The sequence below is a fragment of the Bradyrhizobium sp. th-b2 genome (assembly GCF_000426785.1).
Classification (GTDB): Bacteria; Pseudomonadota; Alphaproteobacteria; order Rhizobiales; family Xanthobacteraceae; genus Bradyrhizobium; species Bradyrhizobium septentrionale.
In genome coordinates this window covers 112,536-197,692 of sequence record NZ_AUGA01000012.1, presented here as the reverse complement: position 1 = coordinate 197,692, position 85,157 = coordinate 112,536, and the positions used below count along the sequence as shown (strand labels likewise).

Below are 85,157 nucleotides of genomic sequence, written 5' to 3'. Positions count from 1 at the left end.
CAACTGGCGCCCGAAGCCGAGCGAGATGCCCGGGTTACTTGTTGGGCACTCGAGACCTTCGAGAGCCGGCTGGGGTTGGTTATCCGCCGCCTCGCGGATTGCCCCTATCTCGCCGGCGACCGCTTCACTGCTGCCGATATCTCGGTGAGCTACGCCCTCCTGCTCGGCCTGCGAACCGGCAACTACGTCCCCGGTTCTACCGAGCGGGACTATCTCGCCCGCACGACGGCACGCCCTGCCTACGTCCGGGCGATGGAAAGCTGCCAGGCCACCAAGGCTTGGGCGGCGAGATCACCGGGATTGTAGTGCTCGCTTCATCGGAGCGGCCAAGCGCCTGATTGAGTAGCTGCGAAAAGTTTCTTATGGGCATCTGCCAATTGGAGGTTTGGCTTCCAGCTTGCACTGAACTCCGATTTACGCGCGGCGCAATCGCCGGCGCCTCACATGGCGTTCCTGATCCTTGCTACAATTTCGGGCCGGTTGCTCTCGAGCCAGGCCACGGCGTCGGGTCCATCGACGACGCATGCGAAGGTTTCCCAGGTTGGGTCCTCCAGGGATTCCGGTTGCAGCCGCTTCGCGGCATACTCAACGAGGTCGTGCAAGCCTTCATAGCCTCGTCGGCGCTCGAGGGAATCTGCAATCGCCGTGCTGGCCCATCCTCGCTGGGCCAAATCGACAATGCTCGGAGCGTCAGCCTCGCTGAACCAGGGCGTGGCATCGAACTCGATGCAGCGGACGTTATCGGCGGTATGGCAAGTGGCGTGGATCATTGGAGTCCTCCGTTCGCCGGCTAACAGCCTGCGCTCTTAGGGTTTCACATCGCTGCCTCGCACGCCTCAGGCCTTGACCAGGTCCCCCAGCAGGTTCGCCGCCACCGTCAGCTTGGCGAGCGTCAGGCCGCTGGCCGCGATCTCCTCGACCGAGCGGCGGATGCGCGCAGCTTCCGGGTGCGCCGCGAGCCAGGTCTCGACAGCCTGCTGGCCGGACTGGCCGGTTGCCAGCATATCCGCGGCCAGCCTTCTTTCGGCGCCGGCGATCTGCTCGACGGCGCGGTCGATCGCCATCCGTTCGAAATAATCGTTTGCCGGAACGCTGCGCGCGGCGGCGACGATCCGGTCGAGACGGAAATTCGCCTCGGCGGCGAAGAAGGTCGCGGCGGCGTCGCCGATGGGGCGGCTGGTGCGCTCCGCAACCGTCACGATATCGGGCGCCGAGACCAGAGCGTCGAGATCGGCGAGTTCGCCGGCGAGGCCGGCGGGGACACCGGCGTCGGTGAGTTCCTGCCGCCGCTTGCCACGCGCGGCCTGCAAGTCCGGCGGCAGCGCGGTGTCGAGCCCGGCGACGATCTGGCGGATCCCCGGGCCGAAGCGCGCGACGACGGCCTCCAGTCCCTCCTTGAAATCGACATTGCGCACGTACCAGACCATGCGGGAGAGCAGCAGATCCTGCACAGAAGCGTAGAGCGACAGCTGCACCTGCCCATCGATGCAGGTATCGAGCGCGTCGATCGCGTCGCTGAGCCACTTCAGCCCGTAGCATTCATCGACCGCCACATAGGCCATGACGATGGTCGGGATATCGGCGTCCGTCTCGTCGATCAGGCGCACGACACAGGCCGGGCCGCCGCGGTTGATCACCGCATTGGCGAGGTTGGTCGCGATGATCTCGCGCCGCAGGCGGTGGAATTCGACCGCCGTGGGGTATTTGTCCTGAACCTCGCGCGGAAAATACTGCGATAGTTCCCGGGCAAGATAGGGATCGTCCGGCACGCTGGTGCCGAGCAGGTCATCGTAAAGCGTCAGCTTGGCGTAGGCGAGCAGCACGGCAAGCTCGGGCCGTGCGAGGGACTGGCCGCGGCGTGTGCGCTCGGTGAGCGCTGCGTCGTCGGGCAGGAACTCCACCGCACGGCTGAGCAAGCTGCGTTGCTCGAGCGACTGCATCAGGCGCGTGAGGAAGCCGGTCTCGGCCACGCCCTTGCGTTCGGCGAGCGAGAGCGCCAGCGACTGCAGATAGTTGTTGCGCAGCACCAGCGTGCCGACCTCGTCGGTCATCGCGGCCAGCAGGCTGTTGCGGTCAGCGGGGCTGAGGCGTCCCTCGCGCTCGAGGCGCGCCAGCGCGATCTTGATATTGACCTCGACGTCGGACGTGTTCACGCCGGCCGAGTTGTCGATGGCGTCGGTGTTGAGCTTGACGCCCTTCTGCGCCGCCTCGATGCGGCCGCGCTGGGTGACGCCGAGATTGGCGCCTTCGCCGATCACCCGGGCCCGCACGTCGCCGCCTGTGATGCGGATCGGATCGTTGGCGCGGTCGCCGGCCTGATCGTCGCTTTCCCCGGCGGAGCGGATATAGGTGCCGATGCCGCCAAACCACAAGAGATCCGCGCGCGCCTTCAGGATTGCCGTCATCACCTCGAAAGGCGTGGCTTGCGGCTTGTCGAGATCGAGCAGGGTGCGTATCTCCGGAGTGAGCGGGATCGCCTTGAGCTGGCGCGAGAACACGCCGCCGCCCGGCGAGATCAGCGACTTGTTGTAGTCCTGCCAGCTCGATCGCGGCAGGTCGAACAGGCGCTTGCGCTCGGCGAGGCTGATCGTAGGATCGGGCGAGGGATCGATGAAGATGTCGCGGTGATCGAAAGCCGCCACGAGCTTTGTCGCCGTCGAGAGCAGCATGCCATTGCCGAAAACGTCGCCGGACATGTCGCCAACGCCGACCGCGGTGAACGGCGTGGTCTGAATGTCGGTGCCGAGCTCGCGGAAGTGGCGCTTGACCGTCTCCCAGGCGCCGCGCGCCGTGATCCCCATCTTCTTGTGGTCGTAGCCCTGGCTGCCGCCGGACGCGAAGGAGTCGCCGAGCCAATGGTTCTTCTCGACCGAGATCGCGTTGGCGACGTCGGAGAAGGTGGCGGTGCCCTTGTCGGCGGCGACGACGAGGTAGGGGTCGTCGCCGTCATGGCGCACGGTGGATTCGGGCGGCACGACGATGTCGCCGTCGAGATTGTCGGTGAGCTCCAGCAGCGAGCGAACGAAGATGCGATAGGCCTCGGTGCCTTCCGCGAGCCAGGCGTCGCGGTTGGAAGGCGGCGGCAGGCGCTTGGGCACGAAGCCACCCTTGGCGCCGACCGGCACGATCACGGCGTTCTTGACCTGCTGCGCTTTCACGAGGCCGAGGATCTCGGTGCGGAAATCCTGCGGCCGGTCGGACCAGCGCAAGCCACCGCGCGCAACCTTTCCGAAGCGCAGGTGAATGCCTTCGACCCGAGGTGAGTAGACGAAGATCTCGTAGAGCGGTCGTGGTGCCGGCAGGTCGTCGATCCGGCGCGCGTCGAACTTGAAGGAGATCACCGGACGCGGATGTCCATCCTCGCCGATCTGCCACAGATTGGTGCGTATCGTCGCCTGCACCAGGTTGGTGAAGCGGCGCAGGATGCGGTCTTCGTCCAGCGAGGCGACGGATTTGAGCTGCTCCTCGACCTCGGCAAGCAGGGCCGTCTCGCGTGCCGAGCGCTCGGCATCGGTGGAGGCGAGGCGCGGATCGAGGCGGGTCTGGAACAGCGCGACGAGGCTGGCCGTGATCGCGGCGTTCTTGCGCAAGGTCTCCCACATGTAATCCTGGGTGAACGGCGCGCGGATCTGGTGCAGGTAGCGGGACAGCGCCCGGATGGTCGAGACTTCCCGCCAGCCCAGGGCGGTGCGCAGGATCAAGCCGTTGTATCCATCGGATTCGGCGTGATCGCGGACCACCGCCATGATCGAGGCTTCAAGGCGATGGCTGAATTCCGGGCTGATCGTGATCGGCTGGCCGTCGCTGGTCTCGATCGTCATCTCGTGGAGCCAAACCGGCGGAGGCGCCGGCGTGGCGCGCGGCGCGATCTGATAGGTGCGTTCGTTGACCACGCGCAGGCCGTGATTTTCGATCACGGGCACGCGGTAGGACAACGACAGGGGCGCGCCGTGCGAGAACACCTTCAGTCCGAAGCGCTTGGGATCGGCCTCGCTTTCGTCACGGTGAACCGAAATCGCCACGGGGCGGGTCGGCGTGAGCTTTTCGATGGTGGCGATATCGGTGATCGCCTGTTCCGCGCCGAACACCTCGGTATAGCCGCCGCTGAAGGCCTGGGCATATCGGGTGGTGAGCATGCGTGCCCGCATGCCATCGGTCGAGGCAGTGAGCGCGGCCTTCAGCTTGTCGGCCCAGGTCGCGGCAATGGCACTGATCCCGGCTTCGAGCGTGGCGCGTTCGACGACGGGAGTTTTGCCGTCATAGCGTCCGATGATGTAGTGGACGCGCACAAGCGCCCCTTCAGGGAATGAAACATAGGAGGCCGACAGCGTCCCCTTGTAGACCTGCGCCAGGAAGGCACCGACGCGCGTGCGGACGTCGGTGTCGTATTTGTCGCGCGGAATGAAGGTGAGGATGGAGACGAAGCGATCGAACTTGTCCACCCGCGCCAGCGCGCGGACGCGCGGACGCTCGTAGAGGATCAGGATCTCCATGACGAAATTGTAGAGCGTGTCGACGTCGACCTGGAACAATTCGTCACGCGGATATTCTTCGAGAATATGCATGAGCGCCTTGCCCGAATGGCTGTTCGGGTCGAAGCCGGCGCGTTGCAGCGCCCGCGTCACCTTGTGGCGGACATAAGGGATCTGCCGTGCCGAGCGGGTATAGGCGCCGGAGGTGAACAGGCCGACGACCCGCAATTCGCCCTCCAGCCGGCCGTCGGGCGTATAGAGCTTGATGCCGACATAATCCATGCGGATGCGACGATGAACGCGGCTGGAGACGTTGGCCTTGATGACGATGAGCAGGGTGGGGTCGTGCATGAACTCGCGTATTTCCGACGTCATCACCACCATTTCGCCGCCGCGGCGCAGGACCTTCGCATCCGGATCGCGGAGCACGCCGAGGCCTTTGCCGGTCGTGATGTCGTCGGACGCATCGCCGTCGGGCGAGAAGCGATATTCGCGCACGCCGAGGAAGGTGAAATTGTCCGCGCAGAGCCATTGCAGGAACTGGTTGGCCTCGGCGACCTCGTCGATCGGCAGCGGCGGCGGATTGGAAGAGAAGGTCTTGATCGCGTCCTCGACCCGGTCGCGCATGGCACGCCAGTCGGTGACGCAGGCGCGGACGTCGCTCAACGACCTGGTGAGGCCGTCGATCAGCTTCTGGCGATCGGCATCGGCGTCCAGGCGGGTGATGTGGAGATGAATCAGGCTTTCCCGCGTACCCTTCGCTCCCTCCGGCAGTGGCTCGCCGTGAAAGCGCAGGAGCTTGCCTTGATCATCGCGCTCCACCGCGAGGATCGGGTGAGCGACGAGGGTGACTTCGATGCCTTGCTCGGCCAACTCCGCCGTCGTGGAATCGAACAGGAAGGGCATGTTGTCGTTGAGAATCTCGAGCACGGAAATCTCGCGCCCGTCCGGCATCATCGGATTGACGACACGGATATCGGCGCTGCCCGCCGTACGCTGCTGCACGTGCTCCCAGGCTTGTTCCGCCAGGAAGGCCAGCGACAAGGCATCGTGATTGGCGAGGTCCTCGACATTGGTGTAGCCGAACAGAAGTTCGGCAAAGCTCCGGGGAGCCTTGCCCGGCTGCACGCTTCCCGCGGCATCGCGGATCAGGGTTGCACGGGCCTTATCGTCACGCCAAGCCATAATGTCCTCCATTTGCCGCGCCGTCCGACCGCAGTCGCGATCATCGGCTTGATTCTGGAGTGCATCGCTTCGAGCGCCACTGCCTTGATCGCGATCGAGCGCGTACGCGAATTCCCCGGTCTCAAAGCTTCGACTGCTGCCGACGACAATACTCCGATCCCAAAGCTATCCAAGGCGCATGCTGTCGTGAGACGTGCCGAGATGCCTGCTGCAGCGCGTGAGGCCGAAGTCGGCGCCGGCGGCTGCCGAATCATCGGGGAGGGAAAAATCACAAGCAATTTCAATTGAGTAAGAGTTTGCGGTTTTGTTCTGAGCGGCGCGCCAAAGATTGCCTGTCTATTGAAGTGCACCAAGTGGATCTAGCGATAGTCCTTGTTGTTGATCACCTTGCTGTCCTTGCCCTCATCGGCGCCGGTCGGCATGCATTCGACCTGCACGAGGTCGGGATAGATATCCCACGATCGCACCAGGATTTTCTTGCGGACACCGTAGGAGGTGATGATACAGCGGTTCAGCACCGGGCTGACGGCGGCTGCGACGTAGCCGGGATAAAACAGCGAACCATGATGGAGCACGCTCCAGAGTTCGTTGAACCAGGTCGCGCGCACCCGGAAGGTCACCGTGTTCTGGTCGGTGCAGGGCAGCGTCTCGCAACCGTAGACCTCGTGGACCTCCGGTCCCTCGGTTTGCGAACTCGAGAGGTTCTGGGAGTTGGACAGATATAGCTGCTCGTCGTGCCGGACGGTCGCAAGGTACCAGGGCAAGGTCGCGGTGACCGCCACTGCGCAGTAGACGACGTAGCAGACGGCGATCGTCGCGAGGATCATGATGCCGCCGCGCGCCTTGCTGAATTCCGGATCGCCATAAGCGTCCTTGGCGTAGACGCAGCGCGCCCAAAGCGCGCGGTAGCGGGCGAACGCCCAGCGCACGAAGCGGTAGAGCCGCCAGGTGACCGGAGCGATCAGCTTCAGGTAGATCCAGCCGCAGGAGCGGACGAACTGCGACCAGAACCGGCCGAGCATGCTCAGCTCCCGGTGGGCGCGCCCGAGGTCGGACTGGTCGTAGGACTTCTTGGCCTCATAGGCCTTGGTCTTGAACTCGGACAGCGTCTTGTCGATGCCGTGCAGCAACGCATCGGCGTCGTCATGCGGCTTTTCTGTCATGGCGGATCCAGGTCGACGTGAAATTGCGGCTCGTGGCATCGAAGCCGATGTCGAGCGTGCCGCTGAAGGCGGCGTCAGCCATCGTCTTCTCGACGATCATGGCCTCGATGCGTTTGATGCGGCCCGGCAGGCCGCGGGCTCCGATCTCGGGCGAGTAGGTCTTGTCGCAGAACTCCCGCAGCTGCGCCTCGGGGAAGCGTACCTCGATCGATTGTGCCGCGTAGAAGGCGTTGATGCGCGAGATTTCGCGGAACACGATCTTCTCGATCGTGTCCATGTTGAGCTTGTGGAACAGGATGATGTTCTCGCGTCCCTCGAAGCGGTTCAGGAATTCGGTTCGGAAGGCCTTCTTCAGGTCGCGGATGGTGAGCTCGTAGGCCTCATCCTGGCTCAGATCGCCGGGACCGGTGCCGACCCGCAGCGCATGCTCCGCGCCGATGTTGGTGGTCATCGGCATCACCACGTCGCCGAACTCGACCTTGCGGCCCAGATTGTCGCGGCAGCGCCCGTCGTCGAGGATGTTGAGGCAGATGTTGAAGATGTCGGGGTGAGCTTTCTCGATCTCGTCCCACAGCATGACCTGATACGGATTGGCCCGCACCGAATTGGTCATCTCGCCGCCGGCCGAGAAGCCGTCGTAGCCCGGAGGCGCGCCGATCAGCTTGGTGACGTCGTTCTTCTCCATGAACTCGCCCATGTCGTAGCGGTTCAGCGTCTTGTCGGTGTCGAACAGGGCTTCCGCCAAGCCCTTGGCGACCTCGGTCTTGCCGACGCCGCTGGCGCCGCAGAACAGGAACGGCAGCGGCTTGTCGGTGCGCCGCCCGCGCCGCCAGACCTTGACCGCACGATCGACATGATCGATCACCGCATCCTGACCGAACACGCGCCGCTTCAGCGAGCCGTGCAGATTGAGCAGCTTGACGGCGTCGTTCTGCTTGAGCTTGGAGGCGTCGATACCGGAGATCAGCGAGAATTCGTCGATCACCATGTCTGCGGTGAACAGCAGCCGATCGTTGATCTGCTTGGTGACGGCCTTGTATTTCACCCGATTTTCATCGACGGCCGCCTGGGTCTGCGCAATGTCGCCGCGCAGCTTGAGAATCTCTGGCGTTGCATAGCCGGACGCCCTGGCGATCAGATCGAAGTCGGCATCGCCGGCGGAGGCCTTGCCGGCGGGATCGTCGAGGTGACGCTTCTTCTCGTCTTCCTCGAGGCTGCGCAGCTGGGCCTCCATGTGTGCGATCGACTTCTCGCCCTCGCGTTGCGCCGCGTAGTAGCCCTTGATCTTGGCCTGGTATTCGGCGAACTCGGCCTTGTGGCGGGCGATGGCGGCGCGCACGGTGGCGGCCTTTTCCTCGTTTCCGGAGGACGGCCCGCTGGCCATCAGACGCGCGAGCTCCGCCTCAAGCTCCGCGAGCAGCGGCGGCGTCGAGTGCGCCCGCAGCAGGTAGCGCGCCATGCCACGATCGAGCAGCGTGCGGGTGCGCGCGGGCTGCGCCGCGGAGAGGCCGGTGTCGAGCGAACGGTACTTGCTCGACATGTCGATGGCGGCCTTGACCGCAGCCGGATCGATCCGGACCTCGTAGCTCTCCTCGAGATCCCCAGCGCCGTGCAGCGCAATCTCCTCGAGTTCAGCGCCGACCGGCTCGGTCAGATCCATCAGCGTGAAATGATCGCGGAAGTCGGAATGACACTTGAGCACCTGGGTCAGGTCGGCCTCGCGCACCTCGAGGAAGACCTGCGTCTTCTTCGTCTTCACCATCGACGTCAACGCGTTGACGATGTGCATCAGCCCGCTGTTGCGCAGCGCATCGATCAGATCGAGCGTATCCTCGACGATCAGAACGCTGTCCGGGGTGCGGTTGAGGGTCGCAAATATCGCCTTGAACTGCTTGACGATGGCGTCGTTGTCGCCGAGGCCGAACAGGCCGTCGGTGTCGAGCCAGAACAGCCGCTTGTTGACGATGTCGAACGGCGCGTCGGGGTCGACCTTGCGCGCCTGCAGCGCCAGCGCCAGCGTGGTGATGCCGACACCGCTCGGACCGGAGACGATCACGCTGTTGGCTTCCATCCGCGTCAGGATGGTGCACAATTCCTCGAACTTCTCCGTGCAGCCAACCAGCTTGAAGTTCTTCCGGTTGGCGAGCGCCTCGCTGCCGGTGATCAGGAAGTTGTCGGCCATTTCAGATTTCCATCGGTCAGGCTTGGAAGTGGGAAGGCCGGACCGGCAGCGCCGGTCCGGGGGCGGGGCTCAGATCTGCCCGAACGTGATTTCCTTGTCGTCGACCGGCTTCGCTGCCGCTGAGGCGGCCGGCGCGCCGGGATCCTTGGCATCCATGCCGATGCTCTCCTGCAGCCGCGCACGTACGGTGGCGGTGACATCGCTGAGCTCTCCGAGCCGGCTCTGGATGTTGGAGAGCCCGTCCTCCCGCAGCTTGTTGGCGGCCTGCAGCGATTCGGCGATGTTCGACATCGACTCGACCTTCTCCATGATCCGCTTGGAGGCCTCGTCGACCTGCAGCGCCTGGCGGATGACCTCCTTGTTGGCGACGTCGTCGGTCACCGCGTTCATCGCCCGCATCGAATCGCGCACGCTCTCCGAGGCCTCGTTGAGCGCCGAGTTGTTGAGCGCCTGGATGGTGGTGTTCAGGCTGGTGGCGACACTGGCGATGCCGTCGCTGGAGAGTTCGCGCAGATTGACATTCTGCTTGCCGAGGGCGTCGTGGAAGGTATTGGCGTCGACCGCGTCCTTCTCGAGATCGGCCACGGTCTTCTTGGTGCTCCGCCCGCTGTCCAGCAGGGTGGTGACGTGGCGCTCGAAATCGTTCTTCTTGCGCTCGCGCTCGAGACGGGCAAGGGTGTCCTCGCCCGCCGGGGCGGTCGACAGCGCCTGCACCTTCTCCCTGTTCGCGGCGCTGGCGAGGTCGATGCCCTTGTCGAGAATCGCGACCACCGTGATCATCTGCGAGTTGATCTTGACGAGCTTGTCGGCCTGCCCCTCGATCCCTCCGAGTTCGTCGCGCAGCTCCGAGACCGAGACCTGCGACTTGTCGATGTAGCCGAGCGCCGCCTTGATGATGCCCTCGACGCGCTTGACGTGCTCGGGACCGGAGATGTCGAGCATCTTGCGGACCTGGTCCTTTTCGGCCTTGAACTTGCCCTGCTTGGCGTCGTGCTCGGCCTTCTCCGTGATGATCGCCAGCGCCTTGTCGCGGCAGGCCTTCAGGCCCTCCATCCGCTTGGCGATCAGGAGCTCCTTGGCGGCGATTTCGGCCTGCGCGGATTTCTTGATGCCGCCGAACAGGCCGGTTTGCGTCTTCAGCTTGGCGATGTCGCGATCGAGCATCTCCTTGTCGGAGTTGACCTGCCGCGTTTCGGATTCGATCTCCGAGGTACGGCGGTCCCAATCAGCCTCGCGCTTGCGATCCTCCTCGATCTCCGCGAAGGTATCCAGCACGACATTGTCGCCGGCGGTGCGCAGCGTGTAGAGCGCATCCAGATTGTCGACCAGCGGCCGGATCATCTCGCGGAAGTCGAGAACGCCCTTGTTCATGTCGGCAAACGTCTGCTTCATCTTGGCGAAGACGGTCGTCGACGACAGCTCGATCAGCTTGCGCTGCATCAGCGTGCGCTGCTGCGCCAGATATTCCTTGTAGGCCTCGAGCTGCTTGATCGACGCCTTGCACTCCTCGGCGAGATCAGGCGAGAGCAGGGCTCCGACCTGGCGGCTGCGCTCCTCTGGAGCTGCTTCGGGATTGAAGACGATCTTCGCCACCGGATTGGCGGTGATGTCGACAGGCGCGGCCTGTGTCGCCTGCTTCGGCGCCATCCGTGCCTTGACGGCCTCGTTGACCGCGGTCGATTCCGCGAGTTTCGGGGATTGTGAGGTGGACATGCAGTCGTCTCCTGGTCTGGCGACTCCGAGGGAGCCGCATGGGCGGCGCAGGCGTCCAGGCCGCGTCGCGGGAAATCGTCCTTAGGCGGTCAACATGAGAAATCCGGCTGGTGCGGAACCTAGATGCGAGTCCTTTGTCGCACAACCACAGGGCGGTTCAATTCGAACCGTGAGCCAAACGAAGTCGCGACATTCTTTATGCATCGTTCAGCGTTGCTGTGTGTTTCAGCTCGGAAGGAAGCTCATTGCTTTATTTTTCGGTGGCTGTTTGTCGCTTCGTGGCCGGTCTGGTTCGAATTAAGTCTTCGGGTGCCGGTTTCCGGATCGATGTGAAGCGTCCTTTGCATTAGTCGCTCGATGTGCGGCTTTGGTTGACGCCCGCAAGGCTCGCACGGCGATTTGAATTCGAAGCCGTCGTGACGCCAGTAATCCGCACGCCTGCAAAGCTAACTATTTGAATTGGCTTCTGAAATATCCCTCGTCCTTGACCGATGCTTGCAGCTGGGGAGCTCGGGCAGGCTCCGGATCTGATAAGTCACGGCGTAAAGGATTGTGTAGCAATCTCAATTACATATCGGTTCGCGATTTTATTCTGAGCGGCGCGCCATTTGTTTCGCCCCGCCCGCGCGCTTCAAGCAGACGCCGCCAACGGGTGGGAGCCGCGCCGCTCCAGCGCTCGAACGCCCGGCTGAAGTGGGCGGGGTCGTCATAACCGAGCACCGACGCAATGTCGCCGATCGATCGGTCTGTCTGGCACAGCAGTCTCACCGCACGTCGCTGCAGCGCGTTTCGCAGCAGGTCGCTGTAGCTCAGTCCGACCTCGCTGAGCCTGCGCTGCAGGGTTCGTCTTGTGAGTCCCGACCGGTTTCCGATGTGCGAAAGGGTCGGACGCCGATCGAGCAGTTCCAGTTCGATCAGCACGGAAACACGGCCCGGCAGGTCCTCCGGATCCGGCAGGTCGAAAATGCGTGCGAGCTCACTCGCGGTCAGCCCATCGCCTTGTCCGAGATTTGGATTGACGGCCGTCAACAGCCGCCGATCGAACACGATCGCGCTGGCGGCGTCACCAACAGCAGTATCGGTACACGTCAACTCGTCGATCTGACATCGCAGCCGGTTTGGCAGGTCGCCAAAGACGATCCGGCTCGGTAGCCAGCAGGCGCCGGCAAAATGCCTGACCACAGCGATCATGTACCAGATGGCGAGCATCTCGTTCTGCCGGCGTCCGTCGCGCGCAGGGTCGGTCAATTCATACGACCAGTGAATTTCGCTGCCATGACGGCGGACGACCAGCTGGGTAGCGTTTTGCAGCATGTGCGGCAGGCTGGTTCCTGCGCGGTGGATCGCCTCGAGCAGGGTCGGGGCCTGGGCCACCCATCTGCCGAAAATTCCGAGGCCCGCCATCGACGTCTGGCGACCAAGCCGGACCGCAAAGACTTCGTCGTGCAATTCACGCGAGGTCACCATCAACAGCCGGAAGTGATCGCGCAGTGGCAACAGCGTGTCCGGCGCCTCCAGCAATCCGAGGGGAAGATCGGCGCGGCGGAAGACCCGCTCGATCGATCCACCGGCCGCCGTCACGACATCGGCAATCGGACCAAGCGTGCTCGCGCGCGTGTAACCAGTCTGGTGCATCTGCCCTCACGCGCCAAACAGGCTGCCATTTCGGCACATCATGGCAGGCTGAATTCGCAGCGAAAGCATAGCATTCGAAACCCCATCGATGAAACACGGCCAAACGCCGGCGTCGACCGGGACAAGGGAGGAATGCATGTGCTTTGCTTGCTTTGGCTTGTCGTCCGCGGCCGGCCGTATCGGGAAAATTTCCCGACGTGATGTGATGTTGCGTGCATCGGCGCTCGGTCTGGTGCTGCCCTTTGCCGGGCCTGCGTTGCGGACGGCGCAAGCGGCCGAGCAGGGCGGTCCGGCTCCGGCGGATTTGGTGGGCGGGATCAAGGATATCATTGCGAAGGCGAGTTCACCGGAACTGGTTGCCTACAAGGCTTTCGAGATCAACGGCACCGATCTGCCTTGGACCGATCTTGGTCTCGACGCGGCGCAGGGCCAACAGGTGACGTTCCTCCTGAGCGGTCGGATGTGGCTGTCGCGCGAACACGATCTCTGGTTCGGTCCCGGCCTGGTCTTCCACGCGCGCACGCGCGGGCTCCGGCCGATCTACAATCCGATGCTGGACACCGGGACCATGACGGCCTCCCACGATGGACGGATCGAGGTGGCGCGTTCGGCCGCGGAATGGGCCAGTGAGGACGGGGTGCTGGCGACGCCGGAAGACGTCTACAAGCAGGCGGATGTCAAGATGACCGGCATCGCTCTGCTGTGGCGCGCCGATGCCGGCGTGGGCGTCAAGAGTCTCCTGGCGCATGGCGACGTGGGCGGTCTGCTCAAGTCCGAGCTTGCGCGTCTCGAGCGTGGCGGCAAGCTGCCGCCAGGCTGGTCGAACCTGCTCGGTTTTGGAGGTGGCCAGGAAGTCTTCAGCCAGGGTGCGGACGGCGAGATCGTCTGCGACACCACGGGCCACGTCAGTATCATCGAGCGGCCGCTGTCGCTTCCGTTGACCTCTCGTCCGCGGCTCGCATGGCGCTGGAAGATCGATCAATTGCCAACCGCCGTCGCGGAAGACCAGGCTGCGACCCACGACTATCTTTCGATCGGCGTGAAGTTCGAAGACGGGCAGGATCTGACCTACATCTGGAGCGAACATTTGCCTGAAGGCAAGGTCTTCCGCTGCCCGTTGCCCGGCTGGAATGTGATCGAGACGCATATGATCGTCCGTTCCGGGAAGGCGGACCTCGGAACCTGGCAAGCGCAGGAACGCGACATCGCAGCAGACTACGCCGCCCATATCGGTGGATCGGCGAAGGCCATCGCGAAAATCTGGCTGCTGGCCGTGGCGCCGTTCCAACGCCGCCACGGCGCGTGTCGCTATGCCGATATCAAGGTCACCACCGGCGACAACGCTGTGCACAAGGTCTAGAGCGTTTTCGAGCGAAGTGGATACCGGTTCGCGTGAAGAAAACGCGTCAAAACAAGAATCTAGAGCCCCGTTCCGATTCAATCGGAACGGGCTCTAGCGCGAGACGCGATTTGCCGGGGAGTGTTTGTTTCCCCATGGCTTCAAATCAGTATGGCTTCAAATCAGTCCTTGCAGCAGGTTCCGGCAAGGCTGGGTCTGCATGGTCAGTATTTCGGACGGTGTGACTTCGCCCATTCGCGAGCATGTAGAATGGGTTCACGCGGCGGCATGATCGCCCGCAGCTTGAGTGTTGCCGGAAGGTTCTCCATGCGCTCGCGCCAGCGGCAGAACGACGGATATTTCGGGTACATCGCCCGGCCTTCTTCCGTCAGGCTGAAGGCGAAAGTGCTCGGAAGCAGGTAGAAATCCGCGATCGAGAGTTCCGAACCGAGCAGGTAGTTTTCGCCGTGCTCAAGCTCGCGCTCCACCATGCCAAGCGCGAGCTCGACCTTGGGCAGCGCATGGGCCACGACTTTCTCGTCTGAGGCGATGCCAAGCTCCGGAAAGACCACCCGTTCGTGCGTCACGTGATGGATCATGTAGGGATAGTAGTAGGCGTTGACCGCACTGATCCACTGGTTCATGCGCGCCCGCGCGCGAACGTCGTGCGGCGTAAGCTTTGGCCCCTCGAAGGTTTCATCGACATAAGAGGCGATCGCGCTGGTCTCGTAGACGATGAAATCGCCGTGCCGCAGGATCGGGACGCGGTTGAACGGGTGCAACGCCAGGTGCTCGCGCTGTCCCATCACCGGTTCAAGGTTATGAAAGCCGTAAGGCACGTCCTTGTGGGTCAGGATCAGGCGAACGATGTTGACAAAGGTGCTTCGCGGGAAGCCGTAGACGATCGGGTCTGCCATCTGTTTTCTCGTTGGTTGAATCGCTTATCGCCAGAACGGTTTGGCTGCTTCTTCCAGGGCCTGCTCGCGGGTCAGGCCGATGTCTGCGAGCAGGTGTTTGTCTTCCGCAAGCTCGCGGAGCGCGCCGCGAAGGCTGCGCCGGGCCGCCCAGCCTGACCATCCGTGCCATCCAATAGCCGGGCCCGGTCCGAAATCGAATTGATGAAGTCGGGTGGGAGGATCGTCCGCTGGATTGGACGGAAGCGACAACGGATCAGTGATCAAGGCTGACATCGACAAGCTCCAAATCTTGTGAAACTCTGCGTTGGAGCATTCCAGTAATGTCAGCGGGCGGTTGACGGCAAAGCATCGTTTCTCTTGCCTGCCCTAGTTTTTCTCATGAAGTCGTTGCGATGCGCCCACGCCTGCCATCCCTCAATGCGCTGAAGGTTTTCGAGGCCGCGGCGCGGCATGAAAGCTTCACCCGCGCCGCCGAGGAGCTGTGCGTCACGCAGGGCGCGGTGAGCCATCAGGTCAAGGCGCTCGAGGCCGAGCTTGCGATCAAGCTGTTCAATCGCGAGCGCCAGCGCCTGATCATCACCGAGGCGGGCAGGGACTACCTGACCGTCGTTCGCGATGCGCTGGACCGCATCGCGGTCGGCACCGAGCGGCTGTTGCAGCGGCAGAATGCCGGCGTGCTCACCGTCAGCACCTCGCCGGACTTTGCCGCCAAATGGCTCGTGCACCGGCTGGGCCACTTTGCCGAGGCGCACCCCGGCATCGATCTTCGCGTGTCCGCGACGCTTCATCACGTCGACTTCGCGCGAGAGGAAGTCGACCTTGCTGTGCGGCATGGTGACGGCAATTGGCCGGGGCACGACACCGTCAAGCTCAGCGCCGAGCAGCTCTTCGCGGTGTGCAGTCCAAAACTGCTCTCGGGACGGCGGCGGCTCGGCAAGCCGGCCGATATCCTCAAATATCCGCTGATCCATATGGACAGCCGGACCGATTGGTCGAGGTGGTTGCAGGCGGCCGGCGTCGACGACACCAACGTCATCCACGGCCCGGTGCTCAATCGGGCCAGCATGGTGATCGACGCGGCGATCAACGGCCAGGGGATCGCACTTGCAAGGACGACGTTGGCGGCGTGGGACTTGATCAATGGACGGCTGGTGCGGCCTTTTCCGGAGGCGCTGCGGTTGTCGAAGACCTACTGGATCATGTGCCCGAAGGCGACGGCGGCGTTGCCGAAGATCGTGACGTTCCGCGATTGGCTTTTGGCGGAGGCCTCAACGGATCAGCGGCAGCTCAAGAAACTCGGCTGGTCGCTGGATCCGCTCAGGGAGAGCGGCGACTGAAGCCGTGCCGTCGGGCGCCAGGCCTATCCGGCGACAGCCGTGACCTGGAGACCGATGTCGCTCGCTGCCGGGCGCAGCGGCGTGCTCGAGCGGCTCAGCGCGGATTTGATCGACAACCGGTTCAAGACCATCGTCGAAAGACGAGGCTGGCGTTGACGCCGCCGAATCCGAAGCCGTTCGAGATCGCGTGTTCGATGGCCATCGGCCGCGCAACGTTCGCGACCAGGTCGATGCCCTGCGCAGCCGGATCGGCGTTTTCCAGATTGAGTGTGGGTGGGGCGACCTGATCGCGCAGCGCCAGAATTGTGAAGATGGCCTCGACGCCGCCTGCCGCGCCAAGCAGATGTCCCGTTGCCGACTTGGTTGCGCTGACGGCAATCCCTCCCTCGCGCCCGAACACGCGCTTGATGGCCTCCAGTTCGCTGAGATCGCCGACCGGAGTGGATGTCGAATGCGCGTTGACATGCTGGACCTGGTCGGGCCGCAACCCGGCCTGCCGGAGTGCCGCCTCCATGGCGCGTCGGGCGCCGTCGCCATCTTCCGGGCCTGCGGTGATGTGATAGGCGTCCGCCGTCGTGCCGTAGCCGATGATCTCCGCGATCGGCTTCGCGCCGCGCCGCACGGCATGGTCGAGCTCCTCGATGACAAGCACACCTGCGCCTTCGCCCATGACGAAGCCGTCGCGGTCGCGGTCGAACGGCCGCGACGCCCGCGCGGGCGTGTCGTTGAAGGACGTCGAAAGCGCCCGCGCGGCCGCAAAGCCGCCAAGGCTCACGGGATCGATGCAGGCCTCCGCGCCGCCGCAGATCGCAATTTCGGCTTCGCCGGATCTGATCAAGCGCGCTGCATCGCCGATGGCTTGAACGCTCGCCGCGCAAGCGGTCACCGGCGCGCCGATCGGACCCTTGAAGCCGTATCGGATGGTGATGTGCCCGGCTGCGAGATTTGCCAGAAAGGAGGGAATGGTGAATGGCGACAGCCGACGCAGGCCGCTCCTTTCCGCCGTGCGCACGGCCTCCGCAATCGCGGGAAACCCGCCTATACCGGATGCAATCACCGTGGCGGTGCGCTCCTGCGCGTGAGCCTCGGCCGGCATCCAGCCGGCCTGCGCCACGGCTTCCGCCGCGGCGAGCAGCGCGAACAGGATGAACCGGTCCATCTTCTTCTGGTCCTTGCGCGGGGCGGCGGAATCGGGATCGAAGCCGCCCTCCGAATCCTCGGCCTTATCAGGAACCTGTCCTGCGACGCGCGCCGGGAGAGCCGCCGCCCACTCCGGCAAAGCCGTCAACCCGGACTGCCCCGCGAGCAGCCGCGACCAGACCAGTTCGGTGCCACAGCCCAGCGGGGACACCATCCCCAGGCCCGTCACAACAATTCGACGCATGGTTCTCCTGTCGCGCCCTTCCTGCGAACCGGCATGGCCGGGACTCGAAGCTGCCTTGGGCGCTTTTATATATGATGGTTATCATCTATTATCTTGACCGGCTGGGCGTCAAGGTGGCGGTTCCGCCCTGTACACGAAGGTCTTTCGCAAGCGCCTGCGCGAGTTCGCCGCGGCGATGGGCGCGCGTCACCCCGCCGTGCTCGGCGACGCCCTTCTGTTGCTCATCGAAGGCATTTACGTCACCGGCCAGCAGTCGGAAGAGAGGCCGGCGCAGTCGGCGTTCACGGTGGCGAAGCTGTTGATCGATGCGAGCGCGGCGAAGCCGTGAGTGGATGAAGGCCCGATGACCAGCGGCAAAGCCGATGGGCCCGCAAAACACGGGCAAATAAGACCAACCCTACGTGCGCCTTAAGAAGGTCTAATGCATTAATTTTGCTGAACTAACTTCGAGGTACCCGCCAGTCGCGCGTTGTGGAAGCAATTGTCGGAATCGCCCCCTCAGCGAGCAGCGTTTAAGATTCGGCTGGCTAGACTATATAAGTAGCCATGCTCACACGCCCCGACCGCCTGTCCTTGTTGCCTGAGAATGTGCTCGGCCTGTCGACGGCGCGGCGCGATTGGAACGGCGTGCGCGTTGCTCTCAACGAATTCCGCTGCGCGGGCCGGGTGTCTCACCATCTTCGACACGAGAATGAAACCCGCCTCAATATTCTTCTGGAAGAGACCGGAGCCCCGTGCGAGCCTCGTCTCCGAGAGAACCAGCCTTGCCCGGTCGGCTATGTGCCGCGGCAGTTACTCTTCGCGCCCGCCGGCACGGAAATATGGGGCTTCTGCGCCGATGCTCGCTTCGTGCGGGACGCCACGTTGAGCTTTGATCTCGCGGTGCTGAGCGAGCAGCTGGGTACCCGGTTCAACGCCGATGCAATCGAAGCGCCTCGGCTGCGTTTTTCCGATGATCGCATCTGGACCCTGACGAAGCTGCTCTCTGACGCGGTGAACGATCCCGACCCATCGGCGCAGCTTTATGGTGACGGGCTGACGACCGCGACTGCAGCGCTGCTTATCGCCGATGCGCCAGCGCCTGCCACGAGCACGAAGGGTCTGGCACCCTGGCAGCTTCGACGCACCGTCGACTATCTCGACGCCCATTTGCCCGAGCGTGTTGATCTCGCGCATCTGGCAGCGCTGGTCAATCTTTCGCCCGCGCATTTTAGCCGCGCGTTCAAGGCGTCAACCGGGATGGCCCCTTATCGCTGGCAGCTCGATGCGCGCGTCCGGCGTGCGCAGGCTCTCCTGATCGACAGCCACGCCTCGCTCAACGAGGTGGCAGAGGCAACGGGCTTTGCCGATGCGGTTCATTTCGGGCGAACGTTCCGGAAACTCACCGGCACGACACCGGCAGTATGGCGGCGCGACCGCAAGAACTGACCGCCATCCTGTAGCAGTTTCAGACTGTGAATCGCAGAATCGAACAGTGCGTTCCCTTAGGCGGAACGACACTATCGCCGCAACCGGATCGGCGAACGACATCGCGTTGAGCGATTGACGAGGCACGCCCTTCCGAAAATTCCCAACTCCGGAGGGCGGAAGATGAGCACGGCACCCATCGACTATGACGGCCTCATGCAGGCAAATCTCGCGCATGTGTTCGGCGAGCGCGACGCCTCTCGCAGAATGAAAGCCATCTCGGAACTCTATGCTGGCGATGCGACACTCTTTGAACCACCGGATGCCTCAGCGACGGGTCATGCCGCCATCAATAAAGCGGTGGATGAACTGCTGGCAAACCTGCCAGCCAATTTCGCTTTCACGGCGATTGGCCCTGCCGTTGGTCACCACGGCATGGGACGGCTGCGCTGGAAGTCCGGTCCGCCGAACGGTCCCGCAGCCGTGACGGGCACCGATGTCGCGCAAATTGAACGCGGTCAAATCAAGACCCTTCATGTCTTTCTGGACCAGCCCAGCCCCTGAGCCATCACCTGCGCATCTGTTAAAGGAGTTCCTATGCCTGCCAAAACCGGCCTCGACGCCTTGCTTCGTCCCGAAGACAGCATTCTCGTGCTGATCGACCATCAGCCCTACCAGTTCACGAACCTGAATAGTCACGAGCCGACGATGATCATAAACAACGTCATCGGCCTCGCGAAGACCGCCAAAGTCTTCAACGTGCCGACGATCCTCACCACGGTGATCGAGGAGCGCGGCGGCTATGTCATCAAGGGGCTTCAGGATGTCTTCCCCGAGCAGAAGCCGATCAACCGCACCTTCATCAATACTTGGGAAGACCCGAACGTTACCAACATCGTGAAGAAGAGTGGGCGAAAGCAACTCGTTCTTGCCGCGCTTTACACTGAGATTTGCTTGGCCATGCCTGCGATACAGGCGCTCGGCGAGGGGTATGACGTGTTCATCGTCACCGACGCTTCGGGCGGCGTCTCGCTGGAAGCCCATGACATGGCCGTGCGCCGCATGGTTCAAGCGGGTGCCGTGCCGATCACCTGGCTTGCCGTGCTCGGCGAATGGCAGCGCGATTGGGCGCGTGAGAAAACCGCTGCTGGCGTCGCAGGCGTCGTTCTTGAACATGGTGGCGGCAGCGCTGTTGCGCTGGCTTGGGAACTCCAGCTTCTCGAAACCCACGTGAAGTAAGGGTCCAAACGTGTCCACCCCGATCCGTATCGGCTATTGCTTGTCGCTGACCGGCCCAGTTGCGGGCAACAGCCGGTCGGCGCAGCTTGCTCATGAGATTTGGCGGGAGGATATCAACCGCCGGGGCGGATTGCTTCGTAGACCCGTCGAACTCATCTGCTACGACGACTACGCCGATGCGTCGCTCGTTCCCGGCCTCTACAAGCAGTTGATGGACGAGGACAAGGTCGATCTCGTCATCGGCGGTTACGGCACCAACACGATATTGCCAGCAATGCCGCTCATCATGGAGCGGCAGCGGTTCTTCGTTGGTCTGATGGGCCTCGGCGTTAACAACGCGCTCGCCTATCCCAACTACTTCGCGATGATCCCAACCGGGCCGGATCCGAACGCCGCGTTGACCGAGGGATTTTTCGAGCTTGGCGCGGCGCAGATGCCTCGACCATTGACCGTAGCGTTGGTCTCGGCTGATGCGGAATTCTCCCGCAACCCCATCCTTGGCGCAAAAGCCAATGCGGCCAAGCACGGCTTCCGTGTCGTCCATGAAGCGACTTACCCGCTGACGACGGAGAATTTCACGCCCGTCATCGACGCCGTTGCCAAGAGCGACTGCGACCTTCTGTTTCTCTGTTCATACCTCGATGACTCGATCGGCCTCGTGCGCGCCATCCACGCGCACGCGTTTCGCCCAAAGATGGTCGGCGCTGGCATGATCGGCCCACAGAACACAGTGGTGAAGACCACGCTCGGCCCGTTGCTCAACGGTTTCGTGAACTACGAATACGGGCAACCGGTTCCCAAGATGATGTTCCCCGGGGTTCAGCGATTCCTGAATACCTACCAGGCGCGAGCTGGCGGCGCGGGTGTCGATCCCTTGGGCCATTACATGGCGCCGCTCGCTTACGCCCAGATGCAGGTAGTAGCGCAGGCTGTCGAAGCGGCCGGTGGTTTCGACGATATCAGGCTCTCGGCCTACGCACGGAGTGCGACCTTCGACACGGTCATGGGGGACGTCCAATTCGGCCGGAAGGGTGAATGGCCGCATCCGCGCGTGCTCCAAGTCCAGTTCCAAGGAATATCGGGCCACGACGTTGAGCAATTCCGGAATGGATCGAGGCAAATTGTAGTATCGCCATCCGGCTTCACCTCCGGACGGCTTCGTTTCCCTTATGCTGACAGTTTTTGAGAGTGCACCGTAACCGCAACTAATCACTTCATCCCTCCAACAGCCTCCGCGCCTCACCCAACAACGCCCGAATCTGCCTTCGCTCGGCGATAGCATCTCTGCTGAACCGGCCGTGCTTGCGCGCGTTCCGGTTTGCCCTTGGTGCGCCGGATCCCGGTGCGCCGCCGTGCATGCGGCAGCGCGTCTTGCCGTGCACCGCCGGCGCGCGGCACGCACCACTGGTGCGGGTTTTGGCGCCACAGCGCGGGCTCGCCAGCATCGGGCCGGTGGTTCTGATGTGATCGCTCATGCCTGTGCGTCCTGCCTGGCATCGGCGGAATCATGCCGTCGCCTGGCGCCCGCGGGCCTCAGTGCCCGCGCCGCGGATGCCGGGGTCTTGTCTGATACGATCACGCTGGCGTGCTGGGTGACGTTGCCGACGATGGCGTTGCCGCCGTCCTCCACCTTCACGTTCTGCACGGTGATGGCGGGCTCGCCATGGCTCCGGTAGCGGTTCAGCGCCTCGATCTGGGCGGGAAACGTGCGGGCGAGCCTGCCCAACGCGCGCGCGGCGCTGTCGTGCTGGGCGAGGTCGTCAGCATGCGCGAGGTGTTGCGCGCATCGCATCGCCATCACGTGAACCGAAACCATCTGCGCCACCAGCATGGCCTCGACGGAATCCCGTGGGCGAATGCTCTTCACCATCGAGATCATGAAAGCGAGGTTGACCTCGCAGGCCTTGCCGCCGTTCACGCTGGCCTTGACCAATTGCCGCAGGATGCCCTCCATCGCGTCGCGATCGGCGACCCCCAGTGCGTTCGCCATGAGCTGTTCGCCGAGCTTCGGGTCAGGGTGGTCGATGGAGAATCCACGCGGCGAGAGTTTTATCCGCGGCGTTGCGGCAGCGTGGGTCTGGTCGGCTACGGCGACCATCGTCGGCCCGGTGATTTCAGGTGCAGTCGTCATGTCGATAGTCCCTGGCACGCGCGCGGCAAGCGCGCAGGCGATCGCTCGCTGCGGCAGCCGGTGCAATTTCAATTGTGGGGGAGGATTTTCGGCCGCAATCGCAGCCGGCGAGCCCGCTATTGGGAGGCGAGGGGGCGCTGACACGATTTCGGAATATTGGAAAAATATCCCTGAGTTGCCCGACGTGTCAAGTTGCCTTGTCGAACGCCGGCCCCGCCGGCTCCTTTGCATGGGGTTGTTTTCGATATTTTGGCAGCGCGGCCCCGGCGGGGAGTTCCGCCGCCACCCGCAGTCATGCCGGCACGGTGCGGTGCGACATCTCTGATAGCGGGTACCGCGCGCCGATTGGATCATTATACTGGCCGGAACGTTGCGGCACAGGCGCGGCCCGGGGGCCGGCTGCGGATGAAGGACACTCGATGAGCGAAACCATTGGCTACCCCGATCCAGGCCTCGATTTGTCCGATGGTTTCAAGCCGCACACCTCGCACTGGGGCGTGTTTTCGGCGCGGTTCGGCAAGGCGGGGCTCGAAGTCAGGCCCTATGGCGGCGATCCCGATCCGAACCGCATCATCAACAATTTCCCCGGCGCGTTGCGCCACCAGGCGCGCATTGCGCAACCGGCGATCCGCCGCGGCTGGCTCGAGCGCGGGCCTGGGCCCGACGATCGCCGCGGCCGCGATGAATTCGTCTCGGTCAGCTGGGAGCAGGCGCTCGATCTGCTCGGCGGCGAGCTGACGCGGATCCGCGACACGATCGGCCCCGGCGCGGTGTTCGGCGGCTCCTATGGCTGGTCGAGCGCGGGCCGCTTCCACCACGCGCAGAGCCAGGTGCACCGTTTCCTCAACGTCGCACTCGGCGGCTATGTCCGCTCGGTGAACACCTATTCCTCGGGCGCGTCCTCGGTGCTGCTGCCGCAGATTCTTACCGGCTACGAGGACATCACCAAGCGCAACGTCACCTGGGAACAGATCGCCTCCGAGACCGACATCGTGCTGGCATTCGGCGGCATGGCGCTGAAGAACTCGATGGTGGCGGGCGGCTCGATCAGCAAGCACGTCGAGCGCGGTGCGATGGAGGCGGCGCACCGGCGCGGCTGCGCGTTCGTCCTGGTCAGCCCGCTGCGCGACGATCTCCCCGTCGAGGCCGGCGCCGAATGGATGACGGCGGTGCCGGGCACCGACACCGCGCTGATGCTCGGCATCGTCCACACCCTGGTCAGCGAGGGCCTGCACGATCAGGCGTTCCTCGATCGCTACACCGAGGGCTGGCCGGTGTTCCTGCGCTATCTGACGGGCGAGAGCGACGGCCGGGCCAAGAACGCCGAATGGGCCGCGGCGATCTGCGGCATCGACGCCGACACCATCCGGACGCTCGCGCGGCGGCTCGCCGGCCGGCGCGCGCTGATCACCGTGTCGCACTCGCTGCAGCGCGCCGAGCATGGCGAGCAGCCGGTGTGGATGGGCATGGTGCTGGCGGCGGCCCTCGGCCAGATCGGGCTGCCCGGCGGCGGCTATGCCTATTCGCTCGGCGCGATCGGCTATTACGGCCGTCGCGTCAACGCGGTGCCCGGACCGACGCTCGGGCAGGGCCGCAACGGCATCGCCGACTTCATTCCGGTGGCGCGCATCGCCGACATGCTGCTCAATCCCGGCACCACCTATCGCTACAATGGCGAGACGCGAACCTATCCGGATATCCGCCTCGTCTACTGGGCGGGCGGCAATCCGTTCCACCATCACCAGGACCTCAACCGCCTGCGCAAGGCTTTTGCACGGCTCGACACGCTGGTGGTGCACGAGCTCGCCTGGACCGGGACGGCGCGTCACGCCGACATCGTGCTGCCCTCGACGATGACGCTCGAGCGCGAGGACATCGGCTATTCCACCAACGATCCCTTGATGGTTGCCATGCACCGGATCGCCGAGCCGTTCGGCCTCGCGCGCGACGACTACGACATCTTTGCCGATCTCGCCGAGCGGTTAGGGGCCCGCGAGCCCTTCACCGAGGGGCGTACGTCGCGGCAATGGCTGGCCTATCTCTACGAGCCGACCCGCAAGGTGCTCGCCGGGCGCGGGCTCGAGGCGCCGAGCTTCGAGGAATTCTGGCAGCGCGGCAGCCTGGTCGTGCCGCAACATCTCGACGATGGCGGCACGCTGCGCCGTTTCCGCGAGGACCCGGTCGCGCGGCCGCTGCCGACGCGAAGCGGCCGCATCGAGATCTTCTCGCAGAAGATCGCCGACCACGGCGATGCAGATTGTCCGGGCCATCCGGTCTGGCTCGAGAAGACCGATACGCCGAAGCCAGGCTCGCCGTGCTTCCTTGTCGCCAACCAGCCGGTGACGCGTCTGCACAGCCAGCTCGACTTCGGTGGTCACTCGCTGGAGGCCAAGCATCGCGGCCGCGAGGTCGCGCGCATGAACCCGCGCGACGCGAAGACGCGCGGCATTGCCGACGGCGACATCATCCGCATTTTCAACGCGCGCGGCGCCTGCCTTGCCGCGGTGCATGTCACCGACGGCATTGCGCCCGGCGTGGTGCAGCTGCCGACCGGCGCCTGGTACGACCCGATGGACCCCGAGGAGGAAGCGCCGCTCTGCGTTCACGGCAATCCGAACGTGCTGACGCGTGACATCGGCACGTCATCTTTCGCGCAGGGCTGCACCGGGCAGCTCACGACCGTCGAAGTCGAGCGTTTCAACGGCAATCTGCCCCCGATCCGGGCGTTCGATCCGGCGTAGAGCATGATCCGGAAAAGTGCGAAGCGGTTTTCCGAGAAGATCATGCTCAAAACAAAGAATCGAAGCGCCTCAGAGCCGATCACGAACAAATCATCGCTGTAGCGCTGGCTGGCGCCCATGCGTTCGGCTACGGCATCACGGATCGCCCCTGATTAGCGGACCTTGAGAGATGCACCTGAGAGCCCTGTTTCACCTTGCCGTCGCTGCGACCGTTGTGCTCGGCGCGTCCAGCGCGTCAGCGCAATCGGCCGCCGAGCCGGCCTATGGGCCGGAGTTGCAGGGCTTCGACTATCCCTATCCGGTCGAGCATTATCGCTTCAGCTCGCAGGGGCAGGAGCTCGACATGGCCTATCTCGACGTCAAGCCGGCGACGCCGAACGGGCAGACTGCGGTGCTGCTGCACGGCAAGAATTTCTGTGCCGCCACCTGGGACGGCACCATCAAGGCGCTCAGCGGCGCCGGCTATCGCGTGATCGCGCTGGATCAGATCGGCTTCTGCAAATCCTCCAAGCCGGAACGCTACCAGTTCACCTTCCAGCAGCTGGCCGGCAACAGCCGTGCGCTGCTGGCTTCGCTTGGGATCGAACACTCGATCATGGTCGGCCACTCCACCGGCGGCATGCTGGCGATGCGCTACGCGCTGATGTACCCGGACGCCACCGACCGCTTGGTGCTGGTCGATCCGATCGGGCTTGAGGACTGGAAGGCCAAGGGCGTGCCGTGGCTCAGCCTCGACGGCTGGATGCAGCGTGAGACGCGCGTCACCGCCGACGGCATCCGCGCCTATGAGCGCGCCACCTATTACGCCGACACCTGGGATCCGTCCTACGAGACGTGGGTGCAGATGCTGGCCGGTATGTATCGCGGCCCGGGCCGCGCCGCCGTGGCGTCGAGCTCGGCGCGGCTCTACGACATGATCGCGACCCAGCCGGTGTTCTACGAATTCGAGCAGATCAAGCCGCCGACCCTGCTGTTTGTCGGCGACAAGGACACCACCGCGATCGGCAAGGACACCGCGCCGCCCGAGATCCGCAAGACGCTCGGCAATTATCCGGTGCTGGGCAAGGAAGCCGCGAAGCGGATTCCGCATGCGCAGCTGATCGAATTCCCCGATCTCGGCCATTCGCCGCAGATCCAGGCGCCGGCGCGCTTCCACGAGGCGCTGCTCGGCTGGTTGCAGCATCCGGAGACCGGCACGGCGCTGGTCAAGTAGCAGCTTGGGGATGGCATCATGACGACAGTCGAGCTGGTCAGCGTGTTCACGGTGGATGGTGAGGGAGGCAATCCCTGTCCGATCGTGGTCGATGCCAGGGGCCTGAGCGCATCCGACATGCAGGATGTTGCCCGCCGCCATGGTCATGAATCCGGCTTCGTGTTGCCGGCGGAGAGCGATGATTTCGACGCGACGTTCCGCTTCTTCGTTCCGAACCACGAAATGGAAATGTGCGGCCATGCCACCATCGGTGCGCTCTGGTTGCTTGCACGCCAGGGACGACTGCCGGGCGATACGATCCGGATATCGACGCGGAGCGGTCCCGTCGCCGGCTTCATCAGCCGGGATCGTAACGGCGAGCCCCGTGTCGAGATCACCCAGCCGGCCGGAAAGGCCGTTCCGCTCAGCGCCGAGCAATGCGACGACGTGCTCCGGGCGCTCGCGGTCGGGCCGGATGCGATCGGTGACGGAACGCCCTGCAATGCCGTGACATCGCGGATCAAGACACTGATCCCGATGCGCTCTCCCGATGCGCTGAACGCGCTCGATCCCGAGGTCGGGGACGTCGAGGCGGTCTGCGGGAGGATCGGATCGACCGGGCTCTATCCATTCGCAGTGGTCGACCGCGCGGCGCGCCTGTTCGAGGCACGGCAATTCCCGCGCTCATCCGGTTATCGCGAGGACGCCGCAACCGGCATCGCGGCTGCGGCGCTGGCGTTCGGCTTGCTCGATTACGGCCTGATCACACCTGATGACGACGAGATTCGAATCCTGCAGGGCAGGGCGATGGGGCGCCTGTCGGAGATCCGTGTCCGCATCGGCTTCGCCGGCGGCCGGCCGGTCGGCTGCCTGCTTGGCGGCGACGTCGCATTGATGGCTGTGCCGTCGCGATAAGATGAAATGAGCGGCGTGCATCAGCCGTGCATAGCGCCGGTTCTGCAAAGGCTAGGTCGATTCAGCGACCCGTCTGGCCCGCTCCTGCGCCCTTGCGTGCACGGGTGAGGACTTTCGCGCGCCGGGGCCCGGGTGGACGTGGACGTCCTTCGCGCTCAGCGGCTCGCCGCATTCCGAACAGACCATGACGGGGTCGAACATCTTCTTGCAGGTCTTGTGTTCGTGCAGCATCGGCCGGCCGCGCGCGTCGACCATGTGGATGTTGCCCCAGTGCACGATCGACATGATGATCGGATAGAGGTCGAGGCCCTTCTGGGTCAGGATATATTCGTAGCGCTTCGGCGCCTCCTGATAGGGAATCTTGCGCAGCACGCCGAAGCGCACCAGCTTCTTCAGCCGGTCGGCGAGCAGATGGCGGGTGATCCCGAGCGACGCCTGAAAGTCATCGAACCTGCGGATGCGCAGGAAGCATTCGCGCAGGATCAACAGGCTCCAGCGGTCGCCGATCACCGCGACCGTGCGGGCCAGCGAGCACGGCTCCTCCTCGAGGGTATCCCATTTCATCAGCGTCTCCAGCGATCTGCGACGGCAACAGAAGTAAAATTCTAAAACAGAACTAACGTCATTTCAATAGGATGCCTCGAACCTGCCTATGGTTCGGCTATAGGATGACAAATATCATATTGACAGTTCTAAAATAGAACTTATGGTCCGGACCACGATCAACCCGGCCGAGCAAACGGCCGCCGACAATCGAAGGGAAAGGCGTTCCATGGCTGCTCCGCTCAAGGTCGAATTCCACTTCGATTTTGGAAGTCCGAACGCCTATCTCGCGGAACTGGCGCTGCCGGCGATCGAGAAGCGTACCGGCGTGAAGTTCGACTATGTCCCGGTGCTGCTCGGCGGCGTCTACAAGGCGACCGGCAACATGTCGCCCGGCGAGTCGCTGCGCGGCATCAAGAACAAGCCGGAATACAACGCGCTCGAGACCGAACGCTTCCTGCGGCGCCATAACATCACGACGTTCAGGTCGAACCCGTTCTTCCCGGTCAACACGCTGATGCTGATGCGCGGCGTCGTTGCGGCCGATTTCGAGGGGCTGTTCGAGCCCTATTTCCGCGCGGCCTATCACCACATGTGGTCCGAGCCCAAGAAGATGGACGATCCGCAGGTATTCCGCGACGCGTTCCTGTCCTCCGGCGTCGATATCGACCGCATCATCGCCCGCGCCCAGCAGGACGAGGTGAAGAAAAAGCTGATCGAGAACACCAGCAACGCCGTGGCGCGCGGCTCGTTCGGCTCGCCGACCTTCTTTGTCGGCGACGAGATATTCTTCGGCAAGGACCGCTTGCGCGAAGTCGAGGAGGAGATCGTCGCGCAGCTGGCTGCGCCGCAGCGCAAGACCGCCTGAGCGGCAAATTCCTCAAGCCAACAAATCAAGCCCGAAGGGCTGCGACAGGGAGGTTTCAGTGCAGGCGTCGACGCAGGTGGCTGAAGGAAGTGTGGAAGGCTTGCCGAACCGCATCCACGAGGTGATCGATCACCACGTCGCGGCGACGCCGGATCATCTGGCGCTGGTCGACGACAAGATGCGGCTGAGCTATCGCGAGCTCGATCGAACGGTCGGCCGCGTCGCCGAAGCCTTGCAGGCACTCGGCATCCGCGCCGGCGACCGCCTGATGATCGTGAGCGAGAATTCGATTCCGCTGGCCTGCCTGCTGCTGGCGGCGAGCCGGCTCGATGTCTGGTCGATCGTGGTCAATCCGCGGCTATCACCGCGAGAGCTCGATCAGATCAGGGATCACAGCGGCGCCCGCCGGGTGCTGCTGACTGCTGACGTCTCGCAAGAGGCGGCCACGCACGCCGCGCGCTATGAGGCTTCCGTGCAGGATGTCGGTCCGCTCCGCGGCGTCGCGGTCACGGGCCTGAATCTGGCAACGGTTGCCGAGCCGGTCGAGGCCGATGGCGCAAACCAGGTCGCGGTCCTGATCTATACTTCCGGCACCACGGGCGCACCAAAGGGCGTGATGCTGACCCATCGCAATCTGCTGTTCAGCGCGCGGGGCACCGCGGCCTTCCGCAAGATGGCGGCCGACGACGTGCAGTATTGCGTGCTGCCGATCTCGCATATCGTCGGCATCTCGCTGCTGACGATGACCTTGATGGTCGGCGCCACCGTGCGCCTGGTCGCCAAGTACGATCCGGCCGCGCTGGTCAAGGCGATGGCCGAGGAGGGCATCACGATCCTGAACGGCGTGCCCGCGACTTATCAGCGTCTGCTGGAATATCGCCGCAATGCCGGCCTGCCGAAGCTCGATCGCGGCCGGTTGCGCGTGATCTCGGTGGCCGGCGCGCCGCTCGATCTCGAACTCAAATCCCGGGTCGAGCAGGAGCTCGGGCTGTCGCTGCTCAATGGCTACGGCATCACCGAATGCTCGCCGGGCATCTCCGGTGTCCGGCCCGACAGCCCGCGAGACGACCACGCGGTCGGCACCGTCATGCCGGGCCTGGAAGCAAGGCTGGTCGGCCGCGATCTCAAGCCCGTGGCCGACGGCGAAGTCGGAGAGCTTCACGTCCGCGGTCCGAATGTGATGCGCGGCTATTACCGCGCCCCCGATCTGACCGCCAAGGCGATCGATCCCGACGGCTGGTTCAATACCGGCGATCTCGCCCGGTTCCAGGATGGCGCCCTTTATATCGTCGGGCGGACCAAGGAGATGATCATCCGCTCCGGGTTCAACGTTTATCCGGCCGAGATCGAGGCGGTGCTGAGCACGCACGACGCCGTGGTGCAGTGCGCCGTGGTCGGCCGGGCGGTCGAGGGCAATGAGGAGGTCATCGCCTTCGTGCAGCTGATCAAGGGCTCGACCGTCACCGTGGCGGACCTGATGGCGCATGTTGCCCCGCAACTGACCTCGTACAAGCGTCCGTCGGAGATTATCCTGATGGATGCTCTGCCCGCCACGTCGACGGGCAAGCTCCTGAAGCACAAGCTTGCGGAATCGTTGCGCAGCCAAGCCTAGCTCACAAGCCTGACGCTGACGCGTCGCCGCAGAACAGTTCACTCGAACAAGAGACCGGAGACCACCATGCAGAAGAGAAACAAGACGGTTGCCGTCATTGGTGCCGGTGATTTCATCGGCGGCGAGATCGCCAAGAAGTTCGCTTCCGAAGGCTTTACGGTCTTCGCCGGCCGCCGTAACGGCGACAAGCTGGCGCCGCTGGTCAAGGAGATCGAGGCCGCCGGCGGCGAGATCCATGCCCGCTCGCTCGATGCGCGCAAGGAGGAGGAGATCATCTCCTTCCTCAACGACGCCGACAAGCATGCGCCGCTCGAGGTCTGCATCTTCAACATCGGCGCCAACGTCAATTTCCCGATCCTGGAGACCACCGAGCGGGTGTTCCGCAAGGTCTGGGAGATGGCCTGCTATTCCGGCTTCCTGGCGGGACGCGAGGCGGCGCGGCTGATGACGGCGCGTGGCGAGGGCAACATCTTCTTCACCGGCGCGACGGCGTCGTTGCGCGGCGGCAGCGGTTATGCCGCCTTCGCCAGCGCCAAGTTCGGCCTGCGCGCGGTGGCGCAGGCGATGGCGCGAGAGCTCGGACCGAAGAACATCCATGTCGCGCATCTGATCATCGATTCCGGCGTCGACACCGAATGGGTCCGGCAGCGCCGCATCGAGGCGCTCGGCCCGAACGCGCTCGACGATCCCGATCTGCTGATGCCGCCGGCCTCGGTCGCCACGTCCTACTGGCAGCTCTACCAGCAGCCGAAGAGCGCCTGGACGTTTGAGCTGGAAATCCGGCCGTTCGGCGAGAAGTGGTAGGGAGCCTGTACGATGGAGCTCGCGCTATCCCCTGAAGATGCGGTGTTTCGCGACGAGGTCCGCGCCTTCATCAAGGACAATTATCCGGCGGAGATGCGCGTCGCCAATCCGGAGACCGACCTCTCCAAGGAGCAGATGCTGCTGTGGCATCGCATCCTGCACGAGAAGGGCTGGATCGCGCCGCTCTGGCCCAAGGAATATGGCGGTCCCGGCTGGTCGATCACCCGCCGCTTCATCTTCGAGCAGGAGACGACGCGCGCCGGTACGATGCCGCCGCTGGCGTTCAGCGTCACCATGGTCGGCCCGGTCATCTACACCTTCGGCAACGCGGCGCAGAAGGCAAAATTCTTGCCGCGCATTCTCTCCGGCGAGGACTGGTGGTGCCAGGGCTATTCGGAGCCGGGCTCCGGCTCCGACCTCGCCACCGTTCGCACCAAGGCGGTGCGAGACGGCGACCACTACATCGTCAATGGGCACAAGACCTGGACCACGCTGGCGCAGCATGCCGACTGGATCTTCTGCCTAGTTCGTACCGATCCCACGGCAAAGCCGCAGTCCGGCATTTCATTCCTCTTGATCGACATGAAGTCGCCGGGCGTGACGGTGCGCCCGATCATCACCATCGACGGCTCGCACGAGGTCAACGACGTCTTCCTGGAAAACGTCCGCGTCCCCGCCGAGAACCTGATCGGCGAGGAAAACAAGGGCTGGACCTACGCCAAGTTCCTGCTCGGCAATGAGCGCACCAGCATGGCCGGCATCGGCCGCTCGACGCGCTATATCGAGCGGCTGAAGAAGATCGTGAAGGCCGAGATCCCGGAAGACGATCCGGCGCATCTCGAATTCATCAGGGACATCGCCCGCGTCGAGCTCGACGTGCTGGCGCTGGAGGCAACCGAGTTGCGCGTTGTCGCCCAGATGGCCCGCGGCATCGATCCGGGACCGGCGGCATCGCTGTTCAAGATCCGCGGCACCGAGATCTTCCAGGACATCACCGAGCTGACGCACCGCGCGATCGGCAATTACGGGCTTGCGATCCGCGAGCATCCAATCAGCGCCAATCACTTCATGCCGGGTCCGGACTATGGCCACACGGCGTCGGAGAAATATCTTAACTCGCGCAAGCTCTCGATCTACGGCGGCTCCAACGAGATCCAGCGCAATATCATCGCCAAGGCGGTGCTCGGTCTCTGATCCGGAAAAGCGGAGATCATGCTCAAGCAAGCAGCTAATGCGCATCTCATCGCGCTTTAGCAACAGTGGCACGAGAGGATCGGATGGATATCCAGTTCACGGAAGAGCAGGAGTTGTTGCGGTCCAGCGTCCAGCGGCTGCTGCGCGACCAGTATGATTTCGACGCCCGCCGCAAGATCGTCGCGAGCGAGGAAGGTTTGGGCCGCAAGCAATGGGCAGAATTCGCCGAGCTCGGCCTGCTCGCGGCGCCGTTCTCGGAAGCCGCCGGCGGGCTCGGCGGCGGGCCGCTGTCGACCATGATCATCATGCAGGAGTTCGGCCGCCATCTCGTGGTCGAGCCGTTCGTCGAGACGGTCGTGGTGGCCGGCGGCCTGATCGAGCAAGTGGGCTCCGATGCGCAGCAGCAGGCCTACATCGCCGACATCATCGCAGGGTCAAAGCTCTGGGCGCTGGCCTGGACTGAGAAGGGTTCGCGCTTCGATCTCGCCACCGTCACCACGACGGCGCGCCGGGAGGGCAGCGACTATGTCATCACCGGCGAGAAGACGGCGGTGATGGCCGCGCCCTGGGCGGATTATCTGATCGTCTCCGCCCGCACCTCGGGCCATCGTCACGATCGCGACGGCGTCAGCCTGTTCGTGGTCGATCGCCGCGCCGCCAATCTCGATCTGCAGAGCTTCAAGACGATTGACGGCCGCCGCGCGGCCGAGATCAGCCTGCGCGGCGTGCGCGGAGAGTTGCTCGGCAACGAAGGCGGCGGTGTCACGGCACTTGAGACCTGCCGCAACCAGGCCATCGGCGCACTCTGCGCCGAGACGGTCGGCGCGATCGGCGAGCTGAACGCGGCGACCCTGGACTACTCCAAGACGCGCAAGCAGTTCGGCGTCACGATCGGCAGCTTCCAGGTGCTGCAGCACCGGATGGTCGACATGTTCATCGCGCATCAGGAGACGCTGTCGCTGATGCAGCATCTCAGCCTCAGCCTCAACGAGAATGAGGCCGGCATTTCCCGGCTCGCCTCGGGCGCCAAGTCCAAGATTGGCTATGCCGCCAAGTTCGTGGCGGACCAGGCCGTGCAACTGCACGGCGGCATGGGCATGACCGACGAGCTCAATGTCGGCCACTACTTCAAGCGGATTTCCTCCATCAACATCCAGTTCGGCGATCCCGCCTATCACGTGCTGCGCTTCGCGCAGCTCGAGGCGGTCGCCTAAAGCCAGAGAGGCAAGCATGTCACAGGATGCAGTCATCGTTTCCACCGCGCGCACCGGCGTCGGCAAGGCCTATCGCGGCGCGCTCAACAACACCGACGGCCCGACCCTGGCCGGCCACGTCATGGCCGAAGCGGTGAAGCGCGCCGGCATTGCGCCCGGCGAGGTCGAGGACGTGGTGATGGGCTGCGCCATGCAGCAGGGCACCATGGTGATGAACGTCGCGCGCAAGGGCGCGATCCGTGCGGGACTTCCGGTCACCGTTGCCGGCACCACCATCGACCGGCAATGCGCCTCCGGCCTGCAGGCGATCGCGGTTGCCGCGCGCTCGGTGATGCTTGACGGCGTCGAGATCGCGATCGGCGGCGGCATCGAGTCGATCAGTCTGGTGCAGAATGAGCACATGAACAGGTTCCATGCCGTCGACGACGAGCTGATGGCCATGAAGCCCGAGATGTACATGTCGATGCTGGAGACGGCCGAGGTCGTCGCCGAGCGCTATGGGATCGGCCGCGACAAGCAGGACGAATACAGCCTGGAGTGCCAGCGCCGCGTCGGCGCCGCGTTGCAGGGCGGCCGTTTCAACGACGAGATCGTGCCGTTCACGACCAAAATGGCTGTGGTCAACAAGGACACCAAGGAGGTCAGTTATCAGCAGGTGACGCTGGCCAAGGATGAAGGTCCGCGGCCGGATACCACGGCGGACGGACTTGCCAAGATCAAACCAGTGTTTGAGGGCAAGACCATCAGCGCCGGCAATGCCAGCCAGCTTTCGGACGGCGCCTCGGCCTGCGTGATCATGAGCGACAGGATCGCCGCGCAGAAGGGGCTGAAGCCGCTCGGCATCTTCCGCGGCTTCGTCGCCGCCGGCGTCGAGCCGGACGAGATGGGCGTCGGCCCGGTCGCCGCGATCCCGCGGCTGTTGAAGCGGCACAACCTCAAGATCGACGACATCGATCTCTGGGAGCTCAACGAGGCCTACGCGGTGCAGGTGATCTATTGCCGCGACAAGCTCGGCATCGATCCGGATAGGCTGAACGTCAATGGCGGCTCGATCGCGATCGGCCACCCCTACGGCATGACCGGCGCGCGGCTCACCGGCCACCTCCTGATCGAGGGCCGGCGGCGCAAGGCGAAATACGGCGTGGTGACCATGTGCATCGGCGGCGGCATGGGCGCGGCCGGCCTGTTCGAAATCGTCCACTGATCGGAAACGCGGGGAGAAACTTGTGAAGACAGCAATCACTGAACTGTTCGGCATCCAGCATCCGATCATCCAGGGTGGCATGCACTACGTCGGCTTTGCCGAGATGGCGGCTGCGGTGTCCAACGCCGGCGGCCTCGGCATCATCACCGGTCTTACCCAAAAGACGCCGGAGCTGCTGGCCAAGGAGATCGCGCGCTGCCGCGACATGACCGACAAGCCGATCGGCGTGAACCTCACCTTCCTGCCGAGCTTCACCGCGCCGCCCTATCCGGAATATATCGCGGCGATCCGCGAGGGCGGTGTCAAGGCGGTGGAGACCGCGGGCCGCAGCCCGGAGCAATACATGCCGGCGCTGAAGGCTGCCGGCATCAAGGTGATCCACAAATGCACCTCGGTGCGGCATTCGCTGAAGGCCGAGAAGATCGGCTGCGACGCAGTCAGCGTCGATGGCTTCGAGTGCGGCGGCCATCCCGGCGAGGACGACATTCCGAACATGATCCTGCTGCCGCGCGCGGCAGACGAACTGAAGATCCCCTTCGTGGCCTCGGGTGGCATGGCGGATGCACGCAGCCTCGTCGCGGCGCTTTCGATGGGCGCTGCCGGCATGAACATGGGCACGCGCTTCATCGCCACCAAGGAAGCGCCGGTCCATCCCAACGTGAAGCAGGCGCTGCTCGATGCGGACGAGCTCGACACCCGCCTGGTGATGCGCGCGCTGCGCAATACCGAGCGCGTGCTGAAGAACAAGGGCGTCGATGAGCTGCTCGAGATCGAGCGCGAGAGGGGCGCCAAATTGAAGATCGAGGATATCCACGAGCAGGTCGCCGGCGTCTACCCCAAGGTGATGATCGACGGCGAGATGGATGCCGGCGCCTGGAGCTGCGGCATGGTGGTCGGGCTGATCAACGACATCCCGACCGTCAAGGAGCTGATCGACCGCATCATGGCCGAGGCTGAAGCGATCATCCGGCAGCGGCTGACCGGCTTCCTCGATGGCAAATTTGAAACCAGGCCGGCCCGTGCGGTCGCCTAACCGGAGAGTGCCATGACCGAGCATGTCAAGGTTGAGATCGCAGCCGGCGTGATGACGCTGACGCTGCAGCGGCCGGAAAAGAAGAACGCGCTGACCGGCGCCATGTACAATGTCATGTCCGCGGCGCTCAAGCAGGTGGAGGCGGATGCCTCTGTCCGGGTGATCCTGTTCCAGGGCGACGGCGACAGCTTCACCGCGGGCAATGATCTGGCTGACTTCGCAAGCCAGGCGCGCGGTGAAAGCATTGTCGACAGTCCGGCCCACACTTTCATCGAAACCATCAGCAAGGTCGGCAAGCCGATCGTCGCGGCGGTGCAGGGCAATGCGGTCGGCGTCGGCACCACCATGCTGCTGCATTGCGACCTGGTCTATCTCGCCGAGAATGCGCGGCTGATCACGCCCTTTGTCAATCTCGCTCTGGTTCCGGAAGCCGCATCCAGCTGGCTGCTGCCGTTGCGGATCGGGCACGCGCGCGCCTATGCGATGTTTGCGCTTGGCGAGCCGATGGATGCGCAGGGCGCGCTGGCATCCGGCCTTGCCAATGCCGTGGTGCCGCAGGCCGATCTGCGCAAGAAAGCGCATGACGCCGCGGTCGCGCTGACCAAACGGCCGGCGGGTTCGCTCAGCATGACCAAGAAGCTGATGCGCGAGCAGCAGCGGATCGCGGCGCAGATCGCCGAGGAAGGCGTGCTGTTCAAGGAGCGGCTGACGACGCCGGAAGCGCGCGAAGCCTTTGCCGCGTTCGCCGAACGGCGTCAGCCGGACTTTTCCAAGCTGTCGGCCTGAAATCGCCGGGAATTCACGGAAACATTGAGGGAGCGAACAGCATGCACGTCGTCGGCAGCCACCAATACCCCAGCATGGAATCCGTGATCTACGGCAGGCCGGCGGCCGAGGCGCTGCGCGAGGAGGCCGAACGGCTCGGCGCCAAGCGCGTCTATCTGATCGCCAGCCGGACGCTGAACACCACGACCGACGAGATCGAGAAGATCCGCAAAGCGCTCGGCGATCGCCATGCCGCGACCTTTGACGGCGTACCGCAGCACACGACGCGGGACGTGGTGACGCAGATCGCGCGACAGGCGAGCGAAGCCAAAGCGGATCTCGTCGTCGCCATCGGCGGCGGCTCGGTGGTCGATGCGGCGAAGATCGTGCTGATGTGCATGGAGCACGAGATCTTCGAAGCTGCCGGGCTCGACGGCTTCGAGACCACGCCGGAGCGCCGCTTCGGGTCGTTCCGCAACCCGAAGGTCCGGATGATCGCGATCCCCAGCACGCTGTCGGGGGGCGAGTACAATTCCGGCGCGCTGGTCACCGACACCAGCCGCAAGCTGAAGCAGATATTCAACCACCCGATGATGATGCCGCGCAGCATCATCCTCGATCCCGCGATCACGAAATACACGCCGGAGAAACTCTGGCTCGGTTCCGGCACCCGGGCGATGGACCACGGCATCGAGGCGATCTGCTCCAGCCGTCCCAACGTGCTCGTCGATGCGGTGTGCCAGCAGGGGCTGCGCTATCTGCACGATGGTCTGCTGCGCACCAAGGATAACCCCAACGATGAGGCGGCGCGGCTGAATTGCCAGCTGGGCTCGTGGCTGTCCGCTTTCGGATTGCAATCGCGGGTGCCGATGGGCGCAAGCCACGCCATCGGCCATGTCCTCGGCGGCACCTGCGACGTTCCGCATTATTTCTGCACCGCGGTGATGATGCCGAGCGTGCTGCGCTACAACCGTCCCGCGACGGAAGCCGCCCAGCAGACGATCGCCGCCGCGCTCGGCGCGCCGGGGCGCGACGCGAGCGATGCGTTCGCCGGCTTTATCGCCGAGCTCGGGCTGCCGCGGCGGCTGGCTGATGTCGGCGTCGGCGAGGACCGTTTTGAGCTGATCGGCAAGAACGCGATGCTGTCGATCTTCACCCGGGCCAACCCGCAGCCGATCCGCGAGCCCGGCGATGTCGTCAAGATCCTGAAGCTCGTCGCCTGAAGCTTGTCGCAACGGGAGCAGTCCACAATGGCTGACCTGCGTATATTCTCTTACTTGCCGAACCCGCGCGTCTGGAAAGCAACCATCGCGGCGCGGTTCTGCGGCGTCGATGTCGAGGTGCGGGGCGCCTCCGGCAAGGAATTGCGCGACTGGCTGTGGGATTACGATGCCCATCCGCTGACGGAGCACGAACGCGCCTCGCTGTCGTCGCTGGCGCGAACCGGCCGGGTCGGGCTGACCGGCGCACAGCTGTTCAAGACCGACGCGTTCATGGAGGCACAGCCGTTCGGCAATGTGCCCGCCGCATTCGGCGCCGATGGCAAGGTCGGGATCTTCGAATCGAACAGCATCATGCGCGCGGTGGCGCGGCTCGGCGAAGCGAAGTTCGCCCTCTATGGGCGTGACGCCTTCGAAGCGTCCAGGATCGACAGCTTCCTCGATGTCAGCCTGGTGTTCGCGCGGGACACGCAGATCTATCTGCTCGCTCTGTCGGGCGGAACGGTCGACGCGGCCATTCACGCGCGCGCCAAGGACGCGTTTGCGATCTATGCCTCGGGGATCGAGCAGGCATTGTCGCCACGGCGCGAGACGCTGGTCGGAACCGGCATCTCGATTGCCGACATCTGCCTTGCCGCCGAGCTCGCGCTGTTCATGAACGAGCATGGGCGGGCCGAGCAATTGCGCAAGCAGGGGTTGGAACGAATCCTGCACCCGGGCGTGCAGGATGACTATCCGCTGATGTTCGCCCACTTTGCCCGCCTGCTCGAGCACGCGCATTTTGCGCCGGAGCTCAAGCCCTATGTCGAGAAGCTGCGGTCGAAGGCGGCCGGCTGAGCATGAAACCTGTTGGCCGCAACGCGGAGGTTGATCGTATGACCGCACCTGTTTGTTTGATCTCCGGCGTGGGACCCGGCACGGGCTCGGCGCTCGCCAGGAGGTTCGCCGAAGGCGGCTATCGCGTCGCGCTGCTCGCCAGGAACGAGGAGCGCCTCGCCGCGCTCGAAAAGCAGCTGCCGGGCGCAAAGGCCTATCGATGCGACGTGTCCGACCCCGCGCAGGTCGAGGCGGTGGCCTCCGCCGTGGAGCGCGATCTCGGCAATCCCGGCGTCGTGATCCACAACGCCGTCGGCGGCGCGTTCGGCACATTCCGCGAGATCGATCCGCAGATTCTCAATCGCAACTTCCAGGTCAACACGATGGGGCTGTTGTATCTGGCGCGGCGGTTCACCCCGGCGATGATCGGTGCCGGCAAGGGCGCCATTGTGGCGACCGGCAACACCTCGGCGTTGCGCGGCAAGGCCGGCTTCGCAGGCTTCGCGCCGACCAAGGCGGCGCAGCGGATTCTCGCCGAAGCGATGGCGCGCGACCTCGGGCCGCAAGGCGTTCACGTCGCCTACGTCGTCATTGATGCGGTGATCGATCTGGAGTGGACGCGGAAGCGCTGGCCGGAACGGCCGGACGACTTCTTCATCAAACCGAAAGCGATCGCTGACGAGATCTGGCACGTCGCGCACCAGGATCGCAGCGCGTGGTCGTTCAATGTCGAGATCAGGCCGTTCGGCGAGGCCTGGTAGGCCCGACGCTGCGGTCGCAAGAGCCGGCTAATTCATAAAAACCAAGGGGAGAGTTGCATGTCGTTGAGGAAGATTGCTGTGTCCATTGCGGTTCTTGCGGCCTTTGCCGTAGCTCCCGTCCGCGCCGAAACGCCCGGTATCTCGGAATCGGAGATCAAGATCGGGGCGACATTCCCGTTCAGCGGCCCGGCATCTCCGCTCAGCAATACAGGCAAGGGCCTCATCGCCTATGTCAACTCCATCAATGATCGCGGCGGCATCAACGGCCGCAAGATCAATCTCATCACCTATGACGATGCCTATTCGCCGCCCAAGGCGGTGGAGCAGGTCCGGAAGCTGATCGAGAGCGACGAGGTGGCTTTCTTGTTTGGCCCGCTGGGGACGCCCGGTATCGGCGCAACCATCAAATATGTGACCGCGAAGAAGGTGCCGCACCTCTTTGTCGTGAGCGGTGTGACCAAGTTTGCCAACTTCGCCGAGTTCCCACTGACCACCACGGGGTTGCCGAGCTACAACACCGAAGGAAAGATCTACGCCAAGTACATTGCCCAGACGGCGCCGGACGCGAAGATCGCGATCCTCTACCAGAACGACGATCTCGGCCGTGACTTCGTGGCCGCGTTCAAGGAAACCCTGAAGGGTGAGTTCGACAAGAAGGTGGTGACATCTCCCTATGAGGTCACCGAGCCCACGATTGACTCCCGCGTCGTGACGTTGAAGGCATCGGGCGCCCAGGCATTCCTGATCGCCGGCACGCCGAAATTCGCCGCGCAAGCGATCAAGAAGGCGAGCGAGATCGGCTGGTCGCCGCTCACCATCGTCAATTACGTGTCGAGCTCGGTGTCTTCGACCATCGTGCCGGCCGGAGCGGACAAGGCGGTGGGCGTCGTCGTCGCGACCATCGCGAAGGATCCGAATGACAAGAAATGGGCCGACGATCCCGGCATCAAATGGTATCGCGCGCACTTCGAGAAGTATCTTCCGGGTGCCGATATCGGCGACAGCAACTACCTGTTCGGGACCCAGCAGGGCCAGATCCTGGAGCAGGTGCTGAAGCAGTGCGGCGACGACCTGTCGCGCGAGAACATCGTGAAGCAGGCACGTAACATCAAGGGACTTGTGCTGCCGACGCTGATGCCGGGCATCACGGTCAACACCGGGCCCGACAACAGCATGGCCTATACGCAACTTCAGCTGCAGCGCTGGACGGGGAGCTCCTGGGAGCAGTTCGGCGGCGTGCTGAGGGCCGAGCCGAACTGAGCCGCCGCATCGATGGCCGGCGCGCTAGTGCAGCCGTCGTGCGACCGGCTTCGCCGGCGCGCTGTGCCAGTTCCATTGCGATGATCGGTCGCTCGACCGCAGGCTCGCCAGGAACGCTGTGGTCTTCGGCTGCACCCGCGAGCCGTCGATCACCTCGAGCTGGCCGCACCGGTTGAGCGTGTGCAGCTTCCGTCCGCTCCACAGCGGCCCGGGCTTGAGCAGGTGGCGGACCGCCTGCTTGTATGTCGTCGGCGACAGTTCGTGCACTTCCGAAAGTCCCAGCGCAGCGCCGTAGCCGCTGCTGCAATCCTGCACCGGGCGCCACAGTTTTCCGTCGATGGTCACGAAGTTTCCGGCCGGCCGCGCGGTCGCGCGATCCATCAGGACCGGATTGGCCGCATGCGGCTGCCAGGGGCCGAGCAACCGGTCGGCGTAATAGATCGCCAGCGTGTCGGAATATCCGCCGGTGCCATCGCGCCAGGCGCCGAACATGTAGTGCAGGCCATTGTGCTGCGTGATGGTCACATCAGCCAGTTCGAGCCCGGACAGCAGCGTGCTGTGCCGCTCCCATTTGTCCGGAAAGCGGACGCATTTATAGAGCGGGACGTCCCGATGCGCGGTGCTCTCCGGGATCATCCAGAGCTCGCCATTGTCCTCGATCAGGAACGGGTAGGACAGGTGCCACGGCTCTTCGAGCACGGGCATTACGGTGCCGACCGGTCCCTCGCCGTCGAATTCGATCGCCGAGATGATGCCCTTGCCGACCCGGTGGTCGAGATCTTCGAAGAACACGAAGGTCCTGCCCTGCCATTTCACCGGGACGGGATCGGCATAGAAGTGGTTGCCGGGGTCGCCGAGCACGTTCCAGGCCGGTCCGGACAGGTCGCCGGTGCGCCAGACATCCGCGTTCTCGGCGTAGCGCCATCCGATATGCCAGTGCGGCGCGTAGCAGCACAGCCGATAGATTTCCTTGGCGATCGAAGTCGCCACGCCACGCACGACAAAAGGCGCGGGGTTGCGCGGCGCGCCGGCGCTCGCCGGAGCAGCCAATTGCGGCACCAGCCGCGGAGCTCCCGACAGAATCGGAGGCAGCATGGACAGCGTCCGTGCCATCACCGTTTCGAGCCCGCCACTCAGGCCGGCTGCGATTTCCGCGGAGGGATGGCCGCGGTCGATGACCGAGCCGTCAAGCTCGTTGACGATTTCGATCACCGGCAGGTCGCCGGCGAGGATGGCCGCCAGCGCCGCATGCTCTCCCGCGGAGCCGTTGAACCGCGGACGGAGATAGAGCCTGGCGGAGCAGTCCGGATCGCGCTCGGCGCTGGTGAAGTCGACCACCACGTCGGGGTTGCCCGCGCGCGGCCGCTCCGGGATCGTCTTCAGCCGGTCGGCGCCGCCGGCCTTGCCCTTGCGCAGGACGATGCGCTCAAGCTCGAACAGCATGTCGAGGCCGGCGGGGCGAGGCTCCGGCGTCGTGGTCCAGGCGATTTGAACGGGAATATCCTGATCCTTGACGCGCAGCTTTTCGCGGCACATCCAGAGCCGCGGCTGCTCGCGATCGCAGCGGAACTCGATAATCATGTCCAGCCCAACTTCCTAGTGCGCGTCCGCCCCCACGGCGTTGGCGAGAATGCGGACGTATTCCTCTATCATGGCATCCAACGAATAGCGCGACTTCAGGCCCACGGCGCTTTGCCGCAGCTGGTCGCTCAACACACGATCGGTGAGGACCTTCGATACGGCGGCCGAAAACTCCGCCTCATTGGCAGCGTCAACGAACACCGCCGCAGGCTGTCCCTGGCAGGACAGCACCTCGCGCAAAACCGGAAGATCGTTGACGACGCAGGGAATGCCGGCACTCGCGGCTTCGACGGCGGCGAGGCCAAACGTTTCGGCCTGCGTCGGAAAGACGAAGATGTCGAGGCAAGCCAGGAAGTCGGCCATCTGGCGCGGCGGAATCTCGCCGATGAGGTGCAGCCGGTCGGAGACATCAAGCTCATCGGCCAGCGCCTTGAGCCGTGCTTCATCGGCGCCCTGGCCGGCCAGCGCAAGGTGCCAGGACGGGTCGGCAGCCAGCAGACGAATTGCCGCATCGAGCCGCTTGTGCGGGTGCAGCCTTGCCGCGCAGCCGAGCAGGGTACGGTCCGGCGGCAGCTTGAACTGCTGTCGTGCAACGTCCTTCGGCAGGCTGTGCGACTTGTCGTCGAAGCCGTGCGGCACGTGCTTCATCCGCGCGCGGTAGAGCGCAGGATAGCGGGCGTATTCACGCTCCATATCCCGCGAGTTCAGCGTGATGCACTGGAAGAAGCCGGTAGAGCCCATGATGATGTCGGCGGCGCGCACCGGCATGCTCATCGACATCGCCGAGGATACCTGGTTGGCGATCACGGGGGCGCGGCTGATGAGGCGCGACACGCCTCCGCCGATCACGTTGCCGAAGTGCTGGAAGGTCAGGACGACATCGGGCCGGATGGCCCTGAGATGACCGGCGAGCGTCCACAGCATCCGCAGCAGCGCCATCGGGTTTCCCGGGCGGCTCGACGCGCAATAGAACGTATTGGGCGGTTCGTCGAAGGAATCCGATTTGCGGAAGAAGAACAGGTTGGCGACGTCATAGCCGCGCGCGGTGAGGCCGGCACCGAGCAGCCGTGATATCTCCTGCGCGCCGGCGTTCTCGGCCTGGGTCTGCACCAGGACAACACGCAGCTTCTTCCTGCTCTCGTTCGGTCGATCGCGTGACGCGGCCGATGCCTCGCGCAATGCAGTGCTTGGCGTGTATTGGAGCACGGATTCCTCACCCGTTGAAGGAGTGGATTCGCCCCCTTCATTTTTGCGCGCGTTCCTATCACGCGAAGCGTGCTCGTGCACCGGGTAGCGCGTGTTGAGGTTACTGCTCATTTAGTGCGATCGGACATTGCCAGCAATCAAAAGCGCAATCAAAAACGATTGTCTCACACATAGGGTACAACTGGCTCGTTAACTAATTGGTTACGGCCGCGTAAGGAGGGGTAACCGCAGATTAACCATAGATATTTACGTTGGCGCAGTACTGTCAGTGGAATTCGAGTTTGAACCCATGAAGTTCGGTAGCCGCGTAGGCCCGAGACGTTCCGAAGCCACGGAACCCGCAGCGTCGTGGGAAAATGCCGGCGTGCCGGCCGGCCAATCCTCCACAGAAATCACCAAGGGCGTGCTTAGCCTTGCCGGCGTGGTCGGCTTTTTTCGCGAGAACGGTCAACGCATTCTGATGCTCGCCGCGGTGATCTTCGCGGTCGGTGTCATCTTGCTGATGTTGATCCCGGCGCGCTACGCGGCGACTGCGCTTGTCGTGGTCGACCCGCGCGAGCAGCGCGTTACAGCCGATCAGGACGTGCTGCCGGGGATCGGGCAAGATGCCGCAGCGCTGCAGAGCTATGTCGAGATCGCCAAATCGGACGGATTTCTCGGGCCGCTGATCGACCAGCTCAAGATCGCCGAGGACAGCGACATCTCTGGCGGCAGGACCGATCCCACCCGCCTGCTCGACCGGTTTCGCAGCCGGCTCGATATCTCCAGGCGCGGATTAACCTATGTGATCGCCATCAAGTTCACGTCCAACGACCCGCGGCGCGCGGCGTACTACGCCAATGCGGTGGCCGAGGCGTTCGTCGCCAGCCAGCGCGGAACCCGCAGCGTGGCGACCGACGAAGCGGCCGACTGGCTGAAGAGCCGGCTCAAGGCGTTGAACGACCGCCTGCGGTTGTCGGAAGATGCCGTCGCCAAATTCAAGCTCGAGCACCGGATCGTTAACGCCGGCAAGGAATCGACCACGCAGCAATTGCGGGTCACCGATCTGACGCAGCAGGTCGCCGCCGCGCGCGCCCGCGCCGAAGAGGCCAAGGCGCGCTATGAGCAGTCGCAACGCGACCTGAAGGCCAATGTCGACGGCCCGGTCAAGCAGGATCTGCTGAGCGTGCTGCGTGCCCAGCGGTCCGCCCTCAACGACCAGATCGCGCAGAAGCGTGCCGTGCTCGGCGATCGCCATCCCGACCTGGTGATGTCGCTCAGCCAGTTGAGCGACCTCAACCGGCAGATCGAGATCGAGCGGAAGAAGAACATCGACACCGCAAAGTCGGAATACGAGGCGCAGCGCGACCAGCAGAAGGCGCTGGAAGACCAGCTGAAGGCGGCCGAGCAGCAGATCCTGGTCGACGGTCAGGCGCTCGTTAAGCTGCAGGAATTGCAGCGCGACGCCGACGCCAACAAGAACATCTACGAGCAGTTCCTCTCGCGCTACAGGACGACCGACGAGCAGCGCGGTTTGCAGAGCTCGCAGACCAAGGTTGCATCGCCGGCGACGCCGCCGGTGCGTTCGACGCTTCCGCCGCTGCCTCTGCTGCTCGTCGCACTCGCGATCGTTTCGCTGCTGACGTCGACGGCGATTGTCGCCATTCCCGGTCTGAAGCCGTTTCCGATCAAGGCCGTTCCCGTGCCGCGTCGCGCCGAAGCGCCGCCCGCGCCGCAGCCTGCGCTGCCGCCGGGATTGCCGGTGCTGGCCCGCATTCCCAACATGGTGTCGCCAGATGCCGTCAGGAGCGTCTGGCAGACCCCGATTGCAACGACGGCCGAGCCCGATCTCATCCCGCATCTTCAACTGCTGGTCGAGAACATCGAGCAGCTTCCGGGAGATCACGGCAAGGTGGCGCTGCTGCTGTCGGTCGAGGCCGGTGCGGGCGGCAGCACCGTCGCGCGGTCGCTGAACCGATCCGCCGTCAAGAACGGGACGCTCAGCGTCCTGATCGAGATGGAATCCAGGCGGGCCGAGGCCACGCCGCCGCAAGGTTCGGGGATCATCAAGGCCGATCTGCCGTCCGTCGTCGAGCTGCTGGGCGCCAGCAGCAAGGCGCCGCCATATCCGCCGGACGATATTCGCGGCGATTTCGGCCTGATCATCGTCGACGCGTCGTCGCTTGCGATGCAGCCGGCTGCGGTGGCGCTGGCGGCGCATGCCGATCTGGTGATCCTGGTGGTTCGCGAGGGTGCCGCCAACGCGGCTTCCATCGCCAAGGCGAGAGCTGATCTGTCGAGGTCCGGTTCGGTGCCGACAGCGCTTGTCGTCAACCGCGTGGCCGGCAATGCCGCGGTTCGCGGCCGTCAGGGCGAAGCCCTGGGATTGGCAAGTTGAAGAGGCTTAGAACATCGGTTCTGATTGAATCAGAACCGATGCTCTAACTTTCTTTTGACGCGTTCTCTTCACACGAACCGGCGTCCACTTCGCTCGTAAACGCTTAGTCCTTGCTATCGGCGACGCGGACTGCGTAGGCGCCACTCTTCGACGACGCCAGATGCGTCAGCACCAGGATTGACGGATCGACGCCGGTCCGGCGGCGGCACAGCACGTTGAGGGCGATGGCGGTAAGCACCAGCGACACGGTGGCCGCAATCGCAGCGCCGAGCACGCCGAGCCAGGGGATCAGCACGACAAATCCCACCAGCCGAAACGCCACGTTGGCGGCGACGACCGGAACATAGTCACGCTCATGGCCGGTCAGCTGCAGAACCGCGGCGGACGGTCCGCCCGCCGCCTGGAACGCCGTTCCGATTGCGAGCACGATCAGCACCCACTGCTGCGCGGCGAAATGCGGCCCGAACAGGCCGAGCAAATAGGGGGCGCCGACCCAGACGATGACGAGCCCGCTGAGCACGCAAAGCGCGGTCACCTCGGCCATCAGCTTCAGCGTATGTTCGAGTTCGCCGTGATTCTTGCTGAAATACAGCGAGGGGAGCCGGCGCGCGCCGAACGTGTAGAGCGCAGCCGAGAGCATGGCGAAGATGTTCGCCAGACGCGATGCGGCGAAATAGACGCCAGCCGTGGCCGGATCGAGCATCCAGTAAACCAGGATGACGTCGAAATACTGGTTGGCCGCTTCAAGAATGGATGAGAGCCAGAAGCGGAATGCGCTCCGGTTCCAGCGTGCGGTCTCAAGGCGGGCGGTGACCGCGCGCAGGTTCGGCAGCGCGCGCACGACGGACACGATCTGCACGGCGAGGCCCAGCGCCATCGCGGCCGACATCGCGGTGAACAGCTCCGCCGGGGTGAGCTGCCGGTGGCCGAGCAGCACCGCCACCAGGAACAAAACAACGGCAACCCGCCAGAAGAACTCGCGGTTGCCTTCCCCCATCAGAATGCTGACCAGGGATCGCGCGATCTGGCTGCCGAGCATCAGCCCGGCATTGACGGCCGCAAACGCCGACACCGACAGGACCAGCAGCCACCACTCGCCGCGAATGACCGCCGCCGCCGCGATCGCGGCGATCGAAATCAGCATGCCGACCGCGGAGTACTTCAGGCTCGACAGCAGGACGCCTTTGGTGAGGTCGGCCTGGCCGCGCACCTGGTATTCGTTGAGGAAGCGAACGAGCAGCAGTTCCTGGCCGACCAGGCCCACGACCGATGCGATCTGGGCGACAGAAAGCCAGGTCGCAAAATCTCCAAACGCGTCGGCCGTCATGGTCCGCGCGGCCAGCGAGAACAGCGCGAATGCCAACCCGCCGCTACCAACCTTGAGCAGGATGGTCCCGGCAACGCCGCGCGTCACATCGCGCCGCAGCAGTTGGAGAACAGAGTCAATCACCAGAGATATCTCAATATCCAGTCAGGCTGTCGACCGTAGCAATCGGTCAAGCCGCGAGTGTTAATGTTGTCTTGCTAAGATTCCGTTCCTTCCGGCTGGCCTCCGCGCGCCTCGCGGTTGTGAACCAGGTCAACCCGTCGCCTTGCTCCATTCTGGAACGGCGCCGGGCGCTGTCTCCAAACGGTGCAGATCGGGTGTTTCTCCGAAGCTCGGTCGAAAGGCGAGGACCGCGCCGGGTGAGGCCGCGTCTGCGTGCCAAGGGCGTCCGTCGAGGCTCCATGGCCACGCGATAGACCTGCCATCCTGCTGGTGAGCCTCCAAATGTTCGGTTTCATGACGGTCTTTGGTGCAAGCCATGTGCCGAGAGCCTGCCGATCGCAGTCGGCACGTTTTCATTAACCTCAATCATGGAACTCGTCGTGTTCGTTCGGGAAGGCCGCACGGCAGGCAGGGAAATTGCAGTTCTGCGGTCAATTAGCCGTTGGAGCGGACAAACATGATTGCCGAGGAAAGCACGACCAGGCCGATCGCGACCTGCGGGGCCGAGGTCATCGAAGCGGATGTCGCGATCGTGGGCGCCGGTTTGGCGGGCTCGCTTGCGCGAGCCGTGCTTGCCCGGGCCGGCTACCGGGTCGTTCTGATCGACAAGCGCGCGATTCCTCCTGACGAATTCCGCGTCGAAAAGATCGCGGGACGGCAGATCGACATTCTGCGCCGCCTCGGCTTCATCGACGATGTCGAGGCCGTCGCCGCGCCCTATGACAGGGTGCTCAACATCAGGGACGGCAGGCTGATCGATATCGGCGTCGGCCGGTCCTACGGAATTTCCTATGCCAACCTCGTCAACATGGCCCGCGACCTGTCGCCTGATACGTCGAGCTTCCTGCTCGACCAGGTGACCAATGTCAGTTGCAGCGACGACCGTCAGCAGTTGACGCTGGCCTCCGGCAAACGCATCGTTTCGCGCCTGGTCATTCTGGCGACCGGCATGGCCGGTGCGCTTGGCTACAGTCTCGGCATGCGCCGGCAGGTGATCGCTGCGCGTCACTCGGTTTCGTTCGGCTTCACGATCGCACGGCCGGACAACGCGCCGTTCGATTTCAATGCGCTGACCTGCTATGGCAAGAAGGCGGCTGACGGCGTCGACTATCTCAGCCTGTTTCCGATGTCGGGCGGCATGCGGGCGAACCTGTTCATGTTCCGCGATCCGGCCGATCCGATCATGCGCGAGCTGCGCCGCGACACCAGGCGGACGTTGTTTCGCCTGATGCCGGGATTGAAGACCTATCTCGGCGACTTCGAGGTCGTCGGCCCGGTGCAGAACTGGGTCATGGACCTGACCGCGACCGAGGGCCATCTGCAGCCGGGCGTCGTGCTGATCGGCGATGCCTACCAGACCAATTGTCCGGCCGCCGGAACCGGCGTCAGCCGTCTGCTGGTGGATGTCGAACGCCTCTGCACCGAATATGTGCCACGCTGGCTCGAGACCGACGGCATGGGCACGGAGAAGATTGCGCAGTTCTATTCCGATCCGGACAAGCTCGCCGCAGACCAGCTTTCGCTGCAACTGGCGCGCTACCGGCAGGACTTGACATTGAACACCGATGCACGCTGGACGATGCAGCGGAAGCTACACTTCCTGCGCCGCGCGATCACGCATCGGGTGGACCGGATTCATCCGGGATGGGTGATGCGCGTCCGCAGCGCGCTCCGTTAGAGCGTATTCGGACGAAGTGGGCGCCGGTTCGCGTGAAGAAAACGCGTCAAAGCAAGAACCCAGAGCTATGACGCCGCACACTCGGTGTCGTCCCGGCGAAAGCCGGTACCCATAACCGCAAATATTTGTGGCGCGAAGGCCGGGGCCCCAGCTTGTTCTAACGACAGCCATCGGTGGTTATGGGTCCCGGATCGCGCGGAGCCTGTCATCGGGCGGCGCTTCGCGCCGACCCGTTGGCTTGTCCGGGACGACGACCGAGTTTTCCTGAACCGAAGCGCGAGGCGTCCGCAAAAAACACCTGGCTAGCTCTTGGCAAACTCCTGGCGGCGCTACCGCGTGCCGGTCGAGGTGCGGATCGGCCTGAAGTCGGTCAACCGCTTGGCGGCCTGCTTGATCCAGGGCGCTTGTTTCAGCGCAAACAGCGCAAGCGAGCCGGCCGCACTGCCGGCCTGGGTCACGCTCGACATCGGCGTGGGCTGTCCCCCGAACTGCATCTTGTAGGGTTCGTCACCGATGGTGAAGTCGAGCACCCGATCGCCGCGCTCGATGCAGTCCCGCGCGACCCGTTCGAAGGTCAGCGCGCCGATCGACTGGCTCTTGTATCCCTCGATATCGAACGCCGTCATGACGACGAGGAGGCTGTCGCGATGAGATAGCCCAAGGGCGGTGGCAATGACCTCGCCGTCCATCTTCATGGCATAGAGCCGCGCAAAGGAGCCGACGCCGCGCAGCGCCACGCTCGAATAGAAATCGAAATATTCCAGACGCTGCAGCAGGTCGCCGTCACCATGCGCCTGGAACCGCGGACCGCGAAACTTCTTCATCACCTCCATCGCCTCGCCGACGGAGGTGCTGTCGTCGCAGCATGAGAAGGTGAGGGTGCCTTTCTTGTGGATCTGGCGCCATTTCTTTGCCAGCTCCTTTTGATAGGACTTCCCCAACGCGTTGATCTGCCATTGCTCGAACGGTGCAGACAGGACCGTCGCGTAGGCGTTGGTATCCATCAGGCTGCGGTGAGGCGCTCCGAGCAGATTCTCGATCGGCATCTTGGCATCGAGCAGCTTCGGTATGCGCAGCAGATCGAATGGCCGGACCAGGTCTCGAAGCCTCTCGCAGGCCCGCTCGTCCCGCAGCAGGTCGGCAAATGTCGCGATGCTGCAGACCGGCGACAGGTAGTCTGACACACGGAGGTCCGCGAATTCGATCGTGCGCATCGGCCCGCGGCGCACGCGCAGCAGCGGCAGCACAGCCGCCAGCGCCTTGCTTGCGCGATGCCTGATGACGACGACCAGCGGCTTCGCAGCCGCGGCGGGCGCGAGCTTTCGATAGAGGCTGTCCAGCCACAGCGGATGCTGGAAGGCGGTCGCATCCGATCCTTCAAACAACGTCGCGTATTCTTCGGACAGGAAGTCGAATGCGTCGTCGATGCAGACATCGAACGCGTCATCGTTCTTATTCATGCGAAACCAAACAAACGGGTTTTCAAAGTGCCGATCGAGCCGGCGTGGATACCCTTATAGCAAAGGCTGATGAGGTCGGGCACCGGTAGAATACGATTTGTATTAATGTACTGCGTCGACCTTTGCGCATTGTTGCTGATCTAAGGTCACAGCGGTGAACGGATCGCTTGTGACGCCTCACCTGTCGGTATCGTTAACAATCTCGTTACGGCCCGAGATCATCGCGCATCGCGCGGCTGGCGCGCGACTGGACCGGATATTGCAATTATGGGCAGGTAAGCACTGGAGCCCTTGGTGAAATGTTGACTGACAACCAAAACGCCCGCATTTCGGATGCAATTTCGCCCGCGCGCGTCGATCGCGAGCGGACGCTGCGTCTCAATTCAGACACGGCTGCTCCAGTTGTCCGGATTTGCAACACTTCGGGTGACCCGCAGCCGGCTGCATCGGCGGATCTACCGGCCGGATCATCGCTGCCAGGCGGAATGCGGGAGCGTCGCATCAATCCTGTCGGCAGAGCTGCGACCGCCGGCGTTCTCCGGGCAACCATTGGCGGGCTGCGGCTCGCCGTGCTCGATCGCGAGCAGACGGCGGGTTTCATGGTCGAGATGGTGCACCCGCAGCGGCGGGTCAGTCGGCCGCTGTATCTGACCTCGGCCAATGGCGAGGTGCTGTCGCGCTGCTCGACCGAGCCGATGACCGATCGGTTGTTCCGCACCGCCGACCTGATCAATGCCGACGGGCAACCGCTCGTCATGGTGTCCAAGCTGCGGTCATCGAACCCGCTGCCCGAGCGCGTCGCGACCACCGACCTGTTCCACGACGTCGCGTGCAAGGCGGAAGAGCTTGGGCTCACCTTCTATTTGCTTGGCGCCGACGATGCCGAGAACAAGGCGGCAATCGCCAATGTCCGCCGGGCCTATCCGGCCCTCAAGATCGTCGGCCATTCGCACGGCTATCTGCGCGGCGACGCGCTGCGGGCCAAGGTCGACGAGATCAACGCGCTGGCGCCGGACTTCCTCTGGGTCGCGCTCGGCGTGCCCTACGAGCAGGCTTTCGTCGATGAATTTATGCCGCAGCTTGGCAACGTCGGCGTCATCAAGACGTCAGGCGGATTGTTCAATTTCCTGTCGGGCTCGCGGCCGCGCGCGCCGAGGTGGATGCAGATCGTGGGACTCGAATGGGCCTGGCGGCTCTGGCTCGAGCCGCGCCGGCTGTTCTGGCGCTATTTGACGACCAATCCGCATGCCCTCTATCTGCTGTTCAACCGGACCCGATCCTCGTCAAGCAAAGACTGAAGCCTACCGCGTGCAATATGCACTCCGGCCCGATCCACCGGAGTGCCGAGCTCATTCAGTGAGCGGAGTACAATCGATATGGACGGACGAGCGCTCGATAGCTCGACCTGGCAGGCGCCCAGCGTCGAGGCGGAAAATTTCGCAAGAACTGTCGTCAACTGGTCGATCACCATCAACGTGATCATGTCGATGGGGACGTTCCACGCCGCGCTGCTGCCGACCGAGCTGACGCTGGTGCAGCAGGCCATCGCGCTGCTGATGTGGGGCGTGCTGATCTATGCCAGCCTGTTCATCCGTCCCTGCCTGCGGCTGGCCTTCAATCTCGACATGCTTGCAGTCATCGCATTCTACGCGTTCGCCACCATTTCCGTGTTCTGGACCAATCTGGGCGGTGCCGCCCTGATGAAGGCCGCGGCGCTCGCGATCACGACGCTTGGCGCGTTCTGCATGATCACCCGCGTCGACATCGACGACATCGTGAAAGCGACGACCCGCGGCCTGTTCGTGCTGATCGCGGCCTCTGCGCTCTGTGCCTTGGTTTTCCCTGACATCGGGGTCGATGACAGCTGGATGCACATGGGGCAATGGCAGGGCGTCTTCGAATCGAAGCAGACCCTGGGCTTTGCCGGTGCCTATCTGATGTTCTTCGCCTGCTATCGAAAGATAACCGGACAGGGATGGTTGCCCTTCCTCGTTACCTTCGCGCTCGCCTCGACCTGCGTCATTCTCTCGGAGTCGCGCGGCGCCGGCGCCCTGGCGCTGGTTGCCTGTGCGCTGGTGCTGACGTCGCTATGGTCCGTCAGGTGCATGCAGGTCTACGCGATCCTGCCATGCGTGATGTGCGTCGCGGCCGTGCTGCTGATCCTGTATTTCTACACGACCGGATACGACTCGATCCACGTCTTCGACACGACGATCGATTTCACCGAGAGAACCTTCATCTGGCAGTACGCCATCGGTCATTTCGATGACGCACCGCTGTTCGGATTTGGCATCAACGGATTCTGGACCAATCCGGCGATCTACGATTATTTCAACCAGAACCACGGCTGGGTGCTCGACAACTATCACAATGGCTATATCGCCATTCTGATCGAGACGGGATTCCTGGGCTATTTCCTGTTCACGGCAAGCGTCTTTCTGTTCTCCTACAAGATGCTTTGCCTGATCGCGGAGCGCGCGATCGATCGTCTGCATTGTGCACGGATCATCGGGTTCGTGTTTCTCAACTGCCAGACCAACTTCACGGAGACGGTGTTCCTTCGTTCGACGATGTTCACATCGGTGCTGCTGATTGCGTTCTTCCTTGCCGTCTGCCGGCCGGTGCCGTCATCGCGTGCGCGCGAGCTGGAGCAACCATGACGGCGTTCCGATCGCTTTTGCAGGGAACCTTCAGCGCGCTGGTGGCGGCGGCGCTGTCTGCGGTGCTGATGTCGCCGGCGAATGCCGCGGGGCAGGGCGCGTCCCCGGACGTCGCGGCACTGGGGCGCGGCATCAATATTCTCGGCTATGACGGCATCTGGAAAGGACACCAGAACGCGCCTTTCCGCCTGGAAAACCTCAATACGATCCGCCAGGCCGGCTTCTCGCATGTCAGGATCAACTTCTTCGGCTTCAGGCACATGGAGTCCGGAAACATCCTGGATGAAGCCGTCTTGGGGCGCCTCGATGGCATGATCGAGGACGTGCTGGCGCGGAAGCTGATCCCGATCCTCGACGAGCACGACACCGACCTCTGCCAGCGCGACGTACCGGAATGCACGGTGAAGCTCAAGGCGTTCTGGCGCCAGATCGCGGCGCGCTATGCGGGAAAATACCCGAGGTTGGTGTTCGAGATCCTGAACGAACCCGGCGGCAACATGACCTCGGCCGAATGGAATGCGCTGCTCGGCGATTGTCTTGCCATCATCAGGGGCACGAATCCGACGCGCATTGTCGTTGTCGCCGTCCTGAACATCGACGAACTGCCGGTTGACGAATTGGCGCTGCCGGCCGGCGACAGAAACCTCATCGTCACGTTCCACTATTATGCGCCGATACGATTTACCCATCAGGGCGCGCCGTGGTCGGCAACCTTCTCGAAGATTGCCCCGCTCAACTGGGGCTCCGCCGAAGACGAGGCGAAGGCAGCCGCGGATTTCGACAAGGTCCGGTCCTGGTCGGAGAAGGAGATGCGTCCGATCTATCTCGGCGAGTTCGGCGTCTACGAGCGCGCGCCGGCGGAGAGCCGCGGGAAATACCTGTCGTTCGTGGCGAGACGCGCCGAAAGCTTCGGCTGGGCGTGGGCCTATTGGCAGTTCGATCACGATTTCGCGGCATTCGATGGCGCCCGGCAACGCTGGAACCGCGATATTCTCCGCGCAATCATTCCGTCGGTCCGCTAGTCCGCCCGCCGCGCGGCGGCCTTCGCCTCAGGATCGGTCGACGTCCTTGACGACGCGATTGTCGCGCGCGGTGAGTACGCCGCCCTTGTACACCGAGCGCCCGGAGGGCCGCGCGACCACGGCCTCCTGGATATGCGCAGCATTCAAGGTCACGAAATCGGCCTTGTCCCCCACACGCAGGCCGTAACCTTCCAGCCGCAGAGCCTTGGCGCCGGCCGCGGTGACCATGTCGAACGCGATCGCGAGCTCGTCATCGGTGTAGAAGCCCGAGCGGTATCCGATCATCATCGCGCGGCCCAGCATGTCGCCGTCGCCATAGGGCCACCAGCTGTCCCTGATATTGTCGTTGCCGCTGAACACCGTGACGCCGGCGTTCCTGAGCGTGGCGACCGGCGGGAACGGCCGGCTGCCCGGCGCATTCGTCATGATCGCCACGCCGGAGCGGGCCAGGATGTCGGCAGTCTTCTTCAGCGCGTCCGCAGGAATGTCGCCGAGCCCGTAGGCGTGGCTGACGGCGACGCGGCCCTCCATGCCGAGCGCACGCGTCCGCGCCGCGATCTGCTCGACCTCGAAGGCGCCGAGCATGCCGCCATCATGAAGATGGATATCGACATCGACGCCGTGCTTGTGCGCGACGCCGAAGACGACATCGAGATGCCCCTCGACATCCCGATCGAAGCTTGCGGGATCGAGCCCACCGACCACATTGGCGCCGAGCCTGATCGCCTCGTCGAGCAATTGCGGCGTGCCGGGACTGCCGAGAATCCCGCTCTGCGGAAACGCCACGAGCTGGATGTCGATCAGATCCCGGTATTCCTCGCGCACCCTCAGGATGGTCTCGAGCGATTTCAGCCCCACCGAACCGTCGACCATGACGTGACTGCGCATCTGCGTCGTGCCATGTCCGATGCAAAGGTCGAGCTGGTTCCGCGCGCGAACGTACATCGGTGCGGCGGCGGCAAGGTTCTCTGCCTGAAACGCCACCCGTTCATGGACATTGAAGCCATTGGTGCAGGGACGGTGCGGCCGCCAGGTGTCGCCATAGAAGCTGGTATCGAGATGGATGTGACCCTCGACGAAGCCGGGCACGACAAGCGCGTTGCCGAGATCGACGATCTCGACCCCGGCCGGGCGCTCGGCCCTCGCTTCGATCGCAACGATGCGGCCGTCGCGAACCAGCATGTCGCTGCAGCACCGTCACCGAGCCTGGCATTGATGAAGAGTTTGTCGGCGGGCATCGAGTCTGTCCTTCTTGTCGCTTGCGTCGCATGCAGATCGCGCTGTGCGCCGCGTCTTGCCTTGCATGGTCCGAGGAATAATACTCGCGCGGGACAGGCAGACAAGGAACCGAGAGTGTTGCAGGACATTGCGAGCAGGGACGGGTTCGATGTCAAGCGCGCAGCGTTTGCCGCGACCATCGGCAACATGCTGGAGTTCTACGACTTCATCACCTACAGCTTCTTTGCGACCGAGATCGGGCGCACTTTCTTCCCCGCGCACAGTGAATACGGCAGCCTGATGCTGTCGCTTGCAACCTTCGGCGCCGGGTTTCTGACGCGCCCGATCGGCGGCATCGTGCTCGGCATCTTCTCCGACCGGGTCGGCCGGCGGCCGGCAATGTTGCTGAGCTTCGCCTTGATGGGCGGCGCGATCCTGACCATCGCGCTGACGCCCTCCTATGCCGCAATCGGCATCGTGGCCCCGATCATCGTGATCCTGGCGCGCATGGTGCAGGGATTTGCACTCGGCGGCGAGGTCGGGCCGACCACGGCCTATCTGATCGAGATCGCAGCACCCAGGGATCGCGGTCTGGTGGTGGCATGGCAACCGGCCAGCCAGGAGATCGCGGCCACGATCGGCGCGCTGGTCGGCGTCATCCTGAGCAGCACCATGGCGCCCGACATGCTGCAGGCCTACGGATGGCGGGTCGCATTCCTGCTCGGGGCGGTCTGCCTGCCGTTCGGCATATGGATGCGCCGCACGCTGCCGGAAACCGTTGCTCACGGCGAGCATGCTGTCGGGAGCGCCGAAAGTCCGAGCCATGTTGCGCAGGCACGTCGGCATCTCCGCGTGATCGTGCTGGCGGTGATGATCCTGGCCAGCGGCACCATCTCGACCTACGTGACGCAATACATGACGACCTACGCCAAGAACACGCTGCATGTCTCGCCGTCGCTGGCGTTCACCGTATCGCTGGTCAGCAATGGACTGCAGATCATCGGTGCGTTGCTGGGCGGCTGGCTCGCCGACCGGCTCGGACGCAAGCCGATCATGATCTGGCCGCAGCTCGTCGTGCTGGTGCTGACCTATCCGGCCTTCCTGTGGATCGTCCACGATCCCGGCGCCTGGTCGCTGCTGTTCGGCTTCGGCATCCTGTCGTTCATCGGATCGCTGCCGTTCACCGCGTTCTATGCCGCCTTCACCGAAGCCTTGCCGCAGAACATCCGCGGCGGCGTGTTCGCGACCATCTATGCTGTTGCGATCGCGACGTTCGGCGGCACCGCGCAACTCGTGGTCACGTGGTTGCTGCACGCGACAGGAGATCCGCTGGCGCCCTCCTGGTATCTGCTGCTCGCGGCGGCGGTCGGCATCGTCGCGATGAGCCTGATGCCCGAGACCGCCCCGGTGAAGGTCGGCGAGAAGTAACGCCGGCGAACGCGCTCAATCCATGTCGCGAAAGGCGTGGCCGTTGGCCTCGATCTCTTTCACGAGCTGCGGCGGCAGATTGGCTTGCGCCGAGGTGCCGTCGAACACCCAGTCCTTGGCGTCGGCAAGGTCGGGGAGACCTGCGCCCTTGCGGACGTAGAGACCAACCGACGCCTTCATCGGGTTGATGTAGAGATCGTAGTCCATTGCGCGCCTCCTTTCCATTTCACGTTAGCGGAAGCCCCGGCAACGGCCGGAGACTTCCCGGATGAGTCAACGCCGGTAAGACTAGGCGGGTTTCTTCGCCTCCGGCGCAAGCACCACCGACGCTTCGCCGGTCAGCATCAGGAAGGTGATGGTCTCCTGGAAATACAGCTGGACCGTGGTTGCCGAGTGGCTGAGATAGCCGATCGAAAGGTCCTGGCCGATCGAGAGCTGGAAATCGCCGCCGCGGGTGGTGAGCAGCACGCCACCCTCGATCGCCGGCGCCCAGATGATCTTGCCGTCGACCAGGCGCTGGATGTGCTGCAGCACCGGGTAGCCGTCATCGGTCGCGCCGCCGATCGCGGTATAGGGCTCGGTGCCGAGCAAGAGCGTATAGGGGCCGTTGACGCCGGCGAGCCGCAACTGGCTGACCGCCTGCGCGACTACGTTGGGGTAATTCTTGACGCTCGCCGGCAGCGTCAGCACCGGGTTGCTGCTGCCCTGGCGGATGCCCTGGATGCCGGCGGCGGCGTAACCATCGAACACCGCACGATCCTCCGCGAAGGCCATCTTGCGCGCAGCCGTCTTGAGCGGATCCCAGTCGGAATCATTGGAGCCGCGCTCGACGTCGTCAATCGCCTGGCGCGAGAGCTCGAACGGCACGCGCAGCTCGACCAGCGCACGGACATCGCGCTGCGTCGCCTCGACCCCGTCGCCGGGCGTCGAAATTTTCTTGAGATGGCCGGTGCCGACGGCGGAGAAATCGGTGCCCTTCGGACCATCGACGTCGACGACACGGCGCGCCGCCAGATGGCGCTTCAACGTGCGCAAAGCTTCCTCCTCGATCTGCGCCCATGCCGCGTCTGAGATAGGGGCAAGTCCCCGATGCAGATTATTCATGTCCAGCCTCTCCTTTCAGTGAGCCGATCCCGAGCGAGCCGTCGGACGGCGGTATTCTTGGTGCGGGTGCGTCGGCAGCTTCGGCATCATCCAGGGACGGCTCGGCGGGCGCGGCTGCAGGCGGCGCGCTCGCGACATCCTCCAGGAAGGTCGCCGACGGGACGAAGAACAGCGTGCCGGTGACGGCGCGGCTGAAATCGAGCAGCCGGTCGTAATTGCCTGGCGGCTTGCCGACGAACATGTTCTCCAGCATCTGCTCGATCCGGTGCGGTGATTTGGCGTAGCCGATGAAATAGGTGCCGAACTCGCCCTTGCTGATGTTGCCGAACGGCATGTTGTCGCGGAGGATATCGAGCTCCTCGCCGTTCTCCACGATCGTTGTCAGGGCATTGTGCGCGTAGCTCGGCTTCACCGTATCGTCGAGCTCGATATCGGACAGCTTGGTGCGGCCGATGATCTTCTCCTGCATCTCGACCGGTAGCTCGTTCCACTTCTTCATGTCGTGCAAGTATTTTTGTACGATCACATAGCTGCCGCCGGCGAAGTCCGCGTCCTCGTCGCCGATGATGGTGGCCTCCAGGGCGGCCTGGTCCTCCGGATTCTCCGTGCCGTCGACAAAGCCGAGCAGGTCGCGCTCGTCGAAATATTTGAAGCCGTGAACTTCGTCCGAGGTGGCGACGGCATCGCCGAGCCGCGTCATGATCTGGGTCGCGAGCTCGAAGCACAGGTCCATCGGCACGGCGCGGATGTGAAACAGCAGGTCGCCCGGCGTTGCGACGGCGTGATGGACGCCATGGATCTCGCGAAACGGATGCAGGCCTGTCGGCTTCGGCGCGCCAAACAGCCGATCCCACGCGTCAGAGCCGATCCCCATGACGCAAGACAGCCGGCCCTCGAGATCGCGGAAGCCCACGGCGCGCACCAGCGCGGCCAGATCGGCGCACAGCGACCGCACCACCGCATCATATTCCGGATTGGGCTTGATCGTGACCGCAAGGAAGATGGCCGCGCGCGTCAGCTTCGCAGCGACCGGTTGCGGAACGGCTGATGGCACGCATCTCTCCTTACTAAACGGCTAGTCCACGAGGACAAAACAGCTGGTTCTGGACGTCGGATCGACGTTCAGAGAGAGGCAGAGGAGCATGCAACTGGAACCTTTACAATACCTCGAATGCAGAGGTGCCTGCGTCAATCGACGGGCTTGCCGGACTTCTCCTCCTCGAGGGTCACTGCAATCGCGGCGTTGGCCGACAGCCGCACCTTGCTGCCTTCGACACCGGCGACGAAGCCGAGCTCGATATAGTGGTGATGGCCCTTGTGGAAGCCGTCGCTTTCGCTTTTCTTGAGCTTGATGCGGTTGCCTTCGACGCGATCGACGGTGCCGACATGCACGCCATCGGCGCCGATGACCTCCATGTTGTCCTTGATGTTCTGTGTCATGGCGCTCTCCCTGGTTGAAGGCCAGCTTTGCATATGATGCCGGCAGACGACGCGGCGATGACAGCGCGTCGCCTGTGCAATCCGGGCTTGTCTCACACCGGTTCGTATTCGTCCGCCGCTGCGGTCTCCGGCCTCTTGCCGTTGAAGGTGAGGCCGGCCTTGGTGGCGGAAAGCTTCACCTGCGAGCCGTCGCGCACATCGCCGGCGAGGATCATTTCGGCGAGCGGATCCTGCACGCTGCGCTGGATCACCCGCTTCAGCGGACGGGCACCATAGGCTGGATCCCAGCCTTTCTCCGCCAGCCAGTCGCGCGCTTTCGGCTCGAGCTCCAGCTCGATCTTGCGATCCTCCAGCAGCCTGCGCAGCCGCGAAAACTGGATCTCGACGATGCGGCCCATGTCGCTCTTCTGCAGCCGGTGGAACAGGATGATCTCGTCGATCCGGTTGAGGAATTCGGGGCGGAAATGCGCCCGCACCATGTTCATCACCTGCTCGCGCACCGCGCTCGTGCTCTGGCCCTCAGGCTGGTTGACGAGGTACTCGGCGCCGATGTTCGAGGTCATGATGATCAGCGTGTTGCGGAAATCGACGGTGCGGCCCTGGCCGTCGGTGAGGCGGCCGTCGTCCAGCACCTGGAGCAGTACGTTGAAGACATCGGGGTGCGCCTTTTCGATCTCGTCGAACAGCACGACTTGGTAGGGCCGCCGCCGCACCGCTTCCGTGAGCGCGCCGCCCTCGTCATAGCCGACATAGCCGGGCGGGGCGCCGATCAGCCGCGACACCGAGTGCTTCTCCATGTATTCGGACATGTCGAGGCGGATCATCGCGGTCTCGTCGTCGAACAGATATTCGGCGAGCGCCTTCGCGAGCTCGGTCTTGCCGACGCCGGTGGGCCCCAGGAACATGAACGAGCCGATCGGCCGGTTGGGATCCTGCAGCCCCGCGCGGGCGCGACGCACTGCGGTCGACACCGCGCGGACCGCTTCGGCCTGGCCGACGACTCGCTTGCCGAGCATCTCCTCCATGCGCAGCAGCTTGTCCTTTTCGCCCTCCAGCATCTTGTCGACCGGCACGCCGGTCCAGCGCGACACCACCTGCGCGATATTGTCCGCGGTCACGGTCTCGCTCGCCGACGAAGTCTCGCTGGCCTCGACCGCGGCGAGCTTCTTCTCGAGCTCCGGAATCCGGCCATAGGCCAGTTCGCCCGCCTTCTGGAATTCGCCGCGGCGCTGCGCATTGGCAAGCTCGGTGCGCAACTGCTCGAGCTCGCCCTTCATCTTCTGCGCATCCGAGAGCTTGCTCTTTTCCGACCGCCATTTCGACGTCATGTCCGCCGATTTCTTCTCGAGATCCACGAGATCCTTCTCGAGCGTCTGCAGCCGGCTCCTGGAGCCGAGATCGGTCTCCTTCTTCAGCGCCTCCTGCTCGATCTTGAGCCGGATGATCTCGCGGTCGAGCGAGTCGAGCTCCTCCGGCTTGGAATCGACCTGCATCTTCAGCCGCGCCGCGGCCTCGTCCATCAGGTCGATGGCCTTGTCGGGCAGGAAACGGTCGGTGATGTAGCGGTTCGACAGCGTGGCGGCGGCGACCAGCGCCGAATCCGCGATCCGCACGCCGTGATGCTGCTCGTATTTATCCTTCAGGCCGCGCAGGATCGAGATGGTGTCCTCGACCGTCGGCTCGGAGACGAACACCGGCTGGAAACGCCGGGCCAGCGCGGCGTCCTTTTCGACATGCTTGCGGTATTCGTCGAGCGTGGTTGCGCCGATGCAATGCAATTCGCCGCGGGCGAGCGCGGGCTTCAAGAGGTTCGATGCGTCCATCGCGCCGTCGCCCTTGCCGGCGCCGATCAGGGTGTGCATCTCGTCGATGAACAGGATGATGCCGCCCTCGGCGGACGTCACCTCCTGCAGCACAGCCTTGAGCCGCTCCTCGAACTCGCCGCGATATTTTGCGCCCGCGATCAGCGCGCCGAGATCGAGTGCGAGCAGCGCCTTGTCCTGCAGGCTTTCCGGCACGTCGCCATTGACAATGCGCAGCGCCAGACCCTCGACGATCGCGGTCTTGCCGACGCCGGGCTCGCCGATCAGGACGGGATTGTTCTTCGTGCGGCGCGACAGCACCTGGATGGTGCGGCGGATTTCCTCGTCGCGGCCGATCACCGGATCGAGCTTGCCGTCGCGCGCGGCCTGGGTGAGGTCGCGGGAATATTTCTTCAGCGCGTCATAGGCATTCTCGGCCGACGCGCTGTCGGCGGTGCGCCCCTTGCGCAGCGCGTTGATGGCGGCGTTGAGGTTCTGCGCGTTGACGCCCCCCTTGGCGAGCAGCTTGCCGGCCTCGCTGTCCTTGTCGGTCGCCAGCGCTTGCAACAGCCGTTCGACTGAGACAAAACTGTCGCCGGCCTTGTCGGCGGCCTGTTCCGCGGCGGCGAAGGCGCGCGCGGTCTCGGGCGCCATGTAGATCTGTCCCGAGCCTGCGCCGCTGATCTTCGGCACCTTGGCCAGCGCATCCTCGGTTGCCTTGAGGATCGCGCGCGAGTTGCCGCCGGCGCGGTCGATCAGGCCGGCCGCGAGGCCTTCATTGTCGTCGAGCAGCACTTTCAGGAGATAGAGCGTCGAGAACTGCTGATGTCCCTCGCGCATGGCGAGCGATTGTGCCGACTGGATGAAGCCGCGAAGGCGGTCGGTATACTTCTCTATGTTCATCGTGGCACCTCAAGGCAAACAGAGGCTCATCGAGATCCAGTATGCCACGCATTCCAGCCGGCGACAGATGGCGGAACGATGACATCCATCATGCGGCAGCCGAATACAATCGCGCCGGCGGAAAACCGCGGGCCTGATGCTGCCGCTTCCTGTATCGTGTGGTCCTTTCAGGGGAGTGTCAATCGTCGAGCGCGGCCCCTAGACTACCACGTTCGAGGTCCTGCGGCTGCAGATGCGCGCTTCTGGCACTCATCCGGAGGCACTGCTACGGACACGTCGACGCGCCAGGGTAGCATCACGCCGTTATCGGTTCGGCCGATCACCGCGCGCTGTGACGTCGAGCTGCTCGACGGGTCCGGATCGTTACAATCGTGCGAATGCCAGAGTCATGTTTGAGACGTTTCGGAACTGGTGACGTCGCACTCTGCATGACGCAAGTGATGACGCGGCCGAATGATGCGGGCGACCGTCGCGCGTCACGTCACTGAATCGCACGTGGCTTGGGTCGCTGTACACTCTGAACTGCCGATGAATAGCTGCGTGAGTGTGTTTCCAGTTTGCGTCGATCCGTTTCAGGCTGGTGTAAGGTCAAAGCGCTAGCGATGACGTGCGTCGGTTCGCGCCGATGCCTGGAACTTTTGTTCCAGTTCTCACGTTCATCGAAGAGGCTCCCAATGACCACTCGTCTTCCTTCGACCGTGTCGTGTGCAGCGATCGCCACGGCGCTGTTCTCTGTGACCGCCGTGCCAGCTGTCGCGCAGGATGCGGCATGCGCGCCGGTCTCTGCCGTCGAGACCGCGCCGCCGCCGCTGCCGACCTATGATCAGCCGCCAGTGCCTGGGCCCGGCTACATGTGGTCGCCGGGCAATTGGTCGTGGGACGAGGATCGCGGCGACTATTACTGGGTGCCGGGCACCTGGGTGCAGCCGCCGCGGGTCGGGCTGCTGTGGACGCCCGGTTACTGGGGCGGGTTTGGCGGCGGCTTCATTTTCCATCAGGGCTATTGGGGTGATCGCGTCGGCTTCTACGGCGGCATCAATTACGGTTTTGGCTACGGCGGTTCAGGCTACGAAGGCGGCCGCTGGGATCATGGCAACTTCTTCTACAATCGCACCGTGAACAATCTGCAGGGCGCGCGGATCACCAACGTCTACGAGAAGAACGTCACGATCAATCAGACCACCATCAACAACGTCAGCTACAATGGCGGTCGCGGCGGCATCGAGGTGCGGCCGACTCCCGCCGAACGTGCGATCGCCAAGGAGCAGCACTTCGCAGCGACGCCGTTGCAGCGCAAGCAGGTCGAGACCGCAAGCCAGGATCCGAGCCTGTTCAAGCGCACCAATAACGGCGTGCCCGCTGTCGGCGCGACGGCGCGTCCCGGCGAACTGAAGGGGCCGGGCGTGGTTCGCGCGCGGCCGGCCGGCGAGGCGGTGCCTGCCGCTGCTGCACGGCCGGCGGCCGAGGAGCCGCGGCGGCCGGGGCCTGCAGCTGCGCCGGCGGACTCCCATGCGCTCCCGGTTCCCGGCAAGGAGCTTCCGCCTGCCCAGGCGAACAAGCCCGCAGTCGAGGAGAAGCGCGCCGCACCTGTTGCCGAGCCGAAGGTCGAACCGCGGCCTGCGCCTGCTGAGCAGCACGCGCTGCCGGTTCCGGAAAAGGGGCTTCCCGTGCATCCGCCCGCGCAGGAGAACAGGCCCGCGGTCGAAGAGAAGCGCGCAGCGCCCGCGCCCGAGCCCAAGGTTGAGCCCAAGGTTGAGCCCAAGCTTGAGCCGCGGCCCGCACCCGAAGCGGCGCGGCCTGCCGCGCAAGAGAACAAGCCGGCGCTGGAGAAGCGGCCCGAAGAGGTGCGCAAGGAGGAGCCGCGACCCGAGCCCGCAGCAAGGCCGGAAGCGCGGCCAGAGCCAGCAGCAAGGCCGGAGACGATCGCGCGTCCTGAGGCGCATCCGCAGCCGGCGGCACGGCCGGAGCCGCACATTCAGGCTGCGCCGCATGCTGCTCCTGCCGCGGGTCATCCCGCAGAGGAGAAGCGGCAGGAGCAACGCTAAGATAGATACGCGCTCCGCTGGCTCGTTCCGGCGGAGCGCGGTATTGTTCCGCCGACGGGCAAGTGATCATCACTGGAGGACAGTCATGGCACAGAGTCACGGTGGCAGCGGACAGCTTGACGACGGCAAGCCGCGCCTGAGCGAGGACGACATGCAGCGCGCTTTGCTCGGTCCGCGGGGCGTGCCGGGCAAGCCGGATCCCGCCAGGATGACGCCGCAGCAGGAAAAGAACTTCCCGAAATATCTTGACCCCGGGCATACGGCGTAGCGCGGCCGTGACGTGAACGCACGCTGCGTCGCCCATTCCTGGGCGACGCGGAGCGCTCTTGCAAATCGCCTGCTTTTGCGCCCTCATGATTGCAGGTGCACTCACGGTGTTGCGGAGCAGGTTGTGAGAAATCCGTACGAGGTTCTTGGCGTCGCGCCTGCGGCATCTGCGGCCGATATCCAGAAGGCCTATCGCAAGCTGGCGAAGAAGCTGCATCCGGATCTCAATCCGGGCGACAAGGCGGCCGAGGAAAAGTTCAAGGAAGTCGCGGCGGCGAACGATCTGCTCTCGGACGCCGAGAAGCGCAAGCGCTTCGATGCCGGCGAGATCGACGCCAGCGGCGCCGAGCGGCCGCAGCATCGTTACTACCGGGATTTCGCCACTGCGGATGGCGCGCATCCCTACGCCGACAGTTCCGGCTATGCAGACTATATGGACCAGGAGGACGCCTTCGCCGAATTGCTCCGGCGCAGCGAGCAGGCGCGCGCCAACCGCCGTGGCCGCGATTTGCATTACAGCCTCGCGATCGACTTCGCGGAATCGATTACCGGTGCGAGCAAGCGGCTGACGCTTCCGGATGGCGGCACGCTCGACGTCACGATCCCGCCGGGGCTCGTCGACGGCCAGGTCATTCGCCTGCGCGGCAAGGGCATGCCCGGCAGCGGTAAAGGCGGACCCGGCGATGCGCTGATCGAGGTCGAGGTCCGCCCCGATCCGCGCTTCACCCGCGAGGGCGACGATATCACGCTGGAATTGCCGATCTCGCTGTCGGAGGCCGTGCTCGGCGGCAAGGTCCGCGTTCCGACGCCGACCGGCGCCGTCACCATGACGGTGCCGAAGGGATCCAACACCGGCACCACGATGCGGCTGCGTGGCAAGGGCGCGCCCCGGCTCAGTGGCGGCCAGGGTGATGAGCTCGTCAAGCTCAAGGTGGTGCTGCCGAAAGGACCCGATCCCGAGCTCGAGGCGTTTGTTTCGACGTGGGACAGAAAAGCATTCAATCCGCGCGAGGAAGGTGCGTCATGAACAAGCAGCAGTTCCTCATCGATGCGGGTCTGGAGGTGCAGACCCTGGAGTTCTGGATCGAGCAGCAATGGCTGGTCCCGGAAGAGGCCGCGAGCGAGATCAGCTTCTCCGACACCGATTTGGCGCGTGCGCACCTGATCCAGGATCTGAAGGGCGATTTCGGCGTCAATGACGAGGGTATCGACGTCATCCTCCATCTGGTCGATCAGCTGCATGGCCTGCGCCGCGCGTTCGAGCAATTGCACAAGGACATCGCGTCACAGCCTCGCTAGCAGCCCTGCATACGACGAACCACAGCCACGGGAGACGATCATGACGGACAAGCCGACGCCGCTGGCCCATGGCGAGATCGACGTTCTGATCCTGCAGGCGCTGGTGCGCAAGCTGATCGCAAAGGGTGTACTGACGCCGGACGACGTCCGCGCGATGCTGTTCGAGGCTGCGAAGAATCTCGATCTCGTCGGCAGCGAACTGACGACGGAAGCCGCCAACATCATCGTGCAGGAGGATCTGGCGCCCGCGTTTCTTGGCGGCTGAGTGCGTCCGCTGCGCCCTCAGGCCGCCGAGTCCTGCTCGGCCGCCCGCGCATCCGGTGTGGCGGCACCCGGCCGCGCCCGTTCCAGCTCCTCGATCATGCCGCGGGCGATCTCGCGCTCGCCCATGATCACGATGTCGGCCCCCAGGCCCGTCAGATGATCGACCTCGGCGTCGGAATGCGCGCGTGCGATGATCTGGATGTCGGCATTCGCCGCGCGGACCTGCTCGACGATCTGTCCGGCTTCGAACGCTTCGGGAATCGCAATGACCAGCGATCGTGCACCGACGGGATTGGTCGCGCGTAGCACGCTGGCGCGTGCGGCGTTGCCCATCAAGGCCTCGATGCCGCGCTGCCTGAGTTTGGCGACCATGTCGTCGGACGCCTCGACCGCGAGGAACGGCGCGTTGCGCTGATGCAGGGCGTCGCCGACGATGCTGCCGACCCGGCCGTAGCCGACCAGGATGGTGTGGTCCTGCAGCTCGGTAACCGGGATCGCCTCTGAGGTCGCAACGGTCGGCGATGCCGCTTGCGGCTTCTCCAGCCGCGACGTCAGCCAATCGACGACCGCGAACACCAGCGGATTGAGCATGATCGAGAAGATCGCGCCGGCCAGGATCAGGTCGCGGCCGGCCTTCGGCAGTAGATTGAGCGCAACGCCGAGCTCCGCCAGGATGAAGGAGAATTCGCCGATCTGGGCGAGGCTCGCCGAGATCATCAGGGCGGTCGCCATTGGGTGACGGAACAGCACGACGATCAAGAGCGCGGCGAGCGATTTGCCGACCACGATGACGAACAGCGTCGCGACCAAGGGCCACGGTTCGCGGACCATGCTGAGCGGATCGAACAGCATGCCGACCGAGACGAAGAACAGCACCGCGAAGGCGTCGCGCAGCGGCAGGGTTTCCTGGGCGGCGCGCTGGCTGAGCGGCGATTCCCGCAGCATCATCCCGGCGAAGAAAGCGCCGAGCGCCAGCGAAACGCCGAACAGCTTGGTCGCGCCGAACGCGATGCAGAGCGCGATCGCAAGCACGGCCAGCCGAAACAGCTCGCGCGATCCGGTGTGCGCGATGTAGTGCAGCACCCACGGGATCAGCCGCCGTCCGACCACCAGCATCAAGGCGATGAACACGGCGATCTTGACCAGCGTCAGCACCAGCACGCCGGTCAGTCCGAGGCCGAACCGGGTGGCGAGCGGATCGGAGACGAGCGCTGCGCCGTCGCCGCCCTGGAAGCTCGCCACCGCCGGGAACAGCACCAGCGCGAGCACCATGGCGAGATCTTCGACGATCAGCCAGCCGACCGCGATCTTGCCGCGTTCAGTATCCATCAGCCGGCGCTCCTGCAGCGCACGCAATAGCACGACGGTGCTGGCCACCGACAATGCCAAGCCGAACACCAGGCCGGCGCCGACAGTCCAGCCCATCAACAGCGCCAGGCCGAGGCCCATCAGAGTGGCGACCGCGATCTGGGCAATCGCGCCGGGTACCGCGATCGCGCGCACCGACAACAGGTCGTTCAGCGAGAAATGCAGGCCGACGCCGAACATCAGGAGGATGATACCGAGCTCCGCGAGCTCGGTCGCCAGCGCCTGATCGGCGACGAAGCCGGGCGTGAAGGGGCCAACGGCGACGCCCGCGAGCAGATAACCGACCAGTGGCGGAACCCGGAAGCGCTGGGCGATGGTTCCGAAGACGAAAGCGAGGCCAAGTCCCGCGACGATGGTCGCGATCAGAGGTGTGTCATGCGGCATTTCGCCTTGTCGCACAGCATGTCCGGTGGTGCACCGCGACCATTTGAGGCGCGGCATTCCGCGCGGAAATTGTGATCTATTGCTCATGACGTGAGCATATGATCTCATGCGAGGATGGATCTGCGGCTTCCCGAGACCGATCTCGTCATCTTCGACTGCGACGGCGTGCTCGTCGACAGCGAGGGGTTGAGCTGCCGCTGCCTCGCCGAGGCGATGGTCCAGGCCGGCATCGCGATGAGTACCGAGCGGGCGCTCGAACTCTTCCTCGGCCGCAGCAGTGCGGCCGTGATCGAATATGCCGAGGCCGCGGGAAGGCCATTGCCTGCGGCCTTCCTGCCTGATCTGGCGGTGCAGGTGCGCGAGACATTCCGATCCCAGCTCAAACCGATCGCAGGCGTCGCAGCGGTGCTCACCGATTTGCGCCTGCCGTCTTGTGTCGCTTCGTCGAGCGAGCTTGAGCGGGTGAAGTTCTCGCTGGAGCTGACGGATCTTGCGGCTAGCTTTGGGCCGCGGCTTTACACTTCCCAGATGGTCAAGCATGGCAAGCCGGCGCCGGATCTGTTTCTGCATGCGGCAAGCGCGATGGGCGCCGAGCCGCGCCGCACCCTTGTGATCGAGGACAGCGTCAGCGGGGTGACGGCGGCGAAGGCGGCGGGCATGAAAGTGTGGGGATTTGTCGGCGGCGCCCACTATCGGTTGGCGGATGGCAGTGCTCTGCTGCGGCAGGCCGGGGCGGATCGAATCTTCGCCGCGATGACGGATTTCTGGATGGAAGGCTGACACACGACTATGGCTGCGCCCGACAACGAAAAGTCTCGCCGCGACGATGCGGCGCGCGCCGGCTGGCTGTATTTCATCGCGGGCCACACCCAGGACGAAATTGCAAAAATGCTGCAGGTGTCGCGCGCCTCGGCGCAGCGCCTGGTGTCGCTGTGCCTGGCGGAGCGGCTGATCACCTTTCGCCTCGAACACCCAATCGCCGCCTGCATGGAGCTGGCGTCCCGGCTGAAGGCGCGGTTCGATCTGGTGCATTGCGACGTGGTGCCATCAGACCCGGCGGCGCCGCTGTCGAATGCAGGAATTGCCGAGCGCAGCGCCAATCTGCTTGAGGTGACGCTGCGCTCGGAGACGCCTGTGATCGTGGCGCTCGGCACCGGTCGCGCGGTGCGCGCCGCGGTTGAGCGGGTCTCGCCGATCGAGCGGCCCGATCACCAGATCGTCTCGCTGGTCGGCAACATCTCCGCCGACGGCTCGGCGAGCTTCTACGACACGGTGGGACGGCTCGCCGATCGCACCGGCGCGCGCCATTACCCGATGCCGCTGCCGTTTTTGATGTCGAGCGAGGATGAGCGCAACCGCATGGTGCGCATCGACCCGATCGCGCGGGTGAGGGCGGTCGCCGCCAAGGCCGATCTCCGGCTGATCGGCATCGGCCAGATGGACCAGAAGGCCCAGGTTCATGTCGACGGCTTCGTCACCCGTGAGGAACTCTTGGAGATGATGCGGCTCGGCGCAATCGGCGAGGTGACCGGTTGGGCCTATGACGCCAAGGGGCGCCTCATCAAGGGCGGCACCAACAAGCGCCTGACCAGCATTCCGCCGCAGATTCCTGCGGAGCAAACCACGATCGCGGCGGCGGTCGGCGCCGCCAAGGTGGCGGCAATCAAGGCCGCGCTGGCGGGCCGGGTGATCAACGGCCTGATCACCGATGAGGCGACCGCGCGCGCGGTGCTGGATCGCTAGGCGCCACGAGTCGGTGCACTCCCTCTCCCGCTTGCGGGGGAGGGTTGGGGTGGGGGTCTATCCTCGGGTCGTATTGTGGAGAGAGCCCCCACCCGGATTGCATCGGAGATGCAATCCGACCTCCCCCGCAAGCGGGAGAGGTGCACATTGGGCGCTGCTCCAGCTCAATCCAATTCCAGTCGGCCGCTCTCTTCGCTTCCGCAAAAACCTCCATTCCAGGCTGTAGTGGAACCCGTAATCGCGTGGGACGGCGCACCCGCACGCTTGACAAAATTTGGCGACAGGATGAACATACGCCCAACACGTGGGCATATGCTCAACGTGACATAAGGGAGGTCACCTTGAAAAACGTCCTTTGCGCCGTTGCGGGCGCGGCTGCTCTTTTGATCTCTGCCCCCTCGATCGCCCAGACCACGCTGACGGTGGCGACCGTCAACAACGGCGACATGATCCGCATGCAGGGGCTCTCCAGCGAATTCACCGCGAAGAACCCCGACATCACTGTCAAATGGGTGACGCTCGAGGAGAACGTGCTGCGCCAGCGCGTGACCACCGACATCGCCACCAAGGGCGGCCAGTTCGACGTGCTGACCATCGGCACCTATGAGGTGCCGATCTGGGCCAAGAAGAACTGGCTGGTGCCGCTCGACAAGCTCGGCGCCGACTATGACGTCGGCGATCTCCTGCCGAAGATCAAGGACGCGGTCTCGGTCGACGGCAAGCTCTACGCCGCGCCGTTCTACGGCGAGAGCTCGATGGTGATGTATCGCACGGACCTGTTCGACAAGGCCGGCCTGAAGATGCCGGAGAGCCCGACCTGGGACTTCGTGGTCGACGCCGCCAAGAAGCTGACCGACAAGTCGGGCGGCGTCTACGGCATCTGCCTGCGCGGCAAGGCCGGCTGGGGCGAGAACATGGCGTTCCTCACCGCGATGGCCAACTCCTTCGGCGCGCGCTGGTTCGACGAGAAGTGGGAGCCGCAGTTCAACTCGCCGGAATGGAAGAAGACGCTGACGACCTATGTCGACCTGATGAAGCAGGCCGGCCCTCCCGGCGCCAGCTCCAACGGCTTCAACGAGAACCTCGCGCTGTTCAACGCCGGCAAATGCGCGATGTGGATCGATGCCACGGTGGCGGCGTCCTTCGTGAGCAATCCGAAGGAGTCCAGGGTCGCCGACAAGGTCGGCTTTGCGCTGGCCCCGAACACCGGGCTCGGCAAGAACGCCAACTGGCTGTGGGCGTGGAGCCTCGCGGTCCCCGCCGGCTCGAAGAAGGTCGAGGCGGCCGAGAAGTTCATCGCCTGGGCAACCGGCAAGGACTACACCAAGCTCGTCGCCGCGAAGGACGGCTGGGCCAACGTGCCGCCTGGCACGCGCGCCTCGCTGTACAAGAACCCCGACTATCTGAAGGTCGCCCCCTTCGCCAAGCTGACGCTGGCCTCGATCGACTCGGCCGATCCGAACAAGCCGACCGTGAAGCCGGTGCCGTATGTCGGCGTGCAGTATGCGGCAATCCCTGAATTCCAGGGCATCGGCACCCAGGTGGGGCAGCAATTCTCGGCGGCGCTCTCCGGCTCGACCACAGTGGATGCGGCGCTCTCGGCTGCGCAGTCCGCGACCGAGCGCGAAATGAAGCGCGCGGGCTACCTCAAGTAAAACACGCCCAGACAAAGCCAGGGCGCAGCACGCGCCTTGGCCGCCCGACCAGCTCAAACCTCCCGGGCTGGGCCACTCGCGACCATCCTGTCCCGCAACGGGATGGTCGCTCCTTTCGACAGAAGGAGGCGGGGATGGCGACCCAGCAGACCCAACTGCTCGCACGGACACTGCTCACGCCCGCGGTGGCGCTGCTGTTCATCTGGATGATCGTGCCGTTGGCACTCACGATCTACTTCGCGACCCTGCACTACAATCTGCTCGATCCCGGCTCCGAACAATTCGTCGGGTTGGAGAATTTTCGCTACTTCCTGACCGATCCAGCCTTCCTCGCCTCGCTGCAGAACACCCTGGTGCTGGTCGGCTCGGTGCTCGCAATCACGATCATCCTTGGCGTGCCGCTGGCGCTGCTGCTCGACCAGCAGGTGGTCGGGCTCTCCATCGTCCGGCTGATGGTGATCGCGCCGTTCTTCGTGATGCCGACGGTCAGCGCGCTGGTCTGGAAGAATCTCCTCATGCATCCGGTGTCGGGCCTGTTCGCCTGGATCGCACATTTGTTCGGCTTGCCTGCGATCGACTGGTTCAATGATGCGCCGCTGTTCTCGGTGATCCTGATCATCTCCTGGCAATGGCTGCCGTTTGCGACCCTGATTCTGCTCACCGCGCTGCAATCGCTCGACGAGGAGCAGAAGGAGGCCGCCGAGATGGACGGCGCGAGCGCGATCTCGACCTTCATCTACATCACGCTGCCGCATCTGGCGCGTCCGATCACGGTGGTGATCCTGATCGAGACCATCTTCCTGCTCACGGTGTTCGCGGAGATTTTCGTCACCACCGGCGGCGGCCCCGGCCTGCAGACCACCAACATCGCCTTCCTGATCTATTCGCAGGCGCTGATCCAGTACGACGTCGGCAGCGCCTCGGCGGGCGGCCTGGTCGCGGTGGTGCTCGCCAATATCGTCGCGTTCTTCCTCGTTCGTATCGTCGGCCGGAATCTGGAGGCGTAACGTCATGGCACGGAAGGTCACGACACGGAACAAGGTGATCTCGACGGCGGCGGCCTGGCTGGTCGGCTTCCTGATCTTCTTCCCGATCCTCTGGATGGTGCTGGCGAGCTTCAAGACCGAGCTGGAGGCCTTCGCGATTCCGCCGTCGTTCCTGTTCTTCCACTGGACCACGGAGAACTATGCGACCGTGCAGGAGCGCAGCGACTATATCCATCACGCGCTCAACTCGATCATCATCGCCGGCGGCTCGACCTTGATCGCGATGCTGATCGCGATCCCGGCAGCGTGGTCGATGGCGTTCTCGCCGACCAAGCGGACCAAGGACGTGCTGCTCTGGATGCTCTCCACCAAGATGATGCCGCCGGTCGGCGTGCTGGTGCCGATTTATCTGATCTTCCGGACCTTCGGCCTGCTCGACACCCGCTCTGGCCTGATCTTCATCCTGTGCCTCGGCAATCTGCCGATCGTGATCTGGATGCTGTTCACCTATTTCAAGGAGATCCCGAAGGATATCCTCGAGGCGGCGCGGATGGACGGCGCCACGATCGGGCGCGAGCTGATCTACGTGCTGACGCCGATGGCGGTGCCGGGGCTGGCCTCGACCTTGCTGCTCAATCTGATCCTGGCGTGGAACGAGGCGTTCTGGACCCTCAATCTGTCGACGCTCGAGGCCGCGCCGCTCACCGTGTTCATCGCATCCTATTCGAGCCCGGAAGGATTGTTCTGGGCGAAACTGTCGGCGGCGTCGACGCTCGCGATCGCGCCCATTCTCGTGCTCGGCTGGTTCAGTCAGCGGCAGCTCGTCCGCGGCCTGACCTTCGGCGCGGTCAAGTAGCAGAAAGGCTTTTGCCATGGGTCAGATTACGCTGCAGGGTGTGCAAAAATCGTTCGGGCCGGTCCACATCATCAAGGGCGCCGACCTCGAGATCGCCGACGGCTCGTTCGTCGTCTTTGTCGGTCCGTCCGGCTGCGGCAAGACCACGCTGCTGCGGCTGATCGCGGGGCTGGAAGACGTCACCGGCGGCGCCATCCTGATCGACGGACGTAACGTGGTCGACGTGCCGCCGGCCAAGCGCGGGCTGTCGATGGTGTTCCAGTCCTACGCGCTCTATCCGCATATGAGCGTGCGCGGCAACATCGCGTTCGGCCTGAAGATGGCCGGCATTGCCAGGGACGAGATCAACCGCAAGGTCGAGGCCGCCGCGGCGACCCTCAACCTTACGCCCTATCTCGACCGCAAGCCGCGCGAACTGTCAGGCGGCCAGCGCCAGCGCGTTGCGATCGGGCGCGCCATCGTGCGCGAGCCGAAGGCGTTCCTGTTCGACGAGCCGCTGTCGAACCTTGATGCTGCGCTGCGCGTGCAGATGCGGCTCGAGGTGACGCGATTGCAAAAGCAGCTCGGCACCACGGCGATCTATGTCACCCACGACCAGGTCGAGGCCATGACCATGGCCGACAAGATCGTGGTGCTGAACGGCGGCAAGATTGAGCAATATGGCTCGCCGCTCGAACTCTACGAGAAGCCGGCCAACCTGTTCGTCGCCGGCTTCATCGGCTCGCCGAAGATGAATTTCGTCACCGGCGAGCCCGCGAAACAGCAGGGCGCTGCGACGATCGGCGTGCGGCCCGAGCATCTGAAGGTCGAGCGCGACGGGCAAGGCGGCTGGCCCGGCACGGTCTCGGTCGCCGAGCATCTCGGCAGCGACACCTTCCTCTACGTCGACGCCGGACCGCAGGGCATGCTGACCACGCGCTATGTCGGCGAGCTTGACCTGCATCCCGGCGATCGCGTGTCGCTGATCCCGGATCCGGCGCGCATCCATCGGTTCGACGACAGCGGAAAATCGATCCACGCGTAACACATGGACGAACCTCCACCGTCGATCTCGCTCTGGCCGGGGCACCATGCCCGCGATGATCGCGGGCCTCAGGCAAAGGAAGAAGAAAATGTATCTCGAGAAATTCAAACTCGGCGGCAAGACCGCCATCATCACCGGCGCCGGTCAAGGCATCGGGCTTGCTTGCGCCGAAGCGCTGGCGGAGGCCGGCGCCAAGGTCATCATCGGCGACCGCGACGCCAAGGTCGCCAATGATGCGCAGGCGGCGCTGAAGGCCAAGGGCTTTGACGCCGATATCGCGCCGATGGACGTGACGGATTCCGGCCGCGTCTCCGCGGTCGCCGACGAGCTGGTCCGCAAATACGGCAAGGTCGATATTCTCGTCAACAATGCCGGCATCGCGCGCAGCGAGGCGCCGGCCGAGACCGTGACTGACGAGCATTGGCTCAACGTCATCGACGTCAATCTGAACGGAACCTTCTGGTGCTGCCGCGCCTTCGGCAACCACATGCTGAAGGCGAAGTCCGGAACCATTGTCAATGTCGGCTCGATGTCCGGCTTCATCGTCAACAAGCCGCAGGAACAATGCTTCTACAATGCCTCCAAGGCCGCGGTGCACCATCTCACCAAATCGCTGGCGGCCGAGTGGGGCGCGCGCGGGGTTCGCGTCAACGCGGTGGCGCCGACCTATATCGAGACCCCGCTGAACGCGTTCGTGAAGAACAGCCCCAGAATGTACGACGCCTGGATCGGCGGAACCCCGATGGCGCGGATGGGGCAGGTCGACGAGATCGCTTCCGTCGTTTTGTTCCTCGCCTCCGACGCCGCGAGCCTGATGACCGGAAGCATCGTTCTTGTCGATGGCGGCTACACTTGCTGGTAGGGTTGCGCCGAACGATCAGGCTCAACAAAAGATAGAGCGGTCATGCGGCAAGCCTATATCGGGGTGGACGTCGGGAGCACCAGCGCCCGGGCGGGGGTATTCGACGAGGCCGGGAAGCTATTGGGGTCGGCCCGGCATCCGATCCGGGTCTGGCATGAACCCAGCGATATCGTCGAGCAGTCGTCCGACGATATCTGGGCGGCCTGCGTCGCCTCCGTCCGCAACGCGATGCGCGAGGCTGCGGTTTCCGCCGAGCAGGTCAAGGGTATCGGCTTCGATGCCACCTGCTCGCTGGTCGTGCTCGACAAGGCCGGACGACCACTCACCGTCAGTCCGTCCGGCGATCCCGCGCGCAACGTCGTGGTGTGGATGGACCACCGCGCGATGGACGAGACCGAATTCGTCAATGCGACCGGTGACCGCGTACTGCGCTATGTCGGCGGCGCCATCTCGCCGGAGATGGAGATCCCAAAGATCCTCTGGCTGAAGCGGCATCTGCCAGCGACCTTCGAAGCCGCCGGCCACTTCTTCGATCTCGCCGACTACCTCTCGTTCCGTGCCACCGGCTCGCAGGCGCGCTCGACCTGCACCGTCACCTGCAAATGGACCTATGTCGCCGGTGAAGGCGGCTGGAGCGAATCGTTCCTCAAGCGGGTCGGGCTCGAGGCGCTCGCAGCCGACCGCTTTGCTCGGATCGGCGCCGAGATCGTCCCGCCCGGTTCGCCGCTCGGCCGCGGGTTGTCGGAGGATGCCGCGCGCGAACTCGGCCTGCTGCCGGGAACCGCGGTCGGCGCCTCGCTGATCGACGCGCATGCCGGCGGCGTCGGCGCGATCGGTGGCCGCGATGGCTCCGGCGCCGAGGTCGATGTCGGCAAGCGGCTCGCCTACATCATGGGAACGTCGGCCTGCATCATGGCGACGACGGTCGATCCCTGCTTCGTGCCGGGTGTCTGGGGGCCGTATTTCTCAGGGATGGTGCCGGGCTTCTGGCTGAACGAGGGCGGTCAATCTGCGGCGGGGGCCGCGATCGATCACCTGCTTAAATCGCATCCGGCGCATGCCGAGGTTTTGGCCGCTGCGAAGCACGACGGCGTCGATGTCATCGAGTACCTCGAGAAGCGCATCCTGGCGCGTGCGGGCGACGCCGGCACGGCGGCGCTGCTCGCGCGCAATGTTCACGTCCTGCCGGAATTCCTCGGCAACCGGTCGCCCTATGCCGATCCGGGTTCGCGCGCCGTGATCGCGGGGCTCGATCTCGACACCGACGTGTCGGCGCTGGAGCGGCTGTTCATCGCCGGCCTGTGCGGGCTTGCCTATGGCCTTGCCGACGTCATCGACGCGCTGCAGGCCCACGGCGTCAGTGGCAAGACCATCGTGATCGGCGGCGGCGCCAGCCGCAGCCCGCTGGTGCGCCAGATCATGGCCGACACCACCGGCTACACGGTGGCGTTGCCGCAGACTCAGGAACCCGTGCTGCTGGGCGCTGCGATGCTGGGCGCGGTCGCCAGCGGCGCGCATAATTCGATCAACGCCGCGATGGCCGGCATGTCGGCGCTCGGGCGATTGAGTGAGCCGACCAGGCCCGAGTTGGCCGAGTTCCACCGCAAGAAGCGCGGCGTGCACAAGATGCTGCGGGAGCTTGATCGCGACAGCCGCGAGGCGATGAAGCGGGCGCCCGGCGAGGCGCCCAGTTAAGGTGTTTGCACCATGCTGCTGTGTTGCGGAGATGCGCTGATCGATTTCCTGCCGTCACGGACGGCGGATGGACGCGAGGCCCTGACGCCCGCGGTCGGCGGCTCCTGTCTCAATATCGCGATCGGCAGCGCCCGGCTCGACGTTCCCACCGGCTTCGTCGGCGGCATCTCGACCGATACGTTCGGCCGGATGATCGCCGATCACGCCGCGGCCTCGGGCGTCGATCTCGGCCGCGCGACGCGCAGCGATCACCAGGCAACGCTGGCCTTTGCGCGCGTGACCGGCACCGAGACGCAATACGCTTTCTATGACGCGGATACCGCGTCGCGGAACTGGACTTACCGGCGCGACGCGATCGCGCTTGATGGCGTCACCTGCCTTCACACCGGCTCGACGACGCTGGTGCATGACAAGGGCGCGGCCGAGACGCTGGCCTTCATCGAGGATATCAGGCCGAACGTGACGATCTCGCTCGATCCGAACTGCCGGCCGAACCTGGTCAAGGACAAGGACGCCTATCGCACGCGCATGCTGGCGTTCTGCGACAAGGCCGACATCGTAAAAATGTCCGATGTCGACTTCGCCTATCTGTTCGGCGACGAGGCCTATGCCGAGAGGGCGGAGGCGCTGCTGTCGGCCGGCGCATCGCTCGTCGTCATCACGCGCGGCAACAATGGCGCCAGCGCCTGGCATCGCCAGGCTGGGTCGATCGAGGTCGAGTCGCCTGTGGTGAAGGTCGTGGATACGATCGGCGCCGGCGACAGTTTTCAGGCGGCGCTGCTGGCCGCGCTGCATCGGCTGAACCGGATCGCGCGACAGCAGCTGCGCGAGATCAACGCGGCGGAGCTCACGCGCGCGCTGTCGTTCGCCTGCAAATGCGCCGCCTTCACCTGCACGCGCGCGGGCGCCGATCCGCCGCGGAGCCGGGAATTGCCTGCGGACTATTGGTAGGCCATGCGCGATTGGCCGCGTGGCATGCCGCCATGCGCCGGAGGTGATGGACTTGCCGCGTGCTGCGCGGCACGATGCGGCCGTCGACCACGTCTGATGCGAGCGCCTGGTTCCGATGAGCGATGATCTCTGTCTGCAGCCTGCCGTTGAGCTTCGTGGGCGCATCGCCCGCAAGGAGGTCTCTCCAGTCGAGCTCACGGCGGCCGTGCTTGCCCGCGCCGAGCGGCTGCAGGGCGACCTGAACTGCTTCATCACGCTGTGCGCCGACGAGGCGATGGCGCAGGCGAAGGTCGCGGAACGCGAGCTCATGGCGGGCGAGCCGCTCGGCCTGCTGCACGGCATTCCCTTCACCGTGAAAGACATCGTCAGCACCAAGGGCGTGCGCACGACCTTCGGTGCGGTGCCGTACCGGGACAATGTGCCCGATCATGACGCCGTGGCGGTGGCCCGGCTCCGTGCGCAGGGCGGAATATTGATCGGCAAGACCACGACGCCCGAATTCGGCAGCAAGTGCCTGACCGACTCGCCGCTGTTCGGCCGCACCCGCAATGCGTGGAGCGCCGAGCGCTCGAGCGGCGGCTCCAGCGGCGGCGCGGCGGTGGCGGTCGCAAGCGGCATCGCGCCGCTGGCGGTTGCGACCGACGGCGGCGGCTCGACCCGGATTCCGGCGGCCTGCAACGGCGTGGTCGGGATCAAGCAGAGCAACGGCGTGATCCCGCACAGTCAGGTGCAGGACGCCTTCGGCAACCAGACCTATGTCACGCCGACCACCCGTACCGTGGCCGACACCGCGCTGATGATGCAGGCGATGGCGGGCGAAGACCCGTCCGATCCGTGGTCGATCGGCGTGCCGGTGCCCGACTATCTCGACCTCGCGACGCCGCGCGGCGATCTCCGGGGCAAGCGGGTGCTGTTCTGCCTGTCGCCGCCGGGCCGCCCGGTGACATCAGATGTCGCCGCCGACTTCAAGGCGAGCCTCGACCGCCTGGCCAGCCTCGGTGCGGAACTCGAGGAATTTTCCGGCGACGGCTTCGACATCGAGCCGATCTGGCGCGCCATCAATCACACCGTCTGGCGTACCCGTTTCGAAAAGCTCGCCGCCGATCACCCCAATGACCTCAGCCCGACCTTCCTGAAACAGCTCGCGCTCGCCGCTGAGGTCAGCGGCGTCGAGTACCAGCAGGCGATGTTCGACCGCACCGCGCTGTTCCGCCGCGTGCAGTCGCTGCTCGTGCGCGGCGATTATCTGGCGATGCCGACGCTGACCCGAACGGCGCTGCCGATCGATCAGGACCTGTTCGGCACCATCGACATCGACGGCCAGAGCTTCGACAGCGTGCGGCCGCACTGGTTTCCCTGGACCATGCTGTTCAACATGACCGGGCACCCCGCGGTCAGCATCCCCTCCGGCTTCGGCCGCGATGGCCTGCCGATCGGCCTGCATCTGGTCGGCCGCTTCCGGGCCGATGCGGAACTGCTGCGCGTCGCGGCGCTGTTCGAACAGGCGAGCGACCTGCTCGGCCGCTGGCCGGCCATCGCCTCATGAACGGCGCGGCGAGGGGCTTGCATTCGCTCGCGAACATGTTGAAACCTGCGGCCTGTTCCTTGCACCCCGGGCGCGCATGAGCGTTTTCTTCCTGCGGCGGATCCTGACCCTAGTGGCGACGCTGCTCGCGGCGTCGCTGATCATTTTCCTGGTGCTCGACGCGCTGCCCGGCAATGCCGCCCAGATGCTGATGGGCGCCGACGCCTCGCCCGACGCGGTGCGCGCGCTCACCGTCAAGCTCGGGCTCAACCAGCCGATCACGGTTCGCTATCTGCTCTGGCTCAAGGGCATGGCGGTCGGCGATCTCGGCAACAGCTATGTCTATGGCACGCCGGTGGCTTCCCTGATCGCGGAACGGCTGGTGCTGACCATCCCGCTTGCGATTATGTCGATGTCGATCACGGTGGTGCTGGCGCTCGCCGCCGGCATCTACACCGCGGCCAACCACAACAAGCTCGGCGATGTCGGCGTGATGTCGCTGACCCAAATCGGCATCGCGCTGCCGAATTTCTGGTTCGCGATCCTCTTGATCCTGCTGTTCTCGGTGAAGCTGCAATTGCTCTCAGCCGGCGGATTTGCCGGCTGGGACGACGGCATCTGGCCGGGCGTCAAGTCGCTGCTGCTGCCCGCGATCTCGCTCGCCGTGGTGCAAGCCGCGATCCTCGCCCGCGTCACACGCTCGGCGGTGCTGGAGGTGCTGCGCGAGGATTTCGTCCGCACCGCGCGCGCCAAGGGGCTCGGCAAGCGCGAGGTGCTGTGGCGCCACGTGCTGCGCAACGCCATGATCCCGGTGATGACGGTGATGGGGCTGCAATTCGCCAATCTCTTGGCCGGCACCATCGTGATCGAGAACGTGTTCTATCTGCCCGGCCTGGGACGGCTGATCTTCCAGTCGATCGCCAACCGCGACCTGATCGTGGTGCGCAACTGCGTGATGCTGCTGGCGGCGATGGTCGTCATCGTCAATTTCGTGGTCGATATGCTCTATGCCTTCATCGACCCGCGCATCAAGGTTGCCAACCTGTGAGCGCGCCGCTGACCGCTTCCGCCGGTACGCCGGCCGTTTCCGCGGGCGCGAGGCCGGCGACCGGATTCTGGCGCCGCGCATTGCATCATCGCAGCTTTGTGCTCGGCACGGTGTTGAGCCTGCTCGTGCTCGGCGCGGCGCTGCTGTCGCTGGTCTGGACGCCGTGGTCCGCCTATGACATCGACGTCGCCTCGAAACTGCGGCCGCCGTCGGCGGCGCACTGGCTCGGCACTGATGTGTTCGGCCGCGACATCGTCTCGCTGCTGCTGGTCGGAGCGCGCTCCACCATCATGGTCGGCGTCATTGCGGTCGGCATCGGCCTGAGCTTTGGCGTCTGCCTCGGCCTAATCGCCGCGGCGCGCAAGGGCTGGACCGAGGAGCTCATCATGCGGATGAGCGACTTCACCTTCGCTTTCCCTGCGGTGCTGTCGGCGATCATGTTGGCCTCCGTCGCAGGTCCGGGCATGGTGACGTCGATCACCGCGATCGGCATCTTCCAGATTCCGACCTTCGTCCGCGTCACCCGCGGTTCGGCCAATGCGATCTGGGCCCGCGAATTCGTGCTGGCCGCGCGCGCCGCGGGCAAGGGCTCGTTCCGCATCACGATCGAGCACGTGCTGCCGAACATCCTGTCGATCCTGATCGTGCAGGCGACGATCCAGTTCGCGCTCGCGATCCTAGCCGAGGCGGCGCTGTCCTATCTCGGGCTCGGCACCCAGCCGCCGCAGCCGTCCTGGGGCCGCATGCTCAACGATGCGCAGACGCTGCTGTTCCAGTCGCCGATGCTGGCGGTCTATCCGGGCATGGCGATCGCGATCGCGGTGCTCGGCCTCAATCTGCTCGGCGACGGCTTGCGCGATCTGCTCGATCCCCGTCTGGCGCGGGAGCGTTGAGCATGAATGACGCGCCGCTGATCGAGGTGAAGGACCTTGGCGTCCGGCTCAACACCAGCCGCGGTCCGGCGCAGGCGGTGCGCGGCGTCTGCTTTGCGCTTCGCCGCGGCGAGACACTGGGGCTGGTCGGCGAATCCGGTTGCGGCAAGTCGGTGACGGCGCTGGCGCTGATGGGCCTGTTGCCCGACAGCGCCGTGATCAGCGGCAGCATCCGGCTCGACGGTTCGGAGCTCATTGGTTTGCCGGATGCGGCCTATTGCAAGCTGCGCGGCAACCGCATCAGCATGATCTTCCAGGAGCCGATGACCGCGCTCAATCCGATGCACACGATCGGGCATCAGGTCGCCGAGCCATTGCGGCGTCACACCGGAATCTCGGCGGCTGCAGCGCGCGGCGAAGCGATCGCCTTGCTCGACCGCGTCGGGCTGCCCGATGCGGCAAAGCGCGTCGATGCCTATCCGCACCAGTTCTCCGGCGGCCAGCGCCAGCGCATCACAATCGCGATGGCGCTGGCCTGCCAGCCCGATGTGCTGATCGCAGATGAGCCGACCACCGCGCTCGACGTCACCATCCAGGGCCAGATCCTCGATTTGATCGCCGATCTCGTCGCGGAGCGCGGCATGTCGATGATCCTGATCTCGCACGATCTCGGCGTGATCGCCGAGAATGTCGAGCGCATGATGGTGATGTATGGCGGCACCGTCGTCGAAAGCGGCGAAACCAGCGCCGTATTCACGCGGATGGGCCATCCCTACACCCAGGGCCTGTTCCGCGCCCGCCCGCGGCTCGGTGCGCGCAAGGGGACGCGGCTGAAGACCATTGCCGGCACCGTGCCTGAATTGGCGGACTTGCCGGCCGGATGCGCCTTCGCCGATCGTTGCACGATCGCCGAGGAGCGCTGCCGCGCGGCGCTGCCGGCTGTGGTGGATGTTGGCGCGGCGCATGGCGTGCGCTGCATCAGGACCGATGTCTCGATGGCCGCCGGGGGCGTTGGCGCATGACGGTGCTGGAACAGGCATCACCCGCGCTTGCGACGCCGCTGCTCGAGGTGACGGATCTCGCGCAACGTTACACCCTGCCGCGTGAAAGCCTGTTCAAGCCGGCGGCGCAGGTGCGCGCGCTCAACGGCGTCACGGCGCAGGTCATGCCGGGCAGGAGCCTCGGCGTCGTTGGCGAGTCCGGTTCGGGCAAATCGACCTTTGCGCGGCTGGTGATGGCGCTGGAGCGGCCAACATCGGGCTCGGTGTTGCTGATGGGCCGTGATCTCAACCAGATGCCGCCGGATGAGCTGCGCCGCGCCCGCCGCGATTTCCAGATGGTGTTCCAGGATCCCTATGGCTCGCTCGATCCGCGACAGACCGTTGCGCGGATCGTTGCCGAGCCGTTGACCGCGCTCGGGCGCATCGATCGCGCTGGCTTGCGCGAGCGCGTCGCCGCGGTGCTGCGGCAGGTCGGGCTGCGCGATGCCGACATGGACAAGTTCCCGCACGAGTTCTCCGGCGGCCAGCGCCAGCGCATCGCGATCGCGCGCGCGCTGATCACCCAGCCGAAGCTGATCGTGGCCGATGAGCCGGTCTCCGCGCTCGACGTCTCCGTGCAGGCGCAGGTGCTCAATCTGATGCAAGACCTGCAGGACGAATTCGGTCTCAGCTACATCCTGATCAGCCACGACCTCGCGGTGGTCGATCTGCTCTGCGACGAGATCGCGGTGATGTATCAGGGGAGGATCGTCGAGCAGGGGCGGTCCGCCGATTTGTTCGCCCACAGCGCCCATCCCTATACGCGTGCGCTGCTCGATGCGGTTCCGCGCGCCCGGGCCGGTGGTATCAGGCGCCGCCGCGGCGCGCAGGCGATCGGCTCACAGGCATCGGCTGCGACCGGGTGCTCCTACGCGCCGCGCTGTCCCATGGCGGACCAGCATTGTCGCGAGACCGCGCCTGCGCTACGCACGGTGGGAGAGGCCCACCTGGCTGCCTGCCATCACGCCGAAGCCGTGATTTCACTGCCGCCTGTGGTCGCGGAGGCCGGTTAGTCCTTTGTGCGGGTTAGCCTAGGCTGATGGAAGAGCACGTTCGGGGAGCAGACCAATGTTGAGGAAATTGTGCGTCATCGCGGCGGCCGCCGCGCTCACCGCCGCGCCGCTGCCGAGCCTCGCGCAAGGCAAGAAGGACAGCGTCGTGATGGGCATGACGCTGGAGCCGCCGGGGCTCGATCCGACCAACGCGGCCGCCGCGGCAATCGCTGAAGTTACGCTCTACAACATCTATGAGACGCTGACCAAGATCAACGAGGACGGCTCGGTGTCGCCACTGCTCGCGGAGAGCTGGCAGGCGTCGCCCGATCTTAAGACCTACACCTTCAAGCTGCGCAAGGGCGTCAAATTCCACAATGGCGAGCCGTTCGATTCCGCGGCGGTGAAGTTCACCTACGAGCGCGCCGCGGCGCCGACCTCGACCAATAAGGACAGGAGCCTGTACCAGGCCTTCACGTCGGTGACGGCACCTGATGCGGAGACGATCGTGGTCGCGCTGAAATACTCCGAGCCGAACCTGCCGTTCCTGCTCGGCCAGGCGTCGGGCTCGATCGTCGAGCCGAAGAGCGCGCCGACCGATGCGACGCAACCGGTCGGCACCGGGCCCTACACACTCGGCAGCTGGACCAAGGGCTCGTCGATCACGCTGGTGAAATGGCCGGAGTATCGCAACGCCGCCGCCATCAAGCTCGCCAAGGTGACGATCCGCTTCATCGGCGATCCCGCTGCCCAGGTCGCGGCGCTGCTGTCGGGCGATGTCGACGCGTTTCCGCGGGTTGCGGCGGCGCGCAGCCTGGCGCAGTTCAAGGCCGATCCGCGCTTCAACGTCCTGATCGGCGGTAGCAGGGCAAAAACCATCGTCGGCATCAACGAGCGCAAGAAGCCGTTCGACGACGTCCGTGTCCGCCGCGCCATCCTGGCCGCGATCGACCGCAAGGCGATGATCGACGGCGCGGTCGATGGTTTCGGAACGCCGATCGGCAGCTTCTATGTGCCGGGATCGCTCGGCTATGTCGATACCACCGGCATCAATCCCTACGATCCGGAGATGGCCAAGAAGCTGCTGGCCGAGGCCGGCGTCAAGACGCCGCTCGAGCTCAGCCTGAAACTGCCGCCGCCGTCTTACGCGCGGCAGGGCGGCGAGATCCTGGCGGCGCAGCTCGCCAAGGTCGGCATTGTCGCCAAGATCGAGAACGTGGAATGGGCGCAGTGGCTGTCGCAGGTCTTCACCGGTCCGCACAATTACGACCTCACCATCGTCGCGCATGTCGAGCCGTTCGATCTCGTGAAGCTGACCGAGCCCGACTACTATCTCGGCTACAAGTCCGAGGCGTTCAACGCGCTCTACCAGCAGATCATGGCGACGCCGGCGGAGGCCGACCGCGCCAAACTGCTCGGCGACGCGCAGCGCATGCTGGCGACCGACGCGGTGGCCGGCTTCCTGTTCCAGCCGCAATTCATCTCGATCGCCAGCAAGAAGCTGAAGGGCGTGTGGAAGGAAGTGCCGCAATTCGAGAACGATTTCTCGACCTGGTCCTGGGAGTAATCTCACCGGCTGAGGTCAACGACCTCGGCCGGGCGCCAGGACTTGCGCGGTGCCGTCGCTTGACGCGCAGTCTCATTTTGCGTGCTGCGGCTGCGAAGGCGAATTCGTCCAGCCAACCCTGAAGGCGCCGGAAGTTACCGATATCACTTGGATTGATGCCGACGCGCGATCGCTGCGGTTCGGCAGCGCGAACCTATGCTGTTGCTGCTTCGCATTGAGCGCATCGATTGTCTTTATGAACGACAGCGCTAACATGAAACCCGTCCATCGATACCTGTCGTTGTTTTTTCATCATCTATTGCAGCGCAACCAGGCCATCAGCGGTGCGCGCTCGTGACGGCGGCCAGGCCTCGAAGGGGAAGTAGCAAACTCCATCCCTGATAGTGCAACCAAGAAATAACGGGGGAAATCATGACTGTGAAAGGGCTGGCGGCATTCGCCGCAGCGGTCGGCGTTGGCGTGTTGTCCACCGCCGCCATCGGACAGGAAGTCAAGCAGGAGAAGCAGTCGGTCCTGGGGAACGCCAATGTCCCCCCGGTGACCCAGGAGCAGCTTAATGCTGCCGACAAGAACGCAAAAGACTTCCTGCTCACCAACGGCAATTACGCCCAGACGCGCTTCTATCCGGGCAAGCAGATCAGCCGCGACAATGTGAAGAACCTGCACGTCGCCTGGATTTTCCAGACCGACGTCAAGGAGTCGCTTGAGACATCGCCGATCGTCGTCGACGGCGTGATGTATGTCACGACGTCGTTCAGCCATGTCTATGCGCTCGACGCCAAGACCGGCCAGCAGCTCTGGCACTATGCCCACAAGATGGGCCCGATCACCGTCTATTGCTGCGGCCCCAACAATCGCGGCGTCCAGGTGCTCGGCGACCGGGTCTATCTGGCGACGCTCGATTCCAAGCTGATGGCGCTGAATGCCAAGACCGGCGAGGTGGTCTGGACCACCAACATCGCCGATCCCGAGCTCGGCTACAGCGAGACGATGGCGCCGACCGTGGTGAAGGACAAGGTGCTGATCGGCACCAATGGCGGCGAGTACGGCATCCGTGGTTTCGTGCGCGCCTATGACGCCAAGACCGGCAAGCAGCTCTG

Annotated in this window: 74 protein-coding genes and 1 pseudogene (1 of these 75 only partly in view); 52 read left to right on the top strand and 23 right to left on the bottom strand. The window is 64.5% G+C overall.

The window, feature by feature from the left end; translation table 11 throughout:
• Positions 1–306 (top strand): glutathione binding-like protein (locus K359_RS52210; RefSeq protein ID WP_035976685.1); only part of this gene is annotated, 306 nt, incomplete at its 5' end.
• Between the two features lie 134 nt (positions 307–440).
• Here K359_RS52210 and K359_RS0117035 read toward each other — a convergent pair.
• Together K359_RS0117035 and K359_RS0117030 are read right to left on the bottom strand one after the other, a co-directional pair.
• Positions 441–770: a hypothetical protein gene (locus tag K359_RS0117035; RefSeq protein ID WP_029080428.1), complete on the bottom strand. Its 330-nt coding sequence runs from the start codon at positions 768–770 to the stop codon at positions 441–443.
• 66 nt (positions 771–836) lie between these two features.
• Positions 837–5,669 carry an NAD-glutamate dehydrogenase gene (locus K359_RS0117030; RefSeq protein ID WP_029080427.1) on the bottom strand — a complete coding sequence of 1,611 codons (4,833 nt, stop codon included), beginning with the start codon at positions 5,667–5,669 and terminating at the stop codon, positions 837–839.
• On the opposite strand from K359_RS0117030, the gene K359_RS0117025 reads away from it, so the two are divergent.
• Positions 5,670–5,945 (top strand): hypothetical protein, encoded by a 276-nt coding sequence (locus K359_RS0117025; protein ID WP_029080426.1) that lies wholly within the window; start codon positions 5,670–5,672, stop codon positions 5,943–5,945. It abuts the gene before it with no gap.
• Positions 5,946–6,016: 71 nt separating this feature from the next.
• Here K359_RS0117025 and K359_RS0117020 read toward each other — a convergent pair whose 3' ends face one another.
• The 4 genes from K359_RS0117020 to K359_RS52205 form a co-directional block, all read right to left on the bottom strand.
• Positions 6,017–6,820 (bottom strand): hypothetical protein, encoded by an 804-nt coding sequence (locus K359_RS0117020; RefSeq protein ID WP_029080425.1) that lies wholly within the window; start codon positions 6,818–6,820, stop codon positions 6,017–6,019.
• Positions 6,801–9,002: an AAA family ATPase gene (locus K359_RS0117015; protein ID WP_029080424.1), complete on the bottom strand. Its 2,202-nt coding sequence runs from the start codon at positions 9,000–9,002 to the stop codon at positions 6,801–6,803. Before K359_RS0117015 ends, K359_RS0117020 begins: the two co-directional genes overlap by 20 nt.
• A 69-nt stretch (positions 9,003–9,071) precedes the next feature.
• A complete protein-coding gene (locus tag K359_RS0117010; RefSeq protein ID WP_029080423.1) occupies positions 9,072–10,715 on the bottom strand; it encodes a hypothetical protein in 1,644 nt (547 codons plus the stop codon).
• Between the two features lie 567 nt (positions 10,716–11,282).
• Positions 11,283–12,296, bottom strand: a complete 1,014-nt coding sequence (locus tag K359_RS52205; protein WP_245284635.1) for an AraC family transcriptional regulator — start codon at positions 12,294–12,296, stop codon at positions 11,283–11,285.
• A 259-nt stretch (positions 12,297–12,555) separates the two neighbouring features.
• On the opposite strand from K359_RS52205, the gene K359_RS0117000 reads away from it, so the two are divergent.
• Positions 12,556–13,710 (top strand): DUF3047 domain-containing protein, encoded by a 1,155-nt coding sequence (locus tag K359_RS0117000; protein WP_245284634.1) that lies wholly within the window; start codon positions 12,556–12,558, stop codon positions 13,708–13,710.
• Between the two features lie 203 nt (positions 13,711–13,913).
• Here K359_RS0117000 and K359_RS0116995 read toward each other — a convergent pair whose 3' ends face one another.
• Together K359_RS0116995 and K359_RS63315 are read right to left on the bottom strand one after the other, a co-directional pair.
• A complete protein-coding gene (locus tag K359_RS0116995; protein WP_029080421.1) occupies positions 13,914–14,606 on the bottom strand; it encodes a glutathione S-transferase family protein in 693 nt (230 codons plus the stop codon).
• 24 nt (positions 14,607–14,630) lie between these two features.
• Complete coding sequence (locus K359_RS63315) at positions 14,631–14,879, bottom strand: DUF1127 domain-containing protein (RefSeq protein WP_084518420.1); 249 nt, start codon at positions 14,877–14,879, stop codon at positions 14,631–14,633.
• A 119-nt stretch (positions 14,880–14,998) separates the two neighbouring features.
• Between K359_RS63315 and K359_RS0116985 the strand changes: the two genes are divergently transcribed.
• Positions 14,999–15,943 (top strand): transcriptional regulator GcvA, encoded by a 945-nt coding sequence (locus K359_RS0116985; protein ID WP_029080420.1) that lies wholly within the window; start codon positions 14,999–15,001, stop codon positions 15,941–15,943.
• Positions 15,944–16,064: 121 nt separating this feature from the next.
• Here the strand turns inward: K359_RS0116985 and fabF are convergent, their stop codons facing one another.
• On the bottom strand, positions 16,065–17,327 hold the full coding sequence (gene fabF, locus K359_RS0116975) for a beta-ketoacyl-ACP synthase II (protein WP_029080419.1): 1,263 nt from the start codon (positions 17,325–17,327) through the stop codon (positions 16,065–16,067).
• 175 nt (positions 17,328–17,502) lie between these two features.
• Between fabF and K359_RS63310 the strand changes: the two genes are divergently transcribed.
• The 5 genes from K359_RS63310 (at position 17,503) to K359_RS0116950 (ending at position 21,159) form a co-directional block, all read left to right on the top strand.
• Positions 17,503–17,655 (top strand): hypothetical protein, encoded by a 153-nt coding sequence (locus K359_RS63310; RefSeq protein ID WP_165125746.1) that lies wholly within the window; start codon positions 17,503–17,505, stop codon positions 17,653–17,655.
• Between the two features lie 218 nt (positions 17,656–17,873).
• Entirely contained in the window at positions 17,874–18,755 is an 882-nt protein-coding gene (locus K359_RS0116965) for a helix-turn-helix domain-containing protein (protein WP_029080418.1), read from the top strand.
• A 162-nt stretch (positions 18,756–18,917) separates the two neighbouring features.
• A complete protein-coding gene (locus K359_RS0116960; RefSeq protein WP_029080417.1) occupies positions 18,918–19,298 on the top strand; it encodes a nuclear transport factor 2 family protein in 381 nt (126 codons plus the stop codon).
• 33 nt (positions 19,299–19,331) lie between these two features.
• Positions 19,332–19,973, top strand: coding sequence for a hydrolase (locus tag K359_RS0116955; RefSeq protein ID WP_029080416.1), 642 nt, complete (start codon positions 19,332–19,334; stop codon positions 19,971–19,973).
• A gap of 10 nt (positions 19,974–19,983) precedes the next feature.
• Positions 19,984–21,159 (top strand): amino acid ABC transporter substrate-binding protein, encoded by a 1,176-nt coding sequence (locus K359_RS0116950; RefSeq protein ID WP_029080415.1) that lies wholly within the window; start codon positions 19,984–19,986, stop codon positions 21,157–21,159.
• A gap of 28 nt (positions 21,160–21,187) precedes the next feature.
• Here K359_RS0116950 and K359_RS66055 read toward each other — a convergent pair whose 3' ends face one another.
• The gene (locus K359_RS66055; RefSeq protein WP_305728188.1) at positions 21,188–21,418 is read right to left on the bottom strand and encodes an HGGxSTG domain-containing protein; all 231 of its coding nucleotides are present in this window, start codon (positions 21,416–21,418) and stop codon (positions 21,188–21,190) included.
• A 26-nt stretch (positions 21,419–21,444) separates the two neighbouring features.
• Positions 21,445–22,104 carry a hypothetical protein gene (locus K359_RS0116945; protein ID WP_029080414.1) on the bottom strand — a complete coding sequence of 220 codons (660 nt, stop codon included), beginning with the start codon at positions 22,102–22,104 and terminating at the stop codon, positions 21,445–21,447.
• Between the two features lie 419 nt (positions 22,105–22,523).
• On the opposite strand from K359_RS0116945, the gene K359_RS0116940 reads away from it, so the two are divergent.
• From K359_RS0116940 to K359_RS0116925, 3 genes are all read left to right on the top strand, one after another.
• Positions 22,524–24,845 (top strand): molybdopterin guanine dinucleotide-containing S/N-oxide reductase, encoded by a 2,322-nt coding sequence (locus tag K359_RS0116940; protein ID WP_029080413.1) that lies wholly within the window; start codon positions 22,524–22,526, stop codon positions 24,843–24,845.
• A gap of 169 nt (positions 24,846–25,014) precedes the next feature.
• Positions 25,015–26,058 (top strand): alpha/beta fold hydrolase, encoded by a 1,044-nt coding sequence (locus K359_RS0116930; RefSeq protein WP_029080412.1) that lies wholly within the window; start codon positions 25,015–25,017, stop codon positions 26,056–26,058.
• Positions 26,059–26,076: 18 nt separating this feature from the next.
• Positions 26,077–26,952: a PhzF family phenazine biosynthesis protein gene (locus tag K359_RS0116925; protein WP_029080411.1), complete on the top strand. Its 876-nt coding sequence runs from the start codon at positions 26,077–26,079 to the stop codon at positions 26,950–26,952.
• A 51-nt stretch (positions 26,953–27,003) separates the two neighbouring features.
• Here K359_RS0116925 and K359_RS0116920 read toward each other — a convergent pair whose 3' ends face one another.
• Positions 27,004–27,516 carry a helix-turn-helix domain-containing protein gene (locus K359_RS0116920; RefSeq protein ID WP_029080410.1) on the bottom strand — a complete coding sequence of 171 codons (513 nt, stop codon included), beginning with the start codon at positions 27,514–27,516 and terminating at the stop codon, positions 27,004–27,006.
• Between the two features lie 208 nt (positions 27,517–27,724).
• Here K359_RS0116920 and K359_RS0116915 point away from each other — a divergent pair, with 208 nt between their 5' ends.
• From K359_RS0116915 to K359_RS0116860, 12 genes are all read left to right on the top strand, one after another.
• A complete protein-coding gene (locus K359_RS0116915) occupies positions 27,725–28,363 on the top strand; it encodes a 2-hydroxychromene-2-carboxylate isomerase (protein ID WP_029080409.1) in 639 nt (212 codons plus the stop codon).
• A 58-nt stretch (positions 28,364–28,421) separates the two neighbouring features.
• Positions 28,422–29,975 carry a class I adenylate-forming enzyme family protein gene (locus tag K359_RS0116910; RefSeq protein WP_245284633.1) on the top strand — a complete coding sequence of 518 codons (1,554 nt, stop codon included), beginning with the start codon at positions 28,422–28,424 and terminating at the stop codon, positions 29,973–29,975.
• Between the two features lie 66 nt (positions 29,976–30,041).
• Positions 30,042–30,779 (top strand): SDR family oxidoreductase, encoded by a 738-nt coding sequence (locus K359_RS0116905; RefSeq protein WP_029080407.1) that lies wholly within the window; start codon positions 30,042–30,044, stop codon positions 30,777–30,779.
• A gap of 12 nt (positions 30,780–30,791) precedes the next feature.
• Positions 30,792–31,973, top strand: a complete 1,182-nt coding sequence (locus K359_RS0116900; protein ID WP_029080406.1) for an acyl-CoA dehydrogenase family protein — start codon at positions 30,792–30,794, stop codon at positions 31,971–31,973.
• An 83-nt stretch (positions 31,974–32,056) separates the two neighbouring features.
• On the top strand, positions 32,057–33,187 hold the full coding sequence (locus tag K359_RS0116895; RefSeq protein WP_029080405.1) for an acyl-CoA dehydrogenase family protein: 1,131 nt from the start codon (positions 32,057–32,059) through the stop codon (positions 33,185–33,187).
• Positions 33,188–33,203: 16 nt separating this feature from the next.
• Complete coding sequence (locus K359_RS0116890; RefSeq protein ID WP_029080404.1) at positions 33,204–34,391, top strand: acetyl-CoA C-acyltransferase; 1,188 nt, start codon at positions 33,204–33,206, stop codon at positions 34,389–34,391.
• Between the two features lie 22 nt (positions 34,392–34,413).
• Positions 34,414–35,424: a nitronate monooxygenase family protein gene (locus tag K359_RS0116885; protein ID WP_029080403.1), complete on the top strand. Its 1,011-nt coding sequence runs from the start codon at positions 34,414–34,416 to the stop codon at positions 35,422–35,424.
• Positions 35,425–35,436: 12 nt separating this feature from the next.
• Positions 35,437–36,210, top strand: a complete 774-nt coding sequence (locus K359_RS0116880) for an enoyl-CoA hydratase-related protein (protein WP_029080402.1) — start codon at positions 35,437–35,439, stop codon at positions 36,208–36,210.
• 41 nt (positions 36,211–36,251) lie between these two features.
• Positions 36,252–37,412: an iron-containing alcohol dehydrogenase gene (locus K359_RS0116875; RefSeq protein WP_029080401.1), complete on the top strand. Its 1,161-nt coding sequence runs from the start codon at positions 36,252–36,254 to the stop codon at positions 37,410–37,412.
• 27 nt (positions 37,413–37,439) lie between these two features.
• A complete protein-coding gene (locus tag K359_RS0116870) occupies positions 37,440–38,246 on the top strand; it encodes a glutathione S-transferase (protein WP_029080400.1) in 807 nt (268 codons plus the stop codon).
• Between the two features lie 38 nt (positions 38,247–38,284).
• Positions 38,285–38,986, top strand: coding sequence for an SDR family NAD(P)-dependent oxidoreductase (locus K359_RS0116865; protein ID WP_029080399.1), 702 nt, complete (start codon positions 38,285–38,287; stop codon positions 38,984–38,986).
• 57 nt (positions 38,987–39,043) lie between these two features.
• The gene (locus K359_RS0116860) at positions 39,044–40,246 is read left to right on the top strand and encodes an ABC transporter substrate-binding protein (RefSeq protein ID WP_029080398.1); all 1,203 of its coding nucleotides are present in this window, start codon (positions 39,044–39,046) and stop codon (positions 40,244–40,246) included.
• 24 nt (positions 40,247–40,270) lie between these two features.
• Here the strand turns inward: K359_RS0116860 and K359_RS52200 are convergent, their stop codons facing one another.
• Both K359_RS52200 and K359_RS0116850 read right to left on the bottom strand, forming a co-directional pair.
• Positions 40,271–41,827: a hypothetical protein gene (locus tag K359_RS52200; RefSeq protein ID WP_035976682.1), complete on the bottom strand. Its 1,557-nt coding sequence runs from the start codon at positions 41,825–41,827 to the stop codon at positions 40,271–40,273.
• A gap of 15 nt (positions 41,828–41,842) precedes the next feature.
• Positions 41,843–43,033, bottom strand: coding sequence for a glycosyltransferase family 4 protein (locus K359_RS0116850; protein ID WP_029080397.1), 1,191 nt, complete (start codon positions 43,031–43,033; stop codon positions 41,843–41,845).
• Positions 43,034–43,322: 289 nt separating this feature from the next.
• On the opposite strand from K359_RS0116850, the gene K359_RS0116845 reads away from it, so the two are divergent.
• Complete coding sequence (locus K359_RS0116845) at positions 43,323–45,410, top strand: GumC family protein (protein ID WP_029080396.1); 2,088 nt, start codon at positions 43,323–43,325, stop codon at positions 45,408–45,410.
• A 103-nt stretch (positions 45,411–45,513) separates the two neighbouring features.
• Here K359_RS0116845 and K359_RS0116840 read toward each other — a convergent pair whose 3' ends face one another.
• Positions 45,514–46,860: a lipopolysaccharide biosynthesis protein gene (locus K359_RS0116840; protein ID WP_029080395.1), complete on the bottom strand. Its 1,347-nt coding sequence runs from the start codon at positions 46,858–46,860 to the stop codon at positions 45,514–45,516.
• 496 nt (positions 46,861–47,356) lie between these two features.
• On the opposite strand from K359_RS0116840, the gene K359_RS0116835 reads away from it, so the two are divergent.
• A complete protein-coding gene (locus tag K359_RS0116835; RefSeq protein WP_029080394.1) occupies positions 47,357–48,577 on the top strand; it encodes an NAD(P)/FAD-dependent oxidoreductase in 1,221 nt (406 codons plus the stop codon).
• Positions 48,578–48,906: 329 nt separating this feature from the next.
• Here the strand turns inward: K359_RS0116835 and K359_RS0116830 are convergent, their stop codons facing one another.
• Complete coding sequence (locus K359_RS0116830; RefSeq protein ID WP_029080393.1) at positions 48,907–50,037, bottom strand: GNAT family N-acetyltransferase; 1,131 nt, start codon at positions 50,035–50,037, stop codon at positions 48,907–48,909.
• A 485-nt stretch (positions 50,038–50,522) separates the two neighbouring features.
• Between K359_RS0116830 and K359_RS0116825 the strand changes: the two genes are divergently transcribed.
• From K359_RS0116825 to K359_RS0116815, 3 genes are all read left to right on the top strand, one after another.
• Positions 50,523–51,335, top strand: coding sequence for a WecB/TagA/CpsF family glycosyltransferase (locus K359_RS0116825; protein ID WP_029080392.1), 813 nt, complete (start codon positions 50,523–50,525; stop codon positions 51,333–51,335).
• A 78-nt stretch (positions 51,336–51,413) separates the two neighbouring features.
• A complete protein-coding gene (locus K359_RS0116820; protein ID WP_029080391.1) occupies positions 51,414–52,697 on the top strand; it encodes an O-antigen ligase in 1,284 nt (427 codons plus the stop codon).
• Positions 52,694–53,719, top strand: a complete 1,026-nt coding sequence (locus tag K359_RS0116815; RefSeq protein ID WP_029080390.1) for a glycoside hydrolase family 5 protein — start codon at positions 52,694–52,696, stop codon at positions 53,717–53,719. Before K359_RS0116820 ends, K359_RS0116815 begins: the two co-directional genes overlap by 4 nt.
• Positions 53,720–53,746: 27 nt before the next feature.
• On the opposite strand, the pseudogene K359_RS52195 reads toward K359_RS0116815, so the two are convergent.
• A pseudogene (locus K359_RS52195) lies at positions 53,747–54,957 on the bottom strand (amidohydrolase family protein).
• A gap of 118 nt (positions 54,958–55,075) precedes the next feature.
• Here K359_RS52195 and K359_RS0116805 point away from each other — a divergent pair.
• Positions 55,076–56,365, top strand: coding sequence for an MFS transporter (locus K359_RS0116805; RefSeq protein ID WP_051346165.1), 1,290 nt, complete (start codon positions 55,076–55,078; stop codon positions 56,363–56,365).
• A 15-nt stretch (positions 56,366–56,380) separates the two neighbouring features.
• Here K359_RS0116805 and K359_RS0116800 read toward each other — a convergent pair whose 3' ends face one another.
• The 5 genes from K359_RS0116800 to clpB form a co-directional block, all read right to left on the bottom strand.
• Positions 56,381–56,572, bottom strand: coding sequence for a hypothetical protein (locus K359_RS0116800; RefSeq protein ID WP_035976681.1), 192 nt, complete (start codon positions 56,570–56,572; stop codon positions 56,381–56,383).
• Between the two features lie 81 nt (positions 56,573–56,653).
• A complete protein-coding gene (locus K359_RS0116795; protein ID WP_029080387.1) occupies positions 56,654–57,469 on the bottom strand; it encodes a family 1 encapsulin nanocompartment shell protein in 816 nt (271 codons plus the stop codon).
• Positions 57,462–58,523: a Dyp-type peroxidase gene (locus K359_RS0116790; RefSeq protein WP_029080386.1), complete on the bottom strand. Its 1,062-nt coding sequence runs from the start codon at positions 58,521–58,523 to the stop codon at positions 57,462–57,464. Before K359_RS0116790 ends, K359_RS0116795 begins: the two co-directional genes overlap by 8 nt.
• Positions 58,524–58,657: 134 nt before the next feature.
• Positions 58,658–58,909 carry a DUF2171 domain-containing protein gene (locus K359_RS0116785; RefSeq protein ID WP_029080385.1) on the bottom strand — a complete coding sequence of 84 codons (252 nt, stop codon included), beginning with the start codon at positions 58,907–58,909 and terminating at the stop codon, positions 58,658–58,660.
• 92 nt (positions 58,910–59,001) lie between these two features.
• The gene (gene clpB, locus K359_RS0116780; RefSeq protein WP_029080384.1) at positions 59,002–61,614 is read right to left on the bottom strand and encodes an ATP-dependent chaperone ClpB; all 2,613 of its coding nucleotides are present in this window, start codon (positions 61,612–61,614) and stop codon (positions 59,002–59,004) included.
• A 674-nt stretch (positions 61,615–62,288) separates the two neighbouring features.
• Between clpB and K359_RS57255 the strand changes: the two genes are divergently transcribed.
• The 5 genes from K359_RS57255 (at position 62,289) to K359_RS0116755 (ending at position 65,490) form a co-directional block, all read left to right on the top strand.
• Entirely contained in the window at positions 62,289–63,659 is a 1,371-nt protein-coding gene (locus K359_RS57255) for a YXWGXW repeat-containing protein (RefSeq protein WP_051346159.1), read from the top strand.
• Between the two features lie 85 nt (positions 63,660–63,744).
• On the top strand, positions 63,745–63,927 hold the full coding sequence (locus tag K359_RS0116770; protein WP_029080383.1) for a hypothetical protein: 183 nt from the start codon (positions 63,745–63,747) through the stop codon (positions 63,925–63,927).
• A gap of 123 nt (positions 63,928–64,050) precedes the next feature.
• On the top strand, positions 64,051–64,953 hold the full coding sequence (locus K359_RS0116765; RefSeq protein WP_029080382.1) for a DnaJ C-terminal domain-containing protein: 903 nt from the start codon (positions 64,051–64,053) through the stop codon (positions 64,951–64,953).
• On the top strand, positions 64,950–65,225 hold the full coding sequence (locus K359_RS0116760; RefSeq protein WP_029080381.1) for a chaperone modulator CbpM: 276 nt from the start codon (positions 64,950–64,952) through the stop codon (positions 65,223–65,225). The genes K359_RS0116765 and K359_RS0116760 overlap by 4 nt, the downstream gene beginning before the upstream one ends.
• Before the next feature lie 40 nt (positions 65,226–65,265).
• Positions 65,266–65,490 (top strand): hypothetical protein, encoded by a 225-nt coding sequence (locus K359_RS0116755; protein ID WP_021081495.1) that lies wholly within the window; start codon positions 65,266–65,268, stop codon positions 65,488–65,490.
• A gap of 17 nt (positions 65,491–65,507) precedes the next feature.
• On the opposite strand, the gene ybaL is transcribed toward K359_RS0116755, so the two are convergent.
• Complete coding sequence (gene ybaL / locus K359_RS0116750; protein WP_029080380.1) at positions 65,508–67,241, bottom strand: YbaL family putative K(+) efflux transporter; 1,734 nt, start codon at positions 67,239–67,241, stop codon at positions 65,508–65,510.
• A 114-nt stretch (positions 67,242–67,355) separates the two neighbouring features.
• Here ybaL and K359_RS0116745 point away from each other — a divergent pair, with 114 nt between their 5' ends.
• The 17 genes from K359_RS0116745 to K359_RS0116670 form a co-directional block, all read left to right on the top strand.
• Entirely contained in the window at positions 67,356–68,021 is a 666-nt protein-coding gene (locus K359_RS0116745; protein ID WP_029080379.1) for an HAD family hydrolase, read from the top strand.
• Positions 68,022–68,030: 9 nt separating this feature from the next.
• Positions 68,031–68,984, top strand: a complete 954-nt coding sequence (locus K359_RS0116740) for a sugar-binding transcriptional regulator (RefSeq protein WP_029080378.1) — start codon at positions 68,031–68,033, stop codon at positions 68,982–68,984.
• A 341-nt stretch (positions 68,985–69,325) separates the two neighbouring features.
• On the top strand, positions 69,326–70,639 hold the full coding sequence (locus K359_RS0116735) for a sugar ABC transporter substrate-binding protein (RefSeq protein WP_029080377.1): 1,314 nt from the start codon (positions 69,326–69,328) through the stop codon (positions 70,637–70,639).
• A gap of 134 nt (positions 70,640–70,773) precedes the next feature.
• Positions 70,774–71,646: a carbohydrate ABC transporter permease gene (locus K359_RS0116730; RefSeq protein WP_029080376.1), complete on the top strand. Its 873-nt coding sequence runs from the start codon at positions 70,774–70,776 to the stop codon at positions 71,644–71,646.
• Between the two features lie 4 nt (positions 71,647–71,650).
• The gene (locus K359_RS0116725; protein ID WP_029080375.1) at positions 71,651–72,481 is read left to right on the top strand and encodes a carbohydrate ABC transporter permease; all 831 of its coding nucleotides are present in this window, start codon (positions 71,651–71,653) and stop codon (positions 72,479–72,481) included.
• Between the two features lie 16 nt (positions 72,482–72,497).
• Positions 72,498–73,505, top strand: coding sequence for an ABC transporter ATP-binding protein (locus K359_RS0116720; RefSeq protein WP_029080374.1), 1,008 nt, complete (start codon positions 72,498–72,500; stop codon positions 73,503–73,505).
• 88 nt (positions 73,506–73,593) lie between these two features.
• Complete coding sequence (locus K359_RS0116715) at positions 73,594–74,367, top strand: SDR family NAD(P)-dependent oxidoreductase (protein ID WP_029080373.1); 774 nt, start codon at positions 73,594–73,596, stop codon at positions 74,365–74,367.
• Positions 74,368–74,409: 42 nt separating this feature from the next.
• Complete coding sequence (locus K359_RS0116710; RefSeq protein WP_029080372.1) at positions 74,410–76,062, top strand: FGGY-family carbohydrate kinase; 1,653 nt, start codon at positions 74,410–74,412, stop codon at positions 76,060–76,062.
• A 12-nt stretch (positions 76,063–76,074) separates the two neighbouring features.
• Complete coding sequence (locus K359_RS0116705) at positions 76,075–77,013, top strand: carbohydrate kinase (protein WP_029080371.1); 939 nt, start codon at positions 76,075–76,077, stop codon at positions 77,011–77,013.
• Between the two features lie 115 nt (positions 77,014–77,128).
• Positions 77,129–78,559 carry an amidase gene (locus K359_RS0116700; protein WP_029080370.1) on the top strand — a complete coding sequence of 477 codons (1,431 nt, stop codon included), beginning with the start codon at positions 77,129–77,131 and terminating at the stop codon, positions 78,557–78,559.
• Between the two features lie 76 nt (positions 78,560–78,635).
• Positions 78,636–79,586, top strand: a complete 951-nt coding sequence (locus K359_RS0116695; RefSeq protein ID WP_029080369.1) for an ABC transporter permease — start codon at positions 78,636–78,638, stop codon at positions 79,584–79,586.
• The gene (locus tag K359_RS0116690; RefSeq protein WP_029080368.1) at positions 79,583–80,479 is read left to right on the top strand and encodes an ABC transporter permease; all 897 of its coding nucleotides are present in this window, start codon (positions 79,583–79,585) and stop codon (positions 80,477–80,479) included. The genes K359_RS0116695 and K359_RS0116690 overlap by 4 nt, the downstream gene beginning before the upstream one ends.
• Before the next feature lie 2 nt (positions 80,480–80,481).
• Complete coding sequence (locus K359_RS0116685; RefSeq protein ID WP_035976680.1) at positions 80,482–81,480, top strand: ABC transporter ATP-binding protein; 999 nt, start codon at positions 80,482–80,484, stop codon at positions 81,478–81,480.
• Entirely contained in the window at positions 81,477–82,511 is a 1,035-nt protein-coding gene (locus K359_RS0116680; protein WP_051346158.1) for an ABC transporter ATP-binding protein, read from the top strand. The genes K359_RS0116685 and K359_RS0116680 overlap by 4 nt, the downstream gene beginning before the upstream one ends.
• A gap of 55 nt (positions 82,512–82,566) precedes the next feature.
• Positions 82,567–84,057 carry an ABC transporter substrate-binding protein gene (locus tag K359_RS0116675; RefSeq protein ID WP_029080365.1) on the top strand — a complete coding sequence of 497 codons (1,491 nt, stop codon included), beginning with the start codon at positions 82,567–82,569 and terminating at the stop codon, positions 84,055–84,057.
• 49 nt (positions 84,058–84,106) lie between these two features.
• Positions 84,107–84,394: a hypothetical protein gene (locus tag K359_RS61280; RefSeq protein WP_156928526.1), complete on the top strand. Its 288-nt coding sequence runs from the start codon at positions 84,107–84,109 to the stop codon at positions 84,392–84,394.
• A 74-nt stretch (positions 84,395–84,468) separates the two neighbouring features.
• Positions 84,469–85,157, top strand: the start of a protein-coding gene (locus K359_RS0116670; RefSeq protein ID WP_084518417.1) for a PQQ-binding-like beta-propeller repeat protein. 1,021 nt of this gene lie beyond the right edge of the window; the window shows 689 of its 1,710 coding nt (coding positions 1–689); it begins with the start codon at positions 84,469–84,471; its stop codon lies beyond the right edge, outside the window.

What these genes read in the sequence shown, in the direction of transcription:
- K359_RS63315 (WP_084518420.1), bottom strand. Translation starts at nt 14,879, where the DNA reads ATGTCAGCCTTGATCACTGATCCGTTGTCGCTTCCGTCCAATCCAGCG.
- K359_RS0116825 (WP_029080392.1), top strand. Translation starts at nt 50,523, where the DNA reads ATGCGGGAGCGTCGCATCAATCCTGTCGGCAGAGCTGCGACCGCCGGC.
- K359_RS0116710 (WP_029080372.1), top strand. Translation starts at nt 74,410, where the DNA reads ATGCGGCAAGCCTATATCGGGGTGGACGTCGGGAGCACCAGCGCCCGG.
- K359_RS0116770 (WP_029080383.1), top strand. Translation starts at nt 63,745, where the DNA reads ATGGCACAGAGTCACGGTGGCAGCGGACAGCTTGACGACGGCAAGCCG.
- K359_RS0116760 (WP_029080381.1), top strand. Translation starts at nt 64,950, where the DNA reads ATGAACAAGCAGCAGTTCCTCATCGATGCGGGTCTGGAGGTGCAGACC.
- K359_RS0116740 (WP_029080378.1), top strand. Translation starts at nt 68,031, where the DNA reads ATGGCTGCGCCCGACAACGAAAAGTCTCGCCGCGACGATGCGGCGCGC.
- K359_RS0116875 (WP_029080401.1), top strand. Translation starts at nt 36,252, where the DNA reads ATGCACGTCGTCGGCAGCCACCAATACCCCAGCATGGAATCCGTGATC.
- K359_RS0116845 (WP_029080396.1), top strand. Translation starts at nt 43,323, where the DNA reads ATGAAGTTCGGTAGCCGCGTAGGCCCGAGACGTTCCGAAGCCACGGAA.
- K359_RS0116745 (WP_029080379.1), top strand. Translation starts at nt 67,356, where the DNA reads ATGGATCTGCGGCTTCCCGAGACCGATCTCGTCATCTTCGACTGCGAC.
- K359_RS0116870 (WP_029080400.1), top strand. Translation starts at nt 37,440, where the DNA reads ATGGCTGACCTGCGTATATTCTCTTACTTGCCGAACCCGCGCGTCTGG.
- ybaL (WP_029080380.1), bottom strand. Translation starts at nt 67,241, where the DNA reads ATGCCGCATGACACACCTCTGATCGCGACCATCGTCGCGGGACTTGGC.
- K359_RS0116865 (WP_029080399.1), top strand. Translation starts at nt 38,285, where the DNA reads ATGACCGCACCTGTTTGTTTGATCTCCGGCGTGGGACCCGGCACGGGC.
- K359_RS0116945 (WP_029080414.1), bottom strand. Translation starts at nt 22,104, where the DNA reads ATGACGACTGCACCTGAAATCACCGGGCCGACGATGGTCGCCGTAGCC.
- K359_RS0117035 (WP_029080428.1), bottom strand. Translation starts at nt 770, where the DNA reads ATGATCCACGCCACTTGCCATACCGCCGATAACGTCCGCTGCATCGAG.
- K359_RS0116800 (WP_035976681.1), bottom strand. Translation starts at nt 56,572, where the DNA reads ATGGACTACGATCTCTACATCAACCCGATGAAGGCGTCGGTTGGTCTC.
- K359_RS0116995 (WP_029080421.1), bottom strand. Translation starts at nt 14,606, where the DNA reads ATGGCAGACCCGATCGTCTACGGCTTCCCGCGAAGCACCTTTGTCAAC.
- fabF (WP_029080419.1), bottom strand. Translation starts at nt 17,327, where the DNA reads ATGCGTCGAATTGTTGTGACGGGCCTGGGGATGGTGTCCCCGCTGGGC.
- K359_RS0116955 (WP_029080416.1), top strand. Translation starts at nt 19,332, where the DNA reads ATGCCTGCCAAAACCGGCCTCGACGCCTTGCTTCGTCCCGAAGACAGC.
- K359_RS0116695 (WP_029080369.1), top strand. Translation starts at nt 78,636, where the DNA reads ATGAGCGTTTTCTTCCTGCGGCGGATCCTGACCCTAGTGGCGACGCTG.
- K359_RS57255 (WP_051346159.1), top strand. Translation starts at nt 62,289, where the DNA reads ATGACCACTCGTCTTCCTTCGACCGTGTCGTGTGCAGCGATCGCCACG.
- K359_RS0116890 (WP_029080404.1), top strand. Translation starts at nt 33,204, where the DNA reads ATGTCACAGGATGCAGTCATCGTTTCCACCGCGCGCACCGGCGTCGGC.
- K359_RS0117010 (WP_029080423.1), bottom strand. Translation starts at nt 10,715, where the DNA reads ATGTCCACCTCACAATCCCCGAAACTCGCGGAATCGACCGCGGTCAAC.
- K359_RS0116680 (WP_051346158.1), top strand. Translation starts at nt 81,477, where the DNA reads ATGACGGTGCTGGAACAGGCATCACCCGCGCTTGCGACGCCGCTGCTC.
- K359_RS0117000 (WP_245284634.1), top strand. Translation starts at nt 12,556, where the DNA reads ATGTTGCGTGCATCGGCGCTCGGTCTGGTGCTGCCCTTTGCCGGGCCT.
- K359_RS0116860 (WP_029080398.1), top strand. Translation starts at nt 39,044, where the DNA reads ATGTCGTTGAGGAAGATTGCTGTGTCCATTGCGGTTCTTGCGGCCTTT.
- K359_RS0116915 (WP_029080409.1), top strand. Translation starts at nt 27,725, where the DNA reads ATGGCTGCTCCGCTCAAGGTCGAATTCCACTTCGATTTTGGAAGTCCG.
- K359_RS0116905 (WP_029080407.1), top strand. Translation starts at nt 30,042, where the DNA reads ATGCAGAAGAGAAACAAGACGGTTGCCGTCATTGGTGCCGGTGATTTC.
- K359_RS63310 (WP_165125746.1), top strand. Translation starts at nt 17,503, where the DNA reads ATGGGCGCGCGTCACCCCGCCGTGCTCGGCGACGCCCTTCTGTTGCTC.
- K359_RS0116830 (WP_029080393.1), bottom strand. Translation starts at nt 50,037, where the DNA reads ATGAATAAGAACGATGACGCGTTCGATGTCTGCATCGACGACGCATTC.
- K359_RS0116715 (WP_029080373.1), top strand. Translation starts at nt 73,594, where the DNA reads ATGTATCTCGAGAAATTCAAACTCGGCGGCAAGACCGCCATCATCACC.
- K359_RS0116920 (WP_029080410.1), bottom strand. Translation starts at nt 27,516, where the DNA reads ATGAAATGGGATACCCTCGAGGAGGAGCCGTGCTCGCTGGCCCGCACG.
- K359_RS0116720 (WP_029080374.1), top strand. Translation starts at nt 72,498, where the DNA reads ATGGGTCAGATTACGCTGCAGGGTGTGCAAAAATCGTTCGGGCCGGTC.
- K359_RS0116705 (WP_029080371.1), top strand. Translation starts at nt 76,075, where the DNA reads ATGCTGCTGTGTTGCGGAGATGCGCTGATCGATTTCCTGCCGTCACGG.
- K359_RS0116815 (WP_029080390.1), top strand. Translation starts at nt 52,694, where the DNA reads ATGACGGCGTTCCGATCGCTTTTGCAGGGAACCTTCAGCGCGCTGGTG.
- K359_RS0116940 (WP_029080413.1), top strand. Translation starts at nt 22,524, where the DNA reads ATGAGCGAAACCATTGGCTACCCCGATCCAGGCCTCGATTTGTCCGAT.
- K359_RS0116965 (WP_029080418.1), top strand. Translation starts at nt 17,874, where the DNA reads ATGCTCACACGCCCCGACCGCCTGTCCTTGTTGCCTGAGAATGTGCTC.
- K359_RS52200 (WP_035976682.1), bottom strand. Translation starts at nt 41,827, where the DNA reads ATGATTATCGAGTTCCGCTGCGATCGCGAGCAGCCGCGGCTCTGGATG.
- K359_RS0116820 (WP_029080391.1), top strand. Translation starts at nt 51,414, where the DNA reads ATGGACGGACGAGCGCTCGATAGCTCGACCTGGCAGGCGCCCAGCGTC.
- K359_RS0116895 (WP_029080405.1), top strand. Translation starts at nt 32,057, where the DNA reads ATGGATATCCAGTTCACGGAAGAGCAGGAGTTGTTGCGGTCCAGCGTC.
- K359_RS0117020 (WP_029080425.1), bottom strand. Translation starts at nt 6,820, where the DNA reads ATGACAGAAAAGCCGCATGACGACGCCGATGCGTTGCTGCACGGCATC.
- K359_RS0116685 (WP_035976680.1), top strand. Translation starts at nt 80,482, where the DNA reads ATGAATGACGCGCCGCTGATCGAGGTGAAGGACCTTGGCGTCCGGCTC.
- K359_RS0116880 (WP_029080402.1), top strand. Translation starts at nt 35,437, where the DNA reads ATGACCGAGCATGTCAAGGTTGAGATCGCAGCCGGCGTGATGACGCTG.
- K359_RS0116755 (WP_021081495.1), top strand. Translation starts at nt 65,266, where the DNA reads ATGACGGACAAGCCGACGCCGCTGGCCCATGGCGAGATCGACGTTCTG.
- K359_RS66055 (WP_305728188.1), bottom strand. Translation starts at nt 21,418, where the DNA reads ATGCTGGCGAGCCCGCGCTGTGGCGCCAAAACCCGCACCAGTGGTGCG.
- K359_RS0116835 (WP_029080394.1), top strand. Translation starts at nt 47,357, where the DNA reads ATGATTGCCGAGGAAAGCACGACCAGGCCGATCGCGACCTGCGGGGCC.
- K359_RS0116795 (WP_029080387.1), bottom strand. Translation starts at nt 57,469, where the DNA reads ATGAATAATCTGCATCGGGGACTTGCCCCTATCTCAGACGCGGCATGG.
- K359_RS0116985 (WP_029080420.1), top strand. Translation starts at nt 14,999, where the DNA reads ATGCGCCCACGCCTGCCATCCCTCAATGCGCTGAAGGTTTTCGAGGCC.
- K359_RS0116725 (WP_029080375.1), top strand. Translation starts at nt 71,651, where the DNA reads ATGGCACGGAAGGTCACGACACGGAACAAGGTGATCTCGACGGCGGCG.
- K359_RS0116925 (WP_029080411.1), top strand. Translation starts at nt 26,077, where the DNA reads ATGACGACAGTCGAGCTGGTCAGCGTGTTCACGGTGGATGGTGAGGGA.
- K359_RS0116730 (WP_029080376.1), top strand. Translation starts at nt 70,774, where the DNA reads ATGGCGACCCAGCAGACCCAACTGCTCGCACGGACACTGCTCACGCCC.
- K359_RS0116900 (WP_029080406.1), top strand. Translation starts at nt 30,792, where the DNA reads ATGGAGCTCGCGCTATCCCCTGAAGATGCGGTGTTTCGCGACGAGGTC.
- K359_RS0116675 (WP_029080365.1), top strand. Translation starts at nt 82,567, where the DNA reads ATGTTGAGGAAATTGTGCGTCATCGCGGCGGCCGCCGCGCTCACCGCC.
- clpB (WP_029080384.1), bottom strand. Translation starts at nt 61,614, where the DNA reads ATGAACATAGAGAAGTATACCGACCGCCTTCGCGGCTTCATCCAGTCG.
- K359_RS0117030 (WP_029080427.1), bottom strand. Translation starts at nt 5,669, where the DNA reads ATGGAGGACATTATGGCTTGGCGTGACGATAAGGCCCGTGCAACCCTG.
- K359_RS0117015 (WP_029080424.1), bottom strand. Translation starts at nt 9,002, where the DNA reads ATGGCCGACAACTTCCTGATCACCGGCAGCGAGGCGCTCGCCAACCGG.
- K359_RS0116785 (WP_029080385.1), bottom strand. Translation starts at nt 58,909, where the DNA reads ATGACACAGAACATCAAGGACAACATGGAGGTCATCGGCGCCGATGGC.
- K359_RS0116700 (WP_029080370.1), top strand. Translation starts at nt 77,129, where the DNA reads ATGAGCGATGATCTCTGTCTGCAGCCTGCCGTTGAGCTTCGTGGGCGC.
- K359_RS0116960 (WP_029080417.1), top strand. Translation starts at nt 18,918, where the DNA reads ATGAGCACGGCACCCATCGACTATGACGGCCTCATGCAGGCAAATCTC.
- K359_RS0116930 (WP_029080412.1), top strand. Translation starts at nt 25,015, where the DNA reads ATGCACCTGAGAGCCCTGTTTCACCTTGCCGTCGCTGCGACCGTTGTG.